Origin of the sequence: Mesorhizobium sp. M0954, assembly GCF_040319155.1 — a bacterium.
Classification (GTDB): Bacteria; Pseudomonadota; Alphaproteobacteria; order Rhizobiales; family Rhizobiaceae; genus Mesorhizobium.
Genome location: NZ_JAMYNR010000020.1, coordinates 1 through 104,413 on the forward strand (window position 1 = coordinate 1; position 104,413 = coordinate 104,413).

The following is a 104,413-nucleotide window of genomic DNA, read 5'->3' on the forward strand; positions in this document are numbered from 1 at the left end:
CCTCCCCTTCCAGGACTTCGCTGTTTTTCTCTTCCCCCCCACCCCCCCCCGCACTGGGTTTTGCGACCCCCCGCCTCCCCCCACCCGCCGCGGCGCCCCCCCCCCCCCCCCCCACCAGGCTTGGGAGGCTTAGCGAGCCGCGGTCCAGCCCTTGTAATCCTTCAAATTGTCGGCCGTGATCAGCTTCGGGTCGAGCAGCACCGTCGGCTCGGCCGGCTTCTTGCCGGCAAGCAGGTCAGCCGCCATCGTCAGCGACTGGCCGGCCATCACATAGGGATCCTGCGAGGCCGAGGCCTTGATCATCGACGTGCCGGAGGCGAGTTCCTTCTCGATATCGGGTGCACCGTCGACCGCGGTGAAGATGAACTCCGAGCGGTTGAGCTGCTTGGCCGCAAGCTGGGCGCCGATCGCCGTCGGATCGTTGATCGCGAAGACCGCGTCGATCTTGTCGAAACGCGTCAGCAGCGACTGGAACACTTTCAGGCCGCCGTCACGCGAGCCTTCGGCGTTCTGGTCGTCGGAAAGGATCTTGATGTCGGGGTGCTTTGCCAGCACGTCCTTGCAGCCCTTGACCCGCTCCAGGATCGACGACGAGGCCGGGCCATTGAGGATGACATAGTCGCCCTTGCCGCCGGTATTATCGACCAGATACTGGCAGGCCTCTTCGCCGGCCTTGACGTTGTTGGTCATCACGGTGACGTCGGCGCCGGGCGCCGAAACGTCGAAAGCGGCAACGACGATGCCGGCCGCCTGCGCCTTCTTCACCGCCGGCGCGATCGCCTTGGCATCGACTGCGTTGAGCATGATGACGTCGACACCGGCAGCGATGAAGGAATCGACCTGCGATACCTGCTTGTTGAGATCGTAGTCGGCCGATACCGAGGTCACCTGCACATTCGGGTTGATCTTCTTGGCCGCGTCCTCGATGCCCTTGATGGTGGCGACGAAGAACGGGTTGCCGAGCAGTCCGACCGAGATGCCGACCTTGTTCAGATCCTTTGCCGATGCCGGCGCGATGACGGCGGCCGCAAGGGCGACGCCGCAGAGCAGTTTAGCGATGGTCTTCATTGTTTTATTTTCCTCCTGATGCCCCGCGCCTCTCACGGTGCGTTACACATGAAACCGGCTCGTTGGATGCCGGCGACTAAGGGCCATCACGTTCTTGCTCCTGCCTGGAGCCGGTAACGGTCGAGGGCGACCGCCACGATGATGACCAATCCCTTGATGATGTACTGCCAGATGTCCGAAACACCGGCGAGGATGAGCCCGTTGGACAGCACGGCGATGATCAGGCCGCCGATCAGCGTGCCCCAGATCGAGCCGACACCGCCGACGAAACTGGTGCCGCCGAGGATGACTGCGGCAATGGCGTCGAGTTCGTAGGACTGGCCGAGCTGAAGCCCGTTGGCGGCATAGAGCCGGGCCGCCGACATGGCGCCGCCAAGGCCGGCCAGAAGGCCGGAAACGCCGTAGACGAAGAGCAGCACCAGCGGCACCTTGATGCCGGTCAGCCTGGCGGCCTCGGCGTTGCCGCCGACGGCGTAGATCCAGGTGCCGAGCACGGTGCGCTTGAGCACCAGCCAGGACAGGACGACGACCGCCAGCGCGATGATTACCAGCCACGGAATGCCGAACAGCGAACCGTTGCCGATGAAGTCGAACGGCAGGTCCGCGTTGAACACCGTCGTGTCCTGGCCGAGCAGGCGGGCGACGCCGCGCACGGCGGTCAGCGATCCCAGCGTGACGATGAAGGGCGGCAGCTTGATATAGGCGATCAGCAGCCCGTTGATGACGCCGAAACCGAGCCCGACGAGAATGGCCGCGGGCACCCCCAGCAGTCCCCAATCGGGCACCAGCGACACCATCACTGCCACCATCGCCGAGGCGGCAAGGATCGAGCCGACGGACAGGTCGATGCCGCCGGTCAGGATGACGAAGGTCATACCGGCGGCCAGCACGATGTTGATCGACGATTGCTGCATGACGATCAGCAGATTGGTCTGGGTGAAAAAGCGCGGATTGATGAACTGGAAGCCGACCGCCAGCAGGATCAGGATCGGCAGCATGCCGAGTGCGGCAATGGCGGTACGCCACCTCGTGCTCCTGCCGACCGCCCGGTCGTCCGCTTTCATCGTGTCGGCCACCTTGTCGGTCATCGCTGAGCCGCTCCCGTTGCAAGTTCCATGATCGCTTCCTGCCGCAGCGGCTCGCCCTCCGACGCCGTCACCTCGCCGGCAATGGTGCCGTCGCGCATCACCAGCACGCGGTCGGCGATGCCGATCACCTCCGGCAGTTCGCTGGAGATCATCAGGATGGCGATGCCTTTCTTGGCCAGGTTGTCGATCAGCCGATAGATTTCCGACTTGGCCCCGACATCGACGCCGCGGGTCGGCTCATCGAGGATGACGACCTGCGGCTCGGTTTCCAGCAGGCGGGCGAGCAGCACCTTCTGCTGGTTGCCGCCCGACAGCGAGCCGGCATTGGCCTGCACCGAGCTGGTGCGGATGGTGAGGTCTGACACCGCCTTGGCGGCGCGCTTTTCGGCAGCCGTGAAGTCGCGCAAACCGCCGGCCTTCGCGTCCTTTGCCAGCACGCCCATGCTGATATTGTCGGAGATCGACATGTCGAGAAACAGGCCAAGTTGCTTGCGGTCCTCGGTCAGGTAGGCGATGCCGGCATCGAGCGCCTCGCTCGGCGAACCGATGGATATCGGTTTGCCGCCGAGCTCCAGCGTGCCTGATGTGTGCCTGTCGGCGCCGAAGATCAGCCGTGCCAGTTCGGTGCGGCCCGAGCCGACCAGGCCGGCCAGTGCCAGCACCTCGCCCTTGTGGAGGTCGAAGGAACAATTCTTTATGAGATTGCCGTCCGACATGCCGCGCACCGACAGCGCGATGGCGCGCTTGCTGTCCGGCGGACGGTGATCCTTCTTGTAGAACGTCGACAGATCGCGCCCGACCATCATCGATACCAGGCGCGAGGCGTTCAGGTCGGCGCGGTCGAGCGTGCCGACATAGCCGCTGTCGCGTAGCACGCTGACGCGGTCGGCGAGCTGGTAGACCTCTTCCATGCGGTGGCTGATGTAGATGATGGCGATGCCTTGCGACTTCAGCGTCGCGATCACCTCGAACAGCCGGTCGGTCTCACGCGAGGTCAGCGACGTGGTCGGCTCGTCCATGACGATGATGCGCGCATTGGTCGACAGCGCGCGGGCGATTTCCACCAGCTGTCGCTCGCCGAGCGACAGGCTTGCGACCGGAGTGCGCGCCGAGAAGGTCACGCCGAGCCGCGCGATGATCTCGCTGGCGCGCCGATTGCACTGCTCGCGGTCGACAACGCCGAACCGTCGCGGCTCGTTGCCGAGAAAAATGTTCTGCGCTACCGACAGATTAGGCGCCAGCGACAGCTCCTGATAGATGACCGCAATGCCGGCGGCGCGCGCCTTGATCGGGTCGCCCGTCGCGGCCGGCACGCCGTCGATCAGGATTTCGCCGCCGGGGTCCGGCCGATAGGCGCCGGACAGCACCTTCATCAGCGTCGACTTGCCGGCACCGTTTTCGCCCATCAGCGCGTGCAGCTCGCCGGCGTGAACGGCCAGCGACACATCGTGCAAGGCGCGGATCGCAGCGAACGTCTTGGAGATGTGGCGCATCTCCAGCACCGGCTGGCGCACCGTCTCGATCCGGGCGGCGGCGCTCATCGCGCACCTCCTGCAGCTGCGCTGGCCACAGCCCGGTCGGCGGCAAGGCCGCGCCAGTCGTTGCGATAGCCGGCAAGGCCGCTGAAACTTGCCGCATGCACCGCCTCCGGCGCTTCGGTGGCAAACTCGCGTCCGACGCTTTCGAAGGCAAGTGCGGCAGCACCGGTGGCGCTGCCCTCCAGCGTTGCGCCCTGCAGGAAAGCCTGCCCGGGCCGCAACTGCGCCAGCAACGCGGCAAGCAGGCCGCCATTGTTCAGGCCGCCGTCGACGATCACTGTGTTGTCCGAATGGATCAACTCGAGGCACAGATCGACCATCAGCGCGACATAGAGCAGCGCCATGGCCGCGCGTTCCTCGGCATTGGGCGTACGCCCGACCAGTTCGCCGCGGCGGTGCGGCATCGGGCCGCCGGGGGCGAAGCTCGGCAGCGCCATAATGCCGGCGTCGATCACCCGTTGTATCGATGACGGCGCGATTGCGCCCTGCCAGCCAGCGCTGATCGTGGCGAATTCGCGCCCACCCATGAAGCGGACGGTTGGCACCGGGCCGCCATCGACATCGACATTGACCAGCATGTCGCGCTCGCCGTCGAGTGCGTCGAGCGGGCAGTCGGGATTGAGGACGACCACCCAGGTGCCGGTCGAGACCACGGTCACCGGCCCGAGCTGCTGCCGGCGGTAGGCATGGAGCGCGGCATTGCTGTCGTGGACGCCATTATGGATGGCGACAGGCTTCGCGGCCTGGCCGAAGCGCTGCTCGCCGATCACCGCGCCGGCACGCTCGAAGGCGGGCATCTGGCCGCGCCAGCCCTCGGCATCGACTAGCGAGCTGAAATCGCGTTTGCGCGGCGCCCATAAATGCGAGTGGCAGCCAAGATACGACACTTCCGATACCGGCCGGCCGCCAAACCGCCAGCTCCAATATTGGGGGTAGCCGAGGATCGATTTCGCTGCGGCGAAGGCACCGGGCTCCACCTCGTTCAGCCACAACATGTGGCGGCCGTAGTTGAAGCCAAGCGGCAGGCGCGGCGAAAAGGTCTCGGCAAAATCCGGAATGCGGCGGTCGATCTGCGCGGCGATTTCAGCTGGCGGTTCCTGCTCGTAATCGAGGATCGGATGCGTCAGCGCGGCTTCGTCGACCAACGCGAAGGTACAGCCATGGCCGGATACCATCAGCCCTTCCACGCCATGCGTGTCGACTGCAGCATCGATGGCGCGAGCCGCCCAGTCGTGCAGCGCTGGCTCGTCGAGCACGCTGAAGCCGCCTTTGCGGATCCAGCTCGGCTGGCTGCGGCGCTCGTCGAGGATCTGTCCGTCCTGGCCGAAGACGAACAGCTTCGAATTGGTCTTGCCGAAATCGAGGACGGCGATGTTCACTGGGCGCCTCCCGAGGAAGCCGCGATCCGCACCATGACGCCGGCATCTTCGAGCATGCGGGCATCTGTCTCGGACAGGCCGTCATCGGTGACCAGCGTGCCGATCCGCGACAGCGGCAGTGCCACATTGCGCGCGTGGATCGACAATTTTCGGCTGTCGGCCAGCACGACGATCTGGTCGGCGCAGAGGCTGAGCTCGACGATCGAGCGGACCAGCAGCGGGTGCGATTCCAGAAGGCCTTCCTGGCCGATGCCTTGCGCGCCGAGAAAGAACTTCGAGGCGTAGAACGGCACCGTCTGCGTCAGCGAATGGATGATGCCCGGCTCGCGGTGCAGTTCGCCGCCGGCGACGGTGAGGCTGCAATGGCCGTGGTCGCTGAGATAGGCCGCGAGCGGCATCGAGTTGGTGTAGAGCCGGATGTTGCGGTCGGCGAGCTTGACGCCGAGATGGAAGCAGGTCGAACCGCCATGCACGATGACCGCGTCGCCGTCGCGCACCATGGTGGCGGCGAGAGCGGCGATCTGCCGCTTGGCCTCGACGGCGAGGTCGCGGTTCTCGTCATAGGGCCTGGCATAGGCGACGCCGGCTTGCGAAGCGCCATCGAGCGCCGAGATGCCGCCATAGACCTTGCGCGCTTCGCCGGCCTCGTCGATCTTGTCGATGTCGCGCCGCACCGTCGCCGCCGATACGCCAAGCCGCTCCTGCAGCTCGCGCACCGATGCGAAAGGCCGGTCCCGCAAAAGCTCGACAATCTGACGCTGGCGGCCGGAGTCGCTCAACCCTTACCTCCCAATGCGCTTGCCTCCCAAGCATTTTGCACGGCATTGCCGTTTTGCATGGCAATTGGTGCAACTTACTCAACGGCCCTCGGATTGCAAGCCTGATTTGACGCGATAACATCACTGTTGACGTAACTTACTCGCATCTGCGATACCAGCATGGATCTTCGTCCCGGCACCGGGACGTCCAAAGCCGTGGCCACGCGGCCGGATTGTAGAGGAATTTCGATGACGATCACTGCGGATGCGCAGGAACTGGCAGCGCTGCGGTCGCTTTCGGCCGCCATCGGCAGCGACCCGCATCTGACCCAGGCCGCCGGCGGCAACACCTCGCTGAAAGCCGGCGACACGCTCTGGATCAAGGCCTCCGGCACCTGGCTGAAGGACGCGCTCATCGCCGACATCATGGTGCCGGTCGGCATCCCGCCATTGCTCGACGCCATCGAACGGCGCGAGCCGGCCGCCGAACAGCCGCAGGCCTTCACTGTCGACGCCCTCAACGCGCGCGGCTTGCGCCCGTCGATCGAGACCACCGTGCATGCGCTGATGCCGCAGCGCATCGTTCTGCATGTTCACTGCGTCGAGACCATTTCGCTGGCCGTGCAGGCCGACTGCGAGGCCGAGGCCGCCAGGCGGCTCAACGGCCATCAATGGGCGTATATTCCCTATCGCCGGCCGGGACTGCCGCTCGCGCAGGGTATCGCCGAGCGCCTTCGGCCAGGCGTGGATATCCTGATCCTCGGCAATCACGGCCTGGTCGTTGCAGCCGAGACCGTCGCCGCGGCCGACATGCTGCTGCGGCGCGTGACACGACTGTTGGCGCGGCCGCCGCGCCAGGTGGCGGAACCGGACATCGCGGCATTGACGGCGCGCGCCGGCGACAGCGACTACAGATTGCCGGCGGACGTTGAGGCGCATGCGGTGGCGATCGACCCTGAAAGCTGCCGCATGGCTTCGGGTGGCAGCCTCTACCCCGACCACGTCATCTTTCTCGGCGAAGGCTCGGTCGTGGCGAGACCGGACGAGGGTGTGAAGCGCGTCATCGAGCGCTGCGGCGCCGCACCCGTGGCGATCCTGTTTCCTGGACTCGGCGTGTTGATGCGCGGCGACGCCGGCGCCGGTGCCGACGCCATGCAGCGCTGCCTTTCCGACGTGACGGCGCGGATCGATGTCTCGGCGAAGCTGAATTATCTGACAGCGGCGGAGAATGACGAGCTGATCAACTGGGACGCCGAAAAATATCGCCAGAAACTCAATGCCGGAGGCAGCTGACATGTCGCGTTCGTCTGGCCCGCTTGCCATCGGCATCGACATCGGCACATCCGGCGCGCGCGCCGTCGCCATGCGTCCGGACTTTTCCGTTGCCGCGCATTCCGCTATTGCCCTCGAGCGATTTGGGCCGAACGGCCGTGACCCCGCAATATGGTGGGAGGCGGTCGGCGCGACTTTGGCGGAACTGGTCAAATGTATCGATCGCGCGGCAGTGCGCTCGATCGCCGTCGACGGTACGTCGGGCACGCTGCTGCCGGTCGACGGCGCCGGGCGGCCGCTGGCCGAACCGCTGATGTACAACGACAAGGTCGCTGACGACACTATTCTGACAGCAATAGCCGGCGCGGCACCGGCAACGAGCGCTGCACTCGGGGCAACCTCCGGTCTCGCCAAGGCGCTGTCTTTCCAGCACCTGCCCGGCGTCGCCACTGTGCTGCACCAGGCAGACTGGATCGCCGGACAGTTTTCCGGCCATTTCGATGTCAGCGACGAGAACAACGCCCTGAAGACCGGCTACGACGTCGAGGCCCGGCGCTGGCCGGACTGGATCGCGGCGACCGGCGTGCGCATGGAATTCCTGCCCCGCGTCGTGCGGCCGGGCGATGTCACGGACACGCTCACCGCCAGCGCTGCGAAAATGTTCGGCCTGCCGCGCGACGTGGTTGTCGTTGCCGGCACGACGGATGGTTGCGCCTCATTCCTGGCGACCGGTGCCAGTGCCGCGGGCGACGGCGTTACCGCGCTCGGCTCGTCGCTGACCATCAAGATTCTCTGCGACCGGCCGATCTCGGCGCCGCAATTCGGCATTTACAGCCATCGGCTGGGTGACACCTACCTGGCGGGCGGCGCCTCGAACTCCGGCGGCAAGGTGCTGGCCCAGCATTTCCCCGTCGCCCGCATTGTCGAACTCAGCAAAAAAATCGACCCGGCGACGAAGACCGGCCTCGATTATTACCCGCTGCCGGCGCCGGGCGAACGCTTCCCCATAGCCGATCCGGCGCTGCCGCCGCGCCTCGAGCCGCGGCCCGCCGACGACGCCGACTATCTGAAAGCGATGTTCGAGGGTATTGCGGCGATCGAAGCGCTCGGCTATCGCCGGCTTGCCGAACTCGGCGCCCCCCGGCTGACATCGGTCAGGAGCGTCGGCGGCGGTGCGGCCAATCCGGCCTGGACAGCGATCCGGCAGCGCAAGCTTGGCGTCGCTCTCGTGCCGGCTCTTTCGGAGGAGGCCGCTGCCGGCACGGCGCGGCTGGCGCTGATGGGCGCAAGCGCAGCGGGGCTTTTATGACGGACAAGGCAATTCAACACCTCGACGGCATCGCCGCGCTGACCGACCGCTATCAGGTGTTCCTGCTCGACCAATTTGGTGTGCTGCACGACGGCACCAGCGCCTATCCAGGTGCTGTCGAAGCGTTGTCGGCACTCAAGCGCGCCGGCAAGACCATCGTACTGATCTCGAATTCCGGCAAGCGGGCGCAACCCAATGAGCGCCGCCTGCTGAAGCTCGGCTTCGAACCGGGAAGCTGGGATCACTTTGTCTCCTCCGGCGAGGTGGCGTGGCGCTCCTTCCACCAAATGGCAGCCTCCGGAGCCCTGCGCCCGCAGACAAAATGCCTGCTGATCCGCCGCGACAATGACCGTTCGGCTGTCGACGGCCTGCCCTTCGTCCTGGCCAAGGACGGCTACGATGCCGAACTGGTGCTGATTTCCGCCAGCGAGGGCGATCGCTACGACCTCGACCATTATCGCCGGCTTCTTGGTCCGGCGGCGGCGCGGCGGGTGCCATGCTTCTGCACCAATCCCGACAAGATCATGCTGACTGCCGTCGGCCCTCGCTTCGGCGCCGGCCGGCTCGCCGATCTCTATGAGAGCCTCGGCGGCAGCGTGGTGCGCATTGGCAAGCCCAATCCGCAGATATTCGAGGCAGCGCTGGCACTGGCGGGCCACCCGGAGCGCGACAGCGTGGTCTGCGTCGGCGACAGCGTCGAGCACGACATCGCCGGCGGCAACGGCGTCGGTGTCGCGACGACGCTGGTCCTGTCGGGCATATTGGCGGGGGCGCCTGACCTGGAGGACGTTTTCGCCACGCTGAACGCCCGTCCCGACTACATCGCGGATAGCTTCAGGTTTCGCTGAGGCGAGACAAAGCTAATCCAGGTTGAAACGCCCGATCACCGGCACATGGTCCGAGGGCCGTTCCCAGCCGCGCGCCGGCCGCAGGATTTCATAGCCGGCAAAATGCGGCACCAGGTTTGGCGACGACCAGACATGGTCGAGGCGGCGGCCGCGATTTGAGGCCTGCCAATCCTGGGCGCGATAGCTCCACCAGGTGTAGAGTTTCTCCTCGTAAGGCACATTGAGCCGCATCAGGTCGATCCAGTCGCCGGCGAGCCGCATTGCCTCGAAGTTTTCCGTCTCGACCGGCGTATGGCTGACGACATTGAGGAGCTGCTTGTGCGACCAGACATCGTGCTCGAGCGGCGCGATGTTGAGGTCGCCGACCAGGATCGAGCCGGAGTGCTCGTCATGCTCGGCCCGCACGGCGTTCATCTCGGCAACGAAATCGAGCTTGTGCTTGAACTTGCGGTTGACGGCCGGGTCGGGCTCGTCGCCGCCGGCCGGAACGTAGAAATTGTGCAGCAGGATCGTTTTGCCGCCGGCGTTGACGGTGACCGACAGATGCCGGCTGTCGTCGATCTCGCAGAAGCGGCGCTTTTCGACCACCTCGATCGGCCGCCGCGCTATGGTGGCAACGCCGTGATAGCCCTTCTGGCCATGGAAGGCGATGTGCTCGTAGCCGAGCTTGCGGAACGCCTTCTCCGGAAACAATTCGTCCGGAACCTTGGTTTCCTGCAGGCAGAGCACGTCCGGCGCCTGCTCGACCAGCAGGCGCTCGACGATCGGCATGCGCAGCCGGACGGAGTTGATGTTCCAGGTAGCGACGGAAAACGGCATGTGGGGTTCCACGCAAGATCCGCCGGATGGCTCCGCCGGAAGTCAATCGCGGAAACTACTGCCAGCCGCGCACCGCAAAAACAAGCCGCCCGCACCAACGCGGGAAAAGCTATCCCGCAGCAGTAGGAAGTTACCGCGTCTTGGTGTTCAGCTCGCGGTTCGCCGTATAGTCGATGGCGAAGGTGTCGGGGGCGAAGCTGACGCCCTCCTTGGTGTTGAAGATCATCACCGTCGTGTCCTTGCCTTGCGCATCGGTGATGGTCCACTGCCGCAATTCATAAGATTTCGGATCGAACATCATGGTGATCTTCGAATTGCCGAACACCGATTTGTCAGCAAGCTGGATGGTGGTGAGATCGTCCTCTTCCTTGACGCTTCTGACGCGCCCGCCCGACAGATCGATCTTGTCGTCGAGCAGCAGCTTCAGCGGCGTCTTCGACAGCGGATAGAGGTCGGACGTCCGCAGCTTCTTGTTGAGGATGACCACCGACTTGCCGTCGGAAATCACCCTGAAATTCGAGGCGCCGTCATAATTGAAGCGGATCTTGCCCGGCCGTTCCAGAAAGAACTTGCCGCCGGTCTGCTCGCCCTTGGGTCCGAACTGCACGAACTCGCCGCTCATCGATTTGACCGAGGAGAAATGATCGGCGATCTTCTGCGCCGTCGCCGGAACCGCTGCTTGCGCCGACGCCAGCAGCTGGAAGCCGGGCACGAGGTTGGCGGCCGCCGCACCGGCCAGGACCAGGCCGAGGCCGAGCACCTGCCGGCGGGTTGGGGCGAAATCCCTGCTTGGGGCGAGAGTTGCGTTTTTCATGCCGGTCACCATCATCTGATTGCTTGCTCGTTATATTGGTCTGGCCCCCCAGTTGGGCTTAAGTTTGGCGGCACGGCGCTCATCGTTGCAACGCGCCAAAAGGTTCAAAGTTGCCGGCGCGGACGCGCTCTAGAACTTGTCGTCCTCCGTCGGCACCAGGATTTCGCGTTTTCCGGCATGGTTGGCCGGGCCGACAATGCCTTCCTTCTCCATCTTCTCGATGATCGAGGCGGCGCGGTTGTAGCCGATGCCGAGCCGGCGCTGGATGTAGCTGGTCGAGGCCTTGCCGTCGCGCAGCACCACCGCGACCGCCTGGTCGTAGGGATCGTCGGAATCCTCGAAATTGCCGCCGTCGCCGCCGCCACTGCCTTTGCCCGTCGGCTCATCGTCATCCTTGTCGTCGTCCTCGGTGATGGCGTCGAGGTATTCCGGCACGCCCTGCAATTTCAGATGCGCGACAATCTTCTCCACCTCGTCGTCGGAGACGAAGGGACCGTGCACGCGCTGGATGCGGCCGCCGCCGGCCATGTAGAGCATGTCGCCCATGCCGAGCAGCTGTTCGGCGCCCTGTTCGCCCAGGATGGTGCGGCTGTCGATCTTCGATGTCACCTGGAAGGAGATGCGGGTCGGGAAATTCGCCTTGATGGTGCCGGTGATGACGTCGACCGATGGCCGCTGCGTCGCCATGATGACATGGATGCCGGCGGCGCGCGCCATCTGCGCCAGGCGCTGCACCGCGCCTTCGATGTCCTTGCCGGCGACCATCATCAAATCGGCCATCTCGTCGATGATGACGACGATGTAGGGCATCGGCTCGAGGTCGAGGTTCTCCGTCTCGTAGATCGCCTCGCCGGTTTGGCGGTCGAAGCCGGTCTGCACGGTGCGCGAGATCCTTTCGCCCTTTTTCTCGGCCTGCTGCACGCGCGCGTTGAAGCCGTCGATGTTGCGGACGCCGACCTTGGACATCTTGCGGTAGCGGTCCTCCATCTCCCGCACGGTCCATTTCAGCGCCACCACCGCCTTCTTCGGATCGGTGACGACCGGCGTCAGAAGATGCGGAATGCCGTCATAGACCGAGAGCTCCAGCATCTTTGGATCGATCATGATCAGCCGGCAGTCCTGCGGCGTCAGCCGGTAGAGCAGCGACAGGATCATGGTGTTGATGGCGACGGACTTGCCCGAGCCGGTGGTGCCGGCGACCAGCACGTGCGGCATCTTGGCGATGTCGACGATCACCGCCTCGCCATTGATGGTCTTGCCCAGCGCCAGCGCCAGCTTGGCCTTGGTGGTTTCGAAATCGCGGCTGGCCATGATCTCGCGCAAATAGACCGTCTCGCGCCTGGCGTTCGGCAATTCGATGCCGATCGCGTTGCGGCCGGGCACCACGGCGACACGGCAGGCGATGGCGCTCATCGAGCGGGCGATGTCGTCGGACAGGCCGATGACCCGCGACGATTTGATGCCGGGCGCCGGTTCCAGCTCGTAGAGCGTGACGACCGGACCCGGACGCACATGGATGATTTCGCCCTTGACGCCGAAATCCTCCAGCACGCCCTCGAGCAGGCGGGCGTTCTGCTCCAGCGCATCCTTGGACAGGCTGGCGTCGCGCACCACGTTCTTTGGTTCCGACAGGAAGTGCAGCGACGGCATCTCGAATTTTTCCGAGCCGATCAGCGAAGTCTGCGCCTCGCGCTGGACGCGGGCGCCGGGGGCCGGCCGCGGCGCCGGCGCCTCGACGCGTGTCGCCGCGTCGGAACGGAAGTTCTGCACCCTGGCCGTTGGCGCGGCGCGGCGCTGGCCGGCCGGCTCGGGCGCGAAATCCATGTCGTCGTCATTGTCGTCGTTATCGAAGACGTCGGCATCGTCAGGGTCGATCGAGGCACTGCGGTCGTTGACCATGGCGGCGAAGAATTCCGGCTCGACGCGGGCGCGCCCGCCCGGGCTCATCCGCGCCTCGGCGAACTCGGCCGATTCGACCCGTTCGGCCGCCCGCCGCCAGGCGCTGGGGCGCGGTTCCATCTCCGGCTCGAAATCGTCGCGCTCGCGCCGGCGCGCGGCGCGGCGGCGCAGATAGGCCCGCAGCGACAGCCACCAGTGGGTGATGGCGCCAAGCGCCAAAATACCTTCGTCGCCCTCGTCCTCTTCATTGTCGAAAAGCAGGTCGTCCTGCGGATCGGGCACTGCGGGCTGTTCGAGGACGGCAAAGCCGTTCTTGCGCGAAATCAGCGCCGAGCCATACAAGAATACCCACAGCGCCGGCGCTGCCAGGAGCACGGCGAGCACGCTGGCGACGAGGCCGGTCGGATAGCCGCCGATGACCAGGCCCGGGATATTGAGCACCATGTCGCCGAAGACGCCGCCGAGGCCAGTCGGCAGCGGCCAGGTCTTGGGCGGCACCACGCAGCCGGCAATTGCCGCGCCAAGCAGCGAAAACCCGAACCAGGCCAGTGCCCGTTTCGGCAGCCGGTCGACGCCGCGCGCGGTAAACAGCAGAAATCCCCAGATCACCGCCGGCACCAGCGCCGCAACGGCGGCAAGTCCGAAGAACTGCATGGCAATGTCGGAAAAGACGGCGCCGGCATAACCCATTGCATTGGTGACGATATTGTCGGTGGCGTGCGAAAAGCTCGGATCGGCGACGTTCCAGGTGGCAAGGGCGGCGACGCCGAAACCAACCAGAGCAAACAGCCCGGCACCGACCAGCCGCCCGACCTGGCGCCTCGCGAACGACCGGATGCCGTGCTCCGTATCGGCCAGCGCAAGCGGTGCTGAAGCCCCTGAACGCATGCTCTTCCTCGTCTGTCGTTGCCCGGCCGGGCGCGGACGCGCAACACGGCAGATTCGGCTGTCAGACTAGCGGCGGGAAGGTTAAGGGCGCATTAACCATGGGCATTCTGCGTCACCGGAACGGGCGACCGCCACCACAGTTCGGAGCGTTGCGGCCGCTGTTTCACGCCGCCGGCGGATCGAGCACCTTGATCAAGCGATTGTGTGATCGAGCCATAACGGCCGCCTGCACACAAAAAAAGGCCCGGAAGGTTTCCGGGCCTCAAGGCGTGAGCCCTTTCGGGAACATCACGACGGGATCTTCCCGGCACCGGCAAAACGCCGGTGCCAGCCAATAAACCTCACGGCACCACTTCGCCGTGCTGGCTGATGTCGAGGCCTTCGACCTCTTCCTGGGTGGAAGGACGCAGGCCGACCAGCGCCTTGACGATATAGAGGATCACGAAGCTCGCGATCGCCGTCCACAGGATGGTGAAGACGATACCGTAGAGCTGCTTGCCGACAGAGGCACCCGAGCCAAGGCTGTTGATCGCCGGATCGGCGAGCACGCCGGTCAGCAGTGCACCGATGATGCCGCCGATGCCGTGCACGCCGAATGCATCGAGCGAGTCGTCATAGCCGAACGCGTGCTTGAGCTTGACGGCCGAGACGTAGCAGAGCACGCCGGCGACGATGCCGACGATGAAGGCGCCGGTCGGATTGACGAAACCGGAAGCCGGCGTCACCGCGACCAGGCCGGCGACGGCGCCCGAGATGATGCCAAGCACGCTCGGCTTCTTGGCGACGATCCATTCGGCGAACATCCAGGCGAGCGCCGCGGCGGCAGCGGCAACCTGGGTGTTCAGCATCGCGGCACCGGCAAGGCCGTCGGCGGCCAGTTCCGAGCCGGCGTTGAAGCCGAACCAGCCGACCCACAGCAGCGAAGCGCCGATGACGGAGTAGACGAGGTTGTGCGGCGCCATGTTGGTGGTGCCGTAGCCTTCACGTTTGCCGAGAACCAGCGCGCAGACCAGGCCGGCAACGCCGGCGTTGATGTGAACGACCGTGCCGCCGGCGAAATCGAGAACGCCGGCTGTGCCGAGGAAGCCGCCGCCCCACACCCAGTGCGCGATCGGGGCGTAGACCACCAGCAGCCACGCGCCCATGAAGATGAGCAGCGCCGAGAACTTCATGCGTTCGGCGAAGGCGCCGGCAATCAGCGCCGGCGTAATGATGGCGAAGGTCATCTGGAACATCGAGAAGACGAACTCAGGAATGTTCGCCACGCCCGGCAGCCACAGCGAGGAGGTGGTGATGCCGTTGTGGAAGAACTTCGAGAAGCCGCCGAGATAGGCATTCATGCCGCCGCCATCCGAGAAGGCCAGCGAGTAGCCGAACATGAACCACAGCACCGTCACCAGGCAGGTGATGGCAAAGCTCTGCATGATGGTGGCGAGCACGTTCTTTTTGCGCACCATGCCGCCATAAAACAGCGCCAGGCCCGGTACGGTCATCATCAGCACCAGCGCCGTCGAGGTCAGCATCCAGGCTGTGTTGCCGGTGTCGAGCGCGGGCGCAGGGGCAGCCGGTGCCGCCGGTGCCGCTTCCTGCGCGAACGCAGCAACCGAGCCCAGTGCAGCGAGAGCGAGCGAACTTAAAACGGCCGCGCGTCCCGTTATCTTCAAGGTGGAAGGAATATTCATTGAACTCTCCATTGGAATACGTATCCGCAGCTCAAAGCGCGTCGGTGTCTGTTTCGCCGGTGCGAATGCGCACCGCCTGGTCGATGCCGAAAACGAAGATCTTGCCGTCGCCGATCTGGCCGGTCTTGGCCGCCGCGGTGATGGCTTCGACGGCCTTGTCGACCATGTCGACAGCGACCGCGACTTCGATCTTGATCTTCGGCAGGAAGCTGACCGCGTATTCCGCCCCGCGATAGATTTCCGTGTGACCCTTCTGACGTCCGTAGCCTTTTACTTCGGTGACGGTCAGGCCCTGGATGCCGACTGCGGTGAGCGCCTCGCGCACCTCGTCGAGCTTGAACGGCTTTATGATTGCCATCACGATCTTCATAAGGTTTCACCCTTTGCTGTTGCGGGTCCCCGCGTTTGCACGACTTCGCCGATCCCCATGAGAGCCGGAGAGTGCCCGCTAGGATTCAAGCTCCGTGCCAATTGCCGAAGCAGGGTGTTAAGCTGTTGTTAAACAACGAAATCGAGAAGGTCTGGCAGCTGCCTGTTCACAGGCGCGGCAGTGCATATGCTTAAAAAATAGGCAAATTTCGAAAAATGCCTACTCCGCAGGCGGCCGCTTCAGCCGGATGAGTCCTTCTTGGGCAACCGAGGCGATCAAGGTGCCGTCGCGGGCAAACAGCGAGCCGCGGGTAAAGCCACGCGATCCTTGCGTCGACGGACTGTCTTGCGTGTACAGCATCCAGTCGTCGAGCGGATGGCTGCGGTGGAACCACATGGCGTGGTCGAGGCTGGCTGCCTGGATATCACGATCGAAAATGGCGCGGCCATGAGCAAAGGTCGAGGTGTCGAGCAGCGTCATATCCGAGAGGTAAGCGAGCACGGCCGCCTGCGTGGCGCGGTCGGCCGGCACCGGGCCGGTGGTGCGGATCCAGATGTTCTGCTTCGGCTCGAGCTTTTCCCGGCTGGTATAATGCTTCAGCATCACCGGCTTCATCTCGATCGGCCGGTCGCGCTCCCAATAGCGCTTGATGCCGTCGGGCACGGCTTCGCCGAACTTGCCCAGCAATTCGCGCTGCGACAGCAACGTGTCGGGCGCCGGCACGTCCTGCGGCATCGGCACCTGATGTTCCAGGCCGACCTCATCCTGCTGGAACGAGGCTTCCAGCGAAAAGATCGCCTGGCCGTGCTGGATCGCCACGACGCGGCGCGTGGTGAAGGAGCCGCCGTCACGGATGCGGTCGACCTCGTAGATGATAGGCACCTTGGTGTCGCCCGGCCGCATGAAATAGCCATGCAGCGAATGCACGTGGCGCTCGGGCTCGACCGTTCGCTGCGCGGCGACCAGCGCCTGGGCGATGGTCTGGCCGCCGAAGATGCGCTGCCAATCGAGCTTGGGGCTGCGACCACGATACAGGTTGTGTTCCAGCTGCTCGAGGTCGAGAATGCCGAGAAGCTCGTCCATGGCTGCCGTCATCTTGACCTCGCCGCTAAATTACCATGGCGGTTTCCGACAGGAACAGCGGGCAGTCAAGGGCGGAATGCCCGGCGACAGTCAGGCTGCGAAAGGAATTGCCATGGTCGACAGCAAGAATTCGCTCGACGTTCTGGTCGCCGGCGCCGGTTATGTCGGCCTAGCCGCCGCCGTGTCGCTGAAGCAGGCGCGGCCGAGCCTCGCCGTCGCCGTCGTCGATGCAGCACCCGCCAGGGTCTGGCGGAAGGACGGCCGCGCCTCGGCGATTGCCGCCGCCGCGTGCCGCATGCTCGACCAGCTCGGCGTCTGGAACGAGATCGCGCCGGGGGCGCAGGCGATCACCGAAATGATCGTCACCGATTCGCGCACATCCGATCCGGTCCGCCCGGTGTTCCTCACTTTCGACGGCGAGGTCGCGCCCGGCGAACCCTTTGCGCATATGGTCGCCAACAAGGATTTGAACGGCGCCTTGCGCCGGCGCGCCGAACAACTCGGCATCGGCATCATCGAAGGCGTCGCCGTCAGCGCCTTCGACATCAACGGCGCCGGCATCACCGTGCATCTTGCCGACGGCGCGACGCTGAAGGCGCGGCTGCTGGTTGCCGCCGACGGCGTCAATTCGAAGCTGCGCGACATGGCCGGCATCAAGACGGTGAAATGGGAGTATGGCCAGTCCGGCATCGTCTGCACGGTGGCGCACGAGCGGCCGCACAACGGCCGCGCCGAAGAGCATTTCCTCCCCGCAGGCCCGTTTGCCACGCTGCCGCTCAAGCCGGGCAAGGACGGCACCAACCGCTCGTCGATCGTCTGGGTCGAACGGTCGCAGGATGCCGAGAAACTGGTCAGTGGCGACACGCTGGTCCTGGAATATGAGCTCGAGCAGCGCTTTGGCCTGAAACTCGGCGAAATCCATCTCGCCGACAAGCCGCGTGCCTGGCCGCTCGGGCTGATCATTGCGCGCGCCTTCGTCGCGCCGCGCATCGCCTTGGCCGGCGACGCCGCCCACGGCATCCACCCGATCGCCGGCCAGGGTCTCAATCTCGGCTTCAAGGACGTGGCGGCGCTGGCCGAAGTGGTGGTCGAGGCCGACCGGCTCGGCCAGGACATCGGCGCGCTCGACGTGCTCGAGCGCTACCAGCAATGGCGGCGTTTCGACACGGTGCAGATGGGCATCACCACCGATGTGCTGAACCGGATGTTTTCCAACGATTTCGGCCCGCTGCGCACTTTGCGCGACATCGGCCTCGGCCTCGTCGAGCGCATGCCCCGGCTGAAGGGGTTTTTCATCCGCCAGGCGTCGGGTCTGTCCGGCGACACGCCGAAACTGTTGAAGGGCGAGGCGATCTAAACAGGCCCTGAAGCTTCCCCAACTTCGTCATCCCTGGGCGTAGCGACGCGAAGCGGAGAGAAGAACCCAGGATGACGAAGCGATCAGGCGTCTCGGCTTGATCGCCATGCGGTCTGCCAAATTTCCGTGTCAGGGAACTTAGTTGACCTCGAAGCCCAGCTTCTGGCGCAGCCGCAGCATGCGCTGGTCGGGAATTTGCAGGTTTTGACCGCCGGCTTCCGCCGCACGGCTGACCATCCGCAGCAGATCGCTCCTTTCGGCCGCGTCGAGCCGTTCGCGCAGGAACGGTGCCAGCTTGTCGATGACCACCGTGGCGTCGTCGATTTGCGATGCCGCCCATTTGGCGTAGATCACCGCTTCATCGGTCTGTTTTTTGTCGGCAATCTCCGAGATCACCGATCGAATGGCAGCTTCGCGTTGCGGCAGCACAGGACCATGTTCGGAAACGATGGCGGTGATCAGCGTCGCGGCGGCGACGACCGGATCGTCGATCGCCGTCAGCGGCGAGAGCGCCGCCTGCTTGCGCAGTTTCTTGCGGCGGACGTTGCCCTGGACGCGGCCAACCACGTCGGCAACCTCACGCGCCGCGTCGTTCATGGTCTTCAGCCGGTACCACCAGAACGCCGCCGCCCCCAGCAGGCCGATTGCAGCAATCAATATATGCATGCCCAAGATCCCCCAATCTCGGGCGACGATAGGAGAAGTATTGCTTCGCTTCAACACGCAAAAGTTGCGCCGATTGAAGAAAACGACAGCCCGCGCCAGTCGCCGGCCGCCATCACTTTGCTAAGGATCTTATCGGGACATCCCTACGACCCCGGCACGTTGTAGATCGCCCGCACCTCGATCGTGCCGATTTCGGCCAGCGGAATCTCGCCCGCGATCTCCAGCGCCTCATCGAGGCTCTCGGCCTCGATCATGACGAAACCGAGCAACTGCTCCTTGGTTTCGGCGAAGGGGCCGTCGGTGACCAGCCGCTTGCCCTTGCGCCTGCGAACGGTTTTCGACGTCTGCACCGATTGCAGCGCCTGCGCGATGATCAGCATCCCGCGTTGGTCCAATGACCGGTCATGGGCCATCGAATCGGCGTCGAGCTTGGCCAGCCTCTCGGGGGTCATTGCGTAGAGATCTTTTTCTTCACCATAGACTAGGCAAACATACTTCATTTTTATCTCCATTCCTGGCTTGAAGCCGAAGACGAGGCTACGGAAATCTCCGCGGAGCCCTTGCCTGCCGCAGAATCGAGACCGGCCGCAGCATAGTCGAGAAGAGATACCGCAATCCCAATGATGGCAATCGCCGCAAGCAGTCGGCCGAAGCCGGAAGGCTGCAGGCGCGACCAGTCGGCTTGTTGTTCACCGGCCCTGTGGCCGGTGCTTGTCCAGTGAGCAGAAAACAGATTGTTCATGTGGTCCTCCATCCGGCCACCAAGTCCATGGCCGCCCGCAGGACGGCCGGGACAGATGGAAGTCGACATTTTTGCACGCATATTTTTTTCGAATTTTTTTCGCTCGACATGATGTGTCACGCCGCCGCCGATACGAAAGCGTGGGTGGCCTTCGCTCCCGCGCGCGCTATAGTCGACTGGATGCCGATCACGGGCTCAGCCACGACAATCAAGGAGGAATTGATGGACCGCACCGCCAACGCCGTTTGGAAAGGCAGTTTCAAGGAAGGCAAGGGCACACTCGAAACCCAGAGCGGGGTGCTGAAGGGCACACCCTATTCGGCCAAGACGCGTTTCGAGGATGAAAGCGGCAAATCCGGCACAAACCCGGAAGAGCTGATCGCCGCCGCCCATGCCGGCTGCTACGCCATGCAGCTTTCGCATTTTCTCGCCGAGAACGGCACTCCGGCTGCCGAGCTCGACGCCAAGGCCGTGGTAACGCTGGTCCCCGGCACCGGCATCACCGGCAGCGCGATCACGCTGGTCGGCAAGGTACCGGGCATTGATGCCGCCAAGTTCAAGGAATTGGCCGAGAAGGCCAAGGCCGAATGCCCGGTCTCGAAAGCGCTCGGCGCCATCAAAGTATCGCTCGACGCCAGGCTCGGGTGAGAGCTGGTCTGCGAAGCGGGCGATCCTTCGCGCCCCCTCTCGAATGATATTGGCTTTTTTCGCCAACGAGCGCGTCGAGGCGGGCGCGCAATGCCGCGACCTCCTCCTCGAGGGCCCGCACGCGCATTTCCATATCCGACGCCGGCGAGGACGACTGCAGGGGTGCTGCGGCAGCCGACAGCTGCGGCGGCCCGCTGAGCAGATGGACGTAGCGATCCTCGCGCTGGCCTGGGCCGCGATCGATCTGCTGCACCAGCGGTGGCCGGCGGCCGATCAGCAGATCGAGATTGCCGCGAAGCTCGTCGATCGACGGCAGCCGCGCCATGCGCTCGCTTCGCGCCAGCAATTCATAGGCCGTCTGCGGGCCGCGCAGCAGCAACAGGCCGAGCAGCGCGATCTGCGCCGAGGTCAGGGAAAAGCGCTGCGCCACGATATGCTCGTAGCGCTCGACGCGCGACGCGAACACTTGCCTGACGAGGCCCTTCTGCTCCAGCTGGCCAAGCGCCCGCCTGACCTCGGCAAGCTCGACCGACATTACCGGCTCGCGCGCCGTCTTCTGGTTGGCCGCCGCATTTGCCGCATTGAGCGTCAGCGGATAGACGTCCGGCGTCAGCTCCTTCTTCTCGATCAGGCAGCCGAGCACGCGGGCTTCGATGGGAGAGAGGATGGGAAGGTCGGAATCGGTCATAAGTTTGCTATCCTTTCGAACTCGGCGGGACAGCGCCCCCCTCTGTCCTGCCGGACATCTCCCCCTCTAGTGGGGAGATTGGCTGTCATCACCGCTTCGCCACTTTTCAAGGCTGCAGAAAGGGCGCTGTCCTCCAAGCTGCTAATCTCCCCCCTCAAGAGGCCTCAAGGGGGGAGATGTCCGGCAGGACAGAGGGGGGCGCGAAGGATCGCTGCGGACGAGACGATCTCGGCTGCAACCCGCCCGCCGCCTAAACCCGTCGCTCCACCATCATCTTCTTGATCTCGGCGATCGCCTTGGCCGGGTTGAGCCCCTTGGGGCAAGTCTGGGCGCAGTTCATGATGGTGTGGCAGCGATAGAGCCGGAACGGGTCTTCGAGATTGTCGAGCCGCTCGCCCGTCGCCTCGTCCCTGGAATCGATCAGCCAGCGATAGGCCTGCAGCAGCGTCGCCGGGCCGAGATAGCGCTCGCCGTTCCACCAGTAGCTCGGGCAGGAGGTCGAGCAGCAGGCGCACAATATGCACTCGTAGAGCCCGTCGAGCTTTTCGCGGTCCTCATGGCTCTGCAGCCATTCCTTGGCCGGCTCGGGCGACACCGTCTTCAGCCACGGCTCGATCGAGGCGTGCTGGGCGTAGAAATTGGTGAGGTCGGGCACCAGGTCCTTGACCACGGCCATGTGCGGTAGCGGATAGACCTTGATCGCGCCGGAAATGTCGTCGCAGCCCTTGGTGCAGGCCAGCGTGTTCGACCCGTCGATGTTCATGGCGCACGAGCCGCAAATGCCTTCGCGGCAGGAGCGGCGCAGCGTCAGCGTCGGATCGATCTTGTTCTTGATCCAGAGCAGCGCGTCGAGCACCATCGGCCCGCAATCGTCCATGTCGACGAAATACGTATCCATGCGCGGGTTCTCGTCATCGTCCGGCGACCAGCGGTAGATGCGATATTCGCGCAGGTTGGTCGCGCCCTCCGGCTTCGGCCAAGTTTTTCCGGCCATGATCTTCGAGTTTTTCGGAAGCGTGAGTTCGACCATTACCTCAGGTCCTTTCGGATGACGAGCTTCAGCCCGGACCAGATCTCGTTCACGGCGGCGACCTTGACGTCGACAAGGTCGAGCTTCAGCGCCTCTGTGCGGATAACGTCCTCGGTGACGTCGGTCGGCACTTTCGATGCCTTCTTCGGCCATGACACCCAGACCATGCCGTCCCGCTTGATTGCCGCTTCGACGTCGCCAAGACGGTCCTCGATCTCGACACGCTGCCGGGTGAAAGCATGTACGGCATCGTATTTCTCATGAACGCCCGAAATCGCCGACCAGTTGGCCAGCCGATCGAGCTCGGCAAAATCCACGGCTTCGGCCAAATCCTCGAGTTCGGCCGGCAAGGCGACGAAAGCGGCAATCATCCCGTCCTTCAGGCCGAGCTTGGCCGGAAGGGGCGTGCCGGAATATCCCGCAACCGCCAGCAGCCTCATCTCAATACACCCTGGCCTTCGGCGCGATCTTGGCCGGGTTGATGCCGCCGTCTGCTTCCTTGAGCAGCGTTTCGGTGTGCACCGGCCGGTAGGTGAGCGCCACCTCGCCGGCCTCGTTGAGCCGGGCCAGCGTATGCTTGCGCCAGTTGGCGTCGTCGCGGGCCGAAAAGTCCTCCCGCGCGTGCGCGCCGCGGCTTTCCTTGCGCGCCTCGGCGCCGTAGACGGTGGTGATGGCGTTGGCCATCAGGTTTTCCAGCTCCAGCGTCTCGACCAGGTCGGAGTTCCAGATCATCGAGCGGTCAAACACCTTGACGTCGCCGAGTTCACCCCAGATCTGGGAAATGCGCCTGCAGCCGCTTTCCAGCGAGTCCTGGGTGCGGAACACCGCCGCGTCCTCCTGCATCGCCTTCTGCATCTTTTCGCGCAACACCGCGGTCGGCGTCGAGCCGTTGGCGTGACGCAGCCGGTCGAAGCGGTCCATGATCTTTTCGACGGCGGCCTCGTTGGGCGAAGGGATCGCCGATGTGCGGTCGATCACCTGGCCGGCCCGGATTGCCGCCGCACGGCCGAACACCACCAGGTCGATCAGCGAGTTGGAGCCCAGCCGGTTAGCACCGTGCACCGAGGCGCAGCCGGCTTCGCCGACCGCCATCAACCCGGGCGACACCTGGTCCGGATTCGACGCCGTCGGGTTCAGCACCTCGCCCCAGTAATTGGTCGGCACGCCGCCCATATTGTAGTGGACCGTCGGCAGCACCGGGATCGGCTCCTTGGTCAGGTCGACGCCGGCAAAGATCTTTGCCGATTCCGAAATACCCGGAAGCCTCTCGTGCAGAACGGCCGGGTCGAGATGGTCGAGATGCAGGAAAATGTGATCCTTCTTCGGGCCGACGCCGCGGCCCTCGCGGATTTCCAGCGTCATGCAGCGCGAGACCACGTCGCGCGAAGCCAGATCCTTGGCTGACGGCGCGTAGCGCTCCATGAAGCGCTCGCCCTCGGAATTGACGAGATAGCCGCCCTCGCCGCGCGCGCCCTCGGTGATCAGGCAGCCGGCGCCGTATATGCCGGTCGGGTGGAACTGCACGAACTCCATATCCTGCAGCGGCAGGCTTGCGCGTGCGGCCATGCCGCCGCCATCGCCGGTGCAGGTATGCGCCGAGGTGGCCGAGAAATAGGCGCGGCCATAGCCGCCGGTCGCCAGCACCACCATCTTGGCCGAAAAGCGGTGGATGGTGCCGTCGTCGAGGTTCCAGGCGACGACGCCGGTGCAGGTGCCGTCCGGCTCCATGATCAGGTCGAGCGCGAAATACTCGATGAAGAACTGCGCATTGTGCTTCAGCGACTGGCCGTAGAGCGTGTGCAGCATGGCGTGGCCGGTGCGGTCGGCGGCCGCACAGGTGCGCTGCACCGGCGGCCCCTCGCCGAAATTCATCATCATTCCGCCGAACGGCCGCTGGTAGATTTTCCCGTCCTCGGTGCGGCTGAAGGGAACGCCGTAGTGCTCGAGCTCGTAGACCGCCGCCGGCGCTTCGCGCACCATGTATTCTTGAGCGTCGGTGTCGCCCAGCCAATCTGAGCCTTTGACGGTGTCGAAGAGATGCCACTGCCAGTTGTCGGGACCCATATTGGCGAGCGAGGCGGCGATGCCGCCCTGCGCCGCAACCGTATGCGAGCGCGTCGGGAACACTTTGGTGATGCAGGCGGTGCGCAGGCCCTGCTCGGCCATGCCGAGCGCGGCGCGCAGGCCGGCGCCGCCGGCGCCGACGACCACGACGTCGAATTTGTGATCGACATAGCTATAGGCGGAAGCCGTGTTGGCGTTCTTCGCGTCCTTGGCCAAAAAATCAGCCTCCAAATGCCAGTTTAAGCAGGGCGAAGACCGAAGCGACGCCGACGACTACGGGAAAGAATGTGTTGAGGGCGAGCAGCGCCAGCCTGGTGCCTTCGCCATGCACATAGTCTTCGATGATCGCCTGCATGCCGAGCCGCATGTGGTAGAGCACCGACAACAGCACCAGCGCCAGCACCAGTGCAACGAACGGATTGGCAAGTGCGGCGCGCACCTCGAGATAGCTGGCGCCGTTGAGTGCGATCAGGAAGCCGACGAAGAACAGGACCAGCGGGATATTGGAGATCGCCGTCAGCCGCTGGCGCCAGAAATGGCCGGTGCCCTCGCGGGCGGAACCGAGGCCGCGGACCTTGGCCAGCGGCGTGCGCATGTCGGTGTTCTTGCCGTTCATGTCAGGCTCCCCGCGCCATGTAGCCGGCGATCCAGATCAGCAGCGTCAGCGTGACCGAGCCGGCAAGCGTCGCCCAGGCGATCCTCGATGCCGTATGCTTTTCCAGCCCTGCCCCAGTGTCCCAGATAAGATGGCGCACACCGCCCAGCATGTGGTGCATCAGCGCCCAGCTGTAGCCGAACAGCACCAGCCGTCCCAGCCACGAGCCGAAGGCCCAGTTTACGGCGTTGAAGGTCGCCTCCGAGCTCGCCGCCGCCATCAGCCACAGCGCGACCAGCAGCGTGCCGAAATAGAGCGCCCCGCCGGTGATGCGGTGGACGATCGACATCGTCATGGTGATCGGCGGCCGATAGACGGTCAGATGCGGCGAAAGCGGCCGTTCACGCCTGGCAAATTCGCGGGTGGCTGGTGATTTGCTCATGGCTCCCCCAGTTCGGCGTCTCTGGAGCCTCAGGTGGGAATGCGGCATTACCGCTTCCGGTTGCGACTTCGGACAGCCGGTTTCTAATGCTCTTTTTGCACCGCGTCAAAGCCGGAAAACCGTTTCGAAAACGTAATTTAGTCTGATGAAAGCCAGGCTTTCAGCTTCAATCGATTAGGGCTGTCGCCTTGCGCCGGCACAATGTCGCCGCACTGCAAAATATGGCTGGCGCAAGGGGCGGATCAGCGCTTGCAGGCCAGCGGTGGTGCACCGCCCTTCATCACCAGCGCCTCACGCCCATCGATCACGATTGCGTCATGCGCCTCGCCGTAACGGCTGGTCTGATTGGCCGGTGAGGCCGGCAGCTCGGCGCTGGCGCCGTTCTGGCCGAGGACGCGCACCGACGTGCCGAGATTCTCGATGGTCATCACGCTGCCGTCGGCGCAGTTGTAAGTAGCTGTGCGCGGCTGCGGTGCCGTCGGTTCGCTAGCAGCCGGAGCAAGCGACACGGAAGCGGCGGCCGTGTTGCCGAGCTTGGGCGCGCTGGTCTGCGGCGCGCAGGCGGCTGCAGCCAGCAGCGGCGGAATGGCCAGCGCCATCCGAAACGTGCGGCGTAATCTCATGCTGCCTTCCCCACCGCGTATCGAGCCCGCCGCGATGCTCCGGCAAGCCACCGGATTTCATGCTTTTTGAGTCGCGCCCGATGCTGGGAATGGTGGGAACAAGGCGTGGCCGAATGATGGCCGGTGGGCGATCGGGTATTAACCATATTTTCCGAGACCTCGCCCGTGCTGCGGTTGCCCTCTTAACAAAGGTTAATAAAAGGTTAATTTCTGATTCGAGGAGGCTTGCCTCTCAGCAACTGGAGCAGCACGCCATGCATTCGAATTCAGCAGGATCGCGCCTTCCCTGGTTCCTATTGGCGGCGCTCGCCGTCGGCGTCGTCGCACCGGCATTCGCCGGGACGCGCCATCATGACCGCGTCTATGCCGATTCCTTCGGCAATCTCGTCATCGACAGCGCCGCCGGCTACAAGCGTATCCTCGTTGGCGAGGGCAAGCTGGCCAAGGAATTGTCCGACTACACCAGCGCCGGCCAGCCCGACGTGATCTACGAAAACGAATCGGACGATGTCCGCGGCGGCGACTGCTATAGGCCGCCGGTTTTCGTCAAGGGCCGCAGCTATATGTACGGCCTCTCCGACGGCGAAATGCCGGAGCTCAGCCCCTGCCGCTGACGGCCATGCCGCCCTTGGTTGACGGCGCCGGCAGGGCAACAGCCGGCCCCACCGAGACACGCACGCAATCGCGACCGCTGCCCTTCGCCTGATAGAGCGCTTTGTCGGCGCGCCGCAGCAGGTCGGAAAAGCTTTCGCCCGGACCAAGCTCGGCAACGCCGAAGCTGGCGCTGCAGCGGTGATCCGCGGGCAGGCAGTCGATCGGCGTGGCACCGAAGGCGCTCCGCGTGCCCTCGGCAAAGAGCCGGGCGGCGGCTAGATTGGTCCCCGGCAGGAAAATCGCGAATTCCTCGCCGCCGATGCGGCCGGCGACATGATGGTCGGCCGCGGCATCGCGGAGAAAACCGGCAAAGGTCTCGATGACCCGATCGCCCGACGCGTGGCCGTAAGTATCGTTGATGCGCTTGAAATGGTCGAGATCGGCAATGACCAGTGCCGCTGGAACGGCGCGCCGCATGGCGTCACGCAGTGCGATCTCGGCATGGCGCTCGAAGCCGCCACGGTTGAGCAGCCGCGAAAGCGTGTCGGTTTCCGATTTCGACGTCGCCTCGGCGAGCACGTCGCGGACCAGGATAGCCAATGTCACCAGCGCAAGCGCCAGGCCGAACACGGTGCCGACCGACTGCGACACCAACGCATAGCTGGTCTGCGCATAAGATTGCGGGTTGGCACCCCAGCCACCAAGCGCATGGGCGATGAAGGGTTTGCTGGCGAACTGCAAGGTGCTGGCCGCCAGGACAGCCATCAGCATATAGTCGAGCTGCTCGCGTCTTTGCCTGGACGACAAGACGATCGCCAGCCCGGTGAACTGCATGGCCGCATAGGGAAGCTGGTAGGCCGCCATTCGCACAAAGGATTGGCGTGGCAGGTCCTGCACGAAGTAGACCGCGAGGGTGGCGAAGACCAGGAAGAACAGCATCGGCGGCCAAGGCGGCGAAACGCGGTATTTATGGGCAAGCCCGCCATTGAAGGCGACGGTAGCGCCAAGGAAGGCGGCAAAGGCGGCGACAACCACGGGGCGCGCATTGTCGAAGGCAGGAATGCTGAACTCGATCGCGAAATAAGCCGTGCCGAGCACATAGCCGAACGCCAGCCAGCGTGCCGACACCCGGCCGGCGTCATAGACCGTGATCGTCATGAAGGCCGCCGCCAGCAGCCCGGCAACGAACAGGTTGATCAGCAGGATGAAATTAGCGCTGCCCATGGCGTTTTGGCACTCCCCCGAACAGCAAATCACCAACGCGCGAAAAAGACGTTAATTCGAAGCCGTCGCTGACGCTCAGCCAGCACTGGTCCTATTGGGAAGGACGACCGTCTCAGGCCGCTGATAGGACAGGCATACGCTGTCGCGGCCACTCCTTTTGGCTCTGTAGAGCGCTTCGTCGGCGCGGCGCATCAGCGGGTCCAGCCCTTCGTCGCTGGCGCGGGCGGCCACGCCGAAGCTGGCGGTCACTCTTGTCTCGGGCGGAAGCCCGTCGATTCTGTCCGCCGAATAGAGCGTGCGAATGGTTTCGGCAAACAGTCTTGCCGCGCCAAGGTCGCTGAGCGGCAAAAGCACGGCGAACTCTTCGCCGCCGATGCGGCCGGCAACGCCGCGCGTACCTGCAGCCGACAGAAGCTTGGCAGCGAAGTCGGCGATGACGCGATCGCCGGCCGCGTGGCCATGTTGATCGTTGAGCGCCTTGAAATGATCGAGATCGGCAAGCACCAGAGCAACCGGCAATTGCGCCGTGGCACAGTGCTGCAGGACAAGCATGGCGCGCTCCTCGAAGCCGCGGCGGTTGAGCAGGCCCGACAGCGGGTCTGTCAGGGTTTCGGTCTTCAGGGCCTTCATCACATCGAGCGCGGCGGCGCCGAACAGGCAAAGCGCAATAAGCAGCGACAGCAATGCATGCGACAGCAGAGCCGTCGTCCAGTAGGACGAGGAGTAAAGCCCTTCATAGCTGGTGAACGGCCCATGCGCGATGACGACGGCAAGCGTCCGCGCCAGGAAGTTCAGGCCGGAAAGCAGCGACAGCACGAACAGGATCATTTCTGTCGGGCCGTTGTTGCGCACCACGCGCAACTCGGCGGCGACAACCAGGCTGATGCCGCCGAAGCTGAAATTGATGGCAAGGATGCGCCAGGTGAGATCCGGCCGGGCAAAAAGAAACCACGAGAACGCGGCCAGGCCGCCGCAGGCCAGAATGCCGACCGCCGGGTAAGGCACGCGCCGCCCATAGCGCGCAATGACCGCGCCGGCGAGACAGCAGGTGGCGAAGGTGAAGCACAGGATCGAGATGAGCTTGGTCGGCGCCATGCCGACCGGCAGCGTGAAATACTGGAGCAGGAAGCCTGCGGCCGAGGCCGAGTAGCCCGCCGCCAGCACAGCCAGATAGGGACGGTGGCGCTGATAGAACCACAGCACGAGAAATGCCGCGCCGAGTGTGAGGGCGATGCCTGGATTGAGCAGCGCTATGAGCAGGCCGGTGTCCAAGCGCTGTAATTTCCCCTCGCTTCCCCTTGGAGGACCTTAGAGCGGAAGCCCAAACAAGCGGTTAAGCGAAAGCGAATATACGACAGGTGCGTCGACAAAGCCGCTGGGCGGAACCGCGAACGGCGAGCGGCGTTTCACGACGGCAACCAGGAGACGCTCCGATGGCCGACACGATCATGCTGACCGATCACGATGCAATTCGCTCATGGGCCGCGGCACGCGCCGGCTTTCCGGCGATCGTCGACGTGTCGCCCGAAGCCGGAACGCAGCCCATGCTGAGGCTGGTCTTCGGCCAGCATGCCTATCAGGACCAGGATGAGGCCGAACGTCCGGTCAATGCCGGCGGCTACGAACTGGTCGAATGGGATGAATGGTTCAAACTCTTCGACGAGCGCCAACTGGCGCTGGTCGTCGCAAAGGACCAACCCGGCCGCCGTGAGGGATTCCACGAATTCGTCAGGCGGCCCGACTGAAGAATGCCCGAACCGCATTGCGCCTCGGGCTCCTCATATCCGACTGCGCGCGCCTGCCCTATTTCCACTCGCGGATGTCGACGAAATGGCCGGCGATCGCCGCCGCCGCGGCCATTGCCGGCGACACCAGATGGGTCCGGCCCTTGAAGCCTTGGCGCCCTTCGAAATTGCGGTTCGAGGTCGAGGCGCAGCGCTCATGCGGCTTCAGCCGGTCGTCGTTCATGGCAAGGCACATCGAGCAGCCCGGCTCACGCCAGTCAAAGCCGGCGGCGACAAAGATCTTGTCGAGGCCTTCGGCCTCTGCCTGTTCCTTGACCAAGCCGGAGCCCGGCACGATCATCGCACTGACCCGCGGATTGACTTGTCTGCCCTCGATCACCTTGGCGGCGGCGCGCAGATCCTCGATGCGGCCATTGGTGCAGGAGCCGATGAAGACGCGATCGAGTTCGATATCGGTGATCTTGGTGCCCGGCTTCAGGCCCATATAGTCGAGTGCGCGCTGCTTGGAGGTGCGCTTGTTCTCATCAGTGATGTCGTCCGGGTTCGGCACGATGCCTTGCACCGAGACCACGTCCTCGGGCGAGGAGCCCCAGGAGACGATCGGCGGCAGCTTTGCCGCGTCGAGCACGACCACCTTGTTGAAATGCGCGCCTTCGTCGGACTGCAGCGTCTTCCAGTAGGCGAGCGCGGCGTCCCAGGCTTCGCCCTTGGGGGCGCGCGGCTTGTCCTTGACATAGGCGAAGGTGGTCTCGTCGGGCGCGATCAGGCCGGCGCGCGCGCCGGCTTCGATCGACATGTTGCAGATCGTCATGCGGCCTTCCATCGACAGCGCACGGATTGCCTCGCCCGCATATTCGATGACATAGCCGGTGCCGCCGGCCGTGCCGATCTCGCCGATGATGGCGAGGATGATGTCCTTGGCGGTGACGCCTTCCGGCAGTGCGCCGTCGACGCGCACCAGCATGTTCTTGGCCTTGCGCTGGATCAGCGTCTGCGTCGCCAGCACATGCTCGACTTCCGAGGTGCCGATGCCATGCGCCAGCGCCCCGAACGCGCCATGCGTCGAGGTGTGACTGTCGCCGCAGACGATGGTCATGCCGGGCAGCGTAAAGCCTTGCTCGGGACCGATGATGTGGACGATGCCCTGGCGGATATCCTTCTCGGAATAATATTCGATACCGAAATCCTTGGCGTTCTTGGCCAGCGCCTCGACCTGGATGCGGCTTTCCTCGTTCTTGATGCCGAACTTGCGCTCGGGCGAGGTCGACACATTGTGGTCGACCACGGCCAGCGTCTTTTCCGGATGCCGAACCTTGCGGCCGGTCATGCGCAGGCCTTCGAAAGCCTGCGGGCTGGTGACTTCGTGGACCAGATGGCGGTCGATATAGAGCAGGCAGGTGCCGTCGTCCTGGCGGTCGACGACATGGTCGTCGAAAATCTTGTCGTAGAGGGTGCGCGGTGCGCTCATTTGCTTAAATCCGTCGATTTAAAAAGGGAAAACGACGCCGGTCGGACCGGCGAAACAGCCTGGCGAGTCCGCCCTAGCTAAGTCGGCTGGTCAGCGCCCCGCAGACGCGCGCGGAAAATCGCGACGGCAGGCGTTTTCTGTCCTGCAGCACGAAACCCTTATAGGCCGGATCGCCAAAAAGCTCTTCCATGGCGCTGCTCATATCAATGTTTTGGCTTTTCAGCAATCGTGGCGGCCTTCGCAGGCGCTTCACAGCACCTCGAACACAAACGTCTTCACCAGCGCGTCGGGCTCGGCGATTGCGTAGCAGCGGAACCACGGGCTCTCCTCGACCGGCCGCCATTTTTTCGCCTGCTCCAGTTCGCCAAACACGGCCTTGAACCCGCCGCTTTCAAACACCTGATCGCGGACCGTGAAGATGGCGTGGCCGCCCGTCCTGGTGATGCGTATCAGTTCACGCAGGCCCGACGCCGGTGCGTGGCTGATGGTGAACACGCCGGTCGAGAAAAAGGCGCGGAAATACCCGTCCGCCCAAGGCAATGGCCCGCCGAGCATCGCCTGTTTCAGCTCGCTGTAGGCCTGCCGGCTGCCGGCGATTTTCAGCATGTCCTGCGACAGGTCGAGCCCGGCAATATCGTGGTAGCCGAGTGCCTTGAGCGACGGCCCCGACAGGCCGGTGCCGCAACCGGCGTCGAGCAGCGGCCCTTCGCCCGGCGGCACATGGCGCGCCACCCAGGCGGTGATCAGGAACGGCAGGAGATAGCCGAGCGCCGCGGTTTCGCCGTCATAGGTCGCGGCCCATTGCGCATAGGCCTTGGCGAGCGTCTCAGGCGTGTCGGCCGTATAGACCGCTTCCAGCGCCGCATTGGCCTTGTCGATGATCATGGGTCCTCCCCGGTCGCGTCCGCTCGATGGTAGCGCCGTTTTCGCCTGCCTTCTATTCCCCATGCTGGTGGCGCAGCCGCTTCTCCAGCGCCCGCAAGGCCAACGACAGGCCGACGGTCAGGATGAGATAGATATAGGCGACGATCGAATAGGTTTCGAAGAAGCGGAACGAGCCGGCGGCGTAGATCTTGCCCATCTGGGTGATGTCGGCGACGCCGAGCACCGAGACCAGCGAGGAATCCTTGACCATGGCGACGAAATCATTGCCGAGCGGCGGCATGATAGTGCGGATCGCCTGCGGAAAGATGACCAGCCGGAAGCGCTGGGTGCGCGTCAGCCCGAGCGCCTTGGCCGCTTCGATCTGCCCCTTCTCGACCGCCTGGATACCGGCGCGGAACACCTCCGAGATGAAGGCCGAATAGCCGATGGTCAGCGCCATGACGGCGCGCCAAAGCAACGACACGTCGCGTACCAGCAGCTCACCGAAGAGGCCGGCGCTTTGCAGCGGCGCCATCAGCGCGTTCCATGCCGCGACGAAGGCCGGCGCGCCGGCAAAGGCGATCCAGAACAACAGCACCAGCATCGGCACGCCGCGGATGATCTCGACGTACAAGCGGGCGATCTGGCTGAGCCAGCGTGAGCCCGACAGGCCCATCAGCGCGACGCCGAGGCCGATCGCGCAAGCCAGCGCGAAGGCGACCACCGTGACGAAGATGGTGACGCCGATGCCCTTGGCGACGGTTGCGAAGACCTGGGCATAGACGTCGCTGGCAGCGATGAAGATGGCGGCGGCCAAGGCGATCGCCACGGCCACGGCAAGCCACCACGGGAAGTCGGATTTGGCTGAGGCGAGAGGCGCCGACGGCATCAAGCGGTACCGATAACAGAGTCACGAAGGCAGCGTTCTGTCACACCCCCCTCTGGCCTGCCGGCCATCTCCCCCTCAAGGGGGGAGATCGGCAGCTTTGACCTCGCGGCCCGTTCTGCAACACTGAAAATTGGCGAAAGCCGATGCGAAATCCGATCTCCCCCCTTGAGGGGGAGATGTCCGGCAGGACAGAGGGGGGTGTACGAGCGCAGAGTCAGCGCGAGTTCCCGCGCACAATCGTCATGAAATGCGCGCAACAAGCGGGCCTACTGCCCCATCTTGTAATCAAGGAACCACTTCTTGTTGAGCGCGTCGAGCGTACCGTCGGCCTTGAGCGCGGCGATTGCCGCGTTGACCGGCTTCACCAGGTCGGAGCCCTTGGGGAAGATGAAGCCGAAATCCTCGGTGCCGAGTGGGCCGCCGATCAGCTTAAGGCCGCCATTGGACGCATCGACATAGCCCTTGCCGGCAGTGCCGTCGGTGAGCACGACGTCGACGTCGCCGGCCTTCAGCGCCTGCACCGTCGCGCCGAATGTCTCGAACAGCTTGATGCGCGGGTTCTGCTCGTTGCCGTCGAGCACGCTGTAGACGGCGGTGTAGAAGGGCGTGGTGCCGGCCTGCGCGCCGATCAGCCCGTCCTTGAAGGCGGCGAACGTCTTTGCATCGGTGAAGCGCTTCTCGTCGCCGCGCACCAGCATGAACTGTTCCGAGCGCATATACGGATCGGAGAAATCGACCTTCTGCTTGCGGTCGTCCTTGATGGTGATGCCGGTCATGCCGATGTTGTACTGATTGTCGGAAACCGCCTGGATCATCGCGTCCCAGGAGGTATTCTGGTACTCGACCTTGAAATTCAGCCGTTTGGCGATCTCGTTCATCGCGTCATATTCCCAACCGATCTGCTTGCCGGTCTTGGCATCGATGAACTGCAGCGGCGGATAGGCGTTTTCGGTCACCACCACCACTTTCTTGCCGCCGAGGTCGGGCAGCGCCTGCGCCAGAGCCGCGACAGGCACGAGAAGGCAAGCCAGCAGGCCGGCCAGCAGCAGTTTCGAATTGATCATGACGATGCTCCCCAGGAACTGAACCGCCTCGATCGGCCGAGGCATGCAGGAAATCCGGCGCCGACTTTAGCTTTCCGCCGGCGCCTTGCAAGCCGCTCCGATGCGGCGTTCGGCACGAAAATGGATTTCAATGCTTTCAACGGCGGCATTACGGAACGATCCGTATCGATTGCGGCCGATGCAGCCCGGCAAAATAGAATCCGCCTCGCGAAACAAAAAGGCGGCCGAAGCCGCCTTTCCGAAAATACGTTCTTGAAGAGCCTTATTCGGCGGCAGCTGCTTCCGCGGCCTTGGCGGCCTCGTCGGCGGCCTTCTTCTCGGCGGCGTCCTGCGCGGCCTTCTCGGCGGCCAGCGCCTGGGCGGCGGCCACTTTCTCGGCCTCGATGCGCGCCTTCTCGGCGTTCAGCGCATCGCGCTCTTCGTCGTTCAGCTTGCGGGCGCGCACGCCGGTGTTTTCCGAAATGCGGGCCGATTTGCCGCGACGGTCACGCAAATAGTACAGCTTGGCGCGACGCACCTTGCCGCGGCGCACGATCTCGACGCCTTCGACCATCGGTGAATAGACCGGGAACACCCGCTCCACGCCTTCGCCGTAGGAGATCTTGCGGACGGTGAAGTTTTCCTGGAAGCCGGCGCCGGCGCGGGCGATGACGACGCCCTCATAGGCCTGGACGCGGGTGCGGGTGCCTTCGGTCACACGGACCTGGACGCGCACGGTATCGCCGGGCTGGAATTCGGGGAGCTTGCGCTTGGCTTCGATCTTGGCGGCCTGCTCGGCCTCGAGCTGACGGAGGATGTCCATCTCAATAATCCACTTCTTGTTCTTCCGACAGTCAGAGCGTCCGACACTCGCCTTGCAGTCGCATCGACCGCTCGGCTATGCCCTTCGTTCGAGAACTTCTGTTCGAGAACATCGGGCAGGGGCGACTACACCGTCATTGTTGACGGGCCAGAAGATCGCTCTTGGCATATTTTCTTCCGGTTCGGCGCGCACATACAGCTATTTCGGCGCTTTGTCACGCCTTCGCTGTTTCTTTTTTGGCGCTGTTCGGCTGTGGCAATCCCGTGATCGCTTGTGGTCCAGGGGGTTGCGCCCGCGCGTCAAGCTTCCTAAGCCGGAAGATAAGCATTTTCCTCCAGCGACGACACCCTCATGCCAATCTTGGACGCGGTCCTGCTCTTTCTCGCCGGCTTTCTATCAGGCGCGGTCAATGCCGTTGCCGGCGGCGGCACGTTCATAACCTTTGGCGCCATGACCCTGGCCGGCCTGCCGCCGATCGTCGCCAATGCGACATCGTCGGTGACGCAATTTCCTGGCTACATCACCTCGACGCTCGCCTATTGGCACGACATCAAGCATTTCTGGCGTGGCGCACTGCTGCTCAGCCTCATTTCGGCTCTCGGTGCGCTGTCTGGCGCGCTCATCCTTCTAGGGCTCGACAACCCGTCGTTCCGCGCCTTGGTGCCGTGGCTGCTGCTGGCGGCAACCGCATTGTTCGCTGCCGGGCCATGGCTGAAGCCGGCGCCCAAGCCGGAGCATGAGGCCGCGGTAGGTTCGCTGGTCGGGTCGCTGGCGCAGTTCGCCACCGCCGTCTATGGCGGCTTCTTCGGCGCCGGCATGGGCGTCATGATGCTGGCGACGCTCGGTCTCACCCAGTCCGGCGACTATCACCGGCTGAACGCATTGAAGAACATGCTGGCCGTGGTCATTGCTGCGGTTGCCATCCTCGTCTTCGTCTCGGGCGGCGTCATTGCCTGGCTGCAGGCGATCATCATGATCCCGGGTGGCGCGCTGGGTGGCTATGCCGGCGTCTGGATCGCCAGGCGCGTGCCGCAGAACGCGGTGCGCGGCTTCGTCATCGCCGTCGGCCTGTTCCTGGCTTTCTACTATTTCGATAAGGGCTGAGCGGCTGACAGATCCGGGCGTCGCTCCTTCGTCAGCCTCTCCGCTTCGGCCCGCCGCCACGCCGCGATCTTCCTGTGATTGCCCGAAATCAGCACTTCGGGGATCGGCCGCCCCTCGAATTCCTGCGGCCGTGTGTAATGCGGATGTTCGAGCAGGCCGTTTTCAAAGCTCTCTTCCTCGCCCGATTCCGCATTGCCCATGACGCCGGGCAGCAGGCGCACCACGGCGTCGAGCAGCACCAGTGCCGCCGGCTCGCCGCCGGACAGGATGAAGTCGCCGATCGAAACTTCTTCGAGGCCGCGCGCCTCAATGACCCGCTGGTCGACGCCTTCGAAGCGGCCGCAGACGATCACCGCACCCGGCCCAGCGGCGAGTTCGCGCACGCGTGCCTGGTTCAGCGGCTTGCCGCGCGGGCTCATCAGCAGGCGCGGACGTGGATCGGCTGCCGGCGAGGCATGGTCAATGGCGCTGGCCAGCACGTCTGCCCGCATCACCATGCCGGCGCCGCCGCCGGCCGGCGTGTCATCGACGGTACGGTGACGATCGCTGGCAAAGTCGCGGATCTGGATCGTTTCGAGCGACCAAATGCCGGTCTCGAGGGCGCGGCCGGCCAGCGACAGGCCAAGCGCGCCGGGAAACATCTCGGGATAGAGCGTCAGCACCGAAGCCGAAAAACTCACCGGTTGCCTCCGGCGTCCCTCGGCCCGCGCGGCCTGCCCCTGGGGTCGAAACCGTCGTCAGCGGGAGGCTCGCCGTCCTCATCCTCGACCAAACCTGCGGCGGCTGGATCAACGCGGACAAAGCCGCCGGCGATCGACACTTCCGGAACGGCGGCCTGAGTGAACGGGATGAGCACGCCCTTGCGCCCCGCCAGCGTCACGTCGAGAATGTCGCCGCCGCCGAAATTGTGCACGGCGACGACCTTGCCGACGACCGCACCGGTGTCGTCCTTGACCTCCAGTCCGACGAGGTCGGCATGGTAGAATTCATCCTCTTCGCCCTCATCGGGCAACACCGAACGATCGACGAACAATTCGGTGCCGGCCAGCGCCTCGGCGGCATTGCGGTCGTTGACGCCTTTGAAGCGCACCACCACCACGGTGTTGGCGGGCCTGATGTCAACGATCTGGAAGGCGCGGCCGTCCCTGGCGTAGAGGGGACCGTAATCGGCCAGCGCCAGCGGGTCGCCGGTAAAGCTCTTGACGCGCAATTCGCCCTTGATGCCGTGCGCGGCACCGATCACGGCCATCTGGACGGGGTTTTGCGGCTTGCTCATCTGCGGAAAATCCTTTGCCTTGCTCTAACCCCAGCCCGTCGTCATTTCAATGACGCCGCTCTTCACCGCTTCCTAACCCGCGTGCCGGAAGATGGCGGGGAACTGGAAGAGTGCAATGCAGGAATTCCTCATATCGGCAAAACCCGACCTGCAGGCGGCGCGCGAGGCCTGGCTGAAGATGCTGGCGCGCGAACGCCGGCTGTCGCCCGAAACCGTCGAGGCTTATGAGCGCGACACACGCCAGTTCCTGCATTTCCTGACCGGCCATTGCGGCGGCTCGCCCGGCATTTCCGACATCGCCGATCTGCGCCCCGCCGATTTGCGCGGCTTTCTCGCTGCCCGCCGTGCTGAGGGCGCCGGCGCCCGCACGCTCGGGCGCGGGCTGGCCGGCATCCGCTCGCTGTTGCGTTTCCTGGAAAGGCGCGGCCTCGCCAATGCGGCAGGTGCGACAGCCTTGCGCGCGCCGCGGCAGCCGAAATCGCTGCCCAAGCCGCTGACCGCAAGCGATGCAAAACACGTCGTCTCGGTGGAAGGCCAACTGGCGGAGGAGCCGTGGATTGCCGCGCGCAACGCCGCCGTGCTGACCCTGCTCTATGGGTCCGGTTTGCGGATTTCCGAGGCGCTCGGCCTGTCGAGCGCCGATCTTTCCTCACCTGGTGATACCGTGCTGCGCGTCACCGGCAAGGGTGGCAAGACCCGGCTGGTGCCGGTGCTGCCGGTGGCGCTGCGGGCGATTGCCGAATACCGCCGCCTCTGCCCTTGGCATCTCGATCCCAAGGGCCTGCTGTTTCGCGGTGCCCGCGGCGGCCCACTCAACCCGGCAATCGTCCAGCGCGACATGGCCAAGCTGCGCTCGGCGCTCAACCTGCCCGACACGGCGACGCCGCATGCGCTGCGCCATTCCTTCGCCACGCATCTGCTAGGGCGCGGCGGCGACCTGCGCACCATCCAGGAGTTGCTCGGCCACGCCAGCCTGTCGACAACCCAGATATACGCCGGCGTCGACACCGCCAGGCTGCTCGAGATTTACGAAGCAGCTCATCCTCGTGCGTGATCGATGCATGTGTCGGTGGCCATCTCGCAACAATTTTGATGCGCCGGTTAACCGTTTTGCCGCTTTTTGCGCCTAGAACCGCAGCATGAAACGCCTCATCGCCATCGCCGACCGCGCGACCCATATGTCGCTGAAGCTGCTCGTCGCGCTCAACGCCCTGTTTTTCCTCTCTTTCCTCATCGTCGCGCTGCTCGCGGCGGGCAAGGCACGCGCCGAGACTTCGGCCTGCACCGGTAGCGATATGCTGAGCGCGCTGCAAAAGGACGACCCGGCTGCCTACCGCAAGATCGAGGCGGAGGCGGCAGCGACGCCGAACGGCAAGGGCCTGCTGTGGAAGCTCGAAAAATCGGGCGAAAAACCGTCCTTCCTGTTCGGCACCATGCACGTTACCGACCCGCGCGTCACCACGCTGCCACCCGCCGCGCAGAAGGCATTCGATGCGGCTGGCACCGTCATCATCGAGACCACCGAAGTGCTCGACAAGCAGAAGATGATGGCAGCAATGCTGAAAGAGCCGGATCTGATGATGTTCACCGACAAGACGACGCTTTCGTCGCTGCTGTCGCCGGAGGATGCGGCGGTGGTCAACAAGGCGCTCGATGCGCGTGGCATCCCGCCAGCGACCGTCGCCAAGATGAAACCTTGGTTGCTGTCGGCGATGGTGGCGCTACCTGCATGCGAAGTAGCTCGCCAGGCTGGCGGTGCGCCGGTGCTCGACGTCAAGCTTGCCAAGGACGCCGAGGCTTCGGGCAAATCGGTCGAGGGGCTGGAGACAATCGCCGACCAGCTGCGCGCCATGGCTTCGCTGCCGATCGCCTTTCACCTGAAGGGGCTGGTCGATACGCTGAAGCTTGGCGACAAGGTGAACGACGTCAACGAAACCATGATCGTGCTTTACCGGCGTGGCGACACTGGCATGTATGTACCGCTGTTTCGGGCTGTCGTCCCCGAACAGGTCGACGACCAATCGGGTTACGCCGAATTCGAGCAGACCATGATCACCAGCCGCAACAAGGTGATGGTCGATCGTGCAGCGCCGATCCTCGCCCACGGCAATGTCTTCATGGCGGTCGGCGCCATGCACCTTCCCGGAGCGCAAGGCTTGGTCGAGGGTTTCCGCAAGACCGGCTATACGGTGACCGCCGTCAACTGAACGACACGGCGGAGTTGCACACCGAATCATTGCCGAGGCGGGATCAGCCCTTACGCGTGGCGCGACGGCGGACCAGCCGCGCTTCGTGCCAAGAAACCGAAAAAGGTTCGGTTTGGCTCGATCGAACCCATTTTGCGGTGGAAATGCATGCCTGCGAGCGATTCCGGATCAGAATTGCCCTGTTTTCGGCGTTTTCAACGCCTAATGTGAAACCGATTCAACGATTGTACGTTGATGGCTATTACTTGATGTTTTTCATCCACGGAGGACACTTTTATGGCGAACACACCCAATCCGAACGACCCATTCACCTCGCCGGGCTCCGCACGGCCAAGCGGCGGCGGCAGCGGCTGGCTGATTGCCCTGGTCGTCGTTATCCTGGCAATTGTCGCCTATTATGTTTTTGGAAGACGTAGCGAGGCACCTGCGCCTGCCGAACCGCCCGCAGCCAGCACACCGGCTCCCGCCCCAGCGCCCGCCGAGCCGATGAAACCAGCCGAACCGGCTCCTGCGCCAGCTCCGGCAACACCCGCTCCGGCTCCGGCTCCGGCTCCGGCCCCTGCGCCCGCCCCGGCCCCGGCCCCGGCACCAGCACCAGCACCAGCGCCGGCACCGGCTCAGTGATCAGACTGCTGATTTAATATATGAACGGTCCGCTGAAAGGCGGGCCGTTTTTTTGAGAGCAGCCGTCGATGCTCTGAGCTGCGATTAGCCATGGGCTAACTTCATCTTCGTCATCCAGCGCGGAGCAGGAGCGAAGCGACATCGCGGAGACCCTGGAATCCATCTGCGGTTGAGAATGGAAGCCGTCTGTGGTGACCCTTCGCGCCCCTCTCTGTCCTGCCGGACATCTCCCCACTTGGGGCCACTTGGGGGGAGATTGGCTATTTCGCCAATCGCCACCGTCGCCTGCGATTCAACCGCTCAGATATGGATCGGCTTGAAGAACGTCGCCAATGCCGCCTCCTTTACCGCTTCCGACATTGTCGGATGGGCGTGACAGGTGCGGGCTAGGTCTTCCGACGAGCCGCCAAATTCCATCAGCACGGCCGCCTCGTGGATCATCTCGCCGGCGCCGAAGCCGACGATGTGGACGCCGAGTACACGGTCGCTGGCCTTGTCGGCCAGGATTTTCACAAAGCCGTCGGTGTGCAGCATGGCGCGCGCGCGGCCATTGGCGCTGAACGGGAATTTTCCGGCCTTGTAGTCGATGCCGGCCTTCTTCAATTCTTCTTCGGTCTTGCCGATCGTGGCGATTTCCGGCGTCGTGTAGACGACGCTCGGAATCACGTCATAGTTCACATGACCGGCCTGGCCGGCGATGGTCTCGGCCACCGCCACGCCCTCGTCTTCGGCCTTGTGGGCAAGCATCGGCCCGGCGATGACATCGCCGATGGCGTAGATGCCGGGCACGTTGGTCCTGAGATGGCCGTCGGTCTTGACCCGGCCGCGCTCGTCGACGTCGACGCCGGCCTCCTTCAGCCCGAGAGCGTCCGAATAGGCCCGTCGTCCCGTCGCAATCAGCACCGCGTCCGCCTCGATCGTCTCGGCTGCTCCGCCCTTGACCGGCTCGAAGGTAACCGTCGCCCCCTTCTTGGCCTTGGCGACGCCGGTCACCTTGGCGCCCAGCCTGAATTCAAAGCCCTGCTTCGACAGCAGGCGCTGGAACTGCTTGGAGACCTCGCCATCCATGCCGCCCAGGATGGTGTCGAGGAACTCGACCACGGTGACCTTGGCGCCGAGCCGCGCCCATACCGAGCCGAGCTCCAGACCGATGACACCACCACCGACCACCACCAGATGGCCCGGCACCTTGTCCAGCGACAGCGCGCCGGTCGACGAGACGATCACCTTCTCATCGAAATCGACCTTGACGCCGGGAATGCCGGCGACGTCGGAGCCGGTGGCGATGACGATGTTCTTGGTCTCGATCTCCTCGACCTTGCCGTCATCGGAGGTCACCGACACCTTGCCGGCCGCAACCACCTTGCCGGTGCCACGAAAACTGTCGATCTTGTTCTTCTTGAACAGGAAGGCGACGCCATTGACGTTGGCCGTCACCGTCGCATCCTTGTGTGCCATCATCTTCCCAAGGTTGAGCTTGGGCGCGCCGATCTCGACGCCGAGCGCCTCGAAGGAATGGCCGGCCTCGGCAAACATCTCGGACGCATGCAGCAGCGCCTTTGACGGGATGCAGCCGATGTTGAGGCAGGTACCGCCGAAGGTCGGGTTCTTTTCGACCACCGCCGTCTTCAGACCGAGCTGCGCCGCCTTGATGGCGCAGACATAGCCGCCTGGTCCCGATCCGATGATAACGACGTCATAGGCCATGATACTGTCCCCTTTTGCTTTAGCGGCCGCCGCCGATTTCCAGATTGGCGCCGGTTGTGTAGGACGCCTCGTCCGACAGCAGCCAGAGAATTGCGGCTGCGACTTCCTCGGCGGTGCCGACGCGCTGCATAGGCACCACCTTGCGCATTCTCTCGACGCGATCCGGCTGCCCGCCGGAGGCATGAATTTCGGTGTCGATGATGCCCGGGCTGACCGCGTTGACACGAATGCCTTCGCCGGCCACTTCGCGGGCAAGCCCGATGGTGAAGGAATCGACCGCGCCCTTGGAGGCGGCGTAGTCGACATATTGACCCGGCCCGCCAAGCCTTGCCGCGATCGAAGAAACATTGGCGATGGCACCACCCTTGCCGCCATGCCTGGTCGACATCCGCTTCACCGCCTCGCGGGCGCAAAGCATCGGCGCGATCACATTGATGCGCATCATGCGCTCCAGCCTTGCAGCGCTAAGCTCGTCGATGCGCGCGCTCTGGTCGACCACGCCGGCATTGTTGACGAGCGCGTCGAGCCGACCGAAACGGCCATCGACAGCCTCGAACATGGCCAATACGTCCGTCTCGCTGCCGACATCGGCCTTGACTGTGAAGGCTTCTCCGCCAGCAGCCTCGATGTCGGCGACCACCGTTTCGGCGGCTTTTGCATTCGACGCGTAATTGACCGCAATGCGATAGCCGGCCCTGGCGGCAAGCCTGCATGTAGCGGCGCCAATGCCGCGGCTGCCGCCGGTCACCAGCAGGATCTTTCCGCTCGCGCTCATTCCTGACATCCCTTCAGGGCAAAGACGTCCCAGGGCACCTTGGAAAAGCCGTTGGCGCCATAGGCCGCCGACATCTGCAACGACGCTCCCAAGTCAGGCAAGATCAGCTTCTTCGGCGCATCCTTTCCTTCGCCCGGCAGCAACGTGATATCGCCCTGGTCGTCGGCAGTGTAGATGACGCCCTCCCACACGGTGCAGGCGGCGAGCTCGTCGCCGGTGACGTCGCCGGCCGGGCATTTGTACATCAGCGAGCCATGCGGCCGCGCCGCGCCCTCGGTCCACATGACGATGCCGTCGAGCACGACGCCCTTGTCGAATACCATCTTGAAGCTGTTGGTGACGGCGGCCGACTCGCCGGTCGGCCTGAAATCGATCTCGGCGGCGTTTTCAGGATCGCCATAGACGGCGAGCTCGAGCGGGCAGGCGGCGTGCGCGGCCGCCGGGATCATCGCCGCGCCGACCGCTATCGATGCGGTCGACAGGCTTTCGGACAAGAAAGAACGGATCGTCACTGCTATCCGCCTTGAACAGCTTGATCGAGGATGAAGACCGTCGAAAGAAAATAGTCTATCTCAAACGCTACGTTTTCATTCCTGTCGACCGGAACCGCGTTCACCTCGTATTTGAGAGTCAAGATGCGAGAACTCTCCGCCAGCTCAATATAGACGTCGCGCTCACGACCGCCGCCGATTGCCCACTTGAACTCGCTCTTGTTCAGGAACTGCAGTGCCTTGGGCAAGGTATGTATGGCAATCGGTTTTGTGCCTGCAAAAGTCACGGGATGCCGGCCCACATCGACGTTAAGATGGCCGTACCAAGTCGCCATCGTTCCACCCGATTCCAGTCTTCCGAAGACAGGCTCGACACTAATCGACCTCAGACGAAAATCGGGACTGAAGAAGAACTCGCAATTGGCACCATAGATGCACCACGCCGATCCGGCGTCCCCGTGGCGATAATGATTGTCCGCCCGCAGATCCTCCGGATCTATCAAGCTGCGAACCGTCTCGCGGTCGCTCTTGCCGAGCTCGATTGGGCCAGCACGGCCTGTCGACAATAGTTCGAACAGATCTATCGGGTCGATCGGCTCAGCCACCGGAGCCCCCTAGAGGTCGAGCACCAGCCGCTCGGGATCCTCCAGGCTTTCCTTGACCCGGACCAGGAAAGTCACCGCTTCCTTGCCGTCGACGATGCGGTGGTCGTAGGACAGCGCCAGATACATCATCGGCCGGATCACGATCTGGCCGCCGACCACCACCGGCCGCTCCTGGATCTTGTGCATGCCCAAAATGCCCGACTGCGGCGCATTGAGGATCGGCGTCGACATCAGCGACCCGTAAACGCCACCGTTGGAAATCGTGAACGTGCCGCCTTGCATATCGGCGACGGAGAGCTTGCCGTCGCGCGCCGCAAGCCCCAGCCTGCCGATGTCCTTCTCGATTTCGGCGATGGACATCTGGTCGGCATTGCGCACAACCGGCACGACAAGGCCTTTCTCTGTACCGACGGCAACGCCGATATGAGCGTAGTTCTTGAAGATGATGTCGGTGCCGTCGATCTCGGCATTGACCGACGGGATCTCCTTCAGCGCATGGGTGACGGCCTTGGTGAAGAAGCCCATGAAGCCGAGCTTCACGCCGTGCTTCTTCTCGAACACGTCCTTGTATTTGCCCCTCAGCGCCATCACCGCGCTCATGTCGACCTCGTTGAAGGTGGTCAGCATGGCGGCGGTCGATTGCGCTTCCTTGAGGCGGCGCGCGATCGTCTGGCGCAGCTTGGTCATGCGCACGCGCTCCTCGCGCGACGCATCGTCGGCCGGGGACGGCGCGCGCGCGGCAACGGGTGCCGGTACAGGCGCTGCCTTCGGCATTTCGGCCGGCTGCGACGGCGCGCCCCTGGCGATAAGGTCGAGCACGTCGCCTTTCAGCACCTGGCCGCGCTTGCCCGAGCCCGACACCTGGTCGACCGCGAGATTGTGCTCGGCCAGCAGCTTTGCCGCCGACGGCGCCGGCGGCATTGTGCGCGTCTCGATCGCGCCGGCGTCGCCGGCGATCTTGGCCGTCTCGGCAGCGGCCTGCTTGACGCTCGAGGCTGCGGTGGGAGCCGAAGCCTGCGATACCGCATCCTGTTTGTCCGCCGGAGCGGCGGCGGCATTGGCTGCCGCGCCGGCGCCCGCCGAAATCGTGCCGAGCAGTGCGCCGACGCCGACCGTCTCGCCTTCCTTGACGGCGATCTCGGCGAGCGTGCCCGCGGCGGCGGCCGGCACTTCCACCGTCACCTTGTCGGTTTCGAGCTCGACCAGCGGCTCATCGGCGGCGATCGCGTCGCCGACCTTTTTGAACCATTTGCCGATGGTCGCCTCGGTGACGGATTCACCAAGTGTCGGGACGCGGATTTCGGTTGCCATTGTGCCTGTCCGTTTCTTTCGGTTCTGTTCTATTCACCAAGCGCGTCGTCGAGCAAGGCGGCAAGCTGGGCGAGATGCTTCGACATCAATCCGGTCGCCGGCGAGGCGGCGGCCCGCCGGCCGGTATAGCGCACCCGCTGATGCTTGGCGTCGATATGCGCCAGCACCCATTCGAGATACGGGTCGATGAACGACCATGCGCCCATGTTCTTGGGCTCCTCCTGGCACCACACCATCTCGGCATTGCGAAAGCGCGACAGTTCGGTGATCAGGGCCTTGGCCGGGAACGGATAGAGCTGCTCGACGCGCAGCAAATAGATGTCGTTGATGCCGCGCTTCTCGCGCTCTTCGTAGAGGTCGTAATAGACCTTGCCCGAACAGAGCACGACACGGCGGATTTTCGAATCCTTGGTGAGCTTGATGGCCTGGCCTGACAGCAGCTGCGCGTCGTCCCACAACAGCCGGTGAAAGGCGCTTTCGCCCGACATTTCCGGCAGCGTCGATACCGCCCGCTTGTGGCGCAGCAGCGACTTCGGCGTCATCAGGATCAGCGGCTTACGGAAGTCCCGCTTCAATTGCCGGCGCAAGATGTGGAAGTAATTGGCCGGCGTCGTGACGTTGGCGACCTGCATATTGTCTTCGGCGCAAAGCTGCAGGAAGCGCTCGAGCCGGGCCGACGAGTGCTCCGGCCCCTGGCCTTCATAGCCATGCGGCAGCAGGCAGACGAGGCCCGACATTCTGAGCCATTTGCGCTCGCCCGACGAGATGAACTGATCGAACACCACCTGGGCGCCGTTGGCGAAGTCGCCGAACTGCGCTTCCCACAGCGTCAGCGCCTTCGGCTCGGCCAGCGAGTAGCCATATTCGAAGCCGAGCACGGCCTCTTCCGACAGCATCGAGTTGATGACCTCGAAGCCGGCCTGCGCCGCCGACAGATTGTTGAGCGGAATGTAGCGTGTCTCGTCGCGCTGGTCGTAGAGCACGGAATGGCGCTGCGAGAAGGTGCCGCGCTCCGAATCCTGTCCGGACAGCCGGATCGGATTGCCGTCGAGCAGGATGGCGCCGAAGGCCAGCGCCTCGGCCGTCGACCAGTCGATGCCTTCGCCGGACTCGATCGCCTGGCGGCGGTTGTCGAGGAAGCGGATGATCGTCCTGTGCGCCTCGAAATCCTTCGGCACCTCGGTCAGTTTCTTGCCGATCTCCTTCAGCATCTTGACCGGCACGGCGGTCTTGCCGCGCCGCTGTTCGTCCTGGTTGTCGGCCGAGCGCAGGCCGGACCACGCGCCGTCCAGCCAGTCCGCCTTGTTCGGCTTGTAATGCTGGCCCACCTCGAATTCCTGCTCGAGATGCGCCCGCCAATCGGCCTTCATCTTTTCGAACTCGGCCTGGGTGATGTGGCCTTCGGAAATCAGCCGGTCGGCATAGATCTGCACCGTCGTCTTCTGGTTGCGGATCTTGCGATACATGATCGGCTGGGTGAAGGCGGGCTCGTCGCCCTCATTGTGGCCGAAGCGGCGGTAGCAGAACATGTCCACCACGACAGGCTTGTGGAACTTCATGCGGAATTCGATCGCCACCTTGGTGGCATGGACCACGGCTTCCGGATCGTCGCCATTGACGTGGAAGATCGGCGCCTCGATCATCTTGGCCACGTCGGACGGATAGGGCGACGAGCGCGAGAAGCGCGGGTTGGTGGTGAAGCCGATCTGGTTGTTGATGATGAAATGCAGCGTGCCGGCGACGCGGTGGCCGCGCAGGCCCGACAGGCCGAGGATTTCGGCAATCACGCCCTGGCCGGCAAAGGCGGCGTCGCCATGCAGCAGCAAGGGCAGCACCTTAGCACGCTCTTCCAGCGGCACGATCTCCTCGCGGCTGCGGCCGAACAGATAGTCCTGTTTGGCGCGCGCCTTGCCCATCACCACCGGGTCGACGATTTCCAGATGCGAGGGATTGGCGGTCAGCGACAGATGCACCTTGTTGCCGTCGAACTCGCGATCCGACGAGGCACCGAGATGGTACTTCACATCGCCCGAGCCCTCGACCTCGTCGGGCGCAGCCGAGCCGCCCTTGAACTCATGGAAAATGGCGCGGTGCGGCTTGGCCATCACCTGCGACAGCACGTTCAGCCGGCCGCGATGCGCCATGCCGAGCACGATCTCCTTCATGCCGAGCTGGCCGCCGCGCTTGATGATCTGCTCCAGCGCCGGGATCAGCGACTCGCCGCCATCAAGGCCGAAGCGCTTGGTGCCCTTGTACTTGACATCGATGAATTGCTCGAAGCCTTCCGCCTCGACAAGCTTCTGCAGGATCGCCTTCTTGCCGGCGGCGGTGAAGGAGATCTCCTTGTCGGTACCCTCGATGCGCGCCTGGATCCAGGCCTTCTCCTCGGGATCGGAAATATGCATGAATTCGACGCCGAGCGTCGAGCAATAGGTCCGGGTCAGGATATCGAGCATCTGCCGGATGGTGCCGAATTCCAGCCCGAGTACATTGTCGAGGAAGATCGGGCGGTCGTAATCGGCTTCGGTGAAGCCGTAATTCTCCGGCGACAGCTCGTTATAGTCCTCGAGCGGCTTGGCGATGCCGAGCGGATCGAGATTGGCGTGCAAATGACCGCGCATGCGGAAGGCGCGGATCATCATGATGGCGCGGACGGAATCGCGCGTCGCCTGATGCACGTCGGCGTCGGAAAGCGCTGCGCCGTTGCCGGCCGCCCTGTCCTTGACCTTTTTTTCGATGTGCTTTTCGATCAAGCCCCAATTGCCGTCCAGCGCCGAGACCAGCTCGCCATTGGCCTGCATCGGCCAGGTGGGCTTGGCCCAAGAGGCGCCCTTGGCGTTCCTGCGCACGTCGCCGGCGTCATCCTTCAGCGCCGCGAAGAAGTCCTGCCATTCGGGATCGACCGAAGCGGGATCGTCCTCATAGGCGGCATAGAGCGCGTCGATATAATCGGCATTGCCGCCATAGAGGAAAGAGGTAAGCGAAAATTGGTCGTTGGCCTGATCTTGTCTTGCCATGTCACTGTCGAAGCCTTTGCTTCGTCTCCTTTGTTGGAGGGGAGTAAGGGAATCGGGGAGTAAGGGAGTAGGGCAAATGCCCTCGTCTTGTTCCCTACTCCCCTATTCCCGTACTCCCTTACTCCCCTAACCCTTGATCGCCTCGGCCAGCGTCGTGCCGAGCCGGGCCGGCGACGGCGAAACCTTGATGCCGGCCGATTCCATCGCCGCGATCTTGTCTTCCGCGCCGCCCTTGCCGCCGGAGATGACCGCGCCCGCATGGCCCATGGTGCGGCCCGCCGGCGCGGTGCGCCCGGCGATGAAGCCGGCCATCGGCTTGCTGCGGCCGCGCTTTGCCTCGTCCTTGAGGAATTGCGCGGCGTCTTCCTCGGCCGAACCGCCGATTTCACCGATCATGATGATCGACTTGGTCTCGTCGTCGGCGAGGAACATCTCCAGCACGTCGATGAACTCCGTGCCTTTGACCGGGTCGCCGCCGATGCCGACGGCGGTGGTCTGGCCGAGGCCGACATTGGTGGTCTGGAACACCGCCTCATAGGTAAGCGTTCCCGAGCGGGAAACAACGCCGACCGAGCCCTTGCGGAAGATGTTGCCGGGCATGATGCCTATCTTGCATTCGTCGGGGGTCAGCACGCCGGGGCAGTTCGGCCCGATCAGCCGCGACGTCGAACGGTCGAGCCTCGCCTTGACCTTGATCATGTCCATCACCGGTATGCCCTCGGTGATGCAGACGATCAGCGGGATCTCGGCCTCGATCGCTTCCAGGATCGCTTCGGCAGCACCCGCCGGCGGCACGTAGACGACCGAAGCGTTGGCGCCGGTCCTGGCCTTGCCTTCGGCTACGGTGGCGAAGATCGGAAGCGCCTCGCCCTTGGCGCCGGTCCAGGTTTCGCCGCCCTTCTTGGGGTGGATGCCGCCGACCATCTTTGTGCCGTGATAGGCGAGCGCCTGTTCAGTGTGAAACGTGCCGGTCTTGCCGGTCAGGCCCTGCACCAGCACCTTGGTGTTCTTGTCGACGAGAATGGACATCGGAGCCCTTTTCTAAAAACCGTTGATCGAGGAAGGCGAGACGCGCCGGTAGACGCCGCTCACCATGTCTTGCCAGCCATCGCCGCCGGCAGGTTTGAAATGCAGTCGCATGCGGAAGGCATCGGCATTGTCGAAAATATAAGTCACACGCGCGGAGCCGCGCTGCGACGACCGCTCCAGAACCAGCTCCGTGCCGTTCCAGCTGCCTTTGGCCGGCGACATCGGCACGAAACCCATCGAATCGAACTGGTGCATGGTGACGATTTTGTTTTGCTGGTCGAAGCCGAACACGCTGTACGCGCCGAACGAAACCGTGCCGTCGCGGCGCTGGCGATAGCGCTGCACTACGAACAGGCCGCCGAACTGTGCCTCTGCCAGTATTTCCGAACTCGCTGTTCCGGCATCGGCCCATTTCGTGGCCGACACCTCTTCCTCGCCGCGCCACGCTCCGACCAGCGCCCGCAGGCGCTGGTGATCGGCCGAGAGTGAGGAGAAGGGCGCAGCGTTCATGGTCAGAGCCGCTTGAGATCGGCGACGGTGAGGTCGCTCTTAGCGTTGCCGGTGTTGAGCGTCGTCGCCGGCTCGAACATCAGCACGACAGGCTCCTCGCTCAGTGAGCGCGGACGGTGCTCGACGGCGCGCGGCACAACGATGAACTCGCCGCTGCCAAGCTCAACCGTGCCGTCGCGGAAATCGATGGCGATGCGGCCGCGCAGCACCAGGAATGCTTCGTCTTCATTGTCATGCGCGTGCCAGTCGAAGACATCGCCGAACTTGGCGATCTTGACCTGGCTGTCGTTCACGTCGCCGGCGATATGCGGATCGAAGACCTTCTTGATCTTCTGATCCGCCGCCTCGACGAGGTTTATCTTGTGCGGAGGCATCGCCTATCGACCTCTGACTCGCTCTGTTCTCACTGGATAATCCGAAACAGCAACAGGAGGCCCACCAAGAAGAGAATGACGCTCACGCCAAGATGCACCCCAAGGTCAAGCGATCTTGGAAGAACAATTCTGAACGAGGTGTGGCGGCGCATCTTTTCCGACATCTTTCTCCGCTCGGGAAAGGCCCACAGTCCGCCGATACCCATGGCAATCATAAATATTGACCATATTGGATGGGCAAACGGAGCGTTTTCCAAATGCTCAGCCCTTCACCGCCGCGACAATCTTCTTGGCTGCGTCATCGAGGTCATCGGCCGACACCACGTTTAGCCCGCTGTCGTTGATGATCTTCTTGCCGAGCTCGGCATTGGTGCCTTCCAGCCGCACCACCAGCGGCACCTGCAGGCCGACCTCCTTGACTGCTGCGATGACGCCCTCGGCGATGATGTCGCATTTCATGATGCCGCCGAAGATGTTGATCAGAATGCCTTTGACCGCCGGATCCTTGGTGATGATCTTGAACGCCGCCGTCACCTTTTCTTTCGACGCGCCGCCGCCGACATCGAGGAAGTTGGCGGGCTCGGCGCCATAAAGCTTGATGATGTCCATCGTTGCCATGGCGAGGCCGGCGCCGTTGACCATGCAGCCGATATTGCCGTCGAGCGCGACATAGGCGAGGTCGTATTTCGACGCCTCGATCTCCTTCTCGTCCTCTTCGGTGGTGTCGCGCAATTCGAGCACGTCCGGGTGGCGAAACAGCGCATTGTTGTCGAACGACACTTTGGCGTCGAGAACGCGCAGCCGGCCGCTCCTCATGACGATCAAAGGGTTGACCTCGAGCAGGCTCATGTCCTTCTCGACAAACGCCTTGTAGAGGATGGGGAACAGCGTCGCGCCATCCTTGGCGGCGTCGCCGTCGAGCTTCAGCGCCGCGTTGAGCTTCCTCACATCGTCCGCAGTCACGCCCTTTTCCGGGTCGATGGCGACGGTGATGATCTTTTCCGGCGTGTCGTGGGCGACCGCCTCGATGTCCATGCCGCCCTCGGTCGAGACGACGAAGGCGACGCGCCCGACCGAGCGGTCGACCAGGATCGACAGATAGAGCTCGCGCTCGATGTCGGCGCCGTCCTCGATATAGAGCCGGTTGACCTGCTTGCCGGCCGGGCCGGTCTGCTTGGTGACCAGCGTATGGCCGAGCATCTCCTCGGCGTTGGCGACGACCTCGGCCACCGACTTCGCCAGCCTGACGCCGCCCTTGGCATCGGGCCCGAGCTCCCTGAACTTGCCCTTGCCGCGGCCGCCGGCATGGATCTGGCTCTTGACCACATAGAGTGGGCCGGGCAGCGCCTTGGCGGCAGCTTCCGCCTCGCTCGCCTTGAACACCGGCACGCCCTCGGCCACGGGTGCGCCAAAGCCTTTCAGCAGCGCCTTGCCCTGATATTCATGGATGTTCATGCGCTATGTCTCCAGCTTGCTTGGCGGGCTTGGTTACCGGCTTACTTGGCCGCGAGATGCGGAGCGATCTTGACGCAGGCGTCGCACAGGCCCTGCACCGCCGCGACCGAATTGTCGAACATCTTCTGCTCGCTCTTCGCGAGCTCGATCTCGATGATCCGCTCGACGCCGCCGGCCCCGATTACCACGGGAACGCCGACATAGGTGTTCTTGACGCCATATTGGCCGGAGAGGTACGCCGCACAGGGCAGCACCCGCTTCTTGTCCTTGAGATAGGCTTCGGCCATGGCGATGGCCGAGGCGGCCGGCGCATAAAAGGCAGAGCCGGTCTTGAGCAGGCCGACGATCTCGGCGCCGCCGTCGCGGGTGCGCTGCACGATCTGGTCGAGCCGCTCTTTCGAGGTCCAGCCCATCTTGATGAGGTCGGGCAGCGGGATGCCGGCAACCGTCGAATAGCGGATCATCGGCACCATGGAATCGCCATGGCCGCCGAGCACGAAGGCGGTGACGTCCTCGACCGAGACCTTGAATTCCTCGGCCAGGAAATAACGAAAGCGCGAACTGTCGAGCACGCCGGCCATGCCGACGACATGGCTCTTGGGCAGGCCGGAAAATTTCTGCAGCGCCCAGACCATGGCGTCGAGCGGATTGGTGATGCAGATGACGAAGGCTTTCGGCGCGTATTTCTTGAGGCCGGCGCCGACCTGCTCCATTACCTTCAGATTGATGCCTAGAAGATCGTCGCGGCTCATGCCGGGCTTACGCGGCACGCCGGCGGTGACGATGCAGACATCGGCGCCCTCGATGCCGGCATAGTCGTTGACGCCGGTCAGCCTCGAGTCGAACCCATCGACCGGCGACGACTGCGCGATGTCCAGTCCCTTGCCTTGCGGGATGCCTTCGGCGATATCGAACAGCACGACGTCGCCGAGATCCTTGAGGCCGACCATGTGGGCGAGGGTGCCGCCGATCATGCCCGAGCCGATGAGCGCTATCTTGTTGCGTGCCATGTCAGGATATTTTCCCTTTGACTATGACGGCGCCCAAATCCTTGACGATTTGATGACGGCGTCGGAGGAAGAGGCCGGAATGCTGCGGAACCGCGAAATGCGCCGCACGCAATAGCCCCGGCCGCACAAAAATTCAAACGATTATTTTGGAGTGAGTAATTTCAATCGGTTAGAAACAATGGGAGTTACGTAAACGTCAGAATTCTGAAGCCGACTAGAGGAGTTCTACACAATGGCACTGGAAATCAGAAGGCTGTTTCCTGGCGATGACGCCCTTGTGATGCGGGTTGCCGACGAAGTCTTCGACGAGCCGGTCAGGCCGGATCGGCTCTCCGCCTATCTCGCGGAGCCCGGTCATTTCATGGTCGTGGCCCTCGCCGACGGCATCGTCGTTGGCCAATGCGCAGCCGTCATCCACCGCTACCCGGACAAGGTGAGCGAACTCTACATAGACGAGGTCGGCGTGGCGCCGGCCTTTCAACGCCTGGGCATTGCGACGAGGATGCTCGGCGCCATGCTGGCACTCGGTCGCGAGCATGGCTGTGAGGAGGCGTGGGTCGGCACCGAGCCGGACAATGTTGCTGCTCGCGCACTTTACGAGTCGCGAAAAGAGCCGCATGGGCCGGCGGAGGGGTTCGTCATGTATGTTTATAGGTTATAGCCAGCGGCAGCGACCCCTTCTGTACTATCCCTCACGCCTGAGCCTGCCGTGCCTCGGTCGATGATCCCTGCGCCCCCTGCCTCTCCGTCCAGTTCTCCAGCCAGTCGTGGCTCTGCATCTCGATCAGCCGCGATGCGGTGCGCTCGAACTCGAAGACTTCGTTGCCGCGCTTGGCCGTATAGAGCTGCGCCGGCGGTGCCGCGGCGCTCAGCACCAGCCGTACATGATGATCGTAGAGCGTATCGACCAGCAGGATGAAGCGCTTGGCTTCGTTGCGCTTGCCTTCGCCGAGCACCGGCACACGGTCGATGAAGATGGTCGAGAAACGGCTGGCAATGGCAAGATAGTCGCGGGCGCCGAGCGGCCTCTCGCAGAGATCGGCGAAGGAAAACCGCGCCGCCTCGCCGGCAGAACGCGGCACCACGACGTGCCGGCCCTTCACCGTCAGCATCGTCTCGGCCGTCGGCCTGCCATGCGTCATCACCGCCCACGCGTCGTCGAGCGCATGGTCGGCGGCGGCATCGGCCGCGGTGATGTAGACCGGCATGCGGCTGAGCTTGTCGAGGCGGTAATCTTTATCGGCGTCCAGCGCCAGCACCTGCGCGTGGCGCTCCAGGATAGCGACAAACGGCAAAAACAACTGACGGTTCAGGCCGTCGCGGTAGAGATCCTGCGGCGCAACATTGGAAGTGGCAACCAGCACCACGCCATTGGCAAACAACGCCGAAAACAACCTTGACAGGATCATCGCATCGGCGATGTCGGTGACGGAGAACTCGTCGAAGCATAGCACCCAGGCTTCCTCGGCCAGCGCGCGCGCCACCGGCGGGATCGGATCGTCCTCCTTGGCCGTGCCGTTCTTGCGAGCCTGTCGGTGCTTCTGGATGCGGTCCTGCACGTCGGCCATGAAGTCGTTGAAATGCACCCGGCGCTTGCGCCGCACCGGCAGCAGCTCGAAAAACATGTCCATCAGCATGGTCTTGCCGCGGCCGACGCCGCCATGGATATAAAGGCCCTTGACCGCCTCGTGCACCTCGCGCTTGCGGGCGAACAACCACCCCAGCGCGCTTGATTTCTGCGCCAGCCGCTTTGCCGATATCTCTTCGATCAGCCGGTCGAGCGCAGCGGCGATCCGCTCCTGCGCCGGATCGCGCCCGATGGCGCCCGTCTCGACCAGATGGTCATAGCGCTGCTTGACGGTCGCATGAGTCTGGAGGCCGTCACGCAGATGCATTGGTCACGTCGTTCCGGAGCAATTCCAAGAAAAGTGTGCAGCGGTTTTCTGTCCGGAATTGCGTAAAAAACAAAAGAGAGCAATTCCAAGAAAAGTGTGTAACGGTTTTCCGTCCGGAATTGCGTAACAATGGGGGCCGTTTTCTTACCTTGTAAGCGAGATCGGCAGGCCGTTGGAAGTCTGGCCGTCGAATTTCTCGCCGCCTGAGGAATAAAGCCGTGCCAGCGTGCCGCCATTCTCGTCGTAGAGCGTCAGTTGCTTGCCGGCGACGTTCCAGGATTTGATGCCATCGAGCGGCGCCGGGCAATGCAGCGGTCCGGCGCGGTAGCCCGACCCGAATTTGGTCTGCGGCGTCGCCACCTGACAGCTCTGGCCGGACACGCTTGCCTTCCAAACACCGGCGACGCTGGACGCGGTCAGGTCGGCTGCACCGGCCGGCGCCGTCCCGTCGGGCGGCAGCGAGGCGACCTGCGTGTTCTGCGGCGCGGTCGGAAATTTCGACGGGTCGGCCGGGCCGGGTGTCGCCGGTGGCGGCAGCTGGTTTGCAGTCACCTTGCCGGCGGGCGCAGCTTCCAGCGGCGCCGGCTGCTGCTCGTCCATCGATGTGAACCGTGAGGTTGAACAGCCGCTCGCAACGAGCACGGCCAACGATACGGCCAGCGGGCCGGTTTTCGAAAATTTCATTCTTCAACCTCCGTCGGATCGGGCTGGGGATGCCGTCCGCGCAATGTCCCCCTCACCAAGATGGAGAAGGTGGCGAAATTTCAACCCGATATGGTTAAAATACGGTTTGCGCCGGTAATGTTGCAAATTTGTCGCAAAATTCACATTGCCTGAAATTGCGTTACGCCTTGGCCGTTTGGCCGACACCTCCGGTTGATTTCGATACGGCGCGCTGGCGCCAAATCCCTGGCGTTCACCTCAAATGCTTGTGCGGGCCGGCGCCGGCATTATCTCTTGGCGATCAGCAAACTGCAGGGAGCCGATTTCTTGGCCGCGAGAAAGAGAGCCGCCAACCGCTATTACAGCGGGCCGCCCAGCGATCATTTCGACGGCACCTTGTTCTTCAATCCCGACGGACGGCCGCCGGGTCGCTTTGCCGATCTGTTGAAATGGCAATTGAGCCGCGAGCGCTCGAAATGGCCGGCGGCGGATCCGAGCCCGTTTCCACCGGCAAGACCGGTCGAGCGCATCGATGGTTCTGCGCTGCGCCTCACCATGGTCGGTCATTCCTCGCTGCTCGTCCAGACAGCCGGCCTGAACATCCTGACCGACCCAGTCTGGTCGCGACGCGTCTCGCCGCTCTCCTTCGCCGGTCCGAAACGCGTCAATCCGCCGGGCATCGCGTTTTCGCATTTGCCGCCGATCGACCTCGTGCTGGTCAGCCACAACCATTACGACCATCTCGACCTCGCCACGCTGAAGCGCCTGAAGACAAGACACGACCCGCTGCTGCTGACGCCGCTCGGCAACGACACGATCATCGGCGCTGCCGTGCCCCGTATGAGGCTTTCCGCGCATGACTGGGGCGACCGGGTCGATATCGGCGATGGCGTCGCCGTCCATGTCGAGCCGGTGCACCACTGGTCGGCCCGCGGTACTCGCGACCGGCGCATGGCGCTGTGGGCGGGTTTCGTCGTCGAGACACCCGACGCAAAGATCTATTTCGCCGGCGATACCGGCTTCCACGGTGGCATCAATTACCGGCTGATGGCGCAAAAGCACGGCGGCTTCCGCCTCGCCATCCTGCCGATCGGCGCCTACGAGCCGCGCTGGTTCATGGCGCCACATCACCAGGATCCGGAGGAGGCGGTGCAAGGCATGCTTTTGTGCAACGCCGCCTATGCAGCCGGCTGTCACTGGGGCACGTTCCGGCTCACCAACGAGCCGATCGACGAGCCGCCCAGAAAGCTCGGCGAAGCGCTCGATGCTGCCGGCCTGCCGCGGCAACGTTTTCGCGCCTTGCGGCCGGGCGAAGTCTGGGACGTGCCGGCGGTCTAGCGCGGCGGAACCTAGGGCATCACATAGACGTTTGTAGGTGTTCAAACTTGTCGCCTGCGAGGTGTCTCTCATGATCAGGTGGATCATCATTCTTTTGATTATCGCGGCCGCGGCGAGCCTGCTCGGCATGCCGGCACTGGCCGGAGCCGCCGCCACCGGCGCGCGCATCCTCATCGGCATCGTGCTGATCATCTTCCTGCTGATCGTGCTTGGCGTCTTCGCGGTGACTTGAAAATCACGCCGCGCTGGTAATTTCTGCCGCTATCCGCCATATAGGCGCCAAACGGCAAGAGACCTTTCGATCGATGGCAAGCGCGGCCCCTTTCGCCAAGATGAACGGCATCGGCAACGAAATCATCGTTGCCGATATGCGTGGCCGTGCCGATCGCGTGACGCCTGCGGCAGCCGTCGCGCTTAATGCCGATGCGGCGACCAGGTTCGACCAGATCATGGCGATCCACGACCCCAGGACGCCGGGCACCGCCTTTTTCATCGACATCTTGAATTCCGACGGAACCAGGGCGCAAGCCTGCGGCAACGGCATGCGTTGTGTCGTCCAGGCGCTCGCCGCCGAGACCGGCCAGAAGACATTTGCCTTTGAAACAGTCGCCGGCATCCTCAATGCCGAGGAACATGCCGACGGAATGATCTCGGTCGACATGGGCAGGCCGCGCTTTGGCTGGCAGGACATCCCGCTGGCCGAGGAATTCCGCGACACCCGCATGATCGAGCTGCAGATCGGCCCGATCGATGCTCCGGTGCTGCATTCGCCGTCGGTCGTCTCGATGGGCAATCCGCACGCCATCTTCTGGGTCGACCGCGACGTCTGGTCGTACGAGCTCGAGCGCTTCGGCCCGCTGCTCGAAAACCACCCGATCTTCCCCGAGCGCGCCAACATCACCATCGCGCAGGTGACCTCGCCGGAGACCATGGCCATCCGCACCTGGGAGCGCGGCGCCGGCCTGACCAAGGCCTGCGGCACGGCTGCTTGCGCCGCTGTAGTCGCCGCGTCCCGCACCCGGCGTACCGGCCGCGGCGTCACGCTGATGACGCCCGGCGGCGGCTCGCTGCATGTTTTGTGGCGCGACGACGACCACGTCATCCTCACCGGTGCCGCCGAATGGGAATTTTCCGGCAGCTTCGATCCTTCGACCGGGGCGTGGGCGCGCGACACCGAAAGCGCCGCCTGATGGCTCCTCTTGGCAACAAGGGTATCGAGGTCGTCACCTTCGGCTGCCGGCTGAACACCTATGAATCCGAGGTGATGCGGCGTGAAGCCGAAAGTGCGGGCCTCGGCGGCCTCGAAGGCGGCGCCATCATCTTCAACACCTGCGCCGTCACCGGCGAGGCTGTACGCCAGGCCAAGCAGTCGATCAGAAAAGCCCGCCGTGAGAACCCGGCCGCCCGCATCATCGTCACCGGCTGTGCCGCGCAGACCGGCCCGCAGGATTTCGTCGCCATGGACGAGGTCGATCTCGTCCTCGGCAATGAGGAAAAGCTGAAGGCGCATTCCTATCGCGCGCTGCCGGATTTCGGCGTCAACGACACTGAGAAGGCGCGCGTCAACGATATCTTTTCGGTGCGCGAGACGGCCGCCCACATGGTCGACGCCATCGAGGGCCGGGCGCGCGCTTTTGTCCAGGTGCAGAACGGCTGCGACCACCGCTGCACCTTCTGCATCATTCCCTACGGTCGCGGCAATTCGCGCTCGGTGCCGATGGGCGCCGTGGTCGAGCAGATCAAGCGACTCGTCGGCAATGGTTATGCCGAGATCGTGCTGACGGGCGTCGACATGACCAGTTTTGGCGCCGATCTGCCGGGCGCACCGAAGCTCGGCAAATTGGTCAAGACCATCCTGAAGCAGGTGCCAGACGTGAAACGCCTGCGGCTTTCCTCGATCGACTCGATCGAAGCCGACGACGATCTGCTGGACGCCATCGCCACCGAGCCGAGGCTGATGCCGCATCTGCATCTGTCGCTGCAATCGGGTGACGACATGATCCTGAAGCGGATGAAGCGCCGGCACAGCCGCGACCAGTCGATCCGCTTTTGCGAGGATGTGCGCAAACTGCACCCCGGCATTGTTTTCGGCGCCGACATCATCGCCGGCTTCCCGACCGAGACGGACGCCATGTTCGAAAACTCGCTGGAGATCGTCGAGGAATGCGGCCTGACGCATCTCCACGTCTTCCCGTTTTCGCCGCGCCAGGGCACGCCCGCCGCGCGCATGCCGCAGCTCCGCCGCGACGTCGTCAAGCAACGCGCGGCACGCCTGCGCGCCGCCGGCGAGGCCGCCTATCGCCGCCATCTTGCCTCGCTCGCTGGAACGCATCAGTCGATCCTGGTCGAGCGTGACGGCCTTGGCCGCACCGAAGGGTTTACGCTGGCCGCGGTCTCTGCCGGCGCTCCGGGCGACATCGTCGAGGCTGATATCGCCGGCCATGACGGTATCCGACTGATCGCCGCGCCGCTTGCCGCCCGCGCCGCCTGAGAGCGCAAGACATGGCTGGGTTTTTCAAGAAGATATTTTCGTTCGGCAAGAAGGAAGTCGTCGAGGAGCGGCCCGACGAGGCCGCGCCGCTGCCGCCGATCAAATGGGACGAACTGGAGGCGCTGAAACCGGCCGCCGAGCAGGCCGTCCCGGAGTTTTTGAAACGCGACGAGTCGCGACCCGAAGTCGAAGCCGTACCTCCACCGCCAGTCGAACCAGAGTTGCCTCCGGCACCCCAACCGGCGCCGGAATCGCAGAAGCCTGAGCCGCCGCCGACCATTCCACCCGAGCCGGAAACGCCTGCTGAGGAACCGGAGGAGATCCGGGCCGAGCCGCAGCAGCCAGAAATCGTCCCCTCCCAGCCAGAACCTGCACCCGTCGAAGTGCCGGTAGTGCCCACCGAGGCTCCCTCAGCAGCGCCAGCGCGCGAAGTCCCGCCCGCCGAAATACCGCCCCCGATCCGCCAGCCAGCGCCGGCCGAGACGAAACCGATCTTGAGCGAGATCGCGCCCGAACCGGAGGTCCTGCCGGCGCCCCACCCTCCCATCGAGGGGGAGGTAAAGCCCGAGCCAGAAGCCGTTCCGCAACCATCGCCGGAGCCAAAGCCCGCCCCCGGCAAAGTCACCGTAACCAAGAAGGTCGAGCAGAAAGCCGAGCCGCAGAAGGCGCCCGAACCGGCGCCGAGGCGTTCCTGGTTCCAGCGCATGCGAGACGGGCTTGCCCGCTCTTCCCGGGAGTTGTCGGGCAACATCGCCGGCGTCTTCACCAAGCGGAAGCTTGACGAGGACACGCTGCAGGACCTGGAGGATGTGCTGATCCGCGCCGATCTCGGCATGGAGACGGCTTTGCGCGTTACCGACGCGCTCTCCGCCAGCCGCTACGGCAAGGACGTCTCCGACACCGAAGTCCGGGCCATCATGGCGGCCGAGGTTGAGAAGGTGCTGACCCACGTCGCCATGCCGTTGGAGCTCGACCTCAGCCACAAGCCGCATGTCATCCTGGTGGTCGGCGTCAACGGCACGGGGAAGACCACGACCATCGGCAAGCTGGCGGCGAAGCTCACCGATGGCGGTCTCTCGGTGATGCTCGCCGCCGGCGACACCTTTCGCGCAGCCGCGATCGAGCAGCTGAAGATCTGGGGCGAGCGCACCAACTCGCCGGTCATTGCCTCGAAGCTCGGCGCCGATGCCGCCGGCCTCGCCTACGATGCATTCGAGCGCGCGAAGGAGGCCGGCTCCGACGTGCTGATCATCGACACCGCCGGGCGGCTGCAGAACAAGACCGAACTAATGGCGGAACTGGAAAAGATCGTCCGGGTGCTGGGCAAGCTCGATCCGGAAGCGCCGCACACCGTGCTGCAGACGGTCGATGCCACCACCGGCCAGAATGCGCTCAACCAGGTCGAGATCTTCCGCAATGTCGCCGGCGTCAACGGCCTGGTGATGACCAAGCTGGACGGCACGGCGCGCGGCGGTATTCTGGTGGCGATCGCGGCAAAGCACAAATTGCCGGTCTATTTCATCGGCGTCGGCGAACAGGTCGACGACCTCGAACCCTTTTCCGCAAGCGAATTTGCCAGGGCGATCGCTGGAGTGGCTTGACGAGCATGATCCCGAAAAGTTGCAAGCTTTTTGGATTGGATCACGCGTAAGAAGGACGCTATGAACCCACCCATCCTCGAAGGCGACCCGTCCGATCCGCGACGCAAGGCGTTGAACCCCGGCCTGAAATTCCTGCTCGAGCTCGGGCCTGGTCTGGTGTTCTTTTTCACCACCATCCGCGGCGCGTGGCTTGTCGGGAAATTTCCGATCCTCGGCCATATCGGCGAGCCTATCCTGATTGCCACAGCGTTCTTTATGGTGGCGACGGCGCTATCGCTCAGCGTTTCGTGGATTTTGACGCGCAGCTGGCCGATCATGCCGTTGGTCTCGGCCATCGTGGTGTTTGTGTTTGGCGCACTGGCGCTGTGGCTGCAGGACAAGACCTTCGCTTTCATGAAGCCGACAATCATCAACAGCCTGTTCGGCATCACGTTGCTTGGCGGGTTGGCGTTTGGCAGATCGCTGTTGGGCTATGTCTTTGATTCCGCCTTCAATCTCGACGCCGAAGGCTGGCGCAAGCTCACTTTCCGATGGGGACTCTTCTTCCTTTTTCTGGCTGCGCTGAACGAGATCGTGTGGCGCAACTTTTCTGAGGAAGCCTGGCTTTATTTCAAGGTCTGGGGCACGATTCCCATTACCCTTGTCTTCACGTTAAGCCAAATGCGGTTGATCCTGCGCCATTCGCTCGAGGACAAGGCCGGCAAGGAAGAGAAGGCCGGCAAATAGAGCAATTCCAGGAAAGTGTGTAGCGGTTTTCCCGGGAAAAGCGCGTAGCGTTTTCCCTAGGGAATTGCATCAGAATAAGGGGAGAGGGGCATGGAATTCATCACCACGCGCGACGAGTTGAGGACGATCTACAAGACGCCTCGGCTGACCGACGGCTCGATCCGCAAGGAATTGAAGACATTGGACGGCCACTGCCGTTCATTCATCGGCAAGAGCCCGTTCGTGCTGATCGGCTCGTCCGACGGCGCCGGCAATGCCGATGTGACGCCCAAGGGCGACAGGCCGGGTTTTGTGGCAGTGCTCGACGAGAAGACCATCGCCATCCCCGACCGGCCGGGCAACAACCGGCTCGACACGCTGGAGAACATCCTTCTCAATCCCTCGGTCGGGCTGCTCTTCCTCATTCCCGGCATGAACGAGACGCTGCGTGTCAACGGCGATGCCCGCATCACCGTCGATGCGGCGTTACGCGAGCGGCTGGCGGTCGACGGCAAGGCGCCGCAAAGCGTCGTCGTGGTGACGGTCAAGGCCGCCTATATGCATTGCGCCAAGGCCTTCATGCGCTCCGAACTGTGGAAGCCGGAGAGCTGGTACGACCGCGCGACGCTGCCGACGCTCGGCCAGATCCTGCGCGACCAGCTGGCGCTCGCCGATTCGGCCGAGGCGACCGACCGCTGGCTGGATGAGGAATACAGGGAGACCATGTGGTAGCGTGCCCGGCAACGAATCGCCCAAGCCGGTCTCCATTCCTTTGCTGAACATCCTCGCCATCTCCGGCAGCCTGCGCGCCGCCTCGATCAATTCGGCCCTGGTCGCGGCACTCGCGCAAAACGCGCCGCCGGACTGTCACGTCTCCGTCTACGATGGACTTGGCCGGCTGCCGATCTTCAACCCCGACGACGAAGGCGAGCGGACGCCGCCGCAAGCAGCAGTGCTGATCGATGCGGTCACCGCCGCTGACGGCGTCATCGTCTCCTGCCCGGAATATGCTCACGGTGTGCCAGGCGGCCTGAAGAACGCGCTTGACTGGCTGGTGTCGCGCGATGCCGCCGTTGGCAAGCCAGCCATGCTGGTGCATGCCTCGCCGCGCTCGCTGTTTGCCCGCGCCGCACTGATCGAGATCATGCGGACAATGTCTTTTGCGCTCCATGAGGAAGCAGCGCTCGAAATAGCGCTGCTCGGCAAGAAGCCGCCGGAGGTGGAGGATATCTTATCGCAGCCGGAAAACCGGCTGACGATGCGCGATGCCCTATCCGCCTTCGCGGAGTTCATCCGCTCGCGGTGAACGCCGGACCGTGCTTTCGCCATCCCAGGGTCTCCGCGACGGAGTTTCGCTCCTGCTCCGCCCCCGGGATGACGACGCTAGGAGCTGCGGCCAATCTGTGCCGGGAACTATCCCTTGCTCCTCCGCGTCTCGACGTCGGTCTCGCCGACGAACCAGTCGCGTGCAGCGACCTCCTCGAAAACCACCCAGACATCGTTGTTGGTCAGGCCGGTGACGCCGGTGATGGCCGCTGTCACTTGGGCGGCGATCGCGGCCTTTTTGCCGGCCGGGTCGTCGGCAATCACCTCCTTGACCAGGCGGATATTCACGAATGGCATGGTTCCCTCCCTTGCATATGCTTGGCAGCCGCTCAGTAGGTTTTGGCGCCGTTGACCATGAGCCGGACCATGTAGAGCGATGTGGTGCCGGCGATGTAGAGGCAGTTCAGCTTGTTGCCGCCGAACACGCAATTAGCAACGACTTCCGGTACCTTGACCTTGCCGATCAGCGTCCCGTCTGGATCGTAGCAATGGACCCCGTCGGCGGTGCTGGTCCAGATGCGGCCGTCCGCATCCAGCCTGAAACCGTCGAACAGGCCGGCGGTGCAGTCGGCAAAGACCTTTTCGCCTGAGACCGTCTTGCCGCCCTGGCCGACATTGAACACCCGGATGTGCGCCGGATTTTGCGCACCATGCGTGCGGCCGGTATCCGCGACATAGAGTTGGCGCTCGTCGAGCGAGAAGGCGAGCCCGTTGGGCCTGACCATGTCGGTGATCACCGCCTCGGTCTCGCCGGTGCCGGGATCGACCCGGTAGACATGGCAGGCGCCGATTTCGCTTTCGGCCTTGTCGCCCTCGTAATCGGTATCGATGCCGTAGCTCGGATCGGTGAACCAGATCGAGCCATCGGACTTGACCACCGCGTCATTGGGCGAGTTCAGCCGCTTGCCGCGCCATTTGTCGGTGATGGTGATGACCGAGCCGTCATGCTCGGTGCGGCTGACGCGGCGGCCGGAATGCTCGCAAGTAACCAGCCGGCCTTGCCGGTCGACGGTGTTGCCGTTGGAATTGCCGGACGGCTGACGGAATACGCTGACGCAGCCGTCGGTCTCGTCGTACCGCAGCATGCGATTGTTCGGGATGTCGGACCAGACCACATAGCGCCCGGCCGCGAACCAGGCCGGTCCTTCCGCCCATCGGCAGCCGGTAAACAGCCTGTCGACCTGTGCATTGCCGTTGAACAGCCGCGAAAAGCGCGGATCGAGAACTTCGTAGAATTCGCTGGCCATGGTTCCTCCCGGTAGCAGTCGCTTGGCAAGGCGCGATCAAGCCAGCCCACGATCGATATGGCAAGATCGATGATGCGTCAGAGGCATTATGGAATGCGAATGCTGGCCCGGACGGCAGGTCACATCCCGTTAACCGGCTATGCGCCCAGCGCAATGGTGCATTGCAACATCTTATTTTTGCAATGCACCATAACTATGTCATGCTCCGTATTGATCAAGGGAGGAACAACTGGCCGCGAAACGCGGCGCAAAAAGGAAACTCGCTATGGTCATCGACAGCCTCATGAGCCGCGCTCGCGCCAGCATCGCCAAGCGCCGGCATTACAACCGCCTCGTCGCCGAAATCGACAGCTTCAGCAGCCGCGACCTCGCCGACATGCGCGCCGACCGCTCAGAAATGCTCTACCAGGTCCACAAGCAGATCTACGGCTGAGTGAATGGGATCGGGCTTAGCCCACCCATTCGATCCAGCGGCCGTGGTAATCGCAATGGGCCAGGCGGTGCGTCTCGCCGCCCGGCCATAAAGTCAGGCTGAGTACCGCCCAATTGTTTGTGGGATCGCGCGGCTCCATCCTCAGCCTTGCGATTGGCGCAGCGGCCGTGGCCTGTCTGCCCGCCTGCTCCAGGGCGACGATGATCGCATCCTTGGTCGCCCGCGGCAGGTATTGCCACATGATCGAATGATAGAGCACAAAAGCGCCACCCTCCTGCCGCGCGGCCAGCGCCTTCCCGACAAAATCCGCCGCGTCCGCTTTGACAAGTGGCGGTCGAAACTTTTCGGCAAGTGACAGCGCAGCGTCGAGCCGGGCCAGCCGCGTAGCCTGATCGGCCCAGACGTAAGACCGAAGCCGTAACCGTGTGGCTGCGTCGGCGACATCTACCGGCGCGATGTCACAGCCGGCGCGGTGGCGGACGTCGATCGCTCCACCAAGCGGAACAGCGAGTCCGCGCACCTCCGGCGCCAACCGAACGGTGGAGGTCCGGTCGCCCCACTCGGCATCGCCGTAGCGGTAGTGAAAGCTGTCGAACAGGAGATTGAGCCCAGCGCTGGCGCCAATCTCGCACAAGTCCAGCGGCAGGCCGGTTTCCCGCGCGACCGTCAGAAATCCAGGCAGCAGCATCGCCGACCGGGCGATTTCATTGGTCTGCGGCGCACCGGCGAGGCCGGCGACGATCCGCTCGTCGGATCGCGCAATTGCCTCCGGCAGCACCGCCGCGATCTCGGATTCGCTTGTCTGGTTGGGCGGATAGATCAGTGCCAATCGCTCATTGGCACCCGTCAGGACCAACCCATGCAGCGCGCCGCAAAGCCGCAATGCGAGGGCGTCGGCGCGCGCGTCGCCCGGCCAACCGAGCACCGCCTGCCCGGTCCTGGTGTTTGCGTCGAGAACCTTAGCGAGCGCACGGCATAAATTCGCGGTGAAAGGCGAGCCAAGTCCATCGCAGGCTTTCGCCTGTGCCAGAAAATGATCGCGGATGTCTCGTTCGTCCATCGCGTTTCAGGTGTCTCAGCCCGGAGCCGCGAGCGCCTTCTCGATTTCGGGTAACAGCAGCGTCCGCGCCGAGTCCGGCGTCAGCGGCCCGACATGCTTATAGGCGATCTTGCCATCCTTGCCGATGACGAAGGTTTCCGGCACGCCGTAGACACCCCAGTCGATCGCCGTGCGTCCGGCTTGGTCGACGCCGATCGCCTGGAATGGATTGCCGAGATCGCCAAGGAACCGACGGGCGTTTTCCGGCTGGTCCTTGTAGTTCAGCGCCGCCATGACGAAGCGTCTGTCCTGCGACAGCGCCAGCAGCACCGGATGCTCTTCGCGGCACGGCGCGCACCAGGACGCGAAGACGTTGACCAGCGTCACCTTGCCGGCGAACTGTTTTGAATCGAGGCCCGGCAAATTGGTGCCTTCGAGCGCCGGCAGGTTGGTCTGCGGCGCCGGCAGGCCGATCAGCGCTGACGGCACTTCCGACACGTCGCGCCCTGACAAAAGCTGCGCCAGGAACAATCCCGCCAGCCCGAGAAAGACCACCAGCGGCAGCAGCACGATCAGGCGGCGGCGCGCCGGTGTTTGGGTTTCCGTGCTCATGATTTTACTGCCTTATCGGAGCGCCGGCGCACGCCGGATGCCTCCAGCTCGGCAAGCTCTCGCTTGCGGCCGCGCTGGTCGAGCAGAATCCAGCCGATCAGCCCACCCAGCACCACGGCCGTGATCGCATAGGCGGCGGTGACATAAAGGGCGTGAACGCTCATTTTCCCGATCCAAGGCTTCTCACGGCGGAATTCATAGCCTCACCGGCTGTTTGTCGCAATGAACGGGTCTGCGGCAGATTTGCGGTTATCGCAAGCCGAAGGTCACTGCGAACGCAAAACACCTGATATGTTTTTGATACGCATGTATTGGCACGTCAGAGACAGCCTGACAGCCCCTTCGCAGGTAAGCAGGATTCTACCGGCGTCATCCCACATCCTGATTGCACTCCAGCCATGGCTCCGGAACTTGCGAAGGCTAATCGATTCGACCGCGATGAACTCAAGCCCGAAAGACACGGCATTGAACGCCGCCCATTTGGCGGGGGGCCGGTAGGTGAGGACGGTCGAGATGAAGGAAAGGTACATGCTAGGCCCTTCACGATTGATTTCGGCCTTGGTTACCTCGACGGAAGACAGGTCCGGATAGTTGCCGTAGATTGTCTGGAGAAAGATCGGGTTCTCTATGCGCAGCGGCCACATCAATCCGTTCCGTGCCGAAGCGCCAGCGCCGCCGCCACCGGCCCGAGCACGGCAAGGAACAGGGTCAGCGCGGCGAGAATGAGGAAGGGCTGCAGAAAAGGATCGGGGTTCGCCACCGCGCCATAGCTTGCTGATACGCCGAAGATCAGCACGGGAATGGTTAGCGGCAGCACCAGCACCGAGATCAGCAGGCCCCCGCGCGGCAGCGCCACCGCCACCGCGGCACCGGCGGCACCGATGAAGGTGATCGCCGGCGTACCGACCAGAAGCGTCAGCGCCGTCGCACCGATGCCGATGGGCTCCATGTTCATGAACAGGCCGAGCAAGGGAGCGGCGATGACCAGCGGCAGCACGCTTCCCGCCCAATGCGCCAGGCATTTCGTCAGAACGGTCAAGGCCAGCATGTGCCGGTCGTTGCCAAGCACCAGAAGATCGAGCGAGCCGTCCTCGCGGTCGGCCTGGAACAGCCGGTCGAGGCCGAGCAAGCAGGCCAGCAATGCGGCGATCCACAGGATCGCCGGGCCGATGCGGGCCAGCAGCTTCAGCTCGGGACCGACGCCGAAGGGGATGGTCGCGATAACGGCGAGAAAGAAAATCACGCCGGTAAGCGCCCCGCCGCCGGCGCGGATACTCAGGCGGATGTCGCGCAGGAAGAGGGCTAGCATGATGTGAGATGCTTTCGCCCGTGAAGGAATGCCAACATCAGCCGGTCATCCTCAATTCCTTTCCCTCGATCCCCAGCGGCAAATGCGTCGCCGCAACCACGATCCCCCCACTCTCGAGGTGTTTCCCCATCAATTCGCCGAATCTCTCCTCCGAAGCCTTGTCCAGTCCTGCCGTCGGCTCATCGAGCAGCCACAATGGCCGGTGGCTTACCAGCAGTTTTGCAATCGCCGCGCGGCGACGTTGCCCGGTCGAGAGATAGCCGAAAGGCAGATGGCCGATGCCGCCCAGCCCGACGGTTTCCAGCGCCTCTTCAACACCCGCGGAACCGGCGCCCGAAAAATCGCGCCAGAAGCACAGGTTTTCCGTAACGCTCAGCGCCGTCTTCATCGCGTTGAGGTGGCCGAGATAGTGACACGCCGAGGCGGCCGACGGAAAGTCTTCGCCACCACCTTCGAGCCGCACACGGCCTGCCGCCACCGGCAACAGTCCGGCGACGATCCTGAGCAGCGTCGATTTGCCGGCGCCGTTCGGCCCGGTGACGACCAGCGCCTGGCCATCCCCCAGCGCGAATTCGATGCCGGAAAATACCGTCTCGCCGCCGCGTTCGCCGCCCAGATTTTCGGCGATCAGCCGCATCCGTCCCCCTTCGCCGAAAGTTCAGGCGCGGCTTCGGTGCGCCGCACCAAAAATGGCGATTCCGTGTCTAGAACTATTCCAGAAAATTCTCTATATCCGCATCATCCGTGCCAGCGGTCGGCACGGGAACCGAATTTGCGCCGAACCAGCGCGCGTGCCGCCTTGAACGGCCCGGACGCTTGGGAACGGATAGCGGAAATGGCCGTACCCGCACCTTTGCGCGTGATTTGCATGCCCACTGGCGTCCGTTCCCTTCCGGCAACCGACAGTTAGGGATCGCACGTGTCCAAATCACTCGACAGCTTCAATTGCCGCCGCACGCTGACCGCCAGCGGCACCGAGTACATTTACTATGACCTTGTCGAGGCCGAAAAGAACGGCCTCACCGGTATTGCCCAATTGCCCTATTCGATGAAGGTGCTGCTGGAGAATCTGCTGCGCAACGAGGACGGCCGTTCCGTTACCAAGGAGAGCATCCAGGCGGTCGCCGGCTGGCTGACTGACCGGGGCACTGCCGGCGTCGAGATCGCCTATCGCCCGGCTCGCGTGCTGATGCAGGATTTCACCGGCGTTCCAGCCGTGGTCGACCTTGCCGCCATGCGCGACGCCATGGCCTCGCTCGGCGGCGATCCGCAAAAGATCAATCCGCTGGTGCCGGTCGATCTGGTCATCGACCACTCGGTCATCGTCGACGAATTCGGCACGCCGTTGGCTTTCGCCCGCAATGTCGAGCTTGAATATGAGCGCAACGAGGAACGCTACAAGTTCCTGAAATGGGGCCAGCAGGCGTTCCGCAATTTCCGCGTCGTGCCGCCCGGCACCGGCATCTGCCATCAGGTCAATCTCGAATATCTCGGCCAGGTCGTGTGGACCAACAGCGAAGACGGCGAGACCACCGCCTATCCCGACACCTGCGTCGGCACCGATTCACATACCACGATGATCAACGGCCTCGGCGTGCTCGGCTGGGGCGTCGGCGGCATCGAGGCGGAGGCCGCGATGCTTGGCCAGCCGGTCTCCATGCTGCTGCCTGAAGTCATCGGCTTCCGGCTCACCGGCAGGCTGAGGGAAGGCGTCACCGCCACCGACCTGGTGCTCACCGTCACCCAGATGCTGCGCAAGAAGGGCGTCGTCGGCAAGTTCGTCGAATTCTTCGGGCCGGGCCTGTCCAACATGACGCTGGCCGACCGCGCCACCATCGGCAACATGGCGCCGGAATATGGCGCCACCTGCGGCTTCTTCCCGGTCGACAGCGAAACCATCCGCTATCTGACAATGTCCGGTCGCGACGAAAGCCGCATCGCCCTGGTCGAGGCTTATTCGAAGGCGCAAGGCTTGTGGCGCGATGCCGGCTCGGCCGATCCGGTCTTCACCGACCTGCTGGAGCTCGATCTCGGCAGTGTCGTCCCGTCGATGGCCGGCCCGAAGCGGCCGGAAGGCCGGGTCGCACTTGAAGACATTCCGGCTGGCTTCGCCAAGGCCATGGAGTCCGAATACAGGAAGGCCGCCGAAATCGACAAGCGCTATGCCGTCGAGGGCACGAGCTACGATCTTGGCCATGGCGATGTGGTCATCGCCGCCATCACCTCCTGCACCAACACATCGAACCCGAGCGTGCTGATCGGCGCCGGGCTGTTGGCGCGCAATGCCAACCGGCTCGGCCTCGAGCAGAAGCCGTGGGTCAAGACCTCATTGGCGCCGGGCAGCCAGGTCGTCGCCGAATATCTCGAGAAATCCGGCCTGCAGAAGGAGCTCGACCAGATCGGCTTCAACCTGGTCGGCTTCGGCTGCACCACCTGCATCGGCAATTCCGGCCCATTGCCGGCGCCGATCTCCAAGACCATCAACGATAAGGGCTTGATTGCTGCGGCAGTCTTGTCCGGCAACCGCAATTTCGAAGGCCGCGTCTCGCCCGACGTGCAAGCGAACTATCTCGCCTCGCCGCCACTGGTCGTCGCCCACGCGCTGGCCGGGACCGTGACCAAGGATCTGACCACCGAACCGCTCGGCGAGGATCGCAACGGCAATCCGGTCTATCTCAAGGATATCTGGCCGAGTTCGGTCGAGATCCAGGAATTCATCGAGAAGAACGTCACGCGCGAATTGTTCGCCCGCAAATATGCAGACGTCTTCAAGGGCGACGAGTACTGGCAGAACGTCAAGGCGCCGGAAGGCCAGACCTATGCCTGGGACGACAATTCCACCTATGTGCAGAACCCGCCCTATTTCGCCGGCATGACGTCGGGCTTCGGCAAGATCGGCGATATCAAGGGCGCGCGTGTGCTCGGTCTGTTCGGCGACAAGATCACCACCGACCACATTTCGCCGGCCGGTTCGATCAAGGCGGCCTCGCCGGCCGGCAAGTACCTCACCGACCACGGCGTCGGCGTCGCCGATTTCAACCAGTACGGCACGCGCCGCGGCAATCATGAGGTAATGATGCGCGGCACCTTCGCCAACATCCGCATCCGCAACCACATGCTGGGCGAGAACGGCCGCGAGGGCGGCTACACCATCCATTACCCGTCGAAAGAAGAGGAATCGATCTACGACGCCGCCATGCGATACAAGAAGGAAGGCGTGCCGCTGGTCATCTTCGCCGGCGTCGAATATGGCAACGGCTCGTCGCGTGACTGGGCGGCCAAGGGCACCAATTTGCTGGGCGTCCGCGCGGTCATCGCCCAGTCCTTCGAGCGCATCCACCGCTCCAATTTGGTCGGCATGGGCGTGATCCCCTTCGTCTTCGAGGAAGGCACCTCATGGGCCTCGCTCAACCTCAAGGGCGACGAACTGGTCGAGATCGACGGACTGGGCAACATCAAGCCGCGGCAGAAGATGATCGCCAGGATCACCTACGGCGACGGCAGCGTCAAAGAGGTTCCGATCATCTGCCGCATCGATACGCTGGACGAGCTCGACTACTTCAAGAATGGCGGCATCCTGCAATACGTGCTGCGCGATCTGGCCGCTTAAGGGAGTAGGGCAATAAGGGAGTAGGGCAGTAGGGTGAAGCAAGGAGAAGCGACTTATTCCCCTACTGCCCTACTGCCCTACTGCCCTAATTCCCGGCTTTCCGAACCGCGCTGTCGCCGCCAGCAGCACGCCGAGCATCAGCCCGTTGAATATGTGCCACAGGAAATGCGTGCCGAGCGGAAAGCCGCCGCAGACCAGCGGATCGATCATCCGGCAGATGACCGACACGACGAAGATCGCCGAGCCCGCCAGATTGTACCAGCCGGCACGGTTGCCGCTGGCCGCCACCATGGCCCCGAAGAAGGCGAGCGCCAGGAAGGGCGGCAGATAGCCGGTCGTCCCGTTCGACGCCTGGCGCAGCCAGTCGGGCACGGCAAAGGTCACCAGCCCGGCGACGGCATAGAAGGCGACGAAAATGGCGATCGCCTTGCCCCATTTCATGCCGAGAAAACGCCGCAGGTTGAACAGCGTGTAGGCCAGCGTGAACCCGGCGATCGGCAGCACGTCGGCCCAGACCGTGCCACGGTTGGCAAAGGTGTGGAACAGCGACGAGCCGACGCCGATCGCCACCACCCACCAGGCCAGCACTTCGGCGAAGGTGCCGGTGCCGCGCTTGCGCACCTGCCAGACACCCCATAGCCCGGCGGCAAAAAAAGCCAGATTGCTCAGCGCATTGAGCGGTTCGGCCCAGAATTCCGGCCCCGTCCGTTCGCAATAGAGGTCGACCGGCGCCAGGAGAGATTGCCACATGCTGATTGCCGCCCGAATCGCTTCCATGGTGAAGTGCAAGTCCACCTATTGCGCCCTTGCCAGCGGTTGCAACGGCAAAATTTCACCGCAACGTGACTTCCCGTTGACTGCCGCTTCTGCCACATATTTCGACAACCAGAACAAAGCCGGCGTCACCGGCGGGATCGGAACGGCCATGCCATCTCGAAGACCATTGCGGCTTGCGGCCCTTGCGCTGGCCCTCTCGGCGTTTGCCGGCAGGGCCCTTGCCGAGCCAACCGACAAGCCATTAGGCGTCGTCGAGCTCTTCACCAGCCAGGGATGCAACTCCTGTCCGCCGGCAGATGAATTCTTCGCCGAGCTCGCCGCCAAGGAGGACATCGTCGCGCTCGCCTATCATGTCGATTATTGGGATTACCTCGGCTGGCAGGACACGCTGAGCCGCAAGGAAAATACCGAGCGGCAATACGAGTATATGCGCGCCTTCGGCAGTCGTTCCGTCTACACCCCGCAAGCCGTCATAAACGGCCGCAGCCATGTCAACGGCGCCAGCCGCAAGGAAGTCGACGGCGCGCTGGCCCGCATGGAGAGGGTCGGCGAAGGCATGCGCGTCGGCATCAAGGTCAGCCGGACCAGCGATCGCGTCATGATCGATGCCGGCGACGCTGTGACCGGCCCAACCGACGCGCATGTCGTCATCGTCTATTTCAATCCGCCGCAGACGATAAAGATCGGCAAGGGTGAAAACAGTGGCCGCAGCATGACCTACTGGAACGCCGTCTCCAGCATCCAGACCGCCGGCATGTGGCACGGCAAGGCGCAGCGCTACGAACTGCCGATGAGCGAGATCGCCAAGAAGGGCGGCTGCGCCGTGCTGCTGCAGTCGGTCGGCAAGGACGGCATGCCCGGGCCGATCCTGGGCGCAGCCTTTATCCGCAAGCCTTAGATAGGGCGCCCCCCGTTCTCCCCTTGTTGTGGGAGAAGGGATAACCGCGCTCAAGCCTCCGACGACAGCCTATCTGGATGGATCGCATCGCCACGGCTAATAAAAAACCGGCGTCAGCTTGCTTCTGACGCCGGTCATTTAGGTTTTGGGATCGTCGCACCCGATCTTTCCAAGGAAAAACCGAGGTTGGTTCGATCCGACGCAGACCCGTGGGCGGGGGGCTTGGGGTTTACGAGCCGGTGCCGGACCGAACCGTCTCAGGCAACGCCGGTAAATTCGTCGGACATTGGGGCATGAGCACGGATAAAAAAAGGCAGGATTGTGGCGAAGCATCACCAATTTCAACAGGCGTTTCGCAAACGTGACTGGACGCTGGAGAAACCGCACGGTGCTGCCGTTGCCCGGCCGGGCCTTGCAATTCGGCAACGAAAGCGCCAACTTTGGTCGGCGTACGATTCATTGCGAGGATCCAGGCATGACTGATCGCAGCAGCGGGACGGAGGATGGGGACGCATCCGCAATATTGATCCCGCTGCATGAGGCAAGACGCGAACGCCTCGACCAGCCGGTGCGGTTCGACCGGCGCGAACTGGACCAGATCCTCAGGCTCTACGGCCGTATGGTTGCCGCCAATGAGTGGCGCGACTATGCCATCGACCATCTCGCCGACCGCGCCGTTTTTTCCGTCTTCCGCCGCACCAGCGAAGTGCCGCTTTTCCAGATCGTCAAGGATCCGAAGCTGGCGCGCCGGCAAGGCGCGTTCGCCGTCATCGCCGCCGGCGGGCGCATCCTCAAGCGCGGCCAGGAACTCGGCCGGGTGCTTGGCGTGTTCGACCGAACACTGAAGCTGGTCGAGGCGTAACCCTTTATTTTTGCAGGCGGAACTTGCGCTCGGGCAGCGATTGCGGATCAGGCGGGATGGACGCCCCGCCGTTGATCGGCAGCTGCATGAAAACCGTGTCCAGCCAGCGTCCGTGCTTATAGCCTGAGCCTTCCAGGCGGCCGGAATGACGAAAGCCGAGCTTCTCGTGCAACCGCACCGAGGCGCTGTCGGGCCGGCCGTCGCCGATCACCGCGATGATCTGGCGAAAACCCGCCGCCTTGGCCGCTTCGATCAGCCCTTGCATCAAGAGCAGCCCGACGCCTTGCCCTTTGGCCTCGGGCGCGACATAGACGGAATCCTCGACGACGAAGCGGTAGGCCGGGCGCGGCCGGAACGCCCCGGCATAGGCATAGCCGAGCACGCCGCCGGCCTTTTCCGCAACGAGATAGGGAAAGCCGCCCGCCATCAGAGTGTCGAAGCGCGTGCCCATCTCGGCGCGGCTCGGCGGTTCGAGTTCATAGCTCGCCGTGCCATTCGTCACCGCGTCGGCATAGATTTCCGTGATCCGGTCGAGATCGGCCGACGTCGCGGCCCGCAAGGTGATGCAGCTCATAATTTAGGCACGTCGTTCATCTGCCCTATATCACAGCAAAAGCCGGTACAAAAGAAAAGGGCGGCCATTGGGCCGCCCTTTTCGAACTCGCTGGTCCAGGAAAACCGTATTTAGCGACGGTCGCCCATGAACTGCAGCAGAAACATAAACAGGTTGATGAAGTCGAGATAGAGCCTCAATGCGCCCATAATCGCCTTGCGGCCGGCGACATCGGTCTCGTCGCCCTCGAAGTACATCTCCTTGATGTTCTGCGTGTCGTAGGCGGTGAGGCCCGCGAAGATCAGCACGCCGATCGCCGAAACGGCGAAGGAAAGCGCCGACGACTGCAGGAAGATGTTGATCACCATCGCGATGATCAGGCCGACCAGGCCCATGACCAGGAACGACCCGAACGCCGAGAGATCGCGCTTGGTCGTGTAGCCGTAGAGCGACAGCCCGCCAAAGGCGGCGGCGGTGGCGAAGAAGGTCTGCGAGATGCTGGCGGTGGTGTAGACCAGGAAGATCGACGACAGCGACAGGCCGACGAGGCCGGCATAGACCCAGAATGTCGTCTGCGCGGCCGAAACGCTCATCGACTGGACGCGGAACGACAGGAACATCACCGCTGCCAGCGGGGCGAAGATCACCAGCCATTTCAGCGGCGAGCCGAAGATCGCGTAGCCGAACGAGGTCAGCATCTCGCCGCTTGGCAACGTCGCGACCGCCGAGGCGGGATCGCTGGTAGTGGCCAGCATGATTGTGCCGACCGCGGCAAGGCCGGTGATGAGGAGGCCAAGCCCCATCAGATTGTAGACCTTGATCATGTAGGCCCGCAGGCCCTGGTCGATGGCAGCATCGACGCCGGCGCCGGGCACGGCGCGCGTCTGATAATTGCGAACGGGATCAGCCATGGAAATCCTCATATTGCTTCTGCCCCGTCCGGTGTCAGGTCCTTTTGAACCCAGGCGCCGCTGGCGGGGCTCCAGCATGCCTGCGCCGAAATATGATGGTTCTTGGCGTAAAGGACAAGACCGTAACCAAGCGTAATGCTCCGTGAAGTGCCGGAGATACGGTTTTATTGGCCTTCCCGCCCGGAACATTTACCGAGATTTAATCGAAACCGGCTCTGGCTCAAAGATTCCGCAGCACCGGCGCCGCCTTGTGGCCCAGCACCCGCCACGTGCCGGCAAGGCCGATGCCGACCGTGACCACCAGCGAAAAGCCGATGGTCGCCACCGCCACCTCGGGCATGAAGTGCGATGGCAGCGTCATGATGCGCGCGACGACGAACCATGCCGCCACAGCGCCCGCCGCCAGCGCGAAGATCGCGGTAGCAAGGCCGATCAGCATGTATTCCAGCGAAAACGCGGCGATCAGCGTTTTTCTGGTCGCACCCAGGGTCTTCAGCACCACCGCGTCGTGAATGCGAGCCCGGTTGCCGGCGGCGAGCGCCCCGGCCAGCACCAGCACCGAGGCGATCAACGCCACCCCCGCTGCTGCCCTGATTGCTGTGCCGAGCTGCGCCACCAGCCGGTTGACGATTTCGAGCGCGTCCTTGACCCTGACCGTCGTCACCGCGGGAAAGGCACGCGTGGCGGCGTTGAGAAGATGCGCATCGTCGGCTGCCGACGCATTCGTCTCGGTCAGCGTCGCCAACCAGCCATGCGGCGCACCGGCGAACGTGTTGGGCGAGAACACCATGACGAAATTGATGCCTATGGTTTCCCATTCGACCTGGCGGAAATTGGCGATCTTGGCCGTGATGTTGCGGCCGAGCACGTTGACGGTGATGGTGTCGCCGAGCTTCAGCCCGATCTCTTTGCCTTCCTCGGCGGAAAACGAGACCAGCGGCTCGCCGGCATAGTTCTCCGGCCACCAGCTGCCCTCGGTCAGCGTCGCATTCTCCGGCAGCTTTGCGTCATAGGTCAGGCCACGGTCGCCGCGCAGTACCCAGGCGCCTTCGGCCGGAACCTTGACCTTGTCGACATTGACGCCGTTGAGCGCCATCACCCGGCCGCGCAACATCGGCACCTTGATCAGCCTGCCTTGCGGTGCCTCTTTGCCGACCAGCGCGGAGAAGGCATCGACGTCACTGCTCTGGATATCGACGAAGAAGAAGTTCGGTGCCCTTTCCGGCAGGCTGCCCGAGATCTGCCGCCTGAGATTGCCGTCGATCAGCGCCAGCGTCACCAGCAGCGTCAGCCCGAGTCCCAACGACAGCACCACGGACGGCGTCAAGGCGCCAGGCCGATGGATGTTGCCGATGGCGAGCCTGAGCGCGGTCGAGCGCACGCGCGGGCTTTTCTTCGCCGCCCACTGCACCAGCGAGCCGACCACACGCAGCACCAGGAACGAAAAGATCGTGGCGCCAACGAAGATCGAGGCAATACGGCGGTCGCCGGAAAACAGGATCGCCAGTACCGCGAGCAGCAGCGCGATGCCCAATGCCGCGGCGATATAGAGCGGGCGGGGAAAACCGCGGCCCTCGAATCCCATTTCGCGAAACAGCGCCGTTGCCGGCACGTCGCGGGCGCGGCCGAGCGGCAGCAAGGCGAAAGCCAGCGTCACCAGCAGCCCGAACAGCGCTGCCATGCCGAGGGCGCCGGGATAGAACCCACCTTCCGCCGGCACTGGAATGACCGATTGGAGTGCCGCGCTGGCCGCGAACGGCATCAGCGCGCCAAGCACAAGGCCTAGCGTGATGCCGAGGGCGGCGATCATCAGGATCTGCACCAGATAGACGGCAAAGACGAACCCGCCCGAAGCCCCCAGGCTCTTGAAGGTGGCGATGACGCCGCGCTTGCCGTCGAGATAGGCACGCACGGCATTGGCCACGCCGACGCCGCCGACCACCAGCGCTGTCAACCCAACCAGCGTCAGGAATTGCGAAAACCGCTCGATATTCGAGGACAGCGCCGGCGCCGCGTTGCTGCGGGTGCGGATCGACCAGCCGGCCTGCGGGAACTCTTTTGCCGCCTGGTCCTGGATCGCCTTGATCCGTGCCTCGCCGGTGCCGCCGGGCAGCCGGACCTTATAGGCGTTCTCGACCAGGCTGCCCGGCTGGATCAGGTCGGAAGCGGCAAGCCCGTCGGTCGACACCATCAGCCGCGGCGCAAAGCCGAAGCCATCCGACACCGCATCCGGCTCGTTGACCAGCCTGGCGCGCAGCTCGAACGTCGCGCTGCCGAGCTTCAGCCGGTCACCGATGCCAAGGTTCAGCCGCTCGAACAAGAGGTCCGGCGCGGCGGCGCCGAAGACGCCGGATTTTTCGCCGAACAGATCCTCTCGCGACAGCACCGGCTCGGTCTCCAGCGCGCCGTAGAGCGGATAGGCGCCGTCGACCGCCTTGGCCTCGACCAGCGCCTGGTCGGAGCCGTCCTCGAGCCTCGCCATCGAGCGCATATTGGCACTGTGCGAAACCGTGCCAAGCTGGTCGAGGAAGCTGCGTTCGGATCTGGTCGGATCGCGCTGGTTGAGCTGGAAGCGGAGATCGCCGCCGAGCAGCGTCTGGCCCTGGTCGGCAACACCGGCGGAAATCGCTTGCGCCACCGAATTGACGCCGCCGATCGCAGCGACGCCGAGCGCGATGCAGGCAAGGAAGATCAGGAAGCCGGACAGCCCGCCACGCATTTCTCGCAGCGAAAACCGAAAGGCGAGCCTCAGCGTGCGCGCCAGTGGCATCATGCGGTCACCCTGCCAGCCCTGGTGGCCGGCTTAGGCGCGTCTTCGATCAGCCCCGACCGCATCGACACCTGGCGCGAGCAGCGCGCCGCGAGTACCGGGTCATGCGTGACCAGCACCAGCGTCATGCCGCGTTCGGCCGCCTTGGCAAACAGCAGGTCGGCGACGTGCCGCCCCGTTGCCTGGTCGAGATTGCCGGTCGGCTCGTCGGCGATCAGGATGCGCGGCGACGGCGCCAGTGCCCGGGCGATCGCCACGCGCTGTTGCTCGCCGCCAGACAATTCGCCGGGGTAATGGGTGACGCGATCGCTGAGACCGACCGCCGCCAGCTCGCGCGCCGCCACGCCGAATGGATCGACATGGCCGGCAAGCTCCAGCGGGACAGCAACGTTTTCCAGCGCCGTCATATTAGGGATGAGATGGAAAGATTGGAACACGATGCCGATGTTTCGTCCCCGAAACGATGCGATCTGATCTTCGCTTTTGCCGTTTAGCAGCTCGCCGGCAATTCGGACCGTGCCCGAATCGACCCTTTCAAGTCCGGCCAAAACCATCAGCAATGTCGACTTTCCCGAACCTGAAGGTCCAACGATGCCTGTCGCTTCGCCGCCCGCAACATCGAGGCTGACGCCCTTCAGCACATGGACCGAGGATGCACCTTCGCCGAGCGTCAGCGATACGTCTTTCAGCGAAATGACGGCTTCTTCCAAAATCAAATCGTCCTATATGGGGGATGAAGGCTAGTGCATCCGATGCTCGACAAAGACGAAAACCTGCCTTCGCCAACAGATGTTCCTGGTCATATGGGGCCTGCCGCATGGCTTTCAAACACACCTTTGCCGCAGCGTTCGCCCTTTTCCTCGCCATTTGCGGCGCCATTTCGTCGGCGCGTGCTGAACCATTCACCATTGTCGGTTTCGGCGACAGCCTGATGGCGGGTTATGGCCTCGGGCCAGGTCAGGGCTTCACCGAGAAGCTGCAGGCGGCGCTGCGCGCCAAGGGCTACGATGTCACGGTCGCCAACGCCGGCGTCTCCGGCGATACGACGAGCGGCGGTCTGTCGCGGCTCGACTGGTCGGTGCCGGACGGCACGCAACTGGTCATCCTGGAGCTCGGCGCCAACGACATGCTGCGCGGCGTTTCGCCCGCCATAGCGGAAAAGAACCTGGACGCCATGCTGGCAAAGCTGAAGCAGCGCAAGATCGCCGTTTTGCTTGCCGGAATGCGCGCGGCGCCCAATCTCGGCGCCGACTACCAGAACGCCTTCGACGCGACCTTTCCGCGACTGGCTGAAAAATATGGCGTGCCGCTCTATCCTTTCTTTCTCGAGGGCATCGCCGGTCAATCCGTCCTGCAACTCGAGGACGGCCTTCATCCAAACGCCCGAGGCGTCGACCGCATCGTCGAGGGTATCCTGCCCAGTGTGGAGAAGACCATTGAAGCGGTCCGGGGCAATTCCTGAAGGCGAGGGTTCGCCGTCGCAACACCTTCCGCAGGGGAAGCTTTTAGGCAGGCCTGCGACCAACAAACCCCTTGCCCCGTTTGGATATCGATGATTCGCTAGGGGCAAGAGTTCGATTCGAGGACAGGAGGCTTCCCATGCCGCGTCTTTTTACCGCCCTCGAGATACCGCGTGATGCCGCTCTTTCGCTGTCCCTGCTCAGGGGCGGCCTGCCGGGAGCCCGCTGGATCGACGTCGAAAACTATCATCTGACGCTGCGCTTCATCGGCGATGTCGAGGGCCATGTCGCCGACGACATCGCCAATGCGCTTGACCGTGTTCACCGCCCGTCCTTCCCGCTGACGCTGTCCGGCGTCGGCGCCTTCGGCCAGAAGAAGCCGCATGCGGTGTGGGCCGGGGTCGCCGCTTCGCCCGATCTTTCCGCATTGCAGGCCGAGATCGAGCGCATCTGCCAGCGGCTCGGCATCCCGGCCGACCCGCGCAAGTTCATGCCGCATGTGACGCTGGCCCGCCTGCGCAATTCGAGCCCGCTCGACGTCGCCCAGTACCTGTCGGCACGCGGCAATTTTTCGACGCTGCCGTTCCGGGTCGGCCGCTTCGTGCTGATGTCGTCGCGCGATTCGGTTGGCGGCGGGCCTTACGTCGTCGAGGAGGCCTGGCCGCTTTCAGGTGCCGACAACCGCGTCGCCAGCCGTTTGGTCGGCGCCGCCGACGCTTCGCGGATCATGCGGTAGACGGACATGGCCAGGGAGAAACTAGCAAAAGAGGCGATCCGCGCCGAACTTGCCGGCCTCGACGGCTGGTCGCTGGCCAAGGATGGTGGCTCGATCACCCGCAGCTTCACCTTCAAGAATTTCTCCGAAGCCTTTGCCTTCATGACCCGCGTTGCCCTGGCCGCGGAGAAGATGGACCACCATCCCGACTGGTCGAACGTCTACAAGACGGTGAACGTGACCCTCAACACGCACGACGCCGGCGGCCTGACCGCGCTGGATTTCGATCTGGCCAGGAAAATGAACCGCTATTTCGGCGGCTGAGCCTGTCTGCACCTTGCAGCGAGGTTCGGCTTTCACCACATTTTGCCTCGCGGTCACGCGTGAAGCCACGCGACGGCCGCAAGGAGAGGTTGATGGCGCAAAAATCCGGTTTTGATTTCTTCGGCCTCGGCAGCAAGCCGGGCAACGAGAGCGAAGTGCGCGAAAAGTTCTGGCGTACGGCGAAGAAGGCCGCCCGGCATATCCCGTTCATGGAAGAGGTGGTCGCCGCCTATTACTGTGCCATGGACAAGAAGACGCCGCTTCGCGCCAAGGGCACCTTGATTGCTGCGCTCGGCTATTTCGTGCTGCCGACGGACGTCATCCCCGATTTCATCCTTGGGCTAGGCTTCACCGACGACATCGCCGTGCTGACCGCCGCGATTACCGCCGTCAGCGCCCACATCACGCCGGCGCACCGGCTCGCCGCCAGGCAGGCCATCGCCGGCAAGAGCTGAGCCGGTGCGGCGCAAAAATCGCGTGAGAACCGACTTTCCGGCCGTCAAATCCACCGCCGCACCCGCGCCTTGTAGGCGCGATAGACATCTCCGAACTTCCGCTCGAGGTAGCGCTCTTCCGGCGCGATAACGCCGGTATTGATCACCCACAGCAGGGGGATGACGAGCGCGATAGCCCAAAGACTTCCGGCCGCGACGCCGAGGCCCAAATAGACGAGGGTCGTTCCCAGATAGAACGGGTTCCTGGTCCGACGATAGATACCGTCGACGACCAGCGCCGTCGTTGGCAAGGTCGGTGGTATGTTGGTTCCAGCGGCCTGAAAGCGGTCCGCTGCCATAAAGATGAACACGAAGCCGCACACCGCGAGCACGGTGCCGGTCAGATAGCGGGCGAGCGCCTGCCCGGCCATGACCGGGAGCGGCACGAGCACCTCGAGCACGGTTGCCGCCACCAGGAAGCCGAGGAAGATCAAAGGTGGCAGCGCAATGACCCCGGCCACGTCGGGGGCGCCCGATCCGCCCGCCGCCTCCCCGCCATCCGACCGGGGCACCGCGCCACCGGCCGCCACGCGGACGGCGACACGAACGCCGAACACGATCGCCAGGACGACTGTGCCGCCCGCCAGGGTCAGAACTGTCTCGGAAATGGCCATGGCCAAATCTCCCGTAAGCCGCCAGGGAGGGCACCCTGGCCGAGCGCCGTGGCGGCGAACGCAGACATGGTACCGCCTGCAGGGAAATTCGTCACGCACCTCAAAAAGCGAGAATCGCCGCAAGACCTAGCTGCTTGAAAAGTCAAACTCTTGCCGTTTTCGTGGCCTCCAAGTCGCGGCAGGGACATTGCGCCAGCCGCTTTTTCGAGCGGCAGCGCGAAGACGGCGGCGGTTTCCTGGCGTGAACATCCTTTTCTAAGGGGAAATTCACCGTTTGGTAACCCAGATTAAATCAAAATGAAGCGACGGGCAGGACGCCGAGCCGGCCTGCCGCCGCACCAGTGGAATACGGGAAAAGCGATGCGCGGATTGATTGCTATAGTTTCCAGCCTGGCCCTGGTGGCCTTGACGGCGCCCGCGCTGGCGCAGTCGGCAACCAAGATCGGCCAGCATAATGCCTGGGGCACCTACAGTTATCAGGCGTCGGGCGGCGGCAAGGTCTGCTATGTCCTGACGGTGCCAACCGACAAGCAGCCGCCGACGCTCGATCACGGCGACATGTTCTTCTTCGTCAGCCAGCGGCCGGGGCAGCAAGTGTCCTACGAGCCGCAATTCATTGCCGGCTATACCTTCCAGGAAGGTTCCAAGGCCACCGTCACCATCGACAAGAAGTCTTTTTCGATGTTCACGCGCGGCAAGTCGGCCTGGGTCGAGAACGCCGCCGAGGAGCCGGTGCTGATAGCCGCGATGAAGACCGGCACCGACATGAAGGTGTCGGCCAAGTCCGGCCGCGGCAACACCACCACCTACGTCTTCTCGCTGAAGGGCATCTCGGCGGCGCTGGCCTCGATCGCCAAGTGCAAGTAGGCGGTTAGGCGCGGTCTTCCCTTCTCCCCTTGTGGGAGAAGTAGGATCGGCGCGCAGCGCCGAGACGGTTGAGGGGTGTTGGACGGAGTGCCGTCATAGCCAAGCTGGAGCACCCCTCATCCGACCGAGCTTCGCTCGGCCACCTTCTCCCACAAGGGGAGAAGGAAGAACCCCGGCATGACTCCGCCGCTAACCTGTGCTATGCGCCGCGCTTCATTTCGGGCACGATGCTGTATTCGGCCGCAAATCGCTTATATTGGCGCAACAATGACCCTTTCATTCGATCTTACCGCCGAAGGCGCGCGTGACGCTTTGCGCACCCGCACGACGCCTGAAAAACCGTCGCTGATCGGCTTGACGCGAGCCGAACTCGGGGCCGCCCTCGTCGCCGCCGGCATCGTGCCGGAGCGCCAGGCGAAAATGCGCGCCCAACAGCTCTGGCATTGGATCTATGTGCGCGGCGTTTCCGACTTTGCCGGCATGTTCAACATCTCCAAGGATCTGCGCGCCGCCCTCGACACGCATTTCACCGTTGCCAGGCCCGAGATCGTCGAGGAGCAGATTTCCTCCGACGGAACCCGCAAATGGCTGTTCCGCTTTCCGCCGCGCGGCGCCGGCCGGCCGGTCGAGATCGAGACCGTCTACATTCCCGAAGAAGGCCGCGGCACGCTGTGCATCTCTTCGCAGGTCGGCTGCACGCTGACCTGCTCCTTCTGCCACACCGGCACGCAGAAGCTGGTGCGCAACCTGACGGCGGAGGAAATCCTCGCCCAGCTCTTGACCGCCCGCGACCGGCTCGGCGACTTCCCCGACCGCGATACGCCCGACGGCGCCATCGTGCCGGCCGAGGGCAGGAGAGTGTCCAACGTCGTCATGATGGGCATGGGCGAGCCGCTCTACAATTTCGAGGCGGTGAAGAAGGCGCTGCTGATCGCATCCGACGGCGACGGGCTTTCCCTGTCGAAGAGGCGCATCACGCTGTCGACCTCCGGCGTCGTGCCCGAAATCTTCCGCACCGGCGAGGAGATCGGCGTCATGCTGGCGATCTCGCTGCACGCCACCAATGACGATTTGCGCGATCTCTTGGTGCCCATCAACAAGAAGTATCCGCTGAAGGATCTGATCGCTGCCTGCCGCGCCTATCCAGGCCTGTCGAACGCCAAGCGGATCACCTTCGAATATGTCATGCTGAAGGACGTCAACGATTCCATCGACGACGCCAAGGCGCTGATCAAGCTGCTCAAGGGCATTCCGGCCAAGATCAATCTGATCCCGTTCAACCCGTGGCCGGGCACCAACTACCAGTGCTCGGACTGGGAAACGATCGAGAAATTCGCCGATTACATCAACAATGCCGGCTATGCCTCGCCGATCCGCACGCCGCGCGGCCGCGACATCCTGGCCGCCTGCGGCCAGCTCAAGTCGGACTCCGAGCGCATGCGCAAGGTCGACCGGCTGGCGCTGGAAGCGATGATGATCGCGGGGCATGGCGAGGCGTGAAATACCTCAGGCGATTGGCAGTGACTTTGCTCTGCTACGCCCTGGCTGCCTTCACCATGTCTCTGGTCTTTTTCCTGCTCGATGCACTGATGTGGTGGCGTGTTCCCGCTTTCCTGTCCACTCGAGATAGTTGGTCGCTGTTGCTGCTTGGAGCGATGATCGCAGGCATCTTTGGCGCACCGCTGGCAATCCCGATGGTCATTGCTTCCCAAGTTCTCGAGGCGAGACGCTGGATTCTTTTTGTCGTCGGGGGAGCTTTCGTTGGGACGTGCGTATTTGCGGTCTGGAAACTGCATCCGTCGGCACAGAGGCCACCGGACGTTGACGTGTTGGTGGCCCTAATCATTGCGGGAAGCTTGGCAGGAGCCGTCTATCGCCTGGTCGAGAGCCGGTTCCTGCAAATGCCCGGACAATTCGCGTGAACCGCCTCGTCGCCTATCTGATCCGCTTCGCCGTCATCCTTGTCGGCTATGGCGTGGCTTCGCTAGCGGCAAGCGCCTTCCTTAACATCATGTTCCTGGCGTCTCTTGGGCTGATGACGGACGAGACGCAACCGGCGGCGCAGGCGTCGCTGTGGTTTTCAATCCCCTTCGTCGGGCTGTTCGTCGCCTATTTCGCTTTCATGCCGGCCGTCATCGCCATCCTCGCCTCCGAGATCCTTGGCCGACGTGACTGGCTGTTCTATGCGCTGGCGGGTGCTGTGGTGGCAGCGGTCTTCCTTGGCTTCGTCCACCAGACGGCCGATGCCAATTTCGAGGTTACCAATACCAGCGTCATGCTGGCGGTGATCGGCTGCGGCATGGTCGGCGGTATTTTCTACTGGCTGAGCGCCGGGCGCTCGGCCGGAAGCTGGCGTCAGATCGGACGCCCTATTTCGCCTGGGCCGTCAGGATCTTGAGCGCGAAGGCCGAAAAAACGCCGGCAAAGAGATAGTCGACGACGCGCGTCACGCGCGGGCTGGATTTCATCGCGGCCGAGAATTTTTCCGCCGCCAGCACCATCGGCGCCGTCACCGGGATCGCCAGCACGACGAACATCGCGCCGAGGAAGAACAGCTTGCCGGTGGCGTTGGGATCATGCGCCGAGACGAATTGCGGCAGGAAGGTCATGAAGAACAGGATGATCTTCGGGTTGAGCAGATTGACGCCGAGCCCTGCCGCCCAGGCGCGGAACAGCGAAATTTTTGGCCCGGTCTTTTTCTCCGGCGAAAAGGCCGACCCCTTGGTGATCGCCTGCCATGCCAGGAAGACGAGATAGGCCGCGCCGAAGATCTTCAGGGCGAAAAAGGCCATTGGCGAGGCGACGATCAGCGCCGAGATGCCGACCGCAACCAGCGTTGTATGGATCAGTGTGCCGAACAGCGCGCCCGCCATCGAGGCAAAGCCGGCGGCGCGGCCTTGGCTGAGCGTTCGCGAGACGAACAACGTCATGTCGGGCCCCGGCGTGATCGACAGGATGAAGGTGGCGATAGCGAACTGGATCAGCGTGGTGGTGTCGGGAATGAAGGACATGGCCAGCCTCGTGGCAGCAAAAGACGTCGCAGCCATACCGCAAGAGCCGTGCCCTTGCCAGCTTCTGGCCGATGCAGCATCTGGTCCAGGCACCGTTCGTCTCTTGCGCAAGCCGGAAACGCCGTGATACCTCGCGCGCCAACAACTCCTGTCGCGGAATGCAAAAATGTCCAAATGGAAAGACGTCAAGAAGGTCGTGCTCGCCTATTCCGGCGGCCTCGACACCTCCATCATCCTGAAATGGCTGCAGACCGAACTCGGCGCCGAAGTCGTCACCTTCACCGCCGACCTCGGCCAGGGCGACGAGCTGGAGCCGGCGCGCAAAAAGGCCGAAATGATGGGGATCAAGGATATCCGCATCGTCGACGTGCGCGAGGAATTCGTCTCCGACTTCGTCTTCCCGATGTTCCGCGCCAACGCCGTCTACGAAGGCACCTATCTGCTCGGCACCTCGATCGCCCGGCCGTTGATCGCGAAGCATCTTGTCGATATCGCCGCCGAAGTGGGTGCCGACGCCGTGGCGCATGGGTCGACCGGCAAGGGCAACGATCAGGTTCGCTACGAGCTCTCGGCCTATGCGCTCAACCCCGACATCAAGGTCATCGCGCCCTGGCGCGACTGGTCGTTCAAGTCGCGCACCGATCTCATCAACTTCGCCGAACAACACCAGATCTCGGTGCCGAAGGACAAGAAGGGCGACGCGCCGTTCTCGGTCGACGCCAACCTTCTGCACTCCTCCTCGGAAGGCAAGGTGCTGGAGGATCCATGGAGCGAGCCGCCGGAATTCGTCCACCAGCGCACCATTTCGCCGATGGACGCGCCGGATGAGGTCACCGAGATCGAGATCGAATTCCTCAAGGGCGATCCGATCGCGCTCAACGGCAAGAAACTGTCGCCGGCGACCATGCTGGCCGCGCTCAACGATCTCGGCCGCGACAACGGCATCGGCAGGCTCGACCTGGTCGAGAACCGTTTCGTCGGCATGAAATCGCGCGGCGTTTACGAGACCCCCGGCGGCACCATCCTGATCGCCGCCCATCGGGCGATCGAATCGATCACGCTCGACCGCGGTGCGGCCCACCTCAAGGACGAGTTCATGCCGCGCTATGCCGAGCTGATCTACAACGGCTTCTGGTTCGCGCCCGAGCGGCTGATGCTGCAGGCAATGATCGACAAGAGCCAGGAAGACGTCGAAGGCACCGTGCGGCTGAAGCTCTACAAGGGCAACGTCATGGTCACCGGCCGCAAGTCGAGGAAGACGCTCTATTCCGACGCGCTGGTCACCTTCGAGGACGACCGCGGCGCCTACGACCAGAAGGATGCCGAAGGCTTCATCCGCCTCAACGCGCTCAGGCTGCGGACACTGGCGGCGCGCAATCGCAAGGGTTGATATTCCCAACAGGCCCAATGCTTAGATGAGTTAGGAACCCGGTGAGGACACCGGGTTTTATTTGGCGTCTCTAATATAATAGAAGCCGCGATTTCAGATCGTTTCCTGTTTGACCTTTCCGTGATTTGATCTTACTTCTCGTGCGGGTCGGAGGGCTTTGACAGTGAAAAACAGACTTTTTCTTCTGCTTGCGGCGGTGGCCGTCTTTACCGCGGGTCAGTCCACGCAAGTCCCGGCGGGGCAAACATCCAAGGTCCATACTTGCAAAAGTTTTGACGGCCCCTTCCAGATTCCCGCTTCCCAGAAATGCCCGTTGAGCGGCTACGCGCAGGGTCCCAGAGTCCCGACGGTCATCGGGGACAAGCCAAAAGCGGCTACCCCGGCGCCGCGGAATTCCAAATTCCGTACCTGCAAAAGTTTTGACGGCCCCTTCCAGATTCCCATTTCCCAGAAATGCCCGTTGAGCGGCTACGTGCATTATTGAGCGTGATGTGCCCAGGCGCTTGGCCACGCTTGGAGCTGGTTTCCTGCCCGCGTTGGCTGTCCTGGCGAACTTGGCCGTCGCCAAAGCCAACGATGACCCCCCTCCCTCGACCTTCCCGCGCTGGTCGAGTGCAGGGCTGACGTTCCGACATATAGTGGTTTTGCCCTTTGGCTGACCGACCGCCCCGATGCGCCCGCAAAGCTCGGCTGGAACGACGTTTCTTCCGGCAATCCTTTCCTCAAGCAATATGAATTGCCGGCCCCGCTTCGCGTATTCGGGCGCGAAACGGCGTCCGTCGTCCTTACCGCGACCGGGCCGATGGCGGTGTTTGACGAAGTTTCCACGCCCGGGGCTTGGCCGGACTTTCGGTCGAATAGCGCAATTCCAGGAAAAGCGTGAAACGGTTTTCCGTCCGGGATTGCGTTAAAACAAAGCTCTAGACTAGGACGTAGACTCGTTACCGCGTAGCCAGATACGGACGGAGACGAGTTTGAGGGCAGCGAGGTAGTTTTCTGCCAGCTTGTCATATCGAGTTGCGATGCGACGGAACTGCTTGGCCTGGTTGAAGAAGCGTTCGACGAGGTTGCGGGCCTTGTAGAGGAAGGGGCTGAAGCACATCGGGTCCTTGCGGTTGGCCTTGGGCGGGATGTTGGCCCATGCCTTTTGCTCGGTGACGGCATTGCGCAACGCGTTGGCATCATAGCCCTTGTCGGCGAGCAGCATGGCACCCTCGGGCAAATCCTTGATAAGTCCGCTGCGTAGGCGATGTCACTCATTTGACCTGCCGTGAGCGTCAGCTTGATCGGCCTGCCTTCGGCGTCGACAAGAGCATGGATTTTGGTCGTCAGCCCGCCTCGGGAACGACCGAGACAATGATCTCGATTCCCCTTTTTGCCGTCGCACCCTGCTGATGGACGCGAACAATAGAGGTGTCGATCATCTGCACCGTGCCGTCATGGGCCTCGGTAATGGCGTCCATCAGCCGATCCCAGACACCTGCTATCCGCCATCGAACGAAGCGGTTGTAGCCAGTGGTGCGAGGCCCGTAGCGCTCGGGCAGATCGCGCCATGGCGCACCCGATCGCAGCACCCAGAAGATGCCGTTCAGCACCCGGCGGTCGTCTACGCGCGGCACGCCTCGCGGCTTGTTGGGCAACAGCGGCTCGATCGCCCGCCATTCGAAGTCGGTCAGATCGTATCGGCTCATGCCCTTATGAATCAGACCCCGCTCAAGTTTGGAACCAGCCAGTCGGCAAACGACCCAATGCGGACAGGACGGCTGCTCACACCTCACTTCCATGTTGGTGAGCTTCGTCCTCAACGAAAAGGTCGAGGCCCCAGCCAACACCGCAATCCGCGAGCACCCTCATCGCGGACGGCTCAAGCCAGATGCCGCACTGCTCGTCGTAGGACGTATAGAACCCGCCATAGATCGTAATCTGCTTCGGCCGCACTTCCTGCCGCAGCCGGGCGAAGGCTTCCTCCCGACCTCGCATCTGCTCGATCAGGTAGTTGACCGCATTCTCGTGCTCGGCCCCACTCCGGAGCCTTTGCCGCGGACCATCGAGGCTCCATCCATTCTTCTTGCGCGGGGAACCGTTACGCATCGGGTCGCCCTTGCGGACTATGCGTGTCGGTTCGAGGCTTAGGATCGCAGTCACCCTCTCGGGGTCCGCATCGAAATCAACGATCGAGAGCGAGATCATCGCCTGTCCTAGCTAGGTTCCAAAGGGCAAGGCAAGCCCTGCGCTGTTGCGAGACTCTTCATGCTCGCCTCGCGCTTCCAACCGAGCCCAGTCATTTTTGCGTTTATATCCTGTCAGTCGGCATCGATCGCCGTGGCCATGCGGGCGATGGCCTGTTGATAGACGCTCGCCGAATTCCAGCCAGCAATTGCGCCCATATTCGCCTGCGCGCTCGCGCCGGCCCGCCAACCATGACTCTTGAGGAAGTTGGCGGTAGAAGCCAACGCAGTGGCCTTGTCACGCAGGTTTTTGTTTCCGACACCATACGTCAAAACATTTCCGGGCAGGAACTGCGTGTGGCCAATCTCGCCATGCGCGGCACCGACCGACGAGGCGCTCAACGCTCCGCGATCAACCAGCTTCAGGGCCGCAATGGCATGCGGGTAGAAGAACTCCGGACGGCGGCAGTCATAGGCCAGCGTTAAAATGGCGGAGACCGTATTCTGGTTGCCCATGGCGGAACCGAAGCCGGTCTCCATGCCCCAGATGGCGAGCAACACGCCCGGCGACACGCCGTAATTCCGTTCGATCTTGTCGAACAGCGCAGCATTGGCCTTCTTCAGCGCACGGCCCCTGGCAATGATCGCGGACGCGCCACGGCGCTTCATGAAAGCTTCCACCGAGCCGCTGAAAGCCTTATGGATGGCGCGGTCGACGGAGATCGTCTTTGTCGCGTAGGTTGCGCGAGCCAGAGCGGCCAGACCCTTCGAGCCGACACCATCGGCCTTCGCCTCCGCGGCGAACTCCGGTTTCCATGCCTCGAAGCCGGCGCCGCTCTTGCCACAGCTGGCCGCCGCCTGCGCGCCCGTCGCCAGCGCAAGCACCGCCACCACCGTGGCCACTACAAACATCTTCCCCTTGGCAAGAAATGCCATGCTGCTCTCCTGGTTGCCTGAATCACGTTCCCAATTGCGAACTTGCCTGCGAAACACCTGCTTGTCACTGCCCCGGCGCCACGCCGATGCACTCAATACAGCAGGAACCTCAAATCCACCACACTGGCGGACGCCCGGGAATTTGCCTACGATCAAGTAATTATTGTGGCGGGGACAGAATAAGCATGGAAGACGTTGATGTCGTGATCATCGGCGGGGCGCTGAGCGGTTTGTGTGCTATGCGGCGGCGGCGGCCCGGCCGCTCGCAAGCGCGCGCCACGCTGATGCAGCCCGTGGCGGAAAAGATCTTCTTCGCCGGCGAGCATTTGGCCGGTCCGCTGATGCAGACCTGCGGCGGCGCCAGATTGTCGGGCGAGGCAGTGGCCAAGGAGGTCGCCGCCCAACTTGCGGCAAAATAGCATCGGCCGGCAGGAACGTCGGCAGCTGACAGGCGTTTGGCGTTCTCCTGCTCGTATCGTCCTCCGCATTTCGATTTCGAATGACTTGAGACGCCAATGACGCTTTTCGACTGCCCGCATTGCGGCCACCGTCTCTATTTCGAGAACGCGCAATGCCTGAACTGCGCCAGCCTCGTGCTCTACGATCCCGAGCATGCGCGCTTCGCGCTGTCCGGGGCCGAGGTCTTCCATTGCACCAATGCCGACGAATGCGCCTGCAACTGGATGGCGGAGCCCGGCCACGCCTTCTGCCGCGCCTGTGCGCTGAACCAGCTGATCCCGGATCTGTCGGTCGACGGCAATCGCCGCCGCTGGATCCGTGTCGAGGCGGCAAAGAAGCGTGCCGTCTATTCGCTGCTCGCCTTCGGCCTGCCGGTCGCACCCAAGCAGGACGTTGGCGACGAGATCGGTCTCGCTTTCGATTTTCTTGCCGATCCGATCGGCGGCGGTCCGGGCGGCGAGCGTATCCTGACCGGTCATGACAACGGCCGGATCACGCTCAACGTCGCCGAGGCGGATTCGGCAGAGCGCGAACGGCGGCGCGTCGAGATGGGCGAGAACTACCGCACGCTGCTCGGCCATTTCCGCCATGAGCTCGGCCATTATTACTGGGACCGCCTGATCCGCGACGATTTGCAAAAGCTTGCCGGTTTTCGCGCTTTGTTCGGCGACGAGCGCGCCGGCTACGAACAGGCGCTGAAGACCTATTATGCCGATGGCGCGCCGCCCGACTGGCAGCAGCGCCATATCTCGGCCTATGCGACGTCGCACCCATGGGAGGACTGGGCCGAGACATGGGCGCATCACATGCACATCACCGACACACTGGAGATGGTGCATGCCCTGAATTTCCCGCTCGGCCGGCTGGAAACCCTTGAAGCCAACGAGCTGCCGCGCGCCGATACCGGCGGCAAGTTGCAGCCGGCACCATCGGAACCCGCCTCCAGGCCAGAGCCTTTCGAAAGGATTCTCGACCGCTGGCTGGTGCTGTCGGAGGCGTCCAACTCGATCAACCGCTGCATGGGCCTGCCCGATCTCTATCCCTTCGTCATCTCGGACGTGGCGGCGCAAAAACTTGCTTTTGTTCACGAGCTTTTGACCGACCTGCCGAAAACGACTGGAACAAATCGTGAGCCGGCCGAAGCCTTTTAGCCGGAACGCATGCGGCTTTGCTTCGTTTTCCGTGCCAAGGGACTGTGAAACGGAGAGAAGACCATGAAACGCATATTGTTTCCGGCGGTGGCCGGAGCGCTCATGGCGATGTCGGGCTCTGCCTTGGCCGACACCGCCGTCTCGGCCATCACTGATCTCAATGTACGCGCCGGCCCCGGCCCGCAATATCCGGTGATCGGCGTGCTTGCGGCCGGCCAGTCGGCGACGCTCGACGGCTGCATCGCCAACAGCAAATGGTGCACCATCGCCGAGGCTAACGGCCAGGGCTGGGTCTATTCCGACTATGTGACGGCCGATTTCGGCGGCAGCCGTGTGGTCCTGACACAGCGTCCGGCCAGCGCCGACATTGCCGTCGTGACGCCGCCCGCCGATAGCGTCGAGTATTCCGACAGCTATACCGGAGCAATCGTCGCCGGCGAGGCGATCGAGCCTATCCGGAGACCGCCGGCCGAGATCCGTACCTATGTACGTACGCATCGGCTCGATCCGGTCTATCTCGAGGGCGAGGTGGTGACGGGCGCGACGTTGCCTGACACCGTCGAGCTACGCGAGATTCCGGACTATGATTACCGTTACGTCTATGTGAACGGCCAGCCGGCACTGGTCGATCCGGGCAGCCGGCGTATCGTGTACGTCGTGCGCTGACGATACAAACAGCGCGGTCGCCCTGTAATGGCGGCCGCTCGCACTCCCGACATTGCCACAAGCCGGTATTGCCGCTGCAATACCGGTTTCCACATTGGGGCCGATGTTCTAGACCTTGCGAGCCGAAGCACCAGCCAGCGAGCCCGCGTGACGATCGACCCAACCGCCTTCCAACAGTACCGGCACACCGCCAACAACAAGACCACTTTGCCGCGGCTTCTGCTTGGAGCGGTGGTCGTCATCCTGTTCTGGCTCGGAACCACTGCCGCCGTGCTGTTCGGCGGCACCTATGCCTTTGCCGTTTGGCAGGCATCGTCTGGCACCGCCCCGCCAGGTGGGGGAGCGGTGCAGGATTTCATGGCCTCTCCTGCAGGCATCCTTGCGGCGCTGGCTTCATTTGCCGGAATCTGGCTCGGCCTTTGGGCTGCCATGCGCTGGATCCATCGCGAGAAGCTGACAGCCCTGATTGGCGTCAGCCGGCGCATTTCTTGGTCGGGGTTCCTGAAAGGACTGACCGCGGTGCTGATCACCTCGCTGCTTTCCGAGATCCTGCTTTATGGTTTGCAGCCCGACATCGCGCGCGGCGCGATCGGCCTGTCCGCGTGGCTTTTGTTCCTGATCCCGATCGCCGCCCTGACCTTTCTGCAAACGTCGTCGGAGGAGATGCTGTTTCGCGGTTATCTGCTCAGGGGCCTGGCGAGCCGGTTCCGGAACTCTTTCATCTGGGCGCTGCTGCCGGGATTGCTGTTCACCTCCCTGCACTGGAGCCCAGGTTCAAGCGCTGCCATCAATGCCTGCGTGCTGGCCTCGATCGCTGCCTTTGCGCTGCTGCTGACGCTTCTGGTCTATGCAACCGGCAATCTCGGTGCCGGCTTTGGCGCCCATCTCGGCAACAATCTGACCGGCTTCCTGCTGATTTCGCACCAGCAAAGCTATAATTCCTTCGCCCTGTTCAACGCCAAGCCGCTCGAAGCCGCGGGCTGGACGACTTCAGACGCCGTCCTCATCGCTTCGATCGGCATCGTCAGCAGCCTGTTGACCGTTCTGCTGCTTTTACATCCGCGCTCACCGCTGAAGGTCGAGCCGGATATGGCGCGCGCCGGCAGCGTGCGCTGATGTGCATTGCCTGGTCGTCCTGAGCTATTTGACGCAAAGCTTGACCAAAGCTTGACTCTGCGGCCGATTTCCTGTCTACACGCCGCGAATTCCGCGACGAGTATTCCTCCGAGCAAACCGACCGGGACGCCGAAACCTCTTTGAGGTGAAGTGCTGTAAATCGATCCCGGAGGCCAACACCCGGCAGCGCTGTGCGCCCCCGGGTGTTTTTTGGCTTTGGGCTTTGCCCGGACCGGCTTTTGCTTGGACAGCTGGCGCGAACGCATTACCTCTCGGGCATCATCCGGGTGCCAGGGAAAAGGAAAAAGAATGTTTGAATCGCTACAGGAACGTCTTGGTTCGATCCTGAACGGCCTCACCGGCCGCGGCGCCTTGTCGGAGGCCGATGTCTCGGCGGCGCTGCGCGAGGTGCGCCGTGCGTTGCTCGAGGCCGACGTGGCGCTGGAAGTGGTGCGTTCCTTCACCGACAAGGTGCGCGAGAAGGCCGTCGGCGCCGCCGTGGTCAAGTCGATCAAGCCCGGCCAGATGGTCGTCAAGATCGTCCATGACGAACTGGTCGAGATGCTCGGCGCCCAGGGCGTCGCCATCGACCTCAATGCACCGGCTCCGGTCGTCATCATGATGATCGGCTTGCAGGGTTCGGGCAAGACGACGACCTCGGCCAAGATCGCCAGGCGCCTCACCGACCGTCAAAACAAGAAGGTTTTGATGGCCTCGCTCGACACGCGGCGTCCTGCCGCGCAAGAGCAGCTCCGCCAGCTCGGCGAGCAGGTCAAGGTCGCCACATTGCCGATCGTCGCCGGTCAGACGCCGGTCGATATCGCCCGCCGCGCCGTGCAGGCGGCCAAGCTCGGCGGCCATGACGTCGTCATCCTCGATACCGCCGGCCGCACCCATATCGACGAGCCGTTGATGGTCGAGATGGCCGACATCAAGAAGATGTCGTCGCCGCACGAGATCCTGCTGGTCGCCGATTCGCTGACCGGCCAGGACGCCGTCAATCTGGCGAAAAGCTTCGACGAGCGCGTCGGCATCACCGGCCTCGTGCTGACCCGCATGGACGGCGACGGCCGCGGTGGTGCGGCGCTCTCGATGCGCGCCGTCACCGGCAAGCCGATCAAGCTGATCGGCACCGGCGAAAAAATGGACGCGCTGGAGGAATTCCACCCCAAGCGCATCGCCGACCGCATCCTCGGCATGGGCGACATCGTCAGCCTCGTCGAAAAGGCGGCCGAGAACATCGACGCCGAGCAGGCGGCGGCGATGGCCAGGAAGATGCAGTCGGGCAAGTTCGACCTGAACGACCTCGCCGGCCAGCTTCAGCAAATGTCGAAAATGGGTGGCATGGGTGGCATCATGGGCATGATGCCCGGCATGGGCAAGATGAAGGACCAGATGGCCGCCGCCGGGCTCGACGACAAGATGTTCGGTCGCCAGCTCGCCATCATCTCGTCGATGACCAAGGCCGAGCGCGCCAACCCCGATATTCTGAAGCACTCGCGCAAGAAGCGCATCGCCGCCGGCTCGGGTACCGACGCGGCCGAAATCAACAAACTGTTGAAGATGCATCGCGGCATGGCCGACATGATGAAGGCGATGGGCGGCAAGGGCAAAGGCGGCGGCCTGATGCGCGGCATGATGGGCGGCCTCGCTTCCAAGATGGGGCTCGGCGGCATGATGCCTGGCGGCCCAGGCGGTCCCGGAGGCGGCATGATGGGCGGCGGCATGCCGGACCTCTCCAAGATGGACCCCAAGCAGCTCGACGCCTTGCAGAAGCAGGCCCAGGCCGCCGGGCTCGGCGGCATGAAGGGCCTGCCCGGTGGCGGTGGCCTGCCTGGGCTGCCCGGCGGCATGAAACGTCCCGGCCTGCCGGGCGGTGGCGGGCTGCCAATGCTTGGCAAGAATGGCCTCGGCAAGAAGAAGTGAGGGCGCCATGAACGAAGAGAAGGACATGGCGGACGCGCGTGCGGCGCTGGCCAATTATCGCGCCTCTATTGACAATATCGACGCGGCGCTGATCCACATGCTGGCCGAGCGCTTCCGCTGCACCAAGGCAGTCGGCGTGCTGAAGGCGGAACATGGCCTGCCGCCTGCCGACCCGGCGCGCGAGCAGGAGCAGATCGCCCGTCTTCGCCAACTGGCGAAGGACGCCCATCTCGACCCGGATTTCGCGGAGAAATTCCTGAACTTCGTCGTCCGCGAAGTGATCCGCCATCACGAGCAGATCGCCGCATCCAACGGCGTGACGAAAACCGGCTGAGGACCAGCCACCAACCGATCAACCAGATCAGAGCTTTTAGGAGAAAAGAAATGCCACTGAAAATCCGATTGGCCCGTGCGGGCTCGAAGAAGCGTCCCTATTACCATGTCGTCGTCGCCGACGCTCGTTCGCCGCGCGACGGCCGTTTCATCGAGTCGCTCGGCTCGTGGAATCCGCTGCTGCCCAAGGACGGCGAACGCGTCAAGGTCGACGCCGAGCGCGTCAAGCATTGGCTGTCGCATGGCGCCCAGCCGACCGACCGCGTGCTGCGCTTCCTCGATGAAGCCGGCATCGCCAAGCGCGAAGCCCGCTCCAACCCGAAGAAGGCCGAGCCCGGCAAGAAGGCGCAGGAGCGCGCAGCCTTGCTGAAGAAGGCGCAGGAAGATGCCGCCGCGGCCGTTGCCGCCGCCGCAGCCGCGCCGGCCGAGTCGGAAGCCGCCAGCGCCGAATAAATCATCTCCACAACCACGAAACGGCGGGCCCTGCCCGCCGTTTTGCTATTGCATCCATATGATGCGGCCCGATCAATAGCCTTCCGGACAACTCGCAACGTAGACACGACCGTTACGATCGCGATAACGGCATTGGCCGCTTTCGCTGGCACGGCCGATCAGCGCACCGGCCAAAGCGCCGGCCGCACCGCCGATCACCGCGCCCTTGGTCGGGTTGCCGGCCACAGCAGCGCCGACCGCCGCACCGCCCAGGCCACCAACTGCCGCGCCTTGCTCAGTACGGGAGCAGGCACCGAGCGGCACCAGCAGGGCCATCAAGATCATCACCTTTTTCATTGTCGTTCCTCTCCAACAGGGTGCCGTCCTCGCCGCTGCACCCCCTAACTCGCAACCAGGCGATTTGATCCAAAGAAGAAGATCGGCTGCCGCCCGGCGGCGCTCAATTTGATCCAAAGAGTAGAAAGGCGGCGGCAGACCGCGCCCGCTCTGGCGGCCTGGCCACCATCGAGCGGCTTTCGATGTCGCGCTATTGGCTGAACGGGAATAACGCGCGCACCCTTGGATCGCGCAGATACAGGCCACCCCAGAGGATGGCGCCGAGATAAACGCCGAACAGTATGTGCGAGAACAAAGGGCTGCCGATACGCACATGCGTGGCGACGGCACCGCCGAGATAGGCGGTGAGCAGGATGGCGCCGAGCACCGAGGTGCGCGGCAGCGCGTAAAGCGCTGTCGAGACCAGTCCAATGATGCCGAGCATGCGCGAGACATTGGCATCGGCCGGCCAGCCGAGCTGCACCATGGTCTGGGTGACGATTTCGAGCGGCGGTAGCTTGATGACGCCGTCGAAGATCATGAACAGCACGACTACGGCGCTGAGCACGCGGCCGGCCCACAAGGCACGCGATGAGACGGGTGCTGCCTGAGACATGGTCATTGATGTTCCCTCCGGTCGTTGTGAGCACTGGCTCTCCGCCAGCTCGAACCAAGGACGCGGCCCATGACGGCGATCCGACATGCCTCCAATTCTTTTCACTCCAGGGGCGAACCTTGGGTGTGTACGTTCAGTCAGCAACGAACCTGGCCAAGTCCACCTTGCGGGGTGAGGTGGAGGGCGTTATTGAAAATCCGTAGAGGTGTCTTCCGAGCGCGCGACGGCAGCAGCAGCCTGATCGCACAGCGAAAGCAACCGATGGCCGGAGAGACCGACCTGAAACAGTTGCTGGCGGCAATGACGCCGGAATTGCTTGCCGGCGTTCATGTCTTCACCACGTTGCCACCCCATGCGCCCGTTCCCGACAGGCTCCGCCCGGTGATGCTATTTCGCGAGCGCGAGGGCACGACGCTGATCGTGCTTGAAGACCATGCCAAGGCCGCTGGACTGAAAACCGTGTTCCGCTGCCGGATGCTGACGCTGAACATCCATTCGTCGCTGGAAGCGGTCGGCTTCCTCGCCGCCATCACCGCGCGGCTGGCCACCGCCGGCATCGGCGTCAATCCGGTCTCGGCCTTCTACCACGATCATCTGTTCGTGCCCGCCGACCGGGCGGAGGAGGCGCTGGAGTTGCTGTTGGACCTAGCGGAGGAGAACCGGCTGTGACGCCGGCGCCTTGCTGCCTATTTGAGACGCCTGCGCTGCCCCTCATACGCCTGCCGGAACCTTCTCCCCGTGAACGGCGAGAAGGGCGCAAAACGGCCGAAGGCCGAGCCCGCGACTGCGGGCCGCCGGCCTTCCGGCGCCCCCGCGGAGGCCAGCCGCGTAGCGGCGATACGGCCGTGAGCAAAACAACCGCCGAAGGCCGAGCCCGCGACTGCGGGCCGCCGGCCTTCCGGCGCCCCCGCGGAGGGCCAGCCGCGACAGCAGCGATACGGCCGTGAGAGAAAAAGCAAGCTGAGCAAAAATCGCGGCCGAAGGCCAAGCCTGCGACCGCAGGCCGCCGGTCGTCCGGCGCCCCCGCGGAGGCCAGCCGCGCTAGCGGCGATACGGCCGTGAGCGAACTATGCCGCCTTCTTCTTCGGCTGGATCAGCCCGCGCTCGACCAGCAGTTCGGCGATCTGCACCGCATTGAGTGCCGCGCCCTTGCGCAGATTGTCGGAGACGATCCACATCGACAGGCCGTTATCGATGGTCGAGTCCTCGCGGATGCGCGAGATGAAGGTGGCGTCCTCGCCGGCCGATTCCAGCGGCGTGATGTAGCCGCCGTCCTCGCGCTTGTCGATGACCTGGCAGCCCGGCGCCTCGCGCAGGATCTCGCGCGCCTCATCGGCGGTGATCGGCTTCTCGAACTCGATGTTGACCGCTTCCGAATGGCCGATGAACACCGGCACCCGCACGCAGGTCGCCGTCAGCTTGATCTTCGGGTCGAGCATCTTCTTGGTCTCGGCCACCATCTTCCACTCTTCCTTGGTGAAGCCGTCGTCGAGGAAGACGTCGATATGCGGGATGACGTTGAAGGCGATACGCTTGGTGAACTTCTTGACGTCGACCTGGTCGGCGACGAACACCGCGCGCGTCTGCGTGAACAATTCGTCCATGCCTTCCTTGCCGGCGCCGGAGACCGACTGGTAGGTGGCGACGACGACGCGCTTGATGGTGGCCGCGTCATGCAGCGGCTTCAGCGCCACGACCAGCTGCGCCGTCGAGCAGTTCGGGTTGGCAATGATGTTCTTGCGCGTGAACAGCGAGATCGCATCCGGGTTCACTTCCGGAACGATCAGCGGCACGTCCTGATCGTAGCGGAAGGCCGACGAATTGTCGATGACGACGCAGCCCTGCTTGCCGATCTTCGGCGACCATTCCTTGGACACGTTGCCGCCGGCCGACATGATGCAGATGTCGGTGTCGGAAAAATCATATTGGTCGAGCGCCCTGACCTTCAGCGTGCGGTCGCCGAACGACACTTCCGTGCCCTGGCTGCGCCGCGAGGCCAGCGCCACCACCTCGCTCACTGGAAAGCCGCGTTCCTCCAGTATGTTGAGCATTTCCCGGCCCACATTGCCCGTGGCGCCGACGATCGCAACCTTGAAACTCATCGAAATCTCCTGTCCCTCTCCGCTCGGTTTCTGGAGAAAACCCGCCGGCCGATGCGGGTTTCAACCCCCGGGCCGGACCCGGGAGAGGGTGGTTAGGCCAAGGGAATCAGACCGTTTTGGTGGTCGTTTTGCCGGTTCTTTTGAGCAAGAACGTGATTTTTCTGGAACGAGGAGACGCAGCGACGCGCCCGGCCCAATGGTTCGCATTGGGGCCGGGGATGTCGAAGGCAGAAAGCGCCATCAAAAGGCCGCGCATCGAAAACTATCCCGTTCGGTGCCGGCTTTTACGCGGTTTACGTCTAGAGTCAATCGCAAGCAGCCCGACCCGCCCGCCCTGTACAATGACCGCGGCACCAAGTACGAACGAGCATCGTCTGGCTCGTGGCGCCCGTCTGTGGCGCTTGCCGACATTTGACCCGTCGCCGGGTATTCAGAATCCGAATTTCGAAAGAGCAAGATGTCCAACTTCGAAGCTATTGTTCCCGCGCTGGCAAAGGCGCTGGAAAAACGCGGCTATGTCGAGCTGACGCCGGTGCAGAACGCCGTTCTCGAGCTTGGCCAGGCCGATGCGCTGGTTTCGGCCCAGACCGGCTCCGGCAAGACCGTCGCCTTCGGTCTGGCTTTGGCGCCGACCCTTCTCGATGGCGCGGAGCGCTTTTCCCACGCGGCGGCACCCCTGGCGCTGGCCGTGGCGCCGACGCGGGAGTTGGCCCTGCAGGTAACGCGCGAGCTGGAATGGCTCTACGAACTGACCGGCGCCACGGTGGCGTCCTGCGTCGGCGGCATGGACATGCGCACCGAACGGCGCGTGCTGGAGCGCGGCGCCCATATCGTCGTGGGCACGCCCGGCCGCCTGCGCGATCACATCACCCGCAATTCGCTCGACATGTCGGCGCTCAAGGCAGTGGTGCTCGACGAGGCCGACGAGATGCTCGATCTCGGCTTTCGCGAGGATCTGGAATTCATCCTCGATGCCGCACCCGCCGATCGCCGCACGCTGATGTTTTCCGCGACCGTGCCGCGCTCCATCGCCACGCTGGCCAAGGGCTACCAGCGCGATGCTGTGCGCATCTCGGCCTCCGGCGAGGAAAAGCAGCATCTCGACATCGAATACCGGGCGCTGAGCGTCGCCCAGGCGGACCGCGAAAACGCCATCATCAACGTGCTTCGCTACTACGAGGCCAAGAATGCATTGGTGTTCTGCAACACCCGCGCCGCCGTCAACCATCTGACGGCGCGCTTCAACAATCGCAACTTTTCCGTCGTGGCGCTGTCCGGCGAGCTTAGCCAGAACGAGCGCAGCCACGCGCTGCAGGCGATGCGCGACGGCCGCGCCAAGGTCTGCATCGCCACCGACGTCGCGGCACGCGGCATCGACCTGCCCAATCTCGAGCTGGTGATCCATGCCGACCTGCCAACCAACCCGGAGACGCTCCTGCACCGAAGCGGACGCACGGGTCGTGCGGGACGCAAGGGCGTCAGCGCGCTGATCGTGCCCAACAATGCCCGTCGGCGCACCGAACGGCTGCTGCAAAGTGCCGGCCTTGCGGCGACATGGGCAAGCCCGCCGTCGGCCGACGACGTGATACGGCGCGACGACGAGCGCATTCTCGCTGATCCGGTCTTCAGCGAGCCTATGAAGGATGAGGAGCGCGGCTTCGTCGAGGCGCTTCTCGATCAGCACGGGCCCGAACAGGTTGCCGCCGCCTTCCTGCGGATGTGCCGCTCCAGCCACTCGGCGCCGGAGGATCTTCTCGACGTGGCACCGTTCACGCCGTCGGGCGAAAAATTTGCCCGCCGGGACGAGGCACCGAGCCGCCGCGACGATTTCGGCGACAGCGTCTGGTTCTCGCTGTCGGTCGGACGCCGGCAGAATGCGGAGCCACGCTGGCTGATCCCGATGCTGTGCCGGACAGGCGGCATTTCCAAGCGCGAGATCGGCGCCATCAAGATGCAGCAGGAGGAAACCTTCGTGCAGATCGCGGCGGACTGGGCCGAGCGTTTCCTCGCTGCGATCGGCCCCGACCGGAAGCTGCAGGGCAACATTGCGGTCAAGCGGTTGGACGGCACGCCGGATTTGTCGCGGGCCGGCTATCAGGAACCACGACCCGACAAGAAGCCGCACCGCGGCAAGCGCACCTTCGATCAGAACACGCCCAAATTCGAGAAGCGCGCACCGGCCGACCAGCGCCCGGCATTCGAGGCGAAGCCCTGGGCCGGGAAACCGGCCAAGGCGAAGTTCGAAGGCGGACCTGCGAAACACAAGAAATCGAAGAAACGGCCGGGGTAAATAGCCAGAACTCTCCATTTCCGCACGCCTCTTGCGGTCTGCCGGAACTTTGCACAGTCTGGGGCGGGGAAATGGGGGTGGGCAGGACATGCGCGGCGAAGTTCTTCATTACGACGAAGACCAGGGTTTCGGCTTCATCACCGGAGCCGACGGCAACCGCTACACTTTGGCGCGCGAAGATTTGCGCCGCGAAGCATCGGTTGCCGGAGGTACGACCGTCGAATTCCAGCCGGCTGGCGGACGGGCACGCGATGTTTTTTCGATCCGCGCCCAACCTGCCAGTGCGCCCGCCGACGCCTCCACTGCAACCGCCGCCCCAACTCAGGCCGGCAATGCGCCCGCGGCACGTCAGCCGCAACATTTCGGCCGTTCCGCTGAACAAAGTCCGGCTGAATCGGCTGGCCTGTGGAGCTACTTCTGGTGGGGTCTGACCGAGAATTACTTCAACTTCGCCGGCCGTGCCCGCCGCAAGGAGTATTGGGGCTATTGTCTGTTCTGGACGATCGCGCTGATCGTGGTCATAGGACTCGGCGTCTTTATCGACGACGCCATGGGCAATCTCGACAACAGTGAATTGCCGGCAGTGACGGTCGGCCTTTCCGGTCTCTTCCTGCTGGCGACAGCCCTGCCGTGGTTCGGGCTCAACGTGCGTCGCCTGCACGATACCGGCCTGACGGGATGGCTCTTTCTGCTTTTCCTGATCCCGACCTTCGGCACCGTGATCATCCTGATCTTTGCGCTGATCCCGACCCAGCCGCGCGAGAACAAGTGGGGTCCCGTGCCGGCGGGTGTCAGGGTTTAGTGTCGTCCTTAGTCTAGTGCCCCGCCAGACGACAGCCTAAGGAACACCTTCTGCCCGTGCCGTCGGCACTTCAACGCTGAGGAGCTCGACCTGTTTTAGAAATGACGAAGGGGGTTGTGCAGCGTATTTCAGCGCGCATGGAGGAGACCCACGCTAGCGCGCGCACGAGGAATCGTCCATGACGGACCCGGAACTACTCGCCTTACTCGACAAGCTGCGAGCCGTGATGATCAGCGTTGCCACTGGTGGCGCTCGCATCGGCGAGGTGAATAATGAGTTCCAGGAGGATTATCGCACGGTAGCTGACGAACTGCGCAACCGGGAAATTGAGAACCCGCTGCCCTACAGCGACCTTTGGCAATGGTATGGAAAATGGAGCGCTGACATCGCGGGCTATGGACCCCGGCGCGCCTATGTCGCCGATCTATTTGCGCCGCTGATTTCTCGCGTTCGCGCTTCCCGGGTGGCAGAGACTCCGCCTACCGGCTGGGCTCGTGTCGATCGAACGGTCTGCGGCAAGCAGGTGTTCTATTATCAATGCCCACACGGCGGCCGGGTGTTCTTCGACAATCTTGGCTGGCCTTGGCCAAAACATGGCTGCACCGATAACCCACGTTCGCGGAAAGGCCGCGTGGAGGCGCGCGTCATAAACTCCCACACCGCGTTCAGAAGCGCTCAGGGGGAACCGCTCGACCTATACGAGCTGCTTTCGATCGCCGAAAAGCGCAACATCGTACATATGCGCTTCCGCAGAATGAACGAGAACCGCAGTTTCAGCGTGTCGCTGGCACTGGGGCGCCTCCGCGATCATGACATCACGATCGACGACCTTTGGACCGCGCCTTCGTTCGTTGTGCGGAGTTACGAAACGCACCGCATCGTCGAATTTATCTCAGGCAGGAAGAAACGGATCGACACGCTCACGCTGGCGCGATCCGGCAAGGGCTCGGCATGAATTGCCCTGTGCCGCCATCTCACAAAGCACGGTGGCGAGTGCCGCCGCATCCCCGGTCGTCGCCCAGCGGACGTCGACCGACACGGGATCAGCCCAAAAATTTGGCGATGATCGCGTCGCCCATCTCAGCGGTGCCGACCTCGGTCATCCCCGGTGAATGAATATCCCTGGTGCGCAAGCCCTGATCGAGCACGGCGGCGATCGCGCCTTCCAGCCGGTCGGCCTCTTCAACCATGCCGAAGGAATAGCGCATGCACATGGCGAAGGAGGCGATCATGGCGATCGGATTAGCGATGCCCTTGCCAGCGATGTCGGGCGCCGAGCCGTGCACCGGCTCGTAGAGCGCCTTGCGCTTTTTTGTCTTCGCATCCGGCGCGCCGAGCGAGGCCGACGGCAGCATGCCGATCGAGCCGGTCAGCATGGCGGCGATGTCGGACAGCATGTCGCCGAACAGATTGTCGGTGACGATGACGTCGAACTGCTTCGGCCAGCGCACCAGCTGCATGCCGCCAGCATCGGCCAACATGTGATCGAGCTTGACGTCGGCATACTTGGCCTTGTGCGTCTGGGTGACGACCTCGTTCCACAGCACGCCCGACTTCATCACATTGCGCTTTTCCATCGAGGTGACGTGATTCTTGCGCGTGCGCGCCAATTCGAAGGCAACGCCCGAAATGCGCTCGATCTCGAACGTATCGTATATTTGGGTGTCGATGCCGCGCTTCTGGCCGTTGCCGAGGTCGATGATCTGCTTAGGTTCGCCGAAATAGACGCCGCCGGTGAGCTCGCGCACGATCAGGATATCGAGCCCCTCGACCACCTCCTGCTTCAGCGAGGAGGACGCCGCCAGCGCCGGATAGCAGATTGCCGGCCTGAGATTGGCAAACAGCTCCATGTCCTTGCGCAGCCGCAGCAGACCCGCCTCCGGGCGCACCTCGTAAGGCACCGCATCCCATTTCGGTCCGCCGACGGCGCCGAACAGCACCGCGTCCGACGCCATTGCCTTGGCCATGTCGGCATCGGAAATCGCCGCGCCATGCGCGTCGTAGGCGCAGCCGCCGACAAGGCCCTCATCGGTGACGAAATCGCTGCCGAGCCTGTCGTTCATGGCGGAAATCAGCTTCTTCACCTCGGCCATCGCCTCGGGGCCGATGCCGTCGCCGGCAAGCAGGAGAAGATTTTTCGAAGCCATGGGGAACCGTCCTGATTGTGTCGTGAGCCGCGGCCTTGCTAAACGCCAAGCGGCCGGCGCGCAAGCCTGCGGTTCAGAGCATCGGACCCAAAGTGGAAACCGGTTTTGGGAAAATCCGATGCTCAAGACAAAATGCCTAGAGATGCGAAAGGATATTGACCAGCCTGCCGAACGGGTCGCGTACGAAGAAGCGCCGCACGCCCCAGGGTTCGTCCGCCGGACCGTATTCGATGGCAAAGCCGGCCGTCCTCATGCTTTCAAGCGCGGCATCGACGTCGTCGACTTCGATAGAGATGTCCGGCACCGGCGTTCCTGATCCCCCTTCGGCCATGAAACTGACCTGCACGGACATCGTCTCTTGCGAGCCGTAGGTAGCGATCCAGCCCATATCCATCTTGAGATCGAGGCCGAGCACATCCTGATAGAAGGGTTTTGCCGCCGCGATATCCTGCGTGTCTATGTTTGCAACGATGCGCCTGACCTTCACCATGGGCCGATCCTCGTGCTAACCGTGTCGTTGTCGCAACCGTGACAGGCATCAGGCTGTGCGCCGCAGCGCCGTCACCTCGATCTCGATCTTCATCTCCGGCTTGTTGAGCTGGCACACGATCATCGTTGCCGCCGGCCTGATCTCGCCAAAGGCCTCGCCGAGGATCGGGAACACCACATCCACGAAAGCCGCATCGGTGATATAGTAATGCGCCCGCACCACATCGGCCGTCTCGAAGCCGCCGTCCCCGAGCGCCTTGGCGATCGTCGTCAGGCAATTGCGCGTTTGTGCCTCCACGGTCTCCGGCATCGACATGGTCGCATAATCGTAGCCGGTCGTTCCGGACACGAAACACCAGTCGCCCTGCACCACGGCGCGCGAATAGCCGGCGGTCTTCTCGAAGGGCGAACCGGTGGAGATCAGTTTTCGCATGGCTTCCTCGCAGTGGTTGCGGCCATCCTGAAGGTATAGGGTCCACCCGGCCATGGGCCAGAGGCAACCGATTGTTGTTACGACGTGGAAAGCGCAGACCTTGGAGATTGGCCAGAACATCTCTCCAGTCGTCATCCTGGGGCGAAGCAAGGAGCGAAGCGACGCGGCGCAGACCCCAGGATCCATATGTGGACGGCGCCCTGCCTGCAACGGTTGTTTTGCGTCGTTTTCGATCGCTTGCGTCCATATGTCCGGCCTTTGAGCACGGTCCTTGCGGCCGC

At 63.6% G+C, this 104,413-nt stretch carries 110 protein-coding genes and 1 pseudogene; 43 read left to right on the forward strand and 68 right to left on the reverse strand.

Going from position 1 to position 104,413, the window contains the following annotated elements; translation table 11 throughout:
- Positions 1-129: 129 nt before the first annotated feature.
- The 5 genes from NKH93_RS23815 to NKH93_RS23835 all read right to left on the reverse strand — a co-directional run bounded on the left by NKH93_RS23815 (position 130) and on the right by NKH93_RS23835 (position 5,852).
- A complete protein-coding gene (locus NKH93_RS23815; RefSeq protein ID WP_352470775.1) occupies positions 130-1,068 on the reverse strand; it encodes an ABC transporter substrate-binding protein in 939 nt (312 codons plus the stop codon).
- 86 nt (positions 1,069-1,154) lie between these two features.
- Positions 1,155-2,132, reverse strand: coding sequence for an ABC transporter permease subunit (locus tag NKH93_RS23820; RefSeq protein ID WP_502894527.1), 978 nt, complete (start codon positions 2,130-2,132; stop codon positions 1,155-1,157).
- Positions 2,133-2,152: 20 nt separating this feature from the next.
- Complete coding sequence (locus NKH93_RS23825) at positions 2,153-3,697, reverse strand: sugar ABC transporter ATP-binding protein (protein ID WP_352920482.1); 1,545 nt, start codon at positions 3,695-3,697, stop codon at positions 2,153-2,155.
- On the reverse strand, positions 3,694-5,073 hold the full coding sequence (locus tag NKH93_RS23830) for an FGGY-family carbohydrate kinase (RefSeq protein WP_352920479.1): 1,380 nt from the start codon (positions 5,071-5,073) through the stop codon (positions 3,694-3,696). Before NKH93_RS23830 ends, NKH93_RS23825 begins: the two co-directional genes overlap by 4 nt.
- Positions 5,070-5,852, reverse strand: a complete 783-nt coding sequence (locus NKH93_RS23835; RefSeq protein WP_023680486.1) for a DeoR/GlpR family DNA-binding transcription regulator — start codon at positions 5,850-5,852, stop codon at positions 5,070-5,072. Before NKH93_RS23835 ends, NKH93_RS23830 begins: the two co-directional genes overlap by 4 nt.
- Positions 5,853-6,080: 228 nt before the next feature.
- Between NKH93_RS23835 and NKH93_RS23840 the strand changes: the two genes are divergently transcribed.
- Genes NKH93_RS23840 through NKH93_RS23850 form a run of 3 tightly spaced genes read left to right on the forward strand, consistent with a single transcriptional unit; the run spans position 6,081 to position 9,260 of the window.
- Positions 6,081-7,124 (forward strand): class II aldolase/adducin family protein, encoded by a 1,044-nt coding sequence (locus tag NKH93_RS23840; protein ID WP_352920476.1) that lies wholly within the window; start codon positions 6,081-6,083, stop codon positions 7,122-7,124.
- Between the two features lies 1 nt (position 7,125).
- Positions 7,126-8,412 carry an FGGY-family carbohydrate kinase gene (locus NKH93_RS23845; protein WP_352972372.1) on the forward strand — a complete coding sequence of 429 codons (1,287 nt, stop codon included), beginning with the start codon at positions 7,126-7,128 and terminating at the stop codon, positions 8,410-8,412.
- Positions 8,409-9,260: a TIGR01459 family HAD-type hydrolase gene (locus tag NKH93_RS23850; protein ID WP_352920470.1), complete on the forward strand. Its 852-nt coding sequence runs from the start codon at positions 8,409-8,411 to the stop codon at positions 9,258-9,260. Before NKH93_RS23845 ends, NKH93_RS23850 begins: the two co-directional genes overlap by 4 nt.
- Positions 9,261-9,272: 12 nt before the next feature.
- On the opposite strand, the gene NKH93_RS23855 is transcribed toward NKH93_RS23850, so the two are convergent.
- The 6 genes from NKH93_RS23855 to tesB form a co-directional block, all read right to left on the reverse strand.
- Entirely contained in the window at positions 9,273-10,079 is an 807-nt protein-coding gene (locus NKH93_RS23855) for an exodeoxyribonuclease III (RefSeq protein WP_352450145.1), read from the reverse strand.
- Between the two features lie 130 nt (positions 10,080-10,209).
- Entirely contained in the window at positions 10,210-10,893 is a 684-nt protein-coding gene (locus NKH93_RS23860) for an outer membrane lipoprotein carrier protein LolA (RefSeq protein WP_031213172.1), read from the reverse strand.
- 129 nt (positions 10,894-11,022) lie between these two features.
- Positions 11,023-13,680 carry an FtsK/SpoIIIE family DNA translocase gene (locus tag NKH93_RS23865; RefSeq protein WP_352540844.1) on the reverse strand — a complete coding sequence of 886 codons (2,658 nt, stop codon included), beginning with the start codon at positions 13,678-13,680 and terminating at the stop codon, positions 11,023-11,025.
- A gap of 341 nt (positions 13,681-14,021) precedes the next feature.
- The gene (locus NKH93_RS23870) at positions 14,022-15,344 is read right to left on the reverse strand and encodes an ammonium transporter (RefSeq protein ID WP_502896491.1); all 1,323 of its coding nucleotides are present in this window, start codon (positions 15,342-15,344) and stop codon (positions 14,022-14,024) included.
- A gap of 49 nt (positions 15,345-15,393) precedes the next feature.
- Positions 15,394-15,732, reverse strand: a complete 339-nt coding sequence (locus tag NKH93_RS23875; protein ID WP_023679755.1) for a P-II family nitrogen regulator — start codon at positions 15,730-15,732, stop codon at positions 15,394-15,396.
- A gap of 219 nt (positions 15,733-15,951) precedes the next feature.
- A complete protein-coding gene (gene tesB / locus NKH93_RS23880) occupies positions 15,952-16,827 on the reverse strand; it encodes an acyl-CoA thioesterase II (RefSeq protein WP_031212697.1) in 876 nt (291 codons plus the stop codon).
- Between the two features lie 100 nt (positions 16,828-16,927).
- On the opposite strand from tesB, the gene NKH93_RS23885 reads away from it, so the two are divergent.
- On the forward strand, positions 16,928-18,172 hold the full coding sequence (locus NKH93_RS23885; protein ID WP_352920585.1) for a ubiquinone biosynthesis hydroxylase: 1,245 nt from the start codon (positions 16,928-16,930) through the stop codon (positions 18,170-18,172).
- A 138-nt stretch (positions 18,173-18,310) separates the two neighbouring features.
- Here the strand turns inward: NKH93_RS23885 and NKH93_RS23890 are convergent, their stop codons facing one another.
- From NKH93_RS23890 to NKH93_RS23900, 3 genes are all read right to left on the reverse strand, one after another.
- The gene (locus NKH93_RS23890) at positions 18,311-18,838 is read right to left on the reverse strand and encodes a hypothetical protein (protein ID WP_352540843.1); all 528 of its coding nucleotides are present in this window, start codon (positions 18,836-18,838) and stop codon (positions 18,311-18,313) included.
- A gap of 143 nt (positions 18,839-18,981) precedes the next feature.
- Positions 18,982-19,338: a YciI family protein gene (locus NKH93_RS23895; RefSeq protein WP_352615439.1), complete on the reverse strand. Its 357-nt coding sequence runs from the start codon at positions 19,336-19,338 to the stop codon at positions 18,982-18,984.
- A gap of 2 nt (positions 19,339-19,340) precedes the next feature.
- On the reverse strand, positions 19,341-19,580 hold the full coding sequence (locus NKH93_RS23900; RefSeq protein WP_352450153.1) for a hypothetical protein: 240 nt from the start codon (positions 19,578-19,580) through the stop codon (positions 19,341-19,343).
- 222 nt (positions 19,581-19,802) lie between these two features.
- On the opposite strand from NKH93_RS23900, the gene NKH93_RS23905 reads away from it, so the two are divergent.
- Positions 19,803-20,228 carry an OsmC family protein gene (locus NKH93_RS23905; protein WP_352470788.1) on the forward strand — a complete coding sequence of 142 codons (426 nt, stop codon included), beginning with the start codon at positions 19,803-19,805 and terminating at the stop codon, positions 20,226-20,228.
- On the opposite strand, the gene NKH93_RS23910 is transcribed toward NKH93_RS23905, so the two are convergent.
- The 7 genes from NKH93_RS23910 to NKH93_RS23940 all read right to left on the reverse strand — a co-directional run bounded on the left by NKH93_RS23910 (position 20,197) and on the right by NKH93_RS23940 (position 25,670).
- The gene (locus tag NKH93_RS23910; protein WP_352972378.1) at positions 20,197-20,916 is read right to left on the reverse strand and encodes a YceH family protein; all 720 of its coding nucleotides are present in this window, start codon (positions 20,914-20,916) and stop codon (positions 20,197-20,199) included. The two genes, NKH93_RS23905 and NKH93_RS23910, sit on opposite strands and share 32 nt — an antisense overlap.
- A gap of 250 nt (positions 20,917-21,166) precedes the next feature.
- Positions 21,167-21,946 carry a succinate dehydrogenase iron-sulfur subunit gene (locus NKH93_RS23915; RefSeq protein ID WP_292663232.1) on the reverse strand — a complete coding sequence of 260 codons (780 nt, stop codon included), beginning with the start codon at positions 21,944-21,946 and terminating at the stop codon, positions 21,167-21,169.
- Positions 21,946-22,386 carry a DUF3052 family protein gene (locus NKH93_RS23920; protein ID WP_352470790.1) on the reverse strand — a complete coding sequence of 147 codons (441 nt, stop codon included), beginning with the start codon at positions 22,384-22,386 and terminating at the stop codon, positions 21,946-21,948. Before NKH93_RS23920 ends, NKH93_RS23915 begins: the two co-directional genes overlap by 1 nt.
- A gap of 1 nt (position 22,387) precedes the next feature.
- Positions 22,388-24,226 carry a succinate dehydrogenase flavoprotein subunit gene (gene sdhA, locus NKH93_RS23925; protein WP_352615442.1) on the reverse strand — a complete coding sequence of 613 codons (1,839 nt, stop codon included), beginning with the start codon at positions 24,224-24,226 and terminating at the stop codon, positions 22,388-22,390.
- Positions 24,227-24,230: 4 nt separating this feature from the next.
- On the reverse strand, positions 24,231-24,626 hold the full coding sequence (gene sdhD, locus NKH93_RS23930) for a succinate dehydrogenase, hydrophobic membrane anchor protein (protein WP_292663226.1): 396 nt from the start codon (positions 24,624-24,626) through the stop codon (positions 24,231-24,233).
- A 1-nt stretch (position 24,627) separates the two neighbouring features.
- On the reverse strand, positions 24,628-25,047 hold the full coding sequence (gene sdhC / locus NKH93_RS23935) for a succinate dehydrogenase, cytochrome b556 subunit (RefSeq protein ID WP_292663224.1): 420 nt from the start codon (positions 25,045-25,047) through the stop codon (positions 24,628-24,630).
- A 242-nt stretch (positions 25,048-25,289) separates the two neighbouring features.
- The gene (locus NKH93_RS23940) at positions 25,290-25,670 is read right to left on the reverse strand and encodes a hypothetical protein (RefSeq protein WP_352470792.1); all 381 of its coding nucleotides are present in this window, start codon (positions 25,668-25,670) and stop codon (positions 25,290-25,292) included.
- 254 nt (positions 25,671-25,924) lie between these two features.
- Between NKH93_RS23940 and NKH93_RS23945 the strand changes: the two genes are divergently transcribed.
- Positions 25,925-26,284: a hypothetical protein gene (locus NKH93_RS23945; RefSeq protein ID WP_352450158.1), complete on the forward strand. Its 360-nt coding sequence runs from the start codon at positions 25,925-25,927 to the stop codon at positions 26,282-26,284.
- On the opposite strand, the gene NKH93_RS23950 is transcribed toward NKH93_RS23945, so the two are convergent.
- Together NKH93_RS23950 and NKH93_RS23955 are read right to left on the reverse strand one after the other, a co-directional pair.
- Positions 26,268-27,488 carry a GGDEF domain-containing protein gene (locus NKH93_RS23950; protein WP_352920460.1) on the reverse strand — a complete coding sequence of 407 codons (1,221 nt, stop codon included), beginning with the start codon at positions 27,486-27,488 and terminating at the stop codon, positions 26,268-26,270. The two genes, NKH93_RS23945 and NKH93_RS23950, sit on opposite strands and share 17 nt — an antisense overlap.
- Before the next feature lie 75 nt (positions 27,489-27,563).
- The gene (locus NKH93_RS23955; RefSeq protein ID WP_352767386.1) at positions 27,564-28,760 is read right to left on the reverse strand and encodes a GGDEF domain-containing protein; all 1,197 of its coding nucleotides are present in this window, start codon (positions 28,758-28,760) and stop codon (positions 27,564-27,566) included.
- A 161-nt stretch (positions 28,761-28,921) separates the two neighbouring features.
- Here NKH93_RS23955 and NKH93_RS23960 point away from each other — a divergent pair, with 161 nt between their 5' ends.
- Positions 28,922-29,233, forward strand: coding sequence for a hypothetical protein (locus tag NKH93_RS23960; protein ID WP_023679773.1), 312 nt, complete (start codon positions 28,922-28,924; stop codon positions 29,231-29,233).
- Positions 29,234-29,291: 58 nt separating this feature from the next.
- Here the strand turns inward: NKH93_RS23960 and leuC are convergent, their stop codons facing one another.
- The 5 genes from leuC to rplS all read right to left on the reverse strand — a co-directional run bounded on the left by leuC (position 29,292) and on the right by rplS (position 34,320).
- Positions 29,292-30,701, reverse strand: coding sequence for a 3-isopropylmalate dehydratase large subunit (leuC, locus tag NKH93_RS23965; protein ID WP_352470795.1), 1,410 nt, complete (start codon positions 30,699-30,701; stop codon positions 29,292-29,294).
- Between the two features lie 249 nt (positions 30,702-30,950).
- Positions 30,951-31,586 carry a class I SAM-dependent DNA methyltransferase gene (locus tag NKH93_RS23970; RefSeq protein WP_352920456.1) on the reverse strand — a complete coding sequence of 212 codons (636 nt, stop codon included), beginning with the start codon at positions 31,584-31,586 and terminating at the stop codon, positions 30,951-30,953.
- 52 nt (positions 31,587-31,638) lie between these two features.
- Positions 31,639-32,454 (reverse strand): amino acid ABC transporter permease, encoded by an 816-nt coding sequence (locus tag NKH93_RS23975; RefSeq protein WP_352920453.1) that lies wholly within the window; start codon positions 32,452-32,454, stop codon positions 31,639-31,641.
- A gap of 266 nt (positions 32,455-32,720) precedes the next feature.
- Positions 32,721-33,518, reverse strand: coding sequence for a transporter substrate-binding domain-containing protein (locus NKH93_RS23980; RefSeq protein WP_031212709.1), 798 nt, complete (start codon positions 33,516-33,518; stop codon positions 32,721-32,723).
- Between the two features lie 262 nt (positions 33,519-33,780).
- Positions 33,781-34,320, reverse strand: a complete 540-nt coding sequence (gene rplS, locus NKH93_RS23985) for a 50S ribosomal protein L19 (RefSeq protein WP_254817835.1) — start codon at positions 34,318-34,320, stop codon at positions 33,781-33,783.
- Positions 34,321-34,671: 351 nt separating this feature from the next.
- Between rplS and NKH93_RS23990 the strand changes: the two genes are divergently transcribed.
- Positions 34,672-35,424, forward strand: coding sequence for a sulfite exporter TauE/SafE family protein (locus NKH93_RS23990; RefSeq protein ID WP_023679781.1), 753 nt, complete (start codon positions 34,672-34,674; stop codon positions 35,422-35,424).
- Here NKH93_RS23990 and trmD read toward each other — a convergent pair.
- Positions 35,406-36,104, reverse strand: coding sequence for a tRNA (guanosine(37)-N1)-methyltransferase TrmD (gene trmD / locus NKH93_RS23995; RefSeq protein ID WP_352685327.1), 699 nt, complete (start codon positions 36,102-36,104; stop codon positions 35,406-35,408). The genes NKH93_RS23990 and trmD overlap by 19 nt on opposite strands.
- Entirely contained in the window at positions 36,101-36,700 is a 600-nt protein-coding gene (gene rimM / locus NKH93_RS24000; protein ID WP_352685328.1) for a ribosome maturation factor RimM, read from the reverse strand. Before rimM ends, trmD begins: the two co-directional genes overlap by 4 nt.
- Before the next feature lie 115 nt (positions 36,701-36,815).
- Between rimM and NKH93_RS24005 the strand changes: the two genes are divergently transcribed.
- Together NKH93_RS24005 and NKH93_RS24010 are read left to right on the forward strand one after the other, a co-directional pair.
- Positions 36,816-37,754 (forward strand): tyrosine recombinase XerC, encoded by a 939-nt coding sequence (locus tag NKH93_RS24005; protein WP_352920449.1) that lies wholly within the window; start codon positions 36,816-36,818, stop codon positions 37,752-37,754.
- An 85-nt stretch (positions 37,755-37,839) separates the two neighbouring features.
- Positions 37,840-38,907: a TraB/GumN family protein gene (locus tag NKH93_RS24010; protein WP_352972386.1), complete on the forward strand. Its 1,068-nt coding sequence runs from the start codon at positions 37,840-37,842 to the stop codon at positions 38,905-38,907.
- A gap of 924 nt (positions 38,908-39,831) precedes the next feature.
- On the opposite strand, the gene lpdA is transcribed toward NKH93_RS24010, so the two are convergent.
- From lpdA to mdh, 11 genes are all read right to left on the reverse strand, one after another.
- Positions 39,832-41,238: a dihydrolipoyl dehydrogenase gene (gene lpdA, locus NKH93_RS24015; protein ID WP_352767376.1), complete on the reverse strand. Its 1,407-nt coding sequence runs from the start codon at positions 41,236-41,238 to the stop codon at positions 39,832-39,834.
- A gap of 19 nt (positions 41,239-41,257) precedes the next feature.
- Entirely contained in the window at positions 41,258-42,013 is a 756-nt protein-coding gene (locus NKH93_RS24020; protein ID WP_352615455.1) for an SDR family oxidoreductase, read from the reverse strand.
- On the reverse strand, positions 42,010-42,462 hold the full coding sequence (locus NKH93_RS24025) for a hypothetical protein (RefSeq protein WP_352920583.1): 453 nt from the start codon (positions 42,460-42,462) through the stop codon (positions 42,010-42,012). The genes NKH93_RS24020 and NKH93_RS24025 overlap by 4 nt, the downstream gene beginning before the upstream one ends.
- Before the next feature lie 65 nt (positions 42,463-42,527).
- On the reverse strand, positions 42,528-43,109 hold the full coding sequence (locus NKH93_RS24030) for a hypothetical protein (RefSeq protein ID WP_352832380.1): 582 nt from the start codon (positions 43,107-43,109) through the stop codon (positions 42,528-42,530).
- Between the two features lie 9 nt (positions 43,110-43,118).
- Positions 43,119-44,420, reverse strand: coding sequence for a 2-oxoglutarate dehydrogenase complex dihydrolipoyllysine-residue succinyltransferase (gene odhB, locus NKH93_RS24035; protein ID WP_352470805.1), 1,302 nt, complete (start codon positions 44,418-44,420; stop codon positions 43,119-43,121).
- Between the two features lie 29 nt (positions 44,421-44,449).
- The gene (locus NKH93_RS24040; RefSeq protein ID WP_352972391.1) at positions 44,450-47,437 is read right to left on the reverse strand and encodes a 2-oxoglutarate dehydrogenase E1 component; all 2,988 of its coding nucleotides are present in this window, start codon (positions 47,435-47,437) and stop codon (positions 44,450-44,452) included.
- A 126-nt stretch (positions 47,438-47,563) separates the two neighbouring features.
- Positions 47,564-48,466 carry a succinate--CoA ligase subunit alpha gene (gene sucD, locus NKH93_RS24045; RefSeq protein WP_352920437.1) on the reverse strand — a complete coding sequence of 301 codons (903 nt, stop codon included), beginning with the start codon at positions 48,464-48,466 and terminating at the stop codon, positions 47,564-47,566.
- A 12-nt stretch (positions 48,467-48,478) separates the two neighbouring features.
- Positions 48,479-48,976, reverse strand: a complete 498-nt coding sequence (locus tag NKH93_RS24050; RefSeq protein ID WP_352920434.1) for a DUF1579 family protein — start codon at positions 48,974-48,976, stop codon at positions 48,479-48,481.
- Positions 48,977-48,978: 2 nt separating this feature from the next.
- Positions 48,979-49,350, reverse strand: a complete 372-nt coding sequence (locus tag NKH93_RS24055; RefSeq protein WP_352540826.1) for a cupin domain-containing protein — start codon at positions 49,348-49,350, stop codon at positions 48,979-48,981.
- Between the two features lie 261 nt (positions 49,351-49,611).
- Positions 49,612-50,805: an ADP-forming succinate--CoA ligase subunit beta gene (sucC, locus tag NKH93_RS24060; RefSeq protein WP_352685336.1), complete on the reverse strand. Its 1,194-nt coding sequence runs from the start codon at positions 50,803-50,805 to the stop codon at positions 49,612-49,614.
- Positions 50,806-50,846: 41 nt separating this feature from the next.
- Complete coding sequence (gene mdh, locus NKH93_RS24065) at positions 50,847-51,815, reverse strand: malate dehydrogenase (RefSeq protein WP_352456335.1); 969 nt, start codon at positions 51,813-51,815, stop codon at positions 50,847-50,849.
- 232 nt (positions 51,816-52,047) lie between these two features.
- On the opposite strand from mdh, the gene NKH93_RS24070 reads away from it, so the two are divergent.
- Positions 52,048-52,476 carry a GNAT family N-acetyltransferase gene (locus NKH93_RS24070; protein WP_352920431.1) on the forward strand — a complete coding sequence of 143 codons (429 nt, stop codon included), beginning with the start codon at positions 52,048-52,050 and terminating at the stop codon, positions 52,474-52,476.
- 31 nt (positions 52,477-52,507) lie between these two features.
- On the opposite strand, the gene zapE is transcribed toward NKH93_RS24070, so the two are convergent.
- Entirely contained in the window at positions 52,508-53,710 is a 1,203-nt protein-coding gene (zapE, locus tag NKH93_RS24075; protein WP_352920428.1) for a cell division protein ZapE, read from the reverse strand.
- A 144-nt stretch (positions 53,711-53,854) separates the two neighbouring features.
- A complete protein-coding gene (locus NKH93_RS24080) occupies positions 53,855-54,394 on the reverse strand; it encodes a protease inhibitor Inh/omp19 family protein (RefSeq protein ID WP_352540820.1) in 540 nt (179 codons plus the stop codon).
- A gap of 306 nt (positions 54,395-54,700) precedes the next feature.
- On the opposite strand from NKH93_RS24080, the gene NKH93_RS24085 reads away from it, so the two are divergent.
- The 8 genes from NKH93_RS24085 (at position 54,701) to NKH93_RS24120 (ending at position 61,814) form a co-directional block, all read left to right on the forward strand.
- The gene (locus tag NKH93_RS24085; protein WP_352540819.1) at positions 54,701-55,711 is read left to right on the forward strand and encodes an MBL fold metallo-hydrolase; all 1,011 of its coding nucleotides are present in this window, start codon (positions 54,701-54,703) and stop codon (positions 55,709-55,711) included.
- A gap of 70 nt (positions 55,712-55,781) precedes the next feature.
- Positions 55,782-55,943, forward strand: a complete 162-nt coding sequence (locus NKH93_RS24090; protein ID WP_031195454.1) for a DUF1328 family protein — start codon at positions 55,782-55,784, stop codon at positions 55,941-55,943.
- A 73-nt stretch (positions 55,944-56,016) separates the two neighbouring features.
- Entirely contained in the window at positions 56,017-56,901 is an 885-nt protein-coding gene (gene dapF, locus NKH93_RS24095) for a diaminopimelate epimerase (protein ID WP_352470815.1), read from the forward strand.
- Positions 56,901-58,202 carry a tRNA (N(6)-L-threonylcarbamoyladenosine(37)-C(2))-methylthiotransferase MtaB gene (gene mtaB, locus NKH93_RS24100; RefSeq protein ID WP_352920424.1) on the forward strand — a complete coding sequence of 434 codons (1,302 nt, stop codon included), beginning with the start codon at positions 56,901-56,903 and terminating at the stop codon, positions 58,200-58,202. The genes dapF and mtaB overlap by 1 nt, the downstream gene beginning before the upstream one ends.
- 11 nt (positions 58,203-58,213) lie before the next feature.
- Positions 58,214-59,803, forward strand: a complete 1,590-nt coding sequence (gene ftsY / locus NKH93_RS24105) for a signal recognition particle-docking protein FtsY (RefSeq protein WP_352920421.1) — start codon at positions 58,214-58,216, stop codon at positions 59,801-59,803.
- A 60-nt stretch (positions 59,804-59,863) separates the two neighbouring features.
- Complete coding sequence (locus tag NKH93_RS24110; RefSeq protein WP_352920418.1) at positions 59,864-60,529, forward strand: septation protein A; 666 nt, start codon at positions 59,864-59,866, stop codon at positions 60,527-60,529.
- A gap of 90 nt (positions 60,530-60,619) precedes the next feature.
- Positions 60,620-61,240, forward strand: a complete 621-nt coding sequence (locus NKH93_RS24115) for a pyridoxamine 5'-phosphate oxidase family protein (protein WP_352491642.1) — start codon at positions 60,620-60,622, stop codon at positions 61,238-61,240.
- Positions 61,241-61,280: 40 nt separating this feature from the next.
- Entirely contained in the window at positions 61,281-61,814 is a 534-nt protein-coding gene (locus tag NKH93_RS24120) for an NADPH-dependent FMN reductase (protein WP_352491736.1), read from the forward strand.
- A gap of 107 nt (positions 61,815-61,921) precedes the next feature.
- Here NKH93_RS24120 and NKH93_RS24125 read toward each other — a convergent pair whose 3' ends face one another.
- Both NKH93_RS24125 and NKH93_RS24130 read right to left on the reverse strand, forming a co-directional pair.
- A complete protein-coding gene (locus NKH93_RS24125) occupies positions 61,922-62,131 on the reverse strand; it encodes a tautomerase family protein (RefSeq protein WP_352491643.1) in 210 nt (69 codons plus the stop codon).
- Positions 62,132-62,163: 32 nt separating this feature from the next.
- Entirely contained in the window at positions 62,164-63,081 is a 918-nt protein-coding gene (locus NKH93_RS24130) for an SMP-30/gluconolactonase/LRE family protein (protein ID WP_352491644.1), read from the reverse strand.
- A 265-nt stretch (positions 63,082-63,346) separates the two neighbouring features.
- Between NKH93_RS24130 and NKH93_RS24135 the strand changes: the two genes are divergently transcribed.
- Positions 63,347-63,514 (forward strand): hypothetical protein, encoded by a 168-nt coding sequence (locus NKH93_RS24135; protein ID WP_352491645.1) that lies wholly within the window; start codon positions 63,347-63,349, stop codon positions 63,512-63,514.
- A 16-nt stretch (positions 63,515-63,530) separates the two neighbouring features.
- Here NKH93_RS24135 and NKH93_RS24140 read toward each other — a convergent pair whose 3' ends face one another.
- From NKH93_RS24140 to ccmA, 6 genes are all read right to left on the reverse strand, one after another.
- Positions 63,531-64,574, reverse strand: a complete 1,044-nt coding sequence (locus NKH93_RS24140) for a DUF2332 domain-containing protein (protein WP_352491646.1) — start codon at positions 64,572-64,574, stop codon at positions 63,531-63,533.
- 15 nt (positions 64,575-64,589) lie between these two features.
- Entirely contained in the window at positions 64,590-65,165 is a 576-nt protein-coding gene (locus NKH93_RS24145; protein WP_352491647.1) for a DsbE family thiol:disulfide interchange protein, read from the reverse strand.
- Positions 65,162-65,329: a heme exporter protein CcmD gene (gene ccmD / locus NKH93_RS24150; protein ID WP_352456348.1), complete on the reverse strand. Its 168-nt coding sequence runs from the start codon at positions 65,327-65,329 to the stop codon at positions 65,162-65,164. The genes NKH93_RS24145 and ccmD overlap by 4 nt, the downstream gene beginning before the upstream one ends.
- A gap of 102 nt (positions 65,330-65,431) precedes the next feature.
- Entirely contained in the window at positions 65,432-65,809 is a 378-nt protein-coding gene (locus NKH93_RS24155; RefSeq protein WP_352920413.1) for an Imm50 family immunity protein, read from the reverse strand.
- Complete coding sequence (gene ccmB, locus NKH93_RS24160) at positions 65,809-66,474, reverse strand: heme exporter protein CcmB (protein WP_352470824.1); 666 nt, start codon at positions 66,472-66,474, stop codon at positions 65,809-65,811. The genes NKH93_RS24155 and ccmB overlap by 1 nt, the downstream gene beginning before the upstream one ends.
- 37 nt (positions 66,475-66,511) lie before the next feature.
- Positions 66,512-67,111, reverse strand: a complete 600-nt coding sequence (gene ccmA / locus NKH93_RS24165; RefSeq protein WP_352491649.1) for a heme ABC exporter ATP-binding protein CcmA — start codon at positions 67,109-67,111, stop codon at positions 66,512-66,514.
- A 282-nt stretch (positions 67,112-67,393) separates the two neighbouring features.
- On the opposite strand from ccmA, the gene acnA reads away from it, so the two are divergent.
- Positions 67,394-70,084: an aconitate hydratase AcnA gene (gene acnA / locus NKH93_RS24170; RefSeq protein WP_352920410.1), complete on the forward strand. Its 2,691-nt coding sequence runs from the start codon at positions 67,394-67,396 to the stop codon at positions 70,082-70,084.
- A gap of 69 nt (positions 70,085-70,153) precedes the next feature.
- Here the strand turns inward: acnA and NKH93_RS24175 are convergent, their stop codons facing one another.
- Positions 70,154-70,834: a ceramidase domain-containing protein gene (locus tag NKH93_RS24175; protein WP_352470827.1), complete on the reverse strand. Its 681-nt coding sequence runs from the start codon at positions 70,832-70,834 to the stop codon at positions 70,154-70,156.
- Positions 70,835-71,009: 175 nt separating this feature from the next.
- Here NKH93_RS24175 and NKH93_RS24180 point away from each other — a divergent pair, with 175 nt between their 5' ends.
- Together NKH93_RS24180 and NKH93_RS24185 are read left to right on the forward strand one after the other, a co-directional pair.
- The gene (locus tag NKH93_RS24180; protein WP_352470828.1) at positions 71,010-71,759 is read left to right on the forward strand and encodes a DUF1223 domain-containing protein; all 750 of its coding nucleotides are present in this window, start codon (positions 71,010-71,012) and stop codon (positions 71,757-71,759) included.
- A gap of 475 nt (positions 71,760-72,234) precedes the next feature.
- Positions 72,235-72,621, forward strand: a complete 387-nt coding sequence (locus tag NKH93_RS24185; protein WP_031212724.1) for a DUF2794 domain-containing protein — start codon at positions 72,235-72,237, stop codon at positions 72,619-72,621.
- A 4-nt stretch (positions 72,622-72,625) separates the two neighbouring features.
- On the opposite strand, the gene NKH93_RS24190 is transcribed toward NKH93_RS24185, so the two are convergent.
- From NKH93_RS24190 to NKH93_RS24205, 4 genes are all read right to left on the reverse strand, one after another.
- On the reverse strand, positions 72,626-73,195 hold the full coding sequence (locus NKH93_RS24190) for a GNAT family N-acetyltransferase (RefSeq protein WP_352832349.1): 570 nt from the start codon (positions 73,193-73,195) through the stop codon (positions 72,626-72,628).
- A gap of 110 nt (positions 73,196-73,305) precedes the next feature.
- Entirely contained in the window at positions 73,306-74,085 is a 780-nt protein-coding gene (locus NKH93_RS24195) for a Bax inhibitor-1/YccA family protein (RefSeq protein WP_254817871.1), read from the reverse strand.
- A 220-nt stretch (positions 74,086-74,305) separates the two neighbouring features.
- Positions 74,306-76,855 (reverse strand): ABC transporter permease, encoded by a 2,550-nt coding sequence (locus tag NKH93_RS24200; protein ID WP_352920581.1) that lies wholly within the window; start codon positions 76,853-76,855, stop codon positions 74,306-74,308.
- Complete coding sequence (locus NKH93_RS24205; RefSeq protein ID WP_352920405.1) at positions 76,855-77,565, reverse strand: ABC transporter ATP-binding protein; 711 nt, start codon at positions 77,563-77,565, stop codon at positions 76,855-76,857. Before NKH93_RS24205 ends, NKH93_RS24200 begins: the two co-directional genes overlap by 1 nt.
- A gap of 107 nt (positions 77,566-77,672) precedes the next feature.
- Between NKH93_RS24205 and NKH93_RS24210 the strand changes: the two genes are divergently transcribed.
- The 4 genes from NKH93_RS24210 (at position 77,673) to NKH93_RS24225 (ending at position 79,809) form a co-directional block, all read left to right on the forward strand.
- A complete protein-coding gene (locus NKH93_RS24210) occupies positions 77,673-78,317 on the forward strand; it encodes an arylesterase (protein WP_352450197.1) in 645 nt (214 codons plus the stop codon).
- A gap of 137 nt (positions 78,318-78,454) precedes the next feature.
- Entirely contained in the window at positions 78,455-79,051 is a 597-nt protein-coding gene (gene thpR / locus NKH93_RS24215; RefSeq protein ID WP_352450198.1) for an RNA 2',3'-cyclic phosphodiesterase, read from the forward strand.
- A 6-nt stretch (positions 79,052-79,057) separates the two neighbouring features.
- The gene (locus tag NKH93_RS24220) at positions 79,058-79,354 is read left to right on the forward strand and encodes a 4a-hydroxytetrahydrobiopterin dehydratase (protein WP_023679826.1); all 297 of its coding nucleotides are present in this window, start codon (positions 79,058-79,060) and stop codon (positions 79,352-79,354) included.
- A 92-nt stretch (positions 79,355-79,446) separates the two neighbouring features.
- Positions 79,447-79,809, forward strand: coding sequence for a YkvA family protein (locus tag NKH93_RS24225; protein ID WP_352540811.1), 363 nt, complete (start codon positions 79,447-79,449; stop codon positions 79,807-79,809).
- Positions 79,810-79,853: 44 nt separating this feature from the next.
- Here the strand turns inward: NKH93_RS24225 and NKH93_RS24230 are convergent, their stop codons facing one another.
- Positions 79,854-80,462 (reverse strand): methyltransferase family protein, encoded by a 609-nt coding sequence (locus tag NKH93_RS24230; protein WP_352972406.1) that lies wholly within the window; start codon positions 80,460-80,462, stop codon positions 79,854-79,856.
- A gap of 360 nt (positions 80,463-80,822) precedes the next feature.
- Here NKH93_RS24230 and NKH93_RS24235 point away from each other — a divergent pair, with 360 nt between their 5' ends.
- The 4 genes from NKH93_RS24235 to NKH93_RS24250 all read left to right on the forward strand — a co-directional run bounded on the left by NKH93_RS24235 (position 80,823) and on the right by NKH93_RS24250 (position 83,727).
- A complete protein-coding gene (locus tag NKH93_RS24235) occupies positions 80,823-81,329 on the forward strand; it encodes an invasion associated locus B family protein (RefSeq protein ID WP_023721899.1) in 507 nt (168 codons plus the stop codon).
- Positions 81,330-81,596: 267 nt separating this feature from the next.
- Positions 81,597-82,829 carry a dual-specificity RNA methyltransferase RlmN gene (gene rlmN / locus NKH93_RS24240; protein ID WP_352685352.1) on the forward strand — a complete coding sequence of 411 codons (1,233 nt, stop codon included), beginning with the start codon at positions 81,597-81,599 and terminating at the stop codon, positions 82,827-82,829.
- Complete coding sequence (locus tag NKH93_RS24245; RefSeq protein WP_352470834.1) at positions 82,826-83,251, forward strand: hypothetical protein; 426 nt, start codon at positions 82,826-82,828, stop codon at positions 83,249-83,251. Before rlmN ends, NKH93_RS24245 begins: the two co-directional genes overlap by 4 nt.
- The gene (locus tag NKH93_RS24250) at positions 83,248-83,727 is read left to right on the forward strand and encodes a hypothetical protein (RefSeq protein ID WP_352456359.1); all 480 of its coding nucleotides are present in this window, start codon (positions 83,248-83,250) and stop codon (positions 83,725-83,727) included. Before NKH93_RS24245 ends, NKH93_RS24250 begins: the two co-directional genes overlap by 4 nt.
- Here the strand turns inward: NKH93_RS24250 and NKH93_RS24255 are convergent.
- Positions 83,699-84,340, reverse strand: a complete 642-nt coding sequence (locus NKH93_RS24255; RefSeq protein WP_352920397.1) for a LysE family translocator — start codon at positions 84,338-84,340, stop codon at positions 83,699-83,701. The two genes, NKH93_RS24250 and NKH93_RS24255, sit on opposite strands and share 29 nt — an antisense overlap.
- A 166-nt stretch (positions 84,341-84,506) precedes the next feature.
- Between NKH93_RS24255 and NKH93_RS24260 the strand changes: the two genes are divergently transcribed.
- Positions 84,507-85,730: an argininosuccinate synthase gene (locus NKH93_RS24260; RefSeq protein WP_352920394.1), complete on the forward strand. Its 1,224-nt coding sequence runs from the start codon at positions 84,507-84,509 to the stop codon at positions 85,728-85,730.
- Positions 85,731-86,655: 925 nt separating this feature from the next.
- Here NKH93_RS24260 and NKH93_RS24265 read toward each other — a convergent pair.
- The 3 genes and pseudogenes from NKH93_RS24265 to NKH93_RS24275 all read right to left on the reverse strand — a co-directional run bounded on the left by NKH93_RS24265 (position 86,656) and on the right by NKH93_RS24275 (position 88,834).
- Positions 86,656-87,421 (reverse strand): annotated as a pseudogene (locus NKH93_RS24265) (IS5 family transposase).
- 76 nt (positions 87,422-87,497) lie between these two features.
- Positions 87,498-87,920, reverse strand: a complete 423-nt coding sequence (locus tag NKH93_RS24270; protein WP_352920391.1) for a DUF4279 domain-containing protein — start codon at positions 87,918-87,920, stop codon at positions 87,498-87,500.
- 113 nt (positions 87,921-88,033) lie between these two features.
- Positions 88,034-88,834, reverse strand: a complete 801-nt coding sequence (locus tag NKH93_RS24275; RefSeq protein ID WP_352817236.1) for a lytic murein transglycosylase — start codon at positions 88,832-88,834, stop codon at positions 88,034-88,036.
- A 185-nt stretch (positions 88,835-89,019) separates the two neighbouring features.
- Between NKH93_RS24275 and NKH93_RS24280 the strand changes: the two genes are divergently transcribed.
- From NKH93_RS24280 to rpsP, 7 genes are all read left to right on the forward strand, one after another.
- A complete protein-coding gene (locus NKH93_RS24280; protein WP_352920389.1) occupies positions 89,020-89,253 on the forward strand; it encodes a hypothetical protein in 234 nt (77 codons plus the stop codon).
- A 96-nt stretch (positions 89,254-89,349) separates the two neighbouring features.
- Positions 89,350-90,444: a zinc-binding metallopeptidase family protein gene (locus tag NKH93_RS24285; protein ID WP_352920386.1), complete on the forward strand. Its 1,095-nt coding sequence runs from the start codon at positions 89,350-89,352 to the stop codon at positions 90,442-90,444.
- A gap of 63 nt (positions 90,445-90,507) precedes the next feature.
- A complete protein-coding gene (locus tag NKH93_RS24290; RefSeq protein WP_352470842.1) occupies positions 90,508-91,110 on the forward strand; it encodes a DUF1236 domain-containing protein in 603 nt (200 codons plus the stop codon).
- Positions 91,111-91,257: 147 nt separating this feature from the next.
- Positions 91,258-92,226: a CPBP family intramembrane glutamic endopeptidase gene (locus NKH93_RS24295; protein WP_352541974.1), complete on the forward strand. Its 969-nt coding sequence runs from the start codon at positions 91,258-91,260 to the stop codon at positions 92,224-92,226.
- A 309-nt stretch (positions 92,227-92,535) separates the two neighbouring features.
- Positions 92,536-94,152 carry a signal recognition particle protein gene (gene ffh / locus NKH93_RS24300; RefSeq protein ID WP_352920382.1) on the forward strand — a complete coding sequence of 539 codons (1,617 nt, stop codon included), beginning with the start codon at positions 92,536-92,538 and terminating at the stop codon, positions 94,150-94,152.
- A 7-nt stretch (positions 94,153-94,159) separates the two neighbouring features.
- Positions 94,160-94,486 carry a chorismate mutase gene (locus tag NKH93_RS24305; RefSeq protein WP_254817890.1) on the forward strand — a complete coding sequence of 109 codons (327 nt, stop codon included), beginning with the start codon at positions 94,160-94,162 and terminating at the stop codon, positions 94,484-94,486.
- 50 nt (positions 94,487-94,536) lie between these two features.
- On the forward strand, positions 94,537-94,938 hold the full coding sequence (gene rpsP, locus NKH93_RS24310) for a 30S ribosomal protein S16 (protein ID WP_352615509.1): 402 nt from the start codon (positions 94,537-94,539) through the stop codon (positions 94,936-94,938).
- A 72-nt stretch (positions 94,939-95,010) separates the two neighbouring features.
- On the opposite strand, the gene NKH93_RS24315 is transcribed toward rpsP, so the two are convergent.
- Both NKH93_RS24315 and NKH93_RS24320 read right to left on the reverse strand, forming a co-directional pair.
- Complete coding sequence (locus NKH93_RS24315) at positions 95,011-95,274, reverse strand: YMGG-like glycine zipper-containing protein (RefSeq protein ID WP_023680734.1); 264 nt, start codon at positions 95,272-95,274, stop codon at positions 95,011-95,013.
- Positions 95,275-95,464: 190 nt separating this feature from the next.
- Complete coding sequence (locus tag NKH93_RS24320; protein WP_352507359.1) at positions 95,465-95,875, reverse strand: DoxX family protein; 411 nt, start codon at positions 95,873-95,875, stop codon at positions 95,465-95,467.
- 255 nt (positions 95,876-96,130) lie between these two features.
- Between NKH93_RS24320 and NKH93_RS24325 the strand changes: the two genes are divergently transcribed.
- Positions 96,131-96,538 (forward strand): ACT domain-containing protein, encoded by a 408-nt coding sequence (locus NKH93_RS24325; protein WP_352920579.1) that lies wholly within the window; start codon positions 96,131-96,133, stop codon positions 96,536-96,538.
- Between the two features lie 398 nt (positions 96,539-96,936).
- On the opposite strand, the gene NKH93_RS24330 is transcribed toward NKH93_RS24325, so the two are convergent.
- Both NKH93_RS24330 and NKH93_RS24335 read right to left on the reverse strand, forming a co-directional pair.
- Positions 96,937-97,971 (reverse strand): aspartate-semialdehyde dehydrogenase, encoded by a 1,035-nt coding sequence (locus tag NKH93_RS24330; protein ID WP_023680535.1) that lies wholly within the window; start codon positions 97,969-97,971, stop codon positions 96,937-96,939.
- A gap of 106 nt (positions 97,972-98,077) precedes the next feature.
- Positions 98,078-98,227: a hypothetical protein gene (locus NKH93_RS24335; RefSeq protein ID WP_352920379.1), complete on the reverse strand. Its 150-nt coding sequence runs from the start codon at positions 98,225-98,227 to the stop codon at positions 98,078-98,080.
- 201 nt (positions 98,228-98,428) lie between these two features.
- On the opposite strand from NKH93_RS24335, the gene NKH93_RS24340 reads away from it, so the two are divergent.
- The 3 genes from NKH93_RS24340 to NKH93_RS24350 all read left to right on the forward strand — a co-directional run bounded on the left by NKH93_RS24340 (position 98,429) and on the right by NKH93_RS24350 (position 102,018).
- The gene (locus NKH93_RS24340) at positions 98,429-100,261 is read left to right on the forward strand and encodes a DEAD/DEAH box helicase (protein ID WP_352920377.1); all 1,833 of its coding nucleotides are present in this window, start codon (positions 98,429-98,431) and stop codon (positions 100,259-100,261) included.
- A gap of 88 nt (positions 100,262-100,349) precedes the next feature.
- Positions 100,350-101,063 (forward strand): DUF805 domain-containing protein, encoded by a 714-nt coding sequence (locus NKH93_RS24345; protein ID WP_352920374.1) that lies wholly within the window; start codon positions 100,350-100,352, stop codon positions 101,061-101,063.
- Positions 101,064-101,241: 178 nt separating this feature from the next.
- Entirely contained in the window at positions 101,242-102,018 is a 777-nt protein-coding gene (locus tag NKH93_RS24350; RefSeq protein ID WP_352920372.1) for a hypothetical protein, read from the forward strand.
- 88 nt (positions 102,019-102,106) lie between these two features.
- Here NKH93_RS24350 and leuB read toward each other — a convergent pair whose 3' ends face one another.
- The 3 genes from leuB to NKH93_RS24365 form a co-directional block, all read right to left on the reverse strand.
- Positions 102,107-103,210, reverse strand: a complete 1,104-nt coding sequence (leuB, locus tag NKH93_RS24355) for a 3-isopropylmalate dehydrogenase (RefSeq protein ID WP_352577299.1) — start codon at positions 103,208-103,210, stop codon at positions 102,107-102,109.
- 136 nt (positions 103,211-103,346) lie between these two features.
- The gene (locus NKH93_RS24360) at positions 103,347-103,697 is read right to left on the reverse strand and encodes a VOC family protein (RefSeq protein ID WP_352570210.1); all 351 of its coding nucleotides are present in this window, start codon (positions 103,695-103,697) and stop codon (positions 103,347-103,349) included.
- Between the two features lie 51 nt (positions 103,698-103,748).
- Positions 103,749-104,132 carry a RidA family protein gene (locus tag NKH93_RS24365; protein ID WP_352570052.1) on the reverse strand — a complete coding sequence of 128 codons (384 nt, stop codon included), beginning with the start codon at positions 104,130-104,132 and terminating at the stop codon, positions 103,749-103,751.
- Positions 104,133-104,413: the final 281 nt, after the last annotated feature.

Bases quoted from the DNA above. Each gene is read 5' to 3' on its own strand.
- NKH93_RS23815 (WP_352470775.1), bottom strand. From the start codon at position 1,068: ATGAAGACCATCGCTAAACTGCTCTGCGGCGTCGCCCTTGCGGCCGCC.
- NKH93_RS23820 (WP_502894527.1), bottom strand. From the start codon at position 2,132: ATGAAAGCGGACGACCGGGCGGTCGGCAGGAGCACGAGGTGGCGTACC.
- NKH93_RS23825 (WP_352920482.1), bottom strand. From the start codon at position 3,697: ATGAGCGCCGCCGCCCGGATCGAGACGGTGCGCCAGCCGGTGCTGGAG.
- NKH93_RS23840 (WP_352920476.1), top strand. From the start codon at position 6,081: ATGACGATCACTGCGGATGCGCAGGAACTGGCAGCGCTGCGGTCGCTT.
- NKH93_RS23845 (WP_352972372.1), top strand. From the start codon at position 7,126: ATGTCGCGTTCGTCTGGCCCGCTTGCCATCGGCATCGACATCGGCACA.
- NKH93_RS23850 (WP_352920470.1), top strand. From the start codon at position 8,409: ATGACGGACAAGGCAATTCAACACCTCGACGGCATCGCCGCGCTGACC.
- NKH93_RS23855 (WP_352450145.1), bottom strand. From the start codon at position 10,079: ATGCCGTTTTCCGTCGCTACCTGGAACATCAACTCCGTCCGGCTGCGC.
- NKH93_RS23860 (WP_031213172.1), bottom strand. From the start codon at position 10,893: ATGAAAAACGCAACTCTCGCCCCAAGCAGGGATTTCGCCCCAACCCGC.
- NKH93_RS23865 (WP_352540844.1), bottom strand. From the start codon at position 13,680: ATGCGTTCAGGGGCTTCAGCACCGCTTGCGCTGGCCGATACGGAGCAC.
- NKH93_RS23875 (WP_023679755.1), bottom strand. From the start codon at position 15,732: ATGAAGATCGTGATGGCAATCATAAAGCCGTTCAAGCTCGACGAGGTG.
- tesB (WP_031212697.1), bottom strand. From the start codon at position 16,827: ATGACGGCAGCCATGGACGAGCTTCTCGGCATTCTCGACCTCGAGCAG.
- NKH93_RS23885 (WP_352920585.1), top strand. From the start codon at position 16,928: ATGGTCGACAGCAAGAATTCGCTCGACGTTCTGGTCGCCGGCGCCGGT.
- NKH93_RS23890 (WP_352540843.1), bottom strand. From the start codon at position 18,838: ATGCATATATTGATTGCTGCAATCGGCCTGCTGGGGGCGGCGGCGTTC.
- NKH93_RS23895 (WP_352615439.1), bottom strand. From the start codon at position 19,338: ATGAAGTATGTTTGCCTAGTCTATGGTGAAGAAAAAGATCTCTACGCA.
- NKH93_RS23900 (WP_352450153.1), bottom strand. From the start codon at position 19,580: ATGAACAATCTGTTTTCTGCTCACTGGACAAGCACCGGCCACAGGGCC.
- NKH93_RS23905 (WP_352470788.1), top strand. From the start codon at position 19,803: ATGGACCGCACCGCCAACGCCGTTTGGAAAGGCAGTTTCAAGGAAGGC.
- NKH93_RS23910 (WP_352972378.1), bottom strand. From the start codon at position 20,916: ATGACCGATTCCGACCTTCCCATCCTCTCTCCCATCGAAGCCCGCGTG.
- NKH93_RS23915 (WP_292663232.1), bottom strand. From the start codon at position 21,946: ATGGTCGAACTCACGCTTCCGAAAAACTCGAAGATCATGGCCGGAAAA.
- NKH93_RS23920 (WP_352470790.1), bottom strand. From the start codon at position 22,386: ATGAGGCTGCTGGCGGTTGCGGGATATTCCGGCACGCCCCTTCCGGCC.
- sdhD (WP_292663226.1), bottom strand. From the start codon at position 24,626: ATGAACGGCAAGAACACCGACATGCGCACGCCGCTGGCCAAGGTCCGC.
- sdhC (WP_292663224.1), bottom strand. From the start codon at position 25,047: ATGAGCAAATCACCAGCCACCCGCGAATTTGCCAGGCGTGAACGGCCG.
- NKH93_RS23940 (WP_352470792.1), bottom strand. From the start codon at position 25,670: ATGAGATTACGCCGCACGTTTCGGATGGCGCTGGCCATTCCGCCGCTG.
- NKH93_RS23945 (WP_352450158.1), top strand. From the start codon at position 25,925: ATGCATTCGAATTCAGCAGGATCGCGCCTTCCCTGGTTCCTATTGGCG.
- NKH93_RS23950 (WP_352920460.1), bottom strand. From the start codon at position 27,488: ATGGGCAGCGCTAATTTCATCCTGCTGATCAACCTGTTCGTTGCCGGG.
- NKH93_RS23960 (WP_023679773.1), top strand. From the start codon at position 28,922: ATGGCCGACACGATCATGCTGACCGATCACGATGCAATTCGCTCATGG.
- leuC (WP_352470795.1), bottom strand. From the start codon at position 30,701: ATGAGCGCACCGCGCACCCTCTACGACAAGATTTTCGACGACCATGTC.
- NKH93_RS23970 (WP_352920456.1), bottom strand. From the start codon at position 31,586: ATGATCATCGACAAGGCCAATGCGGCGCTGGAAGCGGTCTATACGGCC.
- NKH93_RS23975 (WP_352920453.1), bottom strand. From the start codon at position 32,454: ATGCCGTCGGCGCCTCTCGCCTCAGCCAAATCCGACTTCCCGTGGTGG.
- NKH93_RS23980 (WP_031212709.1), bottom strand. From the start codon at position 33,518: ATGATCAATTCGAAACTGCTGCTGGCCGGCCTGCTGGCTTGCCTTCTC.
- rplS (WP_254817835.1), bottom strand. From the start codon at position 34,320: ATGGACATCCTCCGTCAGCTCGAGGCCGAGCAGGCCGCCAAGATCGAA.
- NKH93_RS23990 (WP_023679781.1), top strand. From the start codon at position 34,672: ATGCCAATCTTGGACGCGGTCCTGCTCTTTCTCGCCGGCTTTCTATCA.
- rimM (WP_352685328.1), bottom strand. From the start codon at position 36,700: ATGAGCAAGCCGCAAAACCCCGTCCAGATGGCCGTGATCGGTGCCGCG.
- NKH93_RS24005 (WP_352920449.1), top strand. From the start codon at position 36,816: ATGCAGGAATTCCTCATATCGGCAAAACCCGACCTGCAGGCGGCGCGC.
- NKH93_RS24010 (WP_352972386.1), top strand. From the start codon at position 37,840: ATGAAACGCCTCATCGCCATCGCCGACCGCGCGACCCATATGTCGCTG.
- lpdA (WP_352767376.1), bottom strand. From the start codon at position 41,238: ATGGCCTATGACGTCGTTATCATCGGATCGGGACCAGGCGGCTATGTC.
- NKH93_RS24020 (WP_352615455.1), bottom strand. From the start codon at position 42,013: ATGAGCGCGAGCGGAAAGATCCTGCTGGTGACCGGCGGCAGCCGCGGC.
- NKH93_RS24025 (WP_352920583.1), bottom strand. From the start codon at position 42,462: ATGATCCCGGCGGCCGCGCACGCCGCCTGCCCGCTCGAGCTCGCCGTC.
- odhB (WP_352470805.1), bottom strand. From the start codon at position 44,420: ATGGCAACCGAAATCCGCGTCCCGACACTTGGTGAATCCGTCACCGAG.
- NKH93_RS24040 (WP_352972391.1), bottom strand. From the start codon at position 47,437: ATGGCAAGACAAGATCAGGCCAACGACCAATTTTCGCTTACCTCTTTC.
- sucD (WP_352920437.1), bottom strand. From the start codon at position 48,466: ATGTCCATTCTCGTCGACAAGAACACCAAGGTGCTGGTGCAGGGCCTG.
- NKH93_RS24050 (WP_352920434.1), bottom strand. From the start codon at position 48,976: ATGAACGCTGCGCCCTTCTCCTCACTCTCGGCCGATCACCAGCGCCTG.
- NKH93_RS24055 (WP_352540826.1), bottom strand. From the start codon at position 49,350: ATGCCTCCGCACAAGATAAACCTCGTCGAGGCGGCGGATCAGAAGATC.
- sucC (WP_352685336.1), bottom strand. From the start codon at position 50,805: ATGAACATCCATGAATATCAGGGCAAGGCGCTGCTGAAAGGCTTTGGC.
- mdh (WP_352456335.1), bottom strand. From the start codon at position 51,815: ATGGCACGCAACAAGATAGCGCTCATCGGCTCGGGCATGATCGGCGGC.
- NKH93_RS24070 (WP_352920431.1), top strand. From the start codon at position 52,048: ATGGCACTGGAAATCAGAAGGCTGTTTCCTGGCGATGACGCCCTTGTG.
- zapE (WP_352920428.1), bottom strand. From the start codon at position 53,710: ATGCATCTGCGTGACGGCCTCCAGACTCATGCGACCGTCAAGCAGCGC.
- NKH93_RS24080 (WP_352540820.1), bottom strand. From the start codon at position 54,394: ATGAAATTTTCGAAAACCGGCCCGCTGGCCGTATCGTTGGCCGTGCTC.
- NKH93_RS24090 (WP_031195454.1), top strand. From the start codon at position 55,782: ATGATCAGGTGGATCATCATTCTTTTGATTATCGCGGCCGCGGCGAGC.
- dapF (WP_352470815.1), top strand. From the start codon at position 56,017: ATGGCAAGCGCGGCCCCTTTCGCCAAGATGAACGGCATCGGCAACGAA.
- mtaB (WP_352920424.1), top strand. From the start codon at position 56,901: ATGGCTCCTCTTGGCAACAAGGGTATCGAGGTCGTCACCTTCGGCTGC.
- ftsY (WP_352920421.1), top strand. From the start codon at position 58,214: ATGGCTGGGTTTTTCAAGAAGATATTTTCGTTCGGCAAGAAGGAAGTC.
- NKH93_RS24110 (WP_352920418.1), top strand. From the start codon at position 59,864: ATGAACCCACCCATCCTCGAAGGCGACCCGTCCGATCCGCGACGCAAG.
- NKH93_RS24115 (WP_352491642.1), top strand. From the start codon at position 60,620: ATGGAATTCATCACCACGCGCGACGAGTTGAGGACGATCTACAAGACG.
- NKH93_RS24125 (WP_352491643.1), bottom strand. From the start codon at position 62,131: ATGCCATTCGTGAATATCCGCCTGGTCAAGGAGGTGATTGCCGACGAC.
- NKH93_RS24130 (WP_352491644.1), bottom strand. From the start codon at position 63,081: ATGGCCAGCGAATTCTACGAAGTTCTCGATCCGCGCTTTTCGCGGCTG.
- NKH93_RS24135 (WP_352491645.1), top strand. From the start codon at position 63,347: ATGGTCATCGACAGCCTCATGAGCCGCGCTCGCGCCAGCATCGCCAAG.
- NKH93_RS24140 (WP_352491646.1), bottom strand. From the start codon at position 64,574: ATGGACGAACGAGACATCCGCGATCATTTTCTGGCACAGGCGAAAGCC.
- NKH93_RS24145 (WP_352491647.1), bottom strand. From the start codon at position 65,165: ATGAGCACGGAAACCCAAACACCGGCGCGCCGCCGCCTGATCGTGCTG.
- ccmD (WP_352456348.1), bottom strand. From the start codon at position 65,329: ATGAGCGTTCACGCCCTTTATGTCACCGCCGCCTATGCGATCACGGCC.
- NKH93_RS24155 (WP_352920413.1), bottom strand. From the start codon at position 65,809: ATGTGGCCGCTGCGCATAGAGAACCCGATCTTTCTCCAGACAATCTAC.
- ccmB (WP_352470824.1), bottom strand. From the start codon at position 66,474: ATGCTAGCCCTCTTCCTGCGCGACATCCGCCTGAGTATCCGCGCCGGC.
- ccmA (WP_352491649.1), bottom strand. From the start codon at position 67,111: ATGCGGCTGATCGCCGAAAATCTGGGCGGCGAACGCGGCGGCGAGACG.
- NKH93_RS24175 (WP_352470827.1), bottom strand. From the start codon at position 70,834: ATGTGGCAATCTCTCCTGGCGCCGGTCGACCTCTATTGCGAACGGACG.
- NKH93_RS24180 (WP_352470828.1), top strand. From the start codon at position 71,010: ATGCCATCTCGAAGACCATTGCGGCTTGCGGCCCTTGCGCTGGCCCTC.
- NKH93_RS24185 (WP_031212724.1), top strand. From the start codon at position 72,235: ATGACTGATCGCAGCAGCGGGACGGAGGATGGGGACGCATCCGCAATA.
- NKH93_RS24190 (WP_352832349.1), bottom strand. From the start codon at position 73,195: ATGAGCTGCATCACCTTGCGGGCCGCGACGTCGGCCGATCTCGACCGG.
- NKH93_RS24195 (WP_254817871.1), bottom strand. From the start codon at position 74,085: ATGGCTGATCCCGTTCGCAATTATCAGACGCGCGCCGTGCCCGGCGCC.
- NKH93_RS24200 (WP_352920581.1), bottom strand. From the start codon at position 76,855: ATGCCACTGGCGCGCACGCTGAGGCTCGCCTTTCGGTTTTCGCTGCGA.
- NKH93_RS24210 (WP_352450197.1), top strand. From the start codon at position 77,673: ATGGCTTTCAAACACACCTTTGCCGCAGCGTTCGCCCTTTTCCTCGCC.
- thpR (WP_352450198.1), top strand. From the start codon at position 78,455: ATGCCGCGTCTTTTTACCGCCCTCGAGATACCGCGTGATGCCGCTCTT.
- NKH93_RS24220 (WP_023679826.1), top strand. From the start codon at position 79,058: ATGGCCAGGGAGAAACTAGCAAAAGAGGCGATCCGCGCCGAACTTGCC.
- NKH93_RS24225 (WP_352540811.1), top strand. From the start codon at position 79,447: ATGGCGCAAAAATCCGGTTTTGATTTCTTCGGCCTCGGCAGCAAGCCG.
- NKH93_RS24230 (WP_352972406.1), bottom strand. From the start codon at position 80,462: ATGGCCATTTCCGAGACAGTTCTGACCCTGGCGGGCGGCACAGTCGTC.
- NKH93_RS24235 (WP_023721899.1), top strand. From the start codon at position 80,823: ATGCGCGGATTGATTGCTATAGTTTCCAGCCTGGCCCTGGTGGCCTTG.
- rlmN (WP_352685352.1), top strand. From the start codon at position 81,597: ATGACCCTTTCATTCGATCTTACCGCCGAAGGCGCGCGTGACGCTTTG.
- NKH93_RS24255 (WP_352920397.1), bottom strand. From the start codon at position 84,340: ATGTCCTTCATTCCCGACACCACCACGCTGATCCAGTTCGCTATCGCC.
- NKH93_RS24260 (WP_352920394.1), top strand. From the start codon at position 84,507: ATGTCCAAATGGAAAGACGTCAAGAAGGTCGTGCTCGCCTATTCCGGC.
- NKH93_RS24270 (WP_352920391.1), bottom strand. From the start codon at position 87,920: ATGATCTCGCTCTCGATCGTTGATTTCGATGCGGACCCCGAGAGGGTG.
- NKH93_RS24275 (WP_352817236.1), bottom strand. From the start codon at position 88,834: ATGGCATTTCTTGCCAAGGGGAAGATGTTTGTAGTGGCCACGGTGGTG.
- NKH93_RS24280 (WP_352920389.1), top strand. From the start codon at position 89,020: ATGGAAGACGTTGATGTCGTGATCATCGGCGGGGCGCTGAGCGGTTTG.
- NKH93_RS24285 (WP_352920386.1), top strand. From the start codon at position 89,350: ATGACGCTTTTCGACTGCCCGCATTGCGGCCACCGTCTCTATTTCGAG.
- NKH93_RS24290 (WP_352470842.1), top strand. From the start codon at position 90,508: ATGAAACGCATATTGTTTCCGGCGGTGGCCGGAGCGCTCATGGCGATG.
- ffh (WP_352920382.1), top strand. From the start codon at position 92,536: ATGTTTGAATCGCTACAGGAACGTCTTGGTTCGATCCTGAACGGCCTC.
- NKH93_RS24305 (WP_254817890.1), top strand. From the start codon at position 94,160: ATGAACGAAGAGAAGGACATGGCGGACGCGCGTGCGGCGCTGGCCAAT.
- rpsP (WP_352615509.1), top strand. From the start codon at position 94,537: ATGCCACTGAAAATCCGATTGGCCCGTGCGGGCTCGAAGAAGCGTCCC.
- NKH93_RS24315 (WP_023680734.1), bottom strand. From the start codon at position 95,274: ATGAAAAAGGTGATGATCTTGATGGCCCTGCTGGTGCCGCTCGGTGCC.
- NKH93_RS24320 (WP_352507359.1), bottom strand. From the start codon at position 95,875: ATGACCATGTCTCAGGCAGCACCCGTCTCATCGCGTGCCTTGTGGGCC.
- NKH93_RS24325 (WP_352920579.1), top strand. From the start codon at position 96,131: ATGGCCGGAGAGACCGACCTGAAACAGTTGCTGGCGGCAATGACGCCG.
- NKH93_RS24330 (WP_023680535.1), bottom strand. From the start codon at position 97,971: ATGAGTTTCAAGGTTGCGATCGTCGGCGCCACGGGCAATGTGGGCCGG.
- NKH93_RS24335 (WP_352920379.1), bottom strand. From the start codon at position 98,227: ATGCGCGGCCTTTTGATGGCGCTTTCTGCCTTCGACATCCCCGGCCCC.
- NKH93_RS24340 (WP_352920377.1), top strand. From the start codon at position 98,429: ATGTCCAACTTCGAAGCTATTGTTCCCGCGCTGGCAAAGGCGCTGGAA.
- NKH93_RS24345 (WP_352920374.1), top strand. From the start codon at position 100,350: ATGCGCGGCGAAGTTCTTCATTACGACGAAGACCAGGGTTTCGGCTTC.
- NKH93_RS24350 (WP_352920372.1), top strand. From the start codon at position 101,242: ATGACGGACCCGGAACTACTCGCCTTACTCGACAAGCTGCGAGCCGTG.
- leuB (WP_352577299.1), bottom strand. From the start codon at position 103,210: ATGGCTTCGAAAAATCTTCTCCTGCTTGCCGGCGACGGCATCGGCCCC.
- NKH93_RS24365 (WP_352570052.1), bottom strand. From the start codon at position 104,132: ATGCGAAAACTGATCTCCACCGGTTCGCCCTTCGAGAAGACCGCCGGC.